Source organism: Kitasatospora sp. NPDC051164 (assembly GCF_044455625.1).
In the GTDB taxonomy this organism is placed as follows: domain Bacteria; phylum Actinomycetota; class Actinomycetes; order Streptomycetales; family Streptomycetaceae; genus Kitasatospora.
Genome location: NZ_JBITFB010000022.1, coordinates 68,776 through 182,033, shown reverse-complemented (window position 1 = coordinate 182,033; position 113,258 = coordinate 68,776). Strand labels below are relative to the sequence as shown.

General features: G+C 72.9%; 100 protein-coding genes (1 of these 100 running past the window's edge). 53 read left to right on the top strand and 47 right to left on the bottom strand.

What is annotated here, in order from left to right:
- Positions 1-266, top strand: the end of a protein-coding gene (locus ACIBEC_RS30305; protein ID WP_360502264.1) for a potassium channel family protein. 325 nt of this gene lie to the left of the window's left edge; the window shows 266 of its 591 coding nt (coding positions 326-591); its start codon lies beyond the left edge, outside the window; the stop codon is at positions 264-266.
- Between the two features lie 60 nt (positions 267-326).
- Here the strand turns inward: ACIBEC_RS30305 and ACIBEC_RS30300 are convergent, their stop codons facing one another.
- The 3 genes from ACIBEC_RS30300 to ACIBEC_RS30290 form a co-directional block, all read right to left on the bottom strand.
- A complete protein-coding gene (locus tag ACIBEC_RS30300) occupies positions 327-1,667 on the bottom strand; it encodes a chloride channel protein (protein WP_360502262.1) in 1,341 nt (446 codons plus the stop codon).
- A gap of 300 nt (positions 1,668-1,967) precedes the next feature.
- Positions 1,968-2,864, bottom strand: coding sequence for a hypothetical protein (locus tag ACIBEC_RS30295; RefSeq protein ID WP_360502259.1), 897 nt, complete (start codon positions 2,862-2,864; stop codon positions 1,968-1,970).
- Positions 2,865-3,338: 474 nt separating this feature from the next.
- Positions 3,339-3,671, bottom strand: coding sequence for a carboxymuconolactone decarboxylase family protein (locus tag ACIBEC_RS30290; RefSeq protein ID WP_360502256.1), 333 nt, complete (start codon positions 3,669-3,671; stop codon positions 3,339-3,341).
- Between the two features lie 368 nt (positions 3,672-4,039).
- Between ACIBEC_RS30290 and ACIBEC_RS30285 the strand changes: the two genes are divergently transcribed.
- Complete coding sequence (locus tag ACIBEC_RS30285) at positions 4,040-4,471, top strand: hypothetical protein (protein ID WP_360502254.1); 432 nt, start codon at positions 4,040-4,042, stop codon at positions 4,469-4,471.
- 375 nt (positions 4,472-4,846) lie between these two features.
- Positions 4,847-5,053 (top strand): hypothetical protein, encoded by a 207-nt coding sequence (locus ACIBEC_RS30280; protein WP_360502251.1) that lies wholly within the window; start codon positions 4,847-4,849, stop codon positions 5,051-5,053.
- 229 nt (positions 5,054-5,282) lie between these two features.
- Here the strand turns inward: ACIBEC_RS30280 and ACIBEC_RS30275 are convergent, their stop codons facing one another.
- The 4 genes from ACIBEC_RS30275 to ACIBEC_RS30260 all read right to left on the bottom strand — a co-directional run bounded on the left by ACIBEC_RS30275 (position 5,283) and on the right by ACIBEC_RS30260 (position 9,700).
- Entirely contained in the window at positions 5,283-6,308 is a 1,026-nt protein-coding gene (locus ACIBEC_RS30275; RefSeq protein ID WP_360502250.1) for a 6-phosphofructokinase, read from the bottom strand.
- A gap of 351 nt (positions 6,309-6,659) precedes the next feature.
- Positions 6,660-7,388, bottom strand: coding sequence for a glutamine amidotransferase (locus ACIBEC_RS30270; protein ID WP_360502247.1), 729 nt, complete (start codon positions 7,386-7,388; stop codon positions 6,660-6,662).
- Positions 7,389-7,434: 46 nt separating this feature from the next.
- Positions 7,435-8,697 (bottom strand): MurT ligase domain-containing protein, encoded by a 1,263-nt coding sequence (locus tag ACIBEC_RS30265; protein ID WP_360502244.1) that lies wholly within the window; start codon positions 8,695-8,697, stop codon positions 7,435-7,437.
- A gap of 262 nt (positions 8,698-8,959) precedes the next feature.
- Entirely contained in the window at positions 8,960-9,700 is a 741-nt protein-coding gene (locus ACIBEC_RS30260; RefSeq protein WP_360502241.1) for a GNAT family N-acetyltransferase, read from the bottom strand.
- A 283-nt stretch (positions 9,701-9,983) separates the two neighbouring features.
- Between ACIBEC_RS30260 and ACIBEC_RS30255 the strand changes: the two genes are divergently transcribed.
- Both ACIBEC_RS30255 and ACIBEC_RS30250 read left to right on the top strand, forming a co-directional pair.
- Positions 9,984-13,955: an amino acid adenylation domain-containing protein gene (locus ACIBEC_RS30255; protein WP_360502239.1), complete on the top strand. Its 3,972-nt coding sequence runs from the start codon at positions 9,984-9,986 to the stop codon at positions 13,953-13,955.
- 106 nt (positions 13,956-14,061) lie between these two features.
- A complete protein-coding gene (locus tag ACIBEC_RS30250; protein WP_360502236.1) occupies positions 14,062-14,304 on the top strand; it encodes a hypothetical protein in 243 nt (80 codons plus the stop codon).
- 137 nt (positions 14,305-14,441) lie between these two features.
- On the opposite strand, the gene ACIBEC_RS30245 is transcribed toward ACIBEC_RS30250, so the two are convergent.
- The 4 genes from ACIBEC_RS30245 to asnB (ACIBEC_RS30230) all read right to left on the bottom strand — a co-directional run bounded on the left by ACIBEC_RS30245 (position 14,442) and on the right by asnB (ACIBEC_RS30230) (position 19,703).
- Positions 14,442-14,873: a hypothetical protein gene (locus tag ACIBEC_RS30245; protein WP_360502233.1), complete on the bottom strand. Its 432-nt coding sequence runs from the start codon at positions 14,871-14,873 to the stop codon at positions 14,442-14,444.
- Between the two features lie 77 nt (positions 14,874-14,950).
- The gene (locus tag ACIBEC_RS30240; protein ID WP_360502231.1) at positions 14,951-16,375 is read right to left on the bottom strand and encodes a pyridoxal-dependent decarboxylase; all 1,425 of its coding nucleotides are present in this window, start codon (positions 16,373-16,375) and stop codon (positions 14,951-14,953) included.
- Between the two features lie 134 nt (positions 16,376-16,509).
- Positions 16,510-17,631, bottom strand: a complete 1,122-nt coding sequence (locus ACIBEC_RS30235; protein ID WP_360502228.1) for a hypothetical protein — start codon at positions 17,629-17,631, stop codon at positions 16,510-16,512.
- A gap of 212 nt (positions 17,632-17,843) precedes the next feature.
- Positions 17,844-19,703, bottom strand: coding sequence for an asparagine synthase (glutamine-hydrolyzing) (gene asnB, locus ACIBEC_RS30230; protein WP_360502226.1), 1,860 nt, complete (start codon positions 19,701-19,703; stop codon positions 17,844-17,846).
- 227 nt (positions 19,704-19,930) lie between these two features.
- Between asnB (ACIBEC_RS30230) and ACIBEC_RS30225 the strand changes: the two genes are divergently transcribed.
- Both ACIBEC_RS30225 and glmS read left to right on the top strand, forming a co-directional pair.
- Positions 19,931-20,206, top strand: a complete 276-nt coding sequence (locus ACIBEC_RS30225; protein WP_360502223.1) for a hypothetical protein — start codon at positions 19,931-19,933, stop codon at positions 20,204-20,206.
- A gap of 97 nt (positions 20,207-20,303) precedes the next feature.
- Complete coding sequence (gene glmS, locus ACIBEC_RS30220; RefSeq protein WP_360502220.1) at positions 20,304-22,130, top strand: glutamine--fructose-6-phosphate transaminase (isomerizing); 1,827 nt, start codon at positions 20,304-20,306, stop codon at positions 22,128-22,130.
- Positions 22,131-22,232: 102 nt separating this feature from the next.
- Here the strand turns inward: glmS and ACIBEC_RS30215 are convergent, their stop codons facing one another.
- The gene (locus tag ACIBEC_RS30215; RefSeq protein ID WP_396289337.1) at positions 22,233-23,144 is read right to left on the bottom strand and encodes a glutaminase; all 912 of its coding nucleotides are present in this window, start codon (positions 23,142-23,144) and stop codon (positions 22,233-22,235) included.
- A 202-nt stretch (positions 23,145-23,346) separates the two neighbouring features.
- Complete coding sequence (locus ACIBEC_RS30210; protein ID WP_360502217.1) at positions 23,347-24,066, bottom strand: DUF3152 domain-containing protein; 720 nt, start codon at positions 24,064-24,066, stop codon at positions 23,347-23,349.
- 307 nt (positions 24,067-24,373) lie between these two features.
- Between ACIBEC_RS30210 and ACIBEC_RS30205 the strand changes: the two genes are divergently transcribed.
- A complete protein-coding gene (locus ACIBEC_RS30205; RefSeq protein WP_360502214.1) occupies positions 24,374-24,589 on the top strand; it encodes a heavy-metal-associated domain-containing protein in 216 nt (71 codons plus the stop codon).
- A 106-nt stretch (positions 24,590-24,695) separates the two neighbouring features.
- Here the strand turns inward: ACIBEC_RS30205 and ACIBEC_RS30200 are convergent, their stop codons facing one another.
- Complete coding sequence (locus tag ACIBEC_RS30200; RefSeq protein WP_360502211.1) at positions 24,696-25,259, bottom strand: DinB family protein; 564 nt, start codon at positions 25,257-25,259, stop codon at positions 24,696-24,698.
- Between the two features lie 101 nt (positions 25,260-25,360).
- Between ACIBEC_RS30200 and ACIBEC_RS30195 the strand changes: the two genes are divergently transcribed.
- Entirely contained in the window at positions 25,361-26,341 is a 981-nt protein-coding gene (locus ACIBEC_RS30195; RefSeq protein ID WP_360502209.1) for a YafY family protein, read from the top strand.
- Positions 26,342-26,414: 73 nt separating this feature from the next.
- Here the strand turns inward: ACIBEC_RS30195 and ACIBEC_RS30190 are convergent, their stop codons facing one another.
- Positions 26,415-27,767, bottom strand: coding sequence for a PLP-dependent aminotransferase family protein (locus tag ACIBEC_RS30190; RefSeq protein WP_360502206.1), 1,353 nt, complete (start codon positions 27,765-27,767; stop codon positions 26,415-26,417).
- 160 nt (positions 27,768-27,927) lie between these two features.
- On the opposite strand from ACIBEC_RS30190, the gene ACIBEC_RS30185 reads away from it, so the two are divergent.
- The gene (locus tag ACIBEC_RS30185) at positions 27,928-28,704 is read left to right on the top strand and encodes a crotonase/enoyl-CoA hydratase family protein (protein WP_360502204.1); all 777 of its coding nucleotides are present in this window, start codon (positions 27,928-27,930) and stop codon (positions 28,702-28,704) included.
- Between the two features lie 130 nt (positions 28,705-28,834).
- Here ACIBEC_RS30185 and ACIBEC_RS30180 read toward each other — a convergent pair whose 3' ends face one another.
- Positions 28,835-29,758 carry a LysR family transcriptional regulator gene (locus tag ACIBEC_RS30180; RefSeq protein ID WP_360502201.1) on the bottom strand — a complete coding sequence of 308 codons (924 nt, stop codon included), beginning with the start codon at positions 29,756-29,758 and terminating at the stop codon, positions 28,835-28,837.
- A 218-nt stretch (positions 29,759-29,976) separates the two neighbouring features.
- Between ACIBEC_RS30180 and ACIBEC_RS30175 the strand changes: the two genes are divergently transcribed.
- Positions 29,977-30,537, top strand: a complete 561-nt coding sequence (locus ACIBEC_RS30175; RefSeq protein WP_360502199.1) for an SRPBCC family protein — start codon at positions 29,977-29,979, stop codon at positions 30,535-30,537.
- A 276-nt stretch (positions 30,538-30,813) separates the two neighbouring features.
- Here the strand turns inward: ACIBEC_RS30175 and ACIBEC_RS30170 are convergent, their stop codons facing one another.
- The 4 genes from ACIBEC_RS30170 to ACIBEC_RS30155 form a co-directional block, all read right to left on the bottom strand.
- Positions 30,814-31,722 carry an immunity 49 family protein gene (locus tag ACIBEC_RS30170; protein WP_360502196.1) on the bottom strand — a complete coding sequence of 303 codons (909 nt, stop codon included), beginning with the start codon at positions 31,720-31,722 and terminating at the stop codon, positions 30,814-30,816.
- 407 nt (positions 31,723-32,129) lie between these two features.
- Positions 32,130-33,527, bottom strand: a complete 1,398-nt coding sequence (locus ACIBEC_RS30165; protein WP_360502193.1) for an erythromycin esterase family protein — start codon at positions 33,525-33,527, stop codon at positions 32,130-32,132.
- 168 nt (positions 33,528-33,695) lie between these two features.
- On the bottom strand, positions 33,696-35,363 hold the full coding sequence (locus tag ACIBEC_RS30160; RefSeq protein ID WP_360502190.1) for an amidohydrolase: 1,668 nt from the start codon (positions 35,361-35,363) through the stop codon (positions 33,696-33,698).
- 114 nt (positions 35,364-35,477) lie between these two features.
- Entirely contained in the window at positions 35,478-36,128 is a 651-nt protein-coding gene (locus ACIBEC_RS30155) for a TetR family transcriptional regulator C-terminal domain-containing protein (protein WP_360502187.1), read from the bottom strand.
- Between the two features lie 72 nt (positions 36,129-36,200).
- Here ACIBEC_RS30155 and ACIBEC_RS30150 point away from each other — a divergent pair, with 72 nt between their 5' ends.
- The 13 genes from ACIBEC_RS30150 (at position 36,201) to ACIBEC_RS30090 (ending at position 52,802) form a co-directional block, all read left to right on the top strand.
- Positions 36,201-37,634: a cytosine permease gene (locus ACIBEC_RS30150; RefSeq protein WP_360502184.1), complete on the top strand. Its 1,434-nt coding sequence runs from the start codon at positions 36,201-36,203 to the stop codon at positions 37,632-37,634.
- Positions 37,635-37,789: 155 nt separating this feature from the next.
- Entirely contained in the window at positions 37,790-39,028 is a 1,239-nt protein-coding gene (locus ACIBEC_RS30145) for a glycosyltransferase (RefSeq protein WP_360502181.1), read from the top strand.
- 326 nt (positions 39,029-39,354) lie between these two features.
- Entirely contained in the window at positions 39,355-40,074 is a 720-nt protein-coding gene (locus tag ACIBEC_RS30140) for a DUF6461 domain-containing protein (protein WP_360502179.1), read from the top strand.
- A gap of 289 nt (positions 40,075-40,363) precedes the next feature.
- Positions 40,364-41,650, top strand: coding sequence for a hypothetical protein (locus tag ACIBEC_RS30135; protein ID WP_360502177.1), 1,287 nt, complete (start codon positions 40,364-40,366; stop codon positions 41,648-41,650).
- Between the two features lie 413 nt (positions 41,651-42,063).
- On the top strand, positions 42,064-42,249 hold the full coding sequence (locus ACIBEC_RS30130) for a hypothetical protein (RefSeq protein WP_360502175.1): 186 nt from the start codon (positions 42,064-42,066) through the stop codon (positions 42,247-42,249).
- 466 nt (positions 42,250-42,715) lie between these two features.
- A complete protein-coding gene (locus tag ACIBEC_RS30125; RefSeq protein WP_360502172.1) occupies positions 42,716-44,326 on the top strand; it encodes an alpha/beta fold hydrolase in 1,611 nt (536 codons plus the stop codon).
- A gap of 98 nt (positions 44,327-44,424) precedes the next feature.
- Positions 44,425-45,108 (top strand): disulfide bond formation protein DsbA, encoded by a 684-nt coding sequence (locus ACIBEC_RS30120; RefSeq protein WP_396289336.1) that lies wholly within the window; start codon positions 44,425-44,427, stop codon positions 45,106-45,108.
- 149 nt (positions 45,109-45,257) lie between these two features.
- Positions 45,258-47,435, top strand: a complete 2,178-nt coding sequence (gene ftsH, locus ACIBEC_RS30115; RefSeq protein ID WP_360502167.1) for an ATP-dependent zinc metalloprotease FtsH — start codon at positions 45,258-45,260, stop codon at positions 47,433-47,435.
- A 249-nt stretch (positions 47,436-47,684) separates the two neighbouring features.
- A complete protein-coding gene (locus ACIBEC_RS30110) occupies positions 47,685-48,335 on the top strand; it encodes a hypothetical protein (RefSeq protein ID WP_360502164.1) in 651 nt (216 codons plus the stop codon).
- A 246-nt stretch (positions 48,336-48,581) separates the two neighbouring features.
- A complete protein-coding gene (gene nadE, locus ACIBEC_RS30105; protein ID WP_360502162.1) occupies positions 48,582-49,421 on the top strand; it encodes an ammonia-dependent NAD(+) synthetase in 840 nt (279 codons plus the stop codon).
- Positions 49,421-50,383 (top strand): ADP-ribosylglycohydrolase family protein, encoded by a 963-nt coding sequence (locus ACIBEC_RS30100; protein ID WP_360502160.1) that lies wholly within the window; start codon positions 49,421-49,423, stop codon positions 50,381-50,383. The genes nadE and ACIBEC_RS30100 overlap by 1 nt, the downstream gene beginning before the upstream one ends.
- Before the next feature lie 248 nt (positions 50,384-50,631).
- On the top strand, positions 50,632-51,399 hold the full coding sequence (locus tag ACIBEC_RS30095; protein WP_360502158.1) for an SDR family oxidoreductase: 768 nt from the start codon (positions 50,632-50,634) through the stop codon (positions 51,397-51,399).
- Between the two features lie 101 nt (positions 51,400-51,500).
- Positions 51,501-52,802, top strand: coding sequence for a glycosyltransferase (locus ACIBEC_RS30090; RefSeq protein WP_360502155.1), 1,302 nt, complete (start codon positions 51,501-51,503; stop codon positions 52,800-52,802).
- 126 nt (positions 52,803-52,928) lie between these two features.
- Here the strand turns inward: ACIBEC_RS30090 and ACIBEC_RS30085 are convergent, their stop codons facing one another.
- From ACIBEC_RS30085 to ACIBEC_RS30070, 4 genes are all read right to left on the bottom strand, one after another.
- Complete coding sequence (locus tag ACIBEC_RS30085; protein WP_360502153.1) at positions 52,929-53,642, bottom strand: hypothetical protein; 714 nt, start codon at positions 53,640-53,642, stop codon at positions 52,929-52,931.
- A gap of 245 nt (positions 53,643-53,887) precedes the next feature.
- On the bottom strand, positions 53,888-55,561 hold the full coding sequence (locus ACIBEC_RS30080) for a DUF885 domain-containing protein (protein WP_360502150.1): 1,674 nt from the start codon (positions 55,559-55,561) through the stop codon (positions 53,888-53,890).
- 244 nt (positions 55,562-55,805) lie between these two features.
- Entirely contained in the window at positions 55,806-56,720 is a 915-nt protein-coding gene (locus ACIBEC_RS30075) for an SDR family oxidoreductase (protein WP_360502148.1), read from the bottom strand.
- A gap of 210 nt (positions 56,721-56,930) precedes the next feature.
- Positions 56,931-57,359 carry a DUF5997 family protein gene (locus ACIBEC_RS30070; RefSeq protein WP_360502145.1) on the bottom strand — a complete coding sequence of 143 codons (429 nt, stop codon included), beginning with the start codon at positions 57,357-57,359 and terminating at the stop codon, positions 56,931-56,933.
- Between the two features lie 58 nt (positions 57,360-57,417).
- Between ACIBEC_RS30070 and ACIBEC_RS30065 the strand changes: the two genes are divergently transcribed.
- Complete coding sequence (locus tag ACIBEC_RS30065) at positions 57,418-58,248, top strand: LysR family substrate-binding domain-containing protein (protein WP_360502142.1); 831 nt, start codon at positions 57,418-57,420, stop codon at positions 58,246-58,248.
- Between the two features lie 58 nt (positions 58,249-58,306).
- Positions 58,307-58,888, top strand: a complete 582-nt coding sequence (locus tag ACIBEC_RS30060) for a YetF domain-containing protein (RefSeq protein ID WP_360502140.1) — start codon at positions 58,307-58,309, stop codon at positions 58,886-58,888.
- 91 nt (positions 58,889-58,979) lie between these two features.
- Here ACIBEC_RS30060 and ACIBEC_RS30055 read toward each other — a convergent pair whose 3' ends face one another.
- Together ACIBEC_RS30055 and ACIBEC_RS30050 are read right to left on the bottom strand one after the other, a co-directional pair.
- On the bottom strand, positions 58,980-59,708 hold the full coding sequence (locus ACIBEC_RS30055) for a rhomboid-like protein (protein ID WP_360502138.1): 729 nt from the start codon (positions 59,706-59,708) through the stop codon (positions 58,980-58,982).
- Between the two features lie 146 nt (positions 59,709-59,854).
- Positions 59,855-61,198 (bottom strand): cytochrome P450, encoded by a 1,344-nt coding sequence (locus tag ACIBEC_RS30050; RefSeq protein WP_360502136.1) that lies wholly within the window; start codon positions 61,196-61,198, stop codon positions 59,855-59,857.
- 316 nt (positions 61,199-61,514) lie between these two features.
- On the opposite strand from ACIBEC_RS30050, the gene ACIBEC_RS30045 reads away from it, so the two are divergent.
- Positions 61,515-62,918 (top strand): amidase, encoded by a 1,404-nt coding sequence (locus ACIBEC_RS30045; protein ID WP_360502133.1) that lies wholly within the window; start codon positions 61,515-61,517, stop codon positions 62,916-62,918.
- Between the two features lie 50 nt (positions 62,919-62,968).
- Here ACIBEC_RS30045 and ACIBEC_RS30040 read toward each other — a convergent pair whose 3' ends face one another.
- The gene (locus tag ACIBEC_RS30040; protein WP_360502132.1) at positions 62,969-64,921 is read right to left on the bottom strand and encodes an FUSC family protein; all 1,953 of its coding nucleotides are present in this window, start codon (positions 64,919-64,921) and stop codon (positions 62,969-62,971) included.
- 480 nt (positions 64,922-65,401) lie between these two features.
- Here ACIBEC_RS30040 and ACIBEC_RS30035 point away from each other — a divergent pair, with 480 nt between their 5' ends.
- The 6 genes from ACIBEC_RS30035 to ACIBEC_RS30010 all read left to right on the top strand — a co-directional run bounded on the left by ACIBEC_RS30035 (position 65,402) and on the right by ACIBEC_RS30010 (position 71,948).
- Positions 65,402-66,529, top strand: a complete 1,128-nt coding sequence (locus ACIBEC_RS30035) for a phytanoyl-CoA dioxygenase family protein (protein WP_360502129.1) — start codon at positions 65,402-65,404, stop codon at positions 66,527-66,529.
- Positions 66,511-67,824: a DUF6271 family protein gene (locus tag ACIBEC_RS30030; RefSeq protein WP_360502127.1), complete on the top strand. Its 1,314-nt coding sequence runs from the start codon at positions 66,511-66,513 to the stop codon at positions 67,822-67,824. Before ACIBEC_RS30035 ends, ACIBEC_RS30030 begins: the two co-directional genes overlap by 19 nt.
- A gap of 171 nt (positions 67,825-67,995) precedes the next feature.
- Complete coding sequence (locus ACIBEC_RS30025; RefSeq protein WP_360502292.1) at positions 67,996-69,138, top strand: type III PLP-dependent enzyme; 1,143 nt, start codon at positions 67,996-67,998, stop codon at positions 69,136-69,138.
- Positions 69,135-69,716 (top strand): GNAT family N-acetyltransferase, encoded by a 582-nt coding sequence (locus tag ACIBEC_RS30020; protein ID WP_360502125.1) that lies wholly within the window; start codon positions 69,135-69,137, stop codon positions 69,714-69,716. Before ACIBEC_RS30025 ends, ACIBEC_RS30020 begins: the two co-directional genes overlap by 4 nt.
- Before the next feature lie 5 nt (positions 69,717-69,721).
- Positions 69,722-70,918: an MFS transporter gene (locus ACIBEC_RS30015; protein WP_360502123.1), complete on the top strand. Its 1,197-nt coding sequence runs from the start codon at positions 69,722-69,724 to the stop codon at positions 70,916-70,918.
- A 289-nt stretch (positions 70,919-71,207) separates the two neighbouring features.
- On the top strand, positions 71,208-71,948 hold the full coding sequence (locus ACIBEC_RS30010) for a PIG-L deacetylase family protein (protein WP_360502122.1): 741 nt from the start codon (positions 71,208-71,210) through the stop codon (positions 71,946-71,948).
- Here the strand turns inward: ACIBEC_RS30010 and ACIBEC_RS30005 are convergent.
- From ACIBEC_RS30005 to ACIBEC_RS29995, 3 genes are all read right to left on the bottom strand, one after another.
- Positions 71,945-72,691, bottom strand: coding sequence for a VTT domain-containing protein (locus ACIBEC_RS30005; protein WP_360502120.1), 747 nt, complete (start codon positions 72,689-72,691; stop codon positions 71,945-71,947). The genes ACIBEC_RS30010 and ACIBEC_RS30005 overlap by 4 nt on opposite strands.
- A gap of 65 nt (positions 72,692-72,756) precedes the next feature.
- The gene (locus tag ACIBEC_RS30000) at positions 72,757-72,951 is read right to left on the bottom strand and encodes a DUF1918 domain-containing protein (RefSeq protein ID WP_360502118.1); all 195 of its coding nucleotides are present in this window, start codon (positions 72,949-72,951) and stop codon (positions 72,757-72,759) included.
- 220 nt (positions 72,952-73,171) lie between these two features.
- The gene (locus ACIBEC_RS29995; RefSeq protein ID WP_360502115.1) at positions 73,172-73,855 is read right to left on the bottom strand and encodes a TetR family transcriptional regulator; all 684 of its coding nucleotides are present in this window, start codon (positions 73,853-73,855) and stop codon (positions 73,172-73,174) included.
- Positions 73,856-74,216: 361 nt separating this feature from the next.
- On the opposite strand from ACIBEC_RS29995, the gene ACIBEC_RS29990 reads away from it, so the two are divergent.
- Genes ACIBEC_RS29990 through ACIBEC_RS29960 form a run of 7 tightly spaced genes read left to right on the top strand, consistent with a single transcriptional unit; the run spans position 74,217 to position 83,614 of the window.
- Complete coding sequence (locus ACIBEC_RS29990) at positions 74,217-75,014, top strand: phytanoyl-CoA dioxygenase family protein (protein ID WP_360502112.1); 798 nt, start codon at positions 74,217-74,219, stop codon at positions 75,012-75,014.
- Positions 75,015-75,027: 13 nt separating this feature from the next.
- Positions 75,028-75,597, top strand: a complete 570-nt coding sequence (locus ACIBEC_RS29985) for a DUF6309 family protein (protein ID WP_360502109.1) — start codon at positions 75,028-75,030, stop codon at positions 75,595-75,597.
- Positions 75,594-79,904, top strand: coding sequence for an amino acid adenylation domain-containing protein (locus ACIBEC_RS29980; protein ID WP_360502106.1), 4,311 nt, complete (start codon positions 75,594-75,596; stop codon positions 79,902-79,904). Before ACIBEC_RS29985 ends, ACIBEC_RS29980 begins: the two co-directional genes overlap by 4 nt.
- Positions 79,905-79,933: 29 nt before the next feature.
- The gene (locus tag ACIBEC_RS29975) at positions 79,934-81,208 is read left to right on the top strand and encodes an aminotransferase class III-fold pyridoxal phosphate-dependent enzyme (RefSeq protein ID WP_360502290.1); all 1,275 of its coding nucleotides are present in this window, start codon (positions 79,934-79,936) and stop codon (positions 81,206-81,208) included.
- A 13-nt stretch (positions 81,209-81,221) separates the two neighbouring features.
- A complete protein-coding gene (locus ACIBEC_RS29970) occupies positions 81,222-82,085 on the top strand; it encodes a TauD/TfdA family dioxygenase (RefSeq protein WP_360502104.1) in 864 nt (287 codons plus the stop codon).
- On the top strand, positions 82,073-82,861 hold the full coding sequence (locus ACIBEC_RS29965; protein WP_396289304.1) for an SDR family oxidoreductase: 789 nt from the start codon (positions 82,073-82,075) through the stop codon (positions 82,859-82,861). The genes ACIBEC_RS29970 and ACIBEC_RS29965 overlap by 13 nt, the downstream gene beginning before the upstream one ends.
- Positions 82,862-82,864: 3 nt before the next feature.
- A complete protein-coding gene (locus ACIBEC_RS29960) occupies positions 82,865-83,614 on the top strand; it encodes a methyltransferase domain-containing protein (protein WP_360502100.1) in 750 nt (249 codons plus the stop codon).
- 80 nt (positions 83,615-83,694) lie between these two features.
- On the opposite strand, the gene ACIBEC_RS29955 is transcribed toward ACIBEC_RS29960, so the two are convergent.
- Positions 83,695-84,393, bottom strand: coding sequence for a Tat pathway signal sequence domain protein (locus tag ACIBEC_RS29955; protein ID WP_360502097.1), 699 nt, complete (start codon positions 84,391-84,393; stop codon positions 83,695-83,697).
- Positions 84,394-84,647: 254 nt separating this feature from the next.
- Here ACIBEC_RS29955 and ACIBEC_RS29950 point away from each other — a divergent pair, with 254 nt between their 5' ends.
- Complete coding sequence (locus ACIBEC_RS29950; RefSeq protein ID WP_360502095.1) at positions 84,648-85,010, top strand: MmcQ/YjbR family DNA-binding protein; 363 nt, start codon at positions 84,648-84,650, stop codon at positions 85,008-85,010.
- Between the two features lie 30 nt (positions 85,011-85,040).
- Here the strand turns inward: ACIBEC_RS29950 and ACIBEC_RS29945 are convergent, their stop codons facing one another.
- From ACIBEC_RS29945 to ACIBEC_RS29930, 4 genes are all read right to left on the bottom strand, one after another.
- Complete coding sequence (locus ACIBEC_RS29945; RefSeq protein ID WP_360502092.1) at positions 85,041-85,682, bottom strand: O-methyltransferase; 642 nt, start codon at positions 85,680-85,682, stop codon at positions 85,041-85,043.
- Between the two features lie 40 nt (positions 85,683-85,722).
- On the bottom strand, positions 85,723-86,922 hold the full coding sequence (locus ACIBEC_RS29940) for an FAD-dependent monooxygenase (RefSeq protein WP_360502091.1): 1,200 nt from the start codon (positions 86,920-86,922) through the stop codon (positions 85,723-85,725).
- A 62-nt stretch (positions 86,923-86,984) separates the two neighbouring features.
- Positions 86,985-87,662, bottom strand: coding sequence for an ArsR family transcriptional regulator (locus ACIBEC_RS29935; RefSeq protein ID WP_360502089.1), 678 nt, complete (start codon positions 87,660-87,662; stop codon positions 86,985-86,987).
- 7 nt (positions 87,663-87,669) lie between these two features.
- A complete protein-coding gene (locus ACIBEC_RS29930) occupies positions 87,670-88,923 on the bottom strand; it encodes an MFS transporter (protein ID WP_360502086.1) in 1,254 nt (417 codons plus the stop codon).
- 246 nt (positions 88,924-89,169) lie between these two features.
- On the opposite strand from ACIBEC_RS29930, the gene ACIBEC_RS29925 reads away from it, so the two are divergent.
- Positions 89,170-89,844 carry a response regulator transcription factor gene (locus ACIBEC_RS29925; RefSeq protein ID WP_360502084.1) on the top strand — a complete coding sequence of 225 codons (675 nt, stop codon included), beginning with the start codon at positions 89,170-89,172 and terminating at the stop codon, positions 89,842-89,844.
- Between the two features lie 57 nt (positions 89,845-89,901).
- Here the strand turns inward: ACIBEC_RS29925 and ACIBEC_RS29920 are convergent, their stop codons facing one another.
- From ACIBEC_RS29920 to asnB (ACIBEC_RS29895), 6 genes are all read right to left on the bottom strand, one after another.
- Positions 89,902-90,636: a class I SAM-dependent methyltransferase gene (locus ACIBEC_RS29920; protein ID WP_360502081.1), complete on the bottom strand. Its 735-nt coding sequence runs from the start codon at positions 90,634-90,636 to the stop codon at positions 89,902-89,904.
- Positions 90,637-90,735: 99 nt separating this feature from the next.
- The gene (locus tag ACIBEC_RS29915) at positions 90,736-91,893 is read right to left on the bottom strand and encodes an FAD-dependent monooxygenase (RefSeq protein ID WP_360502080.1); all 1,158 of its coding nucleotides are present in this window, start codon (positions 91,891-91,893) and stop codon (positions 90,736-90,738) included.
- On the bottom strand, positions 91,886-93,277 hold the full coding sequence (locus ACIBEC_RS29910) for a dihydroorotase family protein (RefSeq protein ID WP_360502077.1): 1,392 nt from the start codon (positions 93,275-93,277) through the stop codon (positions 91,886-91,888). Before ACIBEC_RS29910 ends, ACIBEC_RS29915 begins: the two co-directional genes overlap by 8 nt.
- The gene (locus ACIBEC_RS29905; RefSeq protein WP_360502074.1) at positions 93,265-94,395 is read right to left on the bottom strand and encodes an acyl-CoA dehydrogenase family protein; all 1,131 of its coding nucleotides are present in this window, start codon (positions 94,393-94,395) and stop codon (positions 93,265-93,267) included. The genes ACIBEC_RS29910 and ACIBEC_RS29905 overlap by 13 nt, the downstream gene beginning before the upstream one ends.
- Complete coding sequence (locus tag ACIBEC_RS29900) at positions 94,374-95,420, bottom strand: PrpF domain-containing protein (RefSeq protein ID WP_360502072.1); 1,047 nt, start codon at positions 95,418-95,420, stop codon at positions 94,374-94,376. The genes ACIBEC_RS29905 and ACIBEC_RS29900 overlap by 22 nt, the downstream gene beginning before the upstream one ends.
- On the bottom strand, positions 95,417-97,225 hold the full coding sequence (asnB, locus tag ACIBEC_RS29895; protein WP_360502069.1) for an asparagine synthase (glutamine-hydrolyzing): 1,809 nt from the start codon (positions 97,223-97,225) through the stop codon (positions 95,417-95,419). Before asnB (ACIBEC_RS29895) ends, ACIBEC_RS29900 begins: the two co-directional genes overlap by 4 nt.
- A 432-nt stretch (positions 97,226-97,657) precedes the next feature.
- Between asnB (ACIBEC_RS29895) and ACIBEC_RS29890 the strand changes: the two genes are divergently transcribed.
- The 3 genes from ACIBEC_RS29890 to ACIBEC_RS29880 all read left to right on the top strand — a co-directional run bounded on the left by ACIBEC_RS29890 (position 97,658) and on the right by ACIBEC_RS29880 (position 100,290).
- Positions 97,658-98,686 (top strand): ParB N-terminal domain-containing protein, encoded by a 1,029-nt coding sequence (locus ACIBEC_RS29890; protein WP_360502067.1) that lies wholly within the window; start codon positions 97,658-97,660, stop codon positions 98,684-98,686.
- Between the two features lie 228 nt (positions 98,687-98,914).
- The gene (locus ACIBEC_RS29885; protein ID WP_360502064.1) at positions 98,915-99,100 is read left to right on the top strand and encodes a tautomerase family protein; all 186 of its coding nucleotides are present in this window, start codon (positions 98,915-98,917) and stop codon (positions 99,098-99,100) included.
- Between the two features lie 332 nt (positions 99,101-99,432).
- Positions 99,433-100,290, top strand: coding sequence for a class I SAM-dependent methyltransferase (locus tag ACIBEC_RS29880; RefSeq protein WP_360502062.1), 858 nt, complete (start codon positions 99,433-99,435; stop codon positions 100,288-100,290).
- Between the two features lie 34 nt (positions 100,291-100,324).
- Here ACIBEC_RS29880 and ACIBEC_RS29875 read toward each other — a convergent pair whose 3' ends face one another.
- Complete coding sequence (locus ACIBEC_RS29875) at positions 100,325-101,182, bottom strand: class I SAM-dependent methyltransferase (protein ID WP_360502059.1); 858 nt, start codon at positions 101,180-101,182, stop codon at positions 100,325-100,327.
- A gap of 328 nt (positions 101,183-101,510) precedes the next feature.
- Here ACIBEC_RS29875 and ACIBEC_RS29870 point away from each other — a divergent pair, with 328 nt between their 5' ends.
- Positions 101,511-102,716 carry a cytochrome P450 gene (locus ACIBEC_RS29870; protein ID WP_360502057.1) on the top strand — a complete coding sequence of 402 codons (1,206 nt, stop codon included), beginning with the start codon at positions 101,511-101,513 and terminating at the stop codon, positions 102,714-102,716.
- A gap of 85 nt (positions 102,717-102,801) precedes the next feature.
- Here ACIBEC_RS29870 and ACIBEC_RS29865 read toward each other — a convergent pair whose 3' ends face one another.
- Complete coding sequence (locus ACIBEC_RS29865) at positions 102,802-103,833, bottom strand: class I SAM-dependent methyltransferase (protein WP_360502055.1); 1,032 nt, start codon at positions 103,831-103,833, stop codon at positions 102,802-102,804.
- A 332-nt stretch (positions 103,834-104,165) separates the two neighbouring features.
- Between ACIBEC_RS29865 and ACIBEC_RS29860 the strand changes: the two genes are divergently transcribed.
- The 7 genes from ACIBEC_RS29860 (at position 104,166) to ACIBEC_RS29830 (ending at position 109,960) form a co-directional block, all read left to right on the top strand.
- A complete protein-coding gene (locus ACIBEC_RS29860; RefSeq protein ID WP_360502052.1) occupies positions 104,166-104,336 on the top strand; it encodes a CopG family transcriptional regulator in 171 nt (56 codons plus the stop codon).
- A gap of 13 nt (positions 104,337-104,349) precedes the next feature.
- Entirely contained in the window at positions 104,350-104,694 is a 345-nt protein-coding gene (locus ACIBEC_RS29855; protein WP_360502050.1) for a VOC family protein, read from the top strand.
- Positions 104,695-105,071: 377 nt separating this feature from the next.
- A complete protein-coding gene (locus ACIBEC_RS29850; RefSeq protein WP_360502047.1) occupies positions 105,072-106,463 on the top strand; it encodes an MFS transporter in 1,392 nt (463 codons plus the stop codon).
- A gap of 108 nt (positions 106,464-106,571) precedes the next feature.
- Positions 106,572-107,192, top strand: coding sequence for a response regulator transcription factor (locus ACIBEC_RS29845; RefSeq protein ID WP_360502044.1), 621 nt, complete (start codon positions 106,572-106,574; stop codon positions 107,190-107,192).
- A 198-nt stretch (positions 107,193-107,390) separates the two neighbouring features.
- On the top strand, positions 107,391-108,188 hold the full coding sequence (locus tag ACIBEC_RS29840; protein ID WP_360502041.1) for an FAD-binding oxidoreductase: 798 nt from the start codon (positions 107,391-107,393) through the stop codon (positions 108,186-108,188).
- A gap of 109 nt (positions 108,189-108,297) precedes the next feature.
- The gene (locus tag ACIBEC_RS29835) at positions 108,298-109,038 is read left to right on the top strand and encodes a class I SAM-dependent methyltransferase (RefSeq protein WP_360502038.1); all 741 of its coding nucleotides are present in this window, start codon (positions 108,298-108,300) and stop codon (positions 109,036-109,038) included.
- Positions 109,039-109,114: 76 nt separating this feature from the next.
- Positions 109,115-109,960, top strand: coding sequence for a class I SAM-dependent methyltransferase (locus ACIBEC_RS29830; RefSeq protein ID WP_360502036.1), 846 nt, complete (start codon positions 109,115-109,117; stop codon positions 109,958-109,960).
- A gap of 166 nt (positions 109,961-110,126) precedes the next feature.
- Here ACIBEC_RS29830 and ACIBEC_RS29825 read toward each other — a convergent pair whose 3' ends face one another.
- Genes ACIBEC_RS29825 through ACIBEC_RS29810 form a run of 4 tightly spaced genes read right to left on the bottom strand, consistent with a single transcriptional unit; the run spans position 110,127 to position 113,077 of the window.
- Positions 110,127-110,591, bottom strand: coding sequence for a VOC family protein (locus tag ACIBEC_RS29825; RefSeq protein ID WP_360502034.1), 465 nt, complete (start codon positions 110,589-110,591; stop codon positions 110,127-110,129).
- Between the two features lie 37 nt (positions 110,592-110,628).
- On the bottom strand, positions 110,629-111,669 hold the full coding sequence (locus ACIBEC_RS29820) for a histidinol-phosphate transaminase (RefSeq protein ID WP_360502031.1): 1,041 nt from the start codon (positions 111,667-111,669) through the stop codon (positions 110,629-110,631).
- Entirely contained in the window at positions 111,666-112,061 is a 396-nt protein-coding gene (locus ACIBEC_RS29815; protein WP_360502028.1) for a cupin domain-containing protein, read from the bottom strand. Before ACIBEC_RS29815 ends, ACIBEC_RS29820 begins: the two co-directional genes overlap by 4 nt.
- The gene (locus ACIBEC_RS29810) at positions 112,058-113,077 is read right to left on the bottom strand and encodes a methyltransferase domain-containing protein (protein WP_396289289.1); all 1,020 of its coding nucleotides are present in this window, start codon (positions 113,075-113,077) and stop codon (positions 112,058-112,060) included. Before ACIBEC_RS29810 ends, ACIBEC_RS29815 begins: the two co-directional genes overlap by 4 nt.
- Positions 113,078-113,258 lie beyond the last annotated feature (181 nt).

Below are 113,258 nucleotides of genomic sequence, written 5' to 3'. Positions count from 1 at the left end.
GGATGGACTCCGTGTACTTCACCGTCACGGTGCTCTCCACCGTGGGCTTCGGCGACATCGTCCCCAAGAGCGAGGCGGCCAGAGCGCTGGTCGTCCTGCAGATGCTCGGGGACCTGGTCTTCGTCGGCATCGCCGCGCGCGTCATCCTGGGCGCCGTCAACGTGGGACTCAACCGGGGTAATCGGCCGGTCTTCCCCGACTTCGCCCCGCCTCCCGGCGGCGCGGACACCGACGACGGCACCGGCCGGCCACGGCCGTCGGGATGACGAGGGGTAAGCAGCCCGGGACCGCTTTGTCGGGGTCGTCGTCAACCGACCGCGGATGTGTCAGGGGGCGGGCGTCCCCGGGGGCCCGGGTTTGACGGTGGCACCGGTCGCCCGTCCCGCGAGTCTTTGGGTCCCTACGTAGGAGACCACCACCGCGACGATCACCAGTGGCATCACGGTGAGCCCCTGGGAGCCGAGCAGCAGGGTGGCCAGCAGGACGCAGGTCATCGGGAGTTTGAGCATGGCGACGCTCAGCGCGCCCACCCCGATGGCGAAGCCCGTGGTGGTGTCGAGGCCGGGCAGGTGGGACATGGCCAGGCCGCCCGCGCCGCCCACGAACAGGGACGGGAAGACCGGGCCGCCGCGGAAGGCGCTGAGCGACGCGATGTAGGCGAGCGACTTGAACACGACCAGCAACAGCAGTGTGCCGACCGAGTAGCCGGCCTGGTCGGCCAGGAGGGGGCCGATGGTGCTCTCGCCCGAGAACAGCACTCCGGAGATCGGTTTGTCGGTGATGCTGGTGTAGAGCAGGGCGAGTACTCCGATGAGCACGCCGATCAGCGCGGTGATCGGCACCCTTCGCGGCTCGACGTGTGTTCTCAGGCGCAGGGCCAAGCGGCGGATCACCTCGCCGAGGACCGGGGCGGCGAGGCCTGCGAGGACCGCCCAGCCGAACGCGGCGAGGGTGGGCCGGTCGGCGGGTGGTACGTGAGTCAGCGACAGGGAGTAGGTGCCCAGGCCGGTCCAGGAGTCCAGGCCGGTGAAGATCAGCGAGCCGATGCCGGCGGCGAGCAGGCCGGGCACCAGGACGACGCCGAGCATCGGCCCGGCCAGGCCGGAGGCCTCCATCAGCAGGAACGCGCCGAGGATGGGCGAGCCGAGGAGTTCGCTGATCGCCGCGAAGCTGCCCGCCGCGCCGATGACGGCGAGGGCGTTGGGAGGGGCGTCGCGTTTGAGCAGTCGGATCGCGCCGACGGCCAGGCCGCCGCCGAGCGCGATCAGTGGGGCCTCCGGGCCGAGGACGACGCCGAGGCTGAGCGAGGCGATCGCGGCGAGGGCGACCCCGGGCACCGTGGCCACGGATGGGATGCCGCCGGTCTTGAGCCCGTCGGCCGGCTCGTGCCCGCCTCGCCCGGGAAGCTGCCGGATGGTGAGGGCGACCAGGACGCCGGAGACGGCGAGCACGGGCACGGCCCACCAGTTCGGCGTTCCGCTGAAGCCGAGGCCCTTGGGCAGGTCGTCGTAGACCAGGGACTGGAGTTCGGAGACGAGGGCGAGGAAGCCGTACGCAGCGGCCGAGATCGGCACGCCCAGCACGGCCGCCATCACCAGCAGCGCGACGTACTCGCGGCTGCGGACGACCGCGAAGGGGTCCTGCGGGGCAGCGGGCTCGGCGGGCATGGCGTACCGTCTCCTCGGCGTCCGGCCCGCCGGGAGAACCGGTCAGGCGACCCTGGGTCGCGAAGCTCCGACCGTCCTGTCGGTGTCGGCCCTCCGGGCGCGGCAGCGGTTTCTGCGGTCACGCGGCGCCGAGCCCCTGCCGGGTGACGGGAATCGCAGGGCCGCCCCACAGCCGGCGGGGAGGTGTTCCTCCGATCATCGCGGACGCCGACGGCATCCGGCGCGGTGGAAACGCCACGCGGGTGAGCCGCGTCTGCAGCCGGTGGTACACGGGACCCCGCCCACCCCGGTGCAGCGGGGTCAGTCCGCCGGTCGGCGCACGTGTCGGTGGCGCAGGTACCAGAGCGCACCGACTACACCGGACAGCGTGACCAGCGCGACCAGGAGCAGCGGGTACCGGCTGCCCGCGAGCTTGGCGTCGGTGGCGACCACGAGCATCACCGCACCGATCGGCAGCAGCAGCGAGAGCACTGTCCTGAGGCCGGAGCCCACGAGCGCGGGCCGGGCCCGGGTGGCGTGGTCCGACTCCGACGGCGCGGTGGTGGCGTCGCCGTGGTAGTACGCCCGGGCTCGCTTACCGAGTTCCTGGGTCGCACGGTGGTAGGAGTAACCGAGGTAGGGCAACCAGATCAGCGGGGCTACCAGTCCGATGAGGAGGACCACCGCGAGCAGGATCCACTGCCCGACGCGGGCGGCGGTCGACGTCGGCCGTTGCTCGGGGGTAACCACGCCGAGCAGGTAGGCCATCCGTTTCACCACCCTCCACAGGGCTGCGATACGGCCGGGAGGGGTATCGGTTCGCGTCGCCGCGGCGGCCTCGAGCGCGGCCCGGGCCTGCTCCTCGTCCTGGTACACGCCCTGGATCACGAGCAGCTCAGCCGCCCGTGCGCCATCGGTGGGCTCCCGCCCCGCGACCGCCGCCAACTCCAGCATCATCCGGCTCTGTGTGAGCAGCGCGCTGCAGAACGCGAGCGGGACGAGCGCCATGAACGGGCCGCCCACGAATGCGCCCTCGCTCTGGCTGACCCGCCGGCCCCGTGTGATCACCATGACGCACAGCTCGGCGTCACCGGCGTCGGGATGCTGGTCGCGCGCGCGGGCGACCGAGGCGCCGGCGCGCCGCCCGAGATGGTGGACGGCGAAATTGGCGAGCAGTTCGGGCAGGTGGCCAGGGTCCGCCAGGGCTGCCCGCAGCACTTGACGGGACAGTGCGGATTCCGGGCCATCGAGGGGAGGTTCCTCCACACGACCAGCCTCTCACCGCGGCGCCGCAAACAGGGGTGGCGCCTTTGACGTGTTGGAGGTGACTCAAAGGCCTCGGTCGATCCCGCTGTCCCGCCACCACGGCGTTGCGCTCTGGCTCGAGCAGATGCGCGTCTCAGCCGCCGGGGAAGCCGGAACTGAAACTCGGCGATCGTCGCCATCCCGTTCGAGGGCGCGGTGCGGCCGGTCAGCAGCGCGGCCCGGGTCAGCGAACGCAGCGCGGTGGTGTGGAAGTTCGAGCACTTCACCCCCAGGTTCGCGATCCGTGCTTCACTCCGACCCGATCCCTTGCGTGATCGTGGTCGTCCCCCACCCCGGGCGGCGGCCGGCTGACCGGTTCCTCCGCCGTCCGGGATCACCGCCACGGCAAACGGTTTGAAGAACGACATGCACCGCAGTCGCGGCGTGCTACATGCCGCCCTGGTTCTCGATTCCCGCGTCGGCCACCGCGATGGCGACCCCGAGCGCCTCGGTGATGTGGGTCGCGGCCGACATCACGCGGGCGGTGCCGACGATCGGCGCGATCGCGACCAGCACGTCCTGCAGCTGACTGGCTGTCATGTGCTCCTTCATCGCCGGTTCGAGGTGCGCGAGGTAGGAGAGCGCAGGTGCGTCCATCGCGGCCAGCGCCGCGATGCGGGTGAGGATCAGCATGTCGGGGGCCAGTCCGCACCGCTCGATCGAATCGGCGGTCATGGCCATGAGGGTGTCGAGAACGGGCGTCTCAGAGGTGGTGGGCATGTCTGCCATCTCCAGGTGTCGCTGGGCTTCAGTCTGCGCTGCCTGCCCAGACCGGGGCGTCCGAAGGCCGCCCGGTCCGACCGTAGGCAACCTCCGGACTGCCCGCACGGACAGTGGGCCGACCGAGTGGATCACCCGGGTGCAGTGACTCGATCGGGTGACCCACCATCTCCGGGCCCCGCGGAAGGCCAGGAGGATGTGCAGGTTCCGACTAGTGGACCCGGTGATCGTTCTCTCGGGCCCGACGAAGGGCTGGGGCAGTGCGCGAGTAGCCGCCGTGTCGCGATCGTGGCAACTTGGTAATGGAGGCCGGATCTCTGACCAGGTCGCACGGAAACGGCGACGGTTTCTCTCCCAAGGAGCCGAACATGGCCAGCAACGTCAGCCGAGCGTCGGAAGGTAATCAAGTCAGCCGGAAGCCCTTCGCGGGCGGCTGGACCCTCTTCGCAGCCTGCATGATGATCTTCGGCGGAACGATGGCGATCCTCGAGGGAATCGGCGCCATCGTCAACGATGAGCGCTATGTGATCACCGGCAACTACGTCTACAAGTTCGACGTCACCGGCTGGGGATGGCTGCACCTCATCCTCGGCCTCGTGATCGTGGTGGCGGGCTTCCTGCTCTTCACCGGCGCGATGTGGGCACGGATACTCGGTGTGACCGCGGCAGGATTGAACATGATCGCCAACTTCCTGTGGCTGCCCTACTACCCGTTCTGGGCCTTGGTCATGATCGCCATCGACATCTTCGTCATCTGGGCGCTGACGGCCGGAACCCACCGACAGGAGACCCGAGCCTAGGAACGCAGATCCCAGCCGGGCCGGGCCCTCCCGATCCCTCCGCGGATCGGCGGAGCGCGCAGACCCACCAAAAGCCGGTGCTGGGCCCGAGGGTTTCCCTTGGACGTCCCCGGCACCGGCTTCGGACGCTTTCGGCGGCCTGCTCCCGACGGTGATCGAGCTGCTGGAGCCGGTCGGCAGAAGTGGCCAATGACGTCGCGGTGTGCTGCGCGTCGCCCTGATCGCCCCCGATCGGGTGGTTCAGGGTTGGGCGGGCGCGGGGCGTGGGACAGGCCGGTAGTGACGAGATCCAGCGCGGGCCGTCGGGCCCGCCGGTCGGCCACACCTGCCGCCACGTCCATGACTTCAGTTCATCCCGGCCTCGGGGGCGCGTCCATGACCAGCAGCGTTTCCGTGGGACCCGAGGACGCGGGCAGCTGGGTGTCGGCACCCGCCGGCCGTCTGCCCGGCGACATTGCCGCTCGGATCCGGGCGGCCCGGGAGGCGGGGGTCGAGGAGCGCCACCTCGCAGCGATCCTCGCCGAGGCCTTCCCCCTGTTCGGCACCGGAGGCAGGGGCCCTGCCCCGCGGGCCGACGCGTGACCACCACCGCCAACCGGAGCGGCTACACGGCAGCAGGGGCACGTGCAGGCTCACCAGGTCGGCGCGGGTGAGGAGTTCGGGCAGCGAGGTGTAGGTCATGCCGGGTTCCAGGCAGGCCGGCTGCGGCCACGCTGGAGGGCGGGGCGCGGGCACGCCCGCCGGGTGCGCGAAGGCCCCCGGACCGTACGCGGCGGCGGGGTCCGGGGGCCTTCGGCGGGCGGGCGAGCGGTCAGAGGACCGTCTCGGCCTCGAGGTAGCGGTCCTGCGGGACGGTCTTCAGCTCGGCGACGGCCTCTGCGAGCGGCACCAGGTTGATGTTGGTGCCCTGCAGCGCGGTGATGTGCCCGAAGGCGCCCTTGTGGACGGCTTCGACGGCGTGCCAGCCGAAGCGGGTGGCGAGCACCCGGTCGTAGGCGGTCGGGGTGCCGCCGCGCTGGGTGTGGCCGAGGATGACCGGCCGGGCCTCCTTGCCGAGGCGGTGCTCCAGCTCGCGGGAGAGCTGGGTGGCGATGCCGGTGAAGCGCTCGTGGCCGTAGATGTCCTTGCTGCCCTCCTCCCAGTGCATGGTGCCGGGCTCGGGCTTGGCGCCCTCGGCGCAGACCACGATGGCGAACTTCTTCTGGCGGTCGAAGCGCTCGCGGACGACGGCGGTGAGCTTGTCGATGTGGAACGGGCGTTCCGGTACGACGATGGCGTGCGCGCCGGCCGCCATGCCGGCGTTGAGCGCGATCCAGCCGGTGTGCCGGCCCATGACCTCGACGACCATGACCCGCTGGTGGGACTCGGCGGTGGTCTTCAGCCGGTCCAGGGCCTCGGTGGCGACCGAGACGGCGGTGTCGAAGCCGAAGGTCACGTCGGTGGCGGCGATGTCGTTGTCGATGGTCTTCGGCACGCCGACGATCGGCAGGCCCGCGTCGCTCATCAGCTTGGCGGCCTTCAGGGTGCCCTCGCCGCCGATCGGGATGACCGCGTCCAGGCCGAGGTCCGAGCAGTACTTCTTGGCGCGCTCGACGCCGTCCCGCAGGTGGCTCGGCTGGACCCGGGAGGACCCGAGGATGGTGCCGCCCTGGGCGAGGATGCCGCTCACCGAGTCCAGGGTCAGGGGGCGGTGGTGGCCCTCGAGGAATCCGCGCCACCCGTCCTCGAACCCGATGATCTCGTCGCCGTGGTCGACCACCCCCCGGTGGACCACGGAACGGATCACCGCGTTCAGTCCGGGGCAGTCACCGCCGCTGGTCAGCACTCCGATACGCATTAGCTTTGCAACTCCCGAGCAGAACCGAGGTACGGCCGGACTACAGGCTGGGACGACGAGCCGTCACCGTGACGGGGCGCTCCCGCACCGGGGTGGCGGGGGAGTGGCCGTGGGGTGAAGGACCGGTCGATCCGGACAGAACGTCCGAAACCGACCGTAAAGTCGAGCATACGGCCCCTGGTCCGGCCGGGCAGGAGCCGACGTGGGAGCGGCGCCGTCGGCGCCCCCACGTGGATGTGCAGCCTGCTGCCGAGGAGGGTGTGCAGTAGGCAGCCCCATTGTCGTACGTCCGGGGCCGCCCGCGGGCCGGGTGACCGCATCGCGGGCACCCGGCCGGGGCGTACCGGCGTACTACGCGGGGCGCGTCGCGGCGGCGATTCGCTCGGCGCGCAATGCGTCGTACCAGGTGGTGTCGGCCGGCGGCAGGGCGTTGACGTCCAGCGCCAGCTTGATCAGCATGTCGGCCACGGCGGGGTTGCGCGCCAGCACGGGGCCGTGCAGGTAGGTGCCGAAGACGGTGTCCCGCCAGGCGCCCTCGGTGCCGTCACCGGTGCCGTTGCCCCGGCCGACGGTGACGTTGGCGAACGGCTGGACGCCCTGTCCGAGGTGGGTGACGCCCTGGTGGTTCTCGAAGCCGGTCAGCTGCGGCAGGCCGAGCCGGGGGTCGACGTCGGCGAGCACGTCGCCGACGCAGCGGGCGCCCTCGCCGCGCGCGGTCCAGACGTCGAGCAGGCCCAAGCCGGGCTCGCGCTCGCCGAGGTCGTTGATGAACTCGTGGCCCATGATCTGGAAGCCGGCGCAGACGCCGAAGATGATCGCGCCGTTCTCGGCGGCCCGCACCAGGCCGCTGTCGGCGCGCAGCCGCTCGGCGGCCAGCCGCTGCGGGCGGTCCTCGCCGCCGCCGATCAGGTAGATGTCCCCGCTGGTGGGGATCGCCTGGTCGGAGCGGACGTCGATCCGGGTCACGTTGAGATGGCGCTGGCGGGCCCGGCGCTCCACGACCAGGGCGTTGCCGCGGTCGCCGTAGGTGCTGAGCAGGTCCGGGTAGACCCAGACCACGCGCAGGCTGCTCTCACTCATCCTCGAAGGCCTTCCGTCACGAAAAGACTGGTGTGCGGGCGCGGCATCAGCCGGCCACGACCTTCCGCAGCTGCTGGAAGGCGGTGTAGTTGGCGATGGCCTCGATCCGGCCGGGCGGCGCCATCCGGACGGCCTGCTCCAGGGTGTCCACCACGTGGAACTGCAGCCCGGCGACCTCCAGTCGGACGGCCAGGTCCAGCTTGCGCTGGCCCATCACGAAGACCGGGTGCCCGGCGAGACGCTCGTAGTCGACGTCCCACAGCCAGGAGGTGTCGGTGCCGTCGGCGTCGAGGGCGTTGACGGAGAGGATCACCGGGGCAGGCGGGCCGTCGATCAGCGAGAAGGTCTCCAGCCAGCCGGCCGGGTTCTTGGCCAGCAGCAGGCGGATGTCCCGGCCCTGGTACTGGACGACGTCGTAGCGGCCGGCCACGGCGGTCACCGAGCGCATCCGCTCCAGGGCGACCTGCGGGGAGACGCCGAACACGGCGGCGACGGCGGCCGAGCTGGTGGCGTTGGCCAGGTTGGCCCGGCCGGGCAGCTGCAGCTGGATCGGCCAGGCGCCGCGCTGCGGGTCGATCACGTGGGTGCCCTGGAGCGCCCAGTGCGGGTTGGGGCGACGGAAGCCGCACTCCTGGCAGAACCAGTCGTCGCCGGGGCGCTGCATCACACCGCCGCAGGCGGGGCAGGACCAGGCGTCCTCCTTCCACGCCTGCCCGGCGGCCACCCAGACCACCTTCTTGCAGGAGGAGGCGGCCCAGGTCACCAGCGGGTCGTCGGCGTTGGCGATGACCACGGCCTCGGTGTCCTGCAGGCCCTCGCGCCACTTCTCGGCCATCATCCGGGTCTCGGCGGCGCGGTCGAGCTGGTCGCGGGAGAGGTTGAGCAGGGCGATCGCCTTGGGGCTGGTGTCGCGGGCGACCATCGCCAGGTACTTCTCGTCGACCTCGATCACGCCGAAGCGGGCGTCGCTGCCGCCCGCCAGGGCGGAGGTGATGCCGGCCGGCATGTTCGCGCCGAGGGCGTTGGAGACCACCGGGCCGGCGGCGCGCAGCGCCTCGGCGATCAGGCGGGTGGTGGTGGTCTTGCCGTTGGTCGCGCTGACCAGGACGACATCGAGGTGGTCGGCGAGGGTGGCGAGCAGGTCGGGGTCGAGCTTGAGGGCGACCTTGCCGCCGATCACCGAGCCGCTCCCGCGTCCGGCCTTGCGCGACACGGCGGCGGCGACCTTGCCGGCCGTGACCGCGATCTTGGCGCGGGCCGGCAGCGAGGCGTCGCGTGCGCCTGTGGGCTCCGATTCGGTGCCTGCCATGCTCAGTGGTTCCTCCTTGCTGCGGCACCGCCCGGGACCGGATAACGGGCCGTCGGGCGGCGGGGACGGGAGTCAGCCTACCGACTCCGTCGTCCGGCCGGACGATCCGGACCCCGCGCCGCCTGCTGTGACGGGCCGGCGCAGGGTACTGACGCTCCGTCAAGGAGGGCGGTGTACGGAGGGACTCCTCATCCCTTGAGGACGCTCCACCGGCTCCGCAGGGTTCCCGGGGTGCCCCGGTAAGGATCTGGTGAAGAAATGATCAGCGGCTCGGGTGGTGGGTGCGGGCGGCCGGATCCTCGGCGCCCAGGGTGGCCGTGATCACCAGGGTTCCGTCCTCGGCACGGAAGTCCAGCGGCGCGGCCAGCCGGCGCATCGCGGCGATCAGGCCGCTGTTGGCGGCGTGGGTCACCGCGTACACCGTCCCGATCCCGGTCGCCCGGGCCGTCGCCGACAGCCGCCGCAGCAGGGCCTGGCCCAGCCCCTGGCGCTGCCAGGCGTCCTCGACCAGGACGGCCAGCTCCGCCTCGCCGTCGTCCCACATCAGGTGCCCGAGGGCGAGGATCCGCCCGTCCGGGGCGGCCACGGCGAGGCTGCGGCCGTGCCGGGCGTCCAGCAGGTGGTCGAGGTAGCGGTCGGCGTCGCGGACCGGTCCGTGGTAGCGCAGCCGCAGCGCGGCGGGGGAGCAGCGGTCGTGCATCGCCAGGGCCGCCGCCTTGTCGGCCGGGCCGGCGGGGCGCAGCAGCAGCACGGTCCCGTCCGGCAGGGACAGCCGGGACGGGGCGTCCGGCACCCGGTCGGCCGGGCCGTGCTGCGGGTGCGGCTGCGGGTTGGGGTGGTGCGGGTGTGGGTTGGGGTGCGGGTGCGGCCGGGCGACCCGGGACGGGCCGTCGGTGAGCGCGGGCAGCCGGGCGGCCAGGCTCTCGGACGCCGCGCACCTGGGGTCGGACCTGCGGAAGGGCCGGTGCCAGAGCCGTTCGGGGCGAGTGCGTGATGCCGTCATGCGGCCGACGCTACCTACGGTTCGCTTCCGGTCGGTTACGTGATCGTGAACGGGCGAATGCCCGCCCGGGACACAGCCGGGACCGGCCGGGCCGGAACCGGGACCGGGTGGCCCGGGAGCCGGGACGGAGCCGGAACAGGTCCAGACCGCTGCCTCAGGCAGATGGGACAGCGGGCGGCCGACGGTGGATTCCATGACCGGCGCTCCTGGTGAGCAGGACGCCGGGACCCCTTTCCGCCAGGCAACCCGCCGGGCACCCAGCCAAGCACCGAAGGCAGCTCTCATGCGCATCACCCCGTCCGTCGCCGTCTCCGCCGCCACCCCCGCCCTCCCGCACGCCCGCCGCGCCCCGGTCGGCACCTCGCTCACCGCCCTGCTCGACCGGCAGGTGCGCACCCGGCCGGATTCCACGGCCGTCGTCGGCGAGAGCGAGGCCGACGGCCTCACCTTCCTGGAGCTGTCCGAGTCCGCCCGCCGGCTGGCCGCCGAGCTGCGCCGCCTGGGCGCCGGCGCCGACACCTGCGTCGGCCTGTACGTCGAGCCGTCGGTGGAGCTGGTCGCCGGGGTCTGGGGCGTCCTGCACGCCGGGGCCGGCTACCTGCCGCTGTCGCCCGAGTACCCCGAGGACCGGCTCCGCTACATGATCGAGGACAGCGGCACCCGGATCGTGCTCACCCAGGAACACCTGCGCGAGCAGTTGGCCGCGCTGGCCCCGGCCGGGACGGCGATCGTCACCTTCGAGGACGCCCGGGCGAACCGCGCCGCGGCGGAGGGGAGCGGCGCCGAGGGGAGCGACGCCGAGAAGGCCCGCGCCGAGGAGGTCCGGCCGGAGTCGCTGGCCTACGTGATCTACACCTCCGGCTCCACCGGCCGCCCCAAGGGCGTGATGATCGAGCACCGCGCGGTGGTCTCGCAGCTGCGCTGGATGCTCGACGCCGGGCACCTCGACCCCGGGGTCACCGTGCTGCAGAAGACCCCGATGAGCTTCGACGCCGCCCAGTGGGAGATCCTCGCCCCGGCCATCGGCGCCCGCGTGGTGGCCGGTACGCCCGGCCTCTACCGCGACCCGGAGACGCTGGTCGCCGCCGTCCGGCGGCACCGCGTGACCGCGCTGCAGTGCGTGCCCACCCTGTTCCAGGCGCTGCTGGACACCGAGGGCTTCACCGACTGCGCCGGCCTGGCCCGGCTGTTCTCCGGCGGCGAGGCGCTGTCCCGGCGGCTCGCCCGCAATCTGGGCCACGCCCTGCCGGGGGCGAAGCTGGTCAACCTGTACGGCCCGACCGAGTGCACCATCAACGCCACCGCGCACCTGGTCGACCCGGCCGAGCTGGGCGACGGCGCCGGCTCGGTGCCGATCGGCCGCCCGGTCGACAACACCCGGTGCTACATCCTGGACGAGCAGCTGGTGCCGGTCGACGTCGACGGCGTCGGCGAGCTGTACATCGGCGGCGTGCAGCTGGCCCGCGGCTACCTGCACCGGCCGGAGCTGACCGAGGAGCGGTTCGTCCCGTCCCCGTTCAGGCCCGGCGAGCGGCTGTACCGCACCGGCGACCTCGCGCAGTGGAACGCGGACGGCACGCTCCAGTTCGCCGGCCGGGTCGACAACCAGGTCAAGCTGCGCGGCTACCGGGTCGAGCTGGACGAGATCGCCCGCGCGATCGAGGAACACACCTGGGTGCGCCGCTCGGCCGCGATCGTCGCCGGCGACGAGCGCACCGGCCACCGGAACCTGGTCGCCTGCGTCGAGCTCAACCCGCGCGAGGCCGCCCTGATGGACCAGGGCAACCACGGCGGCCACCACCAGTCCAAGGCCAGCAAGCTGCAGGTCAAGGCACAGCTGTCCGACCCCGGCGTGCGCGACCCGGCCCGGCTGGCCGGCCGCGAGCGGGTCGAGCTGCCCGGGCGGCGCGAGAGCGAGGCCCAGCGCCGGGAGACCTTCGCCCGCAAGACCTACCGCTTCTACGACGGCGGCCCGGTCACCCGCGAGGACCTCGCCGCGCTGCTCGCCCCGCGTCCGGCCGGCGCCTTCGGCCGGGACCTGGAGCTGCTGAGCTTCCCCGAACTCGGCCGCATCCTGCGCTGGTTCGGCCAGTTCCACAGCGAGGAGCGGCTGCTGCCGAAGTACGCGTACGCCTCGCCGGGCGCGCTGTACGCGACCCAGCTGTACCTGGAGACCGGCGGCCTCGACGGGCTCGCGGCCGGGCTGTACTACTACCACCCCGTCGAGCACAGCCTGATCCGGATCGGGCCCGCCGAGACCCGCGAGGAGGCCTACCTGACGCTGCACTTCTCCGGCAAACACGGCGCCATCGAGCCGGTGTACAAGAACAATATCCGCGAGGTGCTGGAGTTCGAGACCGGCCACATGCTGGGCGTCCTCGAGGAGGTGCTGCCCGAGTACGGGCTGGACGTGCGCCCGCTCGGCCTCGACCCGGCGGTCAAGGAGCGGCTGGACGTCGCCGAGGAGGACCACTACCTGGGTGGCTTCACGGTCGCCCGGGGCGGCGGCGCGGCCCGCGCCGAGTCCACCGAGCTGTACCTCCAGGTCCACGGGGACCGGGTGGAAGGCCTGCCGGCCGGCCTCTACCGGTACACCGACGGCGACCTGGAGCGGGTCTCGGACGCGGTGGTGGAGTCCCGGCACGTGATCGCGATCAACCAGTCCGTCTACGCCCGGGCCGCGTTCGGCATCACCGCCGTCAGCCGCGCCGAGCAGGAGTGGCTGGAGTACATCGCGCTCGGCACCAAGCTGCACCACCTGCAGCGCAACGGCCGGGGCCTGGGCTTCATGTCCTCCGGCTACAGCTCCAAGTCCGGCCACCCGCTGCCCGCTTCGCGCCGCATCGACGAGATCTTCGCCGGCCGCGGCATCGCCCCCGGCCCGTCGTACTTCTTCCTCGGCGGCAAGGTGAGCGAGGAGCAGATCCGCAGCGAGGGCATGCACGAGGACACCGTCCACATGAAGGGCCCGGCCGAGATCATCAAGGACGAACTGGCCAACCTGCTGCCCGACTACATGCTCCCCAACCGGGTGCTGGTCGTGGACGCCCTGCCGCTCACCGCGAACGGCAAGGTCGACCTCAAGGCCCTCGCCGCCTCCGACGCCGTCCGCACGGCCGACGCCCGCAGCGAGTACGTCGCCCCGGGCACCGGGCACGAGCGGTGGCTGGCCGAGGCCTGGGGGCAGGCGCTGAAGTACGAGGACGTCTCGGTGGCGGACGAGTTCTTCGCCGTCGGCGGCAACTCGCTGACAGCCGTGGCCCTGGTCCACCGGATCAACCGCGAGTTCGGCATCACGCTGCCGCTGCAGGTGCTGTTCGAGTGCCCCAGGCTGGTCGACCTGGCCGCCCGCATCGAGCGCGCCTGCGGCGAGGGCGAGGGCGAGGGCGACGGCGAGGCCGGGGACGGGGCCGGGGCCTCCAGCTCCCGGCTGATCCCGCTGCACCCCGGCGAGTGCGGCCGGCCGGTGTTCTGCTGGCCCGGGCTGGGCGGCTACCCGATGAACCTGCGCCTGCTCGGCCGGGAGGCGAGCGACGGCCGCGCCTTCTACGGCATCCAGGCGCACGGCATCAACGAGGGCGAGACGCCGTACCCGACCATCCGGGAGATGGCCGCCGCCGACGTCGCCGAACTGCGCCGGGTGCAGCCCGAGGGCCCGTACACGCTGTGGGGCTTCTCCTTCGGCGCCCGGGTCGCCTTCGAGGCGGCCTGGCAGCTGGAACAGGCCGGCCAGCGGGTGGAGAACCTGCTGCTGATCTGCCCTGGCAACCCGGAGGTGCGCCGGGACGACGGCCACCAGTGGGGTCGCGAGGCCTCGTACGCCAACCCCGCGTACGTGACCATCCTGTTCGGGGTGTTCACCGGCCGGATCAGCGGCCCCGAACTGGAGCGCTGCCTGACCGCGACGGCGGACGAGGACGGCTTCGTCGCCTCCGTGCACCGGATGCTGCCGGAGCTGGACGAGGAGCTGATCCGCCGGATCACCGGAATCGTCGGTGAGACCTACGAGTTCGAGTACAGCTTCCGCGAACTGGCCGAGCGGCGGCTGGACGCCCCGGTGACCATCTTCAAGGCCGCCGGCGACGACTACTCCTTCATCGAGGGCAGCAGCGGCTACTCCGCCGCCCCGCCCGCCGTGGTCGACCTGGCCGGCGACCACTACGGGGTGCTGAAGGAGCACGGCGTGGCCGAACTCGTCGCCGCGATCCGGGCGCTGGAGCGGACCGCGGACCGGGAGACCGCCCCGGAGCACTGACGCGGACACGCTCACGGATGGCCCAGAATCCGTGAGCGGGGGAACCCCTTCGGATAGGGATGGCTCGGCTTACCGCCGATCCCGTCCCGATCCGAAGGGGTTCCCTGTGTTCCAGAAGTCCGTACGGGCCGTCGCGTGTTGCGCGCTGCTCCTCGTAGCCCCGCTCGCCCTCGCCCAGCCCGCCGCCGCCATCGCCTCCTCCACGGTCACCTCGAACTCCGAGAACAACGGCCCCAAGACCCCGGAGGAGGCCGCCGCCTGCAAGTCCGTCACCAGTGCCCTGCTCGGCGGCTTCGGCTCCATGCTCGGCAACGCCGTGTGCGTGGTGAAGCCCGCCGTCAAGGGCTGATCAGCGCACGACCCGTCAGCGCACGGACTCTGCCCGCAGGGGGCGTCCGTGCGCTGACGTAGTATCCGGCGCCATGACGATCGAGGACGCGAGCACCGCCGACACGGTCGAGGACTGACGGCCGCGCCGGGTGCCGGTCAGGCGATCCGGGTCGGGGGGCCTTCCACGGTGTGGCCGGTGGTGGTGAGGAGGGCCGCGAGGTCGGCCGGGGTGACGGACCGGGGGGTGCGGAGGAAGAGCTCCTCGGGGTGGAGCGAGAGCAGGGTGATCCGGTGGTCGTTGAGCGTGGTGGGGGTGTGGGCGAGCGCCGTGGTGCGCACCCGCCACAGCGTGGTCGGTGGCGGGGCGTGCGGAGACCACCAGCTGTGAAGCACCGCGGTGGCGAGCAGGGCGAGCGCGGAGGTGCCCAGGACAACCGGGCCGTCCGGGCCGTGGACGACGACCTTGGCGATGAGGTCGGCGGCGGTGACGGAGAGGAAGACCGCGGCGAGCTCGACGGTGTCGCGGCGCCAGCGGCGGTCGCGTCGGGCACCGGGGACACGGCGGAGGGAAGGCTTCGAGTGCTCCATGACCTCCACCGTGCCCGACCGGTGTTTCCCGGCCGCGTACCTGCCGTGACCTGGTGGTTACGGTCCGCGTGAGGCTGTTACGGGAGCAGTTCCGCGGCTGCGGCCTTCACTTCGGCGAGGAGGAGGTGGAGGTCGTCCTCCGTCGTCGTGGCGTTGAGGAGGCAGGCGCGGAGCATCTCGTGCTCGCCGAGGCGGGCGCCGGTGACGAAGACCCGGCCGCGCTGCTGGACGGCGGCGGGGAGGTCGCGGTTGAGGGTGTCGCGGGCGGCGGGGTCCAGGTCGGGGGCGCGGTGGCGGAACGCCACGATGGAGGTCTGGACCTCGGCGAGAAGCTCCAACTCCTCGTCGGCGCTGACGAGTTCGCCGAGGCGGCGGGCCAGTGCGGTGCACCGGGCGATGTCCTGGGAGAGGCCGGTACGGCCCTTGTGGGCGATGGTGGCCCAGACCTTGAGGGCGCGGAACGGGCGGGTCTGCTCGGTGCCGTACTCGGAGAACCAGCCGAGCGCGCCGGCCGCCTCGTCGCGCAGGTAGGACGGGACGAGGCTGAAGGTGCCGCGCAGCTCCTCGGTGTCGCGGACCAGGGCGCAGCCGCAGTCGACCGGGACGCCGAGCCACTTGTGCGGGTCGAGGGCGAGCGAGTCGGCGCGCTCCAGGCCGGCGTAGCGGTGGGCGATGGCGGGGTCGAGCCGGCCGAAGGCGCCGTACGCGCCGTCCACGTGCAGCCAGAGGCGCTGCTCCTCGCAGAGGTCGGCGATCGGGCCGAACTCGTCGACCGCGCCGGTGCCGACGGTGCCGGCCGAGGCGACGACCAGGAAGGGCAGCAGGCCGGCCGCCCGGTCGCGTTCGACGGCGGAGCGCAGCTCGGCGGTGTCGAGGCGGCCGTCGGGGCCGGTGGCGACGGTGCGCAGGTGCTTGCTGCCGAGGCCGAGGAGTTCGGCGGCCTTGCGGACGCAGGAGTGGGTCTCGCCGGTGACGTAGCCGACCAGCGGGGGCAGGCTGGCCAGGCCGTCCTCGCGGACGTCCCGGCCGGCCCGGCGGGCGGCGCGGTTGCGGGCGGCGGCGAGGCAGACGATGGTCGCCATCGAGGTGCCGGAGGTGAGCAGCCCGCCGCCGGCCGGGTGCGGGAAGCCGACGAGTTCGGCGATCCAGCGGACGACGGCGCGTTCCAGGTGGACGTCGGCGTGGTCGCCGCCGGCCGAGCTGGGGTTCATCGCGGACGCGGCGAGGGTGGCGAGCACCCCGGCGGGAGCGGGAGCCGAGTTGACCCAGCCGAAGAAGCGCGGGTTGCCGTTGCCCATGGGGTACGGCATGACCTCGCGCCCGATGGTGTCGACCAGTTCGGCGAGCGGGCGGCCGTCGGCGGGCAGCGGGGCGTCGAGCAGGGCCTGGCGCGCGGTGTCGTCCATGGGCTGCCAGACCGGGCGGTCGGGGAGTTCGGCGAGGTAGTCGGAGACCAGTTCGGCGGTGGCGTGGGCGGCGGCGCGGAAGTCGTCGGTGGCCATGCGGGGCGCTCCAGGGGGCCGGGGGGAGGGGAGGCGCGGCATCCTCGGCGCACCCTGATCAGGTGATGGTCGGGTGATCTTACGCAAAGGGCCCGCGCCGTGCGGCGCGGGCCCGGCAGACGGGACGGGGGCGATCAGTCCAGCGAGGCGGACAGGCCGCTTGCCGAGCGGCAGTAGCCCTGCATCTCCTTGTTGGTGATCTTGGCGCAGAGCCGGCCGGCCGCGCCGGCGTCCGTGTAGTTGACCGTGTAGTAGCTGACCAGGCCCTCCGCGCAGGCCTTGCGCTGCCAGCCGTCGGCGGCGGTGGCGCACTGCTGGGCGGCCCAGTCCTCGCGGTCGAGGTTGTACTTCATGGTCCGCGAGCCGACGCCGCGGCTGCAGTCCACCGCCCCGCCGCCGGCCTTGCCGTTGAGGCACCACTTGAGGGCGTCGGCGTAGACCTCGGGGTGGTTCGGGTAGTCGTGCGAGGAGAGGTAGAAGGTCGGGGCGTAGAAGAAGCAGGCGGACTGGAAAAGGGCCGGCTGGTCCTTGCACGGGTAGAGCGGGTCCTGGGCGAGTTTGTCGGCGGGCAGGTTGGCCTTGGCCTGCTCGTCCTCCTCGTCCGGGCCGAAGAGCTGCATGAACAGGCCCTCGGAGCAGCGGATCTTGTTCTGGTCGGTGGGGAACTTGTTGCACAGGTCGCGGGCCTTGGCGACGTCCTGCTTGACGACGAACATCGTGCCGTGGCCGACGCCGTGGATGCAGGGGCCGCTGTTCTTGGGCGCGCAGAGCTTGAGCAGGTCCACCTCGGGCTGGGCGGAGGCGTTGAGCATCTCCTCGACGGCGCCGTGCAGGTAGCCGGCCGCGCAGGTCTCGTGCGGGAAGGAGATGACCTTCTGGAAGTCCGCGTTGAAGCGCTTGACCGCCGCGTGGCCGAGCTCGTGCGCGATCGGGTGGCAGAAGCGCACGGTGTACGGCTTCTCCTTGGTGATCTTGTCGAGGTCGGCGAGGGCGACGCCGGGGTCGGTGGCGTCCATCTCGGCCATCAGCTTGTTGCGCAGCGTCGAGCGGGTCCACACCGCCGGGTCGCCGGTCGGAGTGGCGCTCGCGGGCCCCGCCGAGGTCGGCTGGGCGCCGCCGGCGGCAGGAGCCCCGGGGGCCGCGGCGGCGGGCGTCCCGGTGGCCGCCGCGGGCGACCAGTCGGTGACGGCCACCGACCCGAGGCCCAGGACGCCCAGGAGGAGGGCGGTGAGAATCGCGAAGACTCGCGGCTGCATGACGGGATCCCCCGGCGGATCGAGGTGAAAGGGTTCGCTCCCATCCTGACGGCAGGGGGGCGGGAATCCACGATTTCGCCCGCCATTCGGGAGATGTCGGCGACGCTACCGCACCGTGCGACGCTCGGGAGCGGCGGGATGGTTCCCGGTGATCACCCGGACGGCGCAACGGCCCGTGTGGCCGGGCCGCTGCGCCGTCCGGGTGCGGGGAGTCAGAGCTCCAGCGTGACCTGGTACTCCGTCAGCCAGGCGTCCAGGTCGAGCGCGAGGTCCACGCCCAGCCGGACGGACTGCGGGTCGGTGTCCGGGGCGAGCGCGTCGGCGAGGCGCCGCCGGTCGAGCAGGTCGAGTGCCGGGGACTTCCGCTCGGCGGCGAGCCGGGTGAGTTCGGCGCGCAGCCGGGCCGGGTAGTGCGGGTCGGTGGTCACCGGGTAGGGGCTCTTCGCCCGGTCGGCGATCGCCGCCGGCAGCACGTCCCGGACGGCGGCGCGCAGCAGGCTCTTCTCCCGTCCGTCGAAGCTCTTCATCGCCCACGGTGTGTTGAACACGTACTGGACCAGCCGGTGGTCGCAGAACGGCACCCGCACCTCCAGCCCGTTGGCCATGCTCATCCGGTCCTTGCGGTCGAGCAGGATGCTGACGAAGCGGGTCAGGTTGAGGTAGGAGATCTCACGCATCCGCCGCTCCAGCGGGTCGGCCGCCGCCAGGTGCGGGACCTCGGCGATCGCCTCGTGGTAGCGGGACCGGCGGTAGCCCTCCAGGTCGAGCTTGCGCAGCAGTTCGGCGTCGAGCAGCTGTTCGCGCGGGCAGGAGCCGCTGCCGGCGATGGCGCTGAGGCCCGCGGCCCAGGGGAAGTCCTCGGTGGCGACGCTCCTCGGGTCGTGGAACCAGCTGTAGCCGCCGAACAGCTCGTCCGCGGACTCGCCGGACAGGGCGACGGTGGAGTGACGGCGCACGCCCCGGAAGAGCAGCAGCAGGGACACGTCCATGTCGCCGACCCCGCCCGGCAGGTCGCGGGCGCGCAGCGCGGCGGAGCGCCGGGAGGGGTCGGTGAGGTCGGCGGCGTCCAGCTCGACCACGCTGTGGTCGGCGCCGATGTGGTCGGCGAGCAGCCGGGCGTACGGGCCGTCCTCGGTCTGCCGGACCTCGTCGGCGTGGAAGTGCCCGCTCCGGCCGGTGAACCCGACGGAGAAGGAGCGCACCGGGCCGGCCCCGGCGGCGCGCAGCGTCCGGGCGGCGAGGGCGGTGACGGCGCTGGAGTCCAGGCCGCCGGAGAGCAGCGAGCAGAGCGGGACGTCCGCGTCGAGCTGGCGGTGCACGATGTCCTCCAGCAGGGCCCGGACGGTGGCGACGGTGTTCGCCAGGCCGTCGCGGTGCTCGCGTGCCTCCAGCGCCCAGTAGCGGCGGACCGAGACGCCCGCGCGGCGCACCCGCACCACGTGCCCGGGCCGGACCTCCTGGATGCCCCGGTACGGCGTCAGGCCGGGGGTGCGGGTGTAGCCGAGCAGTTCGCGCAGCCCGTCCAGGTCGACCACCGGACGGACGGCTGGGTGGGCGAGCAGGGCCTTGGGTTCGGAGCCGAAGACCACGCCGTCCGGGGTGGGGTGGTAGTGCAGCGGTTTGACGCCCATCCGGTCGCGGACCAGCAGCAGTTCCTCGCGCCGGGCGTCCCAGACGGCGAAGGCGAACATGCCGTTGAGCCGCTCGGCGAGGCCCTCGCCCCACTCCAGGTAGGCGTGCAGCACGACCTCGGTGTCGCTGCGGGTGCGGAAGCGGTGGCCGGCCGCCTCCAGTTCGGCGCGCAGCTCGCGGTGGTTGTAGACCTCGCCGCTGTAGGTGAGCGCGGCCAGCAGCCGGCCGTCCCGCTCGACCGTCATCGGCTGGGTGCCGCCCTCGGGGTCGATCACCGCGAGGCGGCGGTGGCCGATCGCGGCGTGCGGCTCGAGCAGGACGCCGCCGGCGTCCGGGCCGCGGCAGAGCTGGGTGGCCGTCATCGCGTCGAGGACGCTCCGGTCCCTCGGTTCGGCGGTGAGGTCGCGGTCGAAGGCGACCCATCCGGTGATCCCGCACATCAGCCAGCCTCCGGTCTTCCGCTTCGTGTTCAGGGGATCACGCTACGTGTGGAGTCGGTGACGCTTCAAGGGTTGGGCGGAAGACGAACGAACGCGGGGCCGGGTGGGCGTCGAGGGCGGGTGCGGGGTGCGCCCGGGCCGTGCGACTGGGCCATAAGTCGTCATGTCTGCCCGATATCGGGCAGGAACTTTGGCTTCACGCTTCGATCGACCTAGGCTGCTCACTCGTGCCGAGCTCACCCCACCCTCACGAAGACCTCCTCGCCCACCTGACCCGGACCAGCCCGCTCGGGCCCCGGGAGGCGGCGCGGGTCGTGGCGGAGGTGCTGGCGTACTTCTCCGAGAGCACCGAGGAGTACGTGCGCCGCCGCCACACCGAGCTGCAGGCACGAGGTCTGACCAACGAGCGGATCTTCGCCCGGCTCGCCGAGGAGCTCCCGCAGCGGCGCGTCGCCGCGCCGGAACTCTCGGCCCGCCAGCTGCGGCGGATCGTCTACGGCTGAGCGCCGTCTGAGCGCCGTCGCCCAGGCGGCCCCGGAACGACCTGCGCCACCACGTCTACGCCACCCGTCTACGCCACTACGAACGAGGAGTCCACCCATGTGCGGAATCGTGGCTTACATCGGCCCCAAGGACGCGACCCCCTTCCTGCTGGAGGGACTGGCCCGGCTGGAGTACCGCGGCTACGACTCGGCGGGCGTCGCCGTCACCGGGCGCAGCGGCGGCATCAAGCTCCGCAAGGTGAAGGGCCGCGTCGCCGACCTCGCCGCCGCCGTGCCCGCCCGGTTCAAGGGCACCACCGGCATCGGCCACACCCGCTGGGCCACCCACGGCGTCCCCAGCGACGCCAACGCGCACCCGCACCTGGACAACGCCGAACGGATCGCCGTCGTCCACAACGGCATCATCGAGAACGCCGACGAACTGCGCGTCAAGCTGGCCGCCGACGGCGCCGTCTTCCGCTCCGAGACCGACACCGAGGTGCTCGCCCACCTGATCGCCGCCCACATCACCGAAGGCGTCGAGCTGGAGGACGCCGTGCGCGCCGCGCTCGGCCGGGTGGTCGGCACGTACGGCATCGCGGTGCTCGACGCCGAGCAGCCGGACCGGATCGTGGTCGCCCGCAACGGCAGCCCGATCGTGCTCGGCATCGGCGAGAAGGAGATGTTCGCCGCCTCGGACGTCTCCGCGCTGGTCCGCTACACCCGCCAGGTCGTCCACCTGGAGGACGGCGAACTCGCCACCGTCCGGGCCGACGGCTTCCGCACCTTCACCGCGGACGCCCGCACCACCCACCGCCAGCCGTCCACCGTGGACTGGGAGGTCGACTCCTTCGACACCGCCGGCTACGAGCACTACCTGCTCAAGGAGATCCACGAGCAGCCCGGCTCGGTCGAGCGCACGCTCAGCGGCCGGCTCGACGAGCGCTTCGCCACCGCGCACCTCGGCGGCCTCAACCTGGACGCCCGGGAACTGCGCGAGATCCGCCGGGTCAAGATCCTCGGCTGCGGATCCGCCTACTACGCGGGCGAGATGGGCGCGCAGCTCATCGAGGAGCTGTCCCGGATCCCCGCGCACAGCGAGCCGGCCTCGGAGTTCCGCTACCGCAACCCGGTGATCGAGGCGGACACCCTGTACGTCGCGGTCAGCCAGTCCGGCGAGACCTACGACACGCTGGCCGCCGTCCAGGAGATCAAGCGCAAGGGCGGCCGGGTGCTCGGTGTCGTCAACACCGTGGGCAGCGCGATCGCCCGCGAGTGCGACGGCGGCATCTACCTGCACGCCGGGCCGGAGGTCTCGGTCGCCTCCACCAAGGCGTTCACCTCCACCGTCGTCGCCTTCGCGCTGCTGGCCCTGCACTTCGGCCGCATCCACGACCTGTCGCCCGCCGACGGGCGCCGGATCGTCTCGGCGCTGCAGGCGCTGCCGGACCAGATCCGCGAGGTGCTCGACCAGAGCGAGGCGATCGCCGAACTCGCCGCCGAGTACGCCGAGTCGACGGGCATGATGTTCATCGGCCGGGTGCGCGGCTACCCGGTCGCCCGGGAGGGCGCGCAGAAGCTCAAGGAGATCTCCTACGTCCACGCCGAGGCCTACCCGGCGAGCGAGCTCAAGCACGGCCCGCTGGCCCTGATCAGCCCCGAACTGCCCACCGTCGCCCTCGTCCCGGACGACGAGCTGCTGGACAAGAACCTCACCACGCTGGGCGAGATCAAGGCCCGCTCGGGGCGCGTCATCGCCGTCGCCCACCGCCGCCCGGAGGAGAAGCTCGCGGACCACTGCATCCTGGTGCCCAAGAGCGAGCCCGAGCTGGACCCGCTGCTGCTCAACATCCCGCTGCAGCTGCTCGCCTACCACGCAGCGGTCGCCCTCGGCCGCGACGTGGACAAGCCGCGCAACCTGGCGAAGAGCGTGACGGTGGAGTAGCCCGCACGGAGAGACGTCGGGCCCCGGTCGCTGTGCGGACGACCGGGGCCCGGCCGGTTTCGGGGCCCGGCCTCGCCACCTCACCGGCACCTCGTCGGAGGCTCAGAAGACCGAGCAGCCGGAGAGGGTGGTCAGGGTGTCCAGGGCGGTGACCGCGGCGACGGAGTTGCCGGCCTGGTCGAGGCGCGGACCCCAGGCGCAGACGGCGGCGCGGCCGGGGAGTATGGCGAGGATGCCGCCGCCGACGCCGCTCTTGCCCGGAAGGCCGACGCGGAACGCGAACTCGCCGGCGGCGTCGTAGGTGCCGCAGGTGAGCAGGACCGCGTTGATGCGCTTGGCCTCGCTGCGGGACATCAGGTGCGTGCCGTCGGCGCGCACGCCGTAGCGGGCGAGGAAGGAGCCGGCCAGGACCAGGTCGCGGCAGCTCGTGGCCAGGGCGCAGTGGGCGTAGTAGTGCTCCAGGACGGTCTCGACCGGGTTCTCCAGATTGCCGTGGCTGGCGATGAAGTGCGCCAGGGCGGCGTTGCGGTGGCCGTGCTCGGCCTCGGAGGCGGCGACCACCGGGTCGGTGTCGAGCCCGGGATTGCCGGACTCGCGGCGCAGGAACTCCCGTACCGCGCTGGAGGCGTCGCCGGTCATGGTCTGCAGGCGGTCGGTCACCACGAGGGCGCCCGCGTTGATGAACGGGTTGCGCGGGATGCCGTGCTCGGTCTCCAGCTGCACCAGGGAGTTGAAGGGGTTGCCGGACGGCTCGCGGCCGACGCCCCGCCAGAGCGTGTCACCGCCGTAGGCGACCGCGAGCGCCAGGGAGAACAGCTTGGACACGCTCTGGACGGAGAACGGCTGCTCCCAGTCCCCGACGCCGTACAGCTCCCCGTCGACGGTGGCGACGGCCATGCCGAAGGCCTCCGGGTCGGCGGTGGCGAGGGCCGGAATGTAGTCCGCGACCCGGCCCTGCCCCCGGGTCGCCCGGGCGGCCGCCTCCGCGGCCGCCAACAGCACCGGCCAATCCAGGATCTCCCCGCCGGGCACACCGTTCAACGCACTTCCTCCACCGGCACCGACTACGGACACGATCGGGACCGGGCGCGCGGTGCGGGCGGCGTCCGGTCCGACCAGGATTATCCGTGTTTCGGGGCGGTGCTTCGGTACGGGGTGGGTGGTTGCGGCGGCAACGCGTCGGAACGTGCGGTGGAACCGCGACGGCGCCGGCGGTTTACGGGGCGTTGGTGGGGGCCTGGACGGGCGGGCCGGTCAGCAGGGTGCCGGCGTCGGAATAGGGCCAGCCGTTGGGGACGCAGTCGTGCAGCCCCTTGATCTGCTGCATCATCACCGGCGCCGGAGCGCCCGGGCCCGGGCAGTCGACGTGCCCGTTGCCGAGGATGTGGCCGACCTCGTGGTTGACCGCGAGCGCGTGGTACAGCTCGGGCTTGCCCTGGTAGAACTCGGACAGCTCGGTCCACCGCTTGAGGTTGATCACCACCTGGTGGGTCACGCCGCAGTTCACCCAGCCGCCGGTGTCCAGCCCGTACTGGCCGCAGATCCGGTCGGTGGACTGCGGAGTGGCCAGGTAGACGGTGAAGTCCACCGGGTCGGCGGGCATCCGCTGGAAGGAGGCCGTACCGCCGGCGGCCCAGCCGTGCCGGACATCGCCCAGGACCGCGTCCACCTCGGCGGCGAACTGCTCCGGACTCTCCGCGATCCCGTTCTCCACCCGCACCTTGTACCGGTACAGGTGCTCGCCGGTGCCGAAACGGGCGGAGCCGCCGGGCGCCGTGGTGAACGCAAGCGCGGCCGGGCCGTGCTTGCGTTCGCTCCACGGCTGCCACCACAGCAGGCCGGCCGTCACGGCGGCGGCCACCGCGAGGGCGAGCGCGCCGTGCCAGAGCTTCCAGGGGCGCAGCCGCCGGGCGCGGAGCCGGGTGAGCGTCTTCACCGGCTGCCCCCGAGGTGGTCGTTCGGTCGGGCGGGTATCGGGGCCAGTGTGGACATGGCGGTACGGCTCCAATGCGGGGCCCGGGCGGGCTTCGGGGTTCTACCGGGAGGAACGGGTGGGGACGGGGCAGGGGTTCAGGGGGTTCGCGAGGCCGGGGTGAGGTCTCCTGTCGGATGCGGGGCCCGGGCGGTTCCCGGAACCGCTCGATGGTGTCACCTGTGCGGCGTGTCCCTGGGGTCGGGGGCCGGATTCGGGTGTTGTGGTGCGGGTCGATCCACTCCCCGTGCACGTCATCGGAGGCACCGTCATGTCCACCACCGCCGTTTTCGCCGTCGACGGGATGAGCTGCGGCCACTGCGAGAGGACGGTCAGCGCCGGGCTGTCTGCTCTGCCGGGCGTCACCGACGTCGTCGCCGACGCGCCGAGCGGGCGGGTCACCGTGGCCTCCGCGCAGCCGCTGGACGAGGCCGTGGTCCGCGGCGCGGTCGACGGGGCCGGGTTCACGCTGGTCGGGCCGGCCTGAGTGCGGGCCTGAGTGCGGGTCTGAGGCCGGGTTTGCGCCCGGTTTCGGGAGCGATGCGTGGGGTCCGTCGGTGGGGTGACCGACGGACCCTGCCGCCGTCCGGGGTTCAGCCCATCGACTTCGCGCCGTCCAGGGACTCGCGGATGATGTCGGCGTGGCCCGCGTGCTGGGCGGTCTCGGCGACGATGTGCAGCAGCACCCGGCGGGCCGACCACGTGGTGTCCGCCTGGAACCACGGGGCCTTCGGCAGCGGGTGGGCGGCGTCCAGGTCGGGGAGCGTGGCCACCAGCTCGTCCGTACGGCGCGACACCTCCTCGTACGCGGCCAGGACGCCGGCCAGCGTCTCGCCGGGCAGCATCCGGAACTCGTCGGCTCGGCGGGCGAAGTCGGCCTCGGTCCACGTGGTGAAGTCGGGCATCGCGGACGGGCCATCCACGATGAACTCCGCCCAGAGCCGTTCGACCGTGGTCACGTGCTTGATCAGGCCGCCCAGACAGAGCGCGCTCGCGGTGGTCCGCAGGCCCGCCTGCTCGTCGGTGAGGTCGCGGGTGGTGAAGCGCAGGAAATGCCGCTGCTTCTCCAGCGCGACCAGGAGGTCGGCGCGCTCGCCGGTGACGGTGCTGGGGGTCGCGGCGGGGGTGCTGGTCGTGGTCGGGGTCGTCGTGGTCATGGCTTAGGGCCTTTCGTTCGGTTCCTGCTCCCTCGGACAAGAACCACGCTACGGACCATTGCGGCCACTTCCTGTCCTGAATTCCGGGAAGAATCGGATCCATGGCGAACACCAGCACCAGGACGCTGCGACTGCTCTCCCTGCTCCAGACCCACCGGTACTGGCCCGGCGGGGAACTGGCCGACCGGCTCGGCGTCTCCGTCCGCACCCTGCGCCGCGACGTCGACCGGCTGCGCGAAATCGGCTACCCCGTCGACGCGCAGCGCGGCGTCGACGGCGGCTACCAGCTGGCGGCGGGCGCGGCACTGCCGCCGCTGGTCATCGACGACGAGGAGGCGGTGGCCCTGGCGGTGGGCCTGCAGGCGGCGGCGGAGAGCCCGGTGGAGGGCGTCGCCGAAGCCTCGGTGCGCGTACTGGCGAAGGTGGTCCAGGTGATGCCGGCCCGGCTGCGCCGCCGGGTGGAGGCGCTGCGCACGATGACCGTCCCGGTCGACTGGGGCACCCAGGCGGGCGCGGGCGTCGACCCGGACATCCTCACGGTGGTGGCCCTCGCCTGCCGGGACGGCGAACGGATGCGATTCGCGTACACCGCCGCCGACGGGCGCGGCACCGAACGGCACGTCGAACCGCACCGGCTGGTCTGCCTCAACCGCCGCTGGTACCTCGTCGCGTACGACCTCGACCGCGCCGACTGGCGCAGCTTCCGCCTCGACCGGCTGACCGCCCCGCAGGGCAGCGACGCCCGCTTCGCCCCGCGCGTCCTCCCGGCCGCCGACGCGGCGGAGTTCGTCCGCGCGGGCCTCAACGGGATGCCCCGCCCGCAGCGGGTGGAGGTGCTGATCGACGCGCCCGCCGACCACGTCCGGGCGCGGGTCGGCCGCTGGGGCACGGTCGAGCCCGTCGCCACCGGCCGCTGCCGGCTCCTGATGACCGCCGACTCCCTCGACTGGCCCGCCATGGCGCTGGGGTCGCTGGGCGCCGACTTCGAGGTGATCGGCCCTCCCGGGCTGCGGACGCTGCTCGCGGACTGGAGCATCCGCTTCGGACGGGCTGTGGAGCGGGGGGAGGAGGCCGCCGACTAGGAAGTCGGGTCGGCCGACTTCCGGTGCCGGGGGCGGCGTGGCTCGCGGCTTCTCGGCTTCTCGGCTTACTCGGCTATGGGGCGAGCGCGTCGAGAGTGGAGCGGAGGCGGGTGAGGGCGGCGGGCAGCTCGGTGAGCGGGGGTGTGGCGAGGGCGAGACGGACGGCGTTGGGGTGGTGGGGGGTGGTGGCGAAGGCGTCGGCGGTGGAGATCAGGATGCCCTCGGCGGCAAGGGCGGCGGCCACCTGATCGGGGCGCTGGTGGGGTTCGAGGGTGAGCCAGAGGATGTAGGAGCCGGGGTGGGCGGTGATGCCCAGGCCGGCGAGGGCGGTGCGGGCGACGGCCTGCCGCGCGGCGGCGTCCGTACGGCGCTCCCGTTCCAGGCGGGCGACCGTGCCGTCCGCGAGCCAGCCGGTGGCGAGGGCGGTGATCAGGCCGGGCGCACCCCAGGCAGCCGTGCGCAGTCGGGTGGTCGCGGCCCGCAGCAGGCGGTCCGGCAGGACGGCGAAGCCGAACCGCAGACCCGGCGCCACGTTCTTCGACAGGCCGGCCACGTAGCAGGTGCGTTCGGGCGCGAGGGCGTGCAGGGGCGGGGGCGGTGTGGCCTCCAGGAAGGCGTACGTGCCGTCCTCGATCAGCGTGCAGCCGTGCTCGGCGGCCAGGCCGGCCAGGCGCTCGCGCCGCGCCCGGTCGAGCACCCAGCCGAGCGGGTTGTGGACGGTCGGCATGGTGTACACCGCGCGCACCGGGCGGGCGCGGCAGAGCCGGTCGAGTGCGTCGAGGTCCGGGCCCGCGTCGAGGTCCGGGCCCGCGGGGGTGATCGGGACGGGCGCCAGGTCCAGCCCGTGCGCGGCGGCGAGCAGCTTGATACCGGGATAGCTGAGCGCGTCCACGGCCAGGACGTCCCCGGGGCGGGTGAGGGTGCGCAGGACGCAGTCCAGCGCCTGCTGCGCCCCGCTGGTGAGCAGTACGTTCTCCGGCGCCGTGTCGACGCCGCGGTCCAGCAGGTACCTGGCCACCGCCGCCCGGTCGTGCCGGTGGCCGCCCGGCGGGTGCTGGCGCAGCAGCGCCTCCGCATCGCCCGAGGAGGCGAGGGCGCGCAGGGCCTGCCGCAGCAGGTCGCCCTGACCGGGGGCGAGCGGCTGGTTGAAGGAGAGGTCCGCCACCCGGGGTACCGGGAGCGCGCGGGAGGGCTCGAGGCCGTCGTAGCCGGAGCGCACCCGGACGAAGGTGCCCCGGCCCTGCTCGCCCACCACCAGTCCGGCGGCGGCCAGTTCGGCGTAGACCCGGGTGGCGGTGGCCAGGGCGACCCGCCGTTCGCGGGCCAGGGCGCGGTGGGCCGGCAGCCGGGTGCCGGCCGGGAGCGCACCGGAGCGGATGGCCGTCGCGTACTCGTCGACGATCGCCTTGTAGGAGGGCGGTCGCACCGGTCACCTGCCGTTCCTGGGGTGGCGTGTACGGGAGCACGGACCGGGAGTGTATCCAGGACAATAACTGGATTGTCATGGATGGGTGTTCCTAGCCTCGACACATCCAGCAGCGAGGCCGGCCGGGCCAGCAGCGAAGCCGGGAACGGAGCACGCGCCCATGACCATCCGCAGCGAGCGGGACCAGCACGTCGTCACCCTCACCATCGACCGGGAGAGGAAGCTCAACGCCCTCGACTACCCGACGATCGACGCACTGCTCGCCGAGCTCGACCGCATCGACGCCGACGAGACCGTCCGCGCCGTCATCCTCACCGGCGCCGGGCAGCGGGCCTTCAGCGCGGGCGCCGACATCCCGTCCCTGGCCGCCAGCATCGCCGGTGGGCCCGAACGGGCGCTGCGCGAGTTCGTCCGGCGCGGCCACACCCTCACCCGGCGGATCGAGGAGTTCCCCAAGCCCGTCATCGTGGCCGTCAACGGACTTGCGTACGGTGGTGGTTGCGAGATCACCGAGGCCGCGCCACTCGCCGTCGCCGCCGAGCACGCGACCTTCGCCAAGCCGGAGATCTCGCTCGGATTCCCGCCGCCCTTCGGCGGCACTCAGCGGCTGCCGCGCCACGTCGGCCGCAAGCGCGGCCTGGAGATGATCCTCACCGGCGACCCGGTCCCGGCCGCCCGCGCCGCCGGGATCGGCCTGGTCAATGCGGTCGTTCCGGCAGGTGAACTGCTGCACACCGCACGGGACTTGGCCGACCGTATCACCCGGCACGCCCCCACGGCGGTGGCCGCCTGCCTGCGGGCCGTGACCCGGGGCGTCAACCTTCCGATCGACGAGGGACTCGCGGTCGAGGCAGCGACCTTCGCGGCGACCGTAACGACCGAGGGCGTACGGGACGGGGTGCGGCGTTTCCTGGACCGCACGTCCGCCTCCCGCTGAGGGAGCCACGGCCGGCGGGACCGGTGGCGCTGCCCGAGCCGACCCCCGTGGTTCGGGCGGCGTCACGGTCCTGCATCAGCACGCCGGTCCGTGCGCCGGGCGAACGGACCGGTCGTGGGGGCCCAGGAGGTCAGCAGGCTCCCGGGTGCGCCGCCGGGAGGGCGGCGTCGTCTCCGCAGTGGGCGGCGACGGTGTCGGCGAAGGCGCGGGCGAGGGGGCAGAGGTTGTCCCAGTCGCGGATGGCCCAGCCGGCGGTGAGGGCCGGGAGATCGGGGAGCGGGAGCAGCCGCAGGCCGGGGTGGCCGGGGCCCTGCCACTGGGGGAGCGCGGGGACGACGGCGTGGCCGAGGCCGAGCTCGGCGAGCAGGATCGCGGTGTCCCAGTCCGCGACGCTGGTGTCGAAGACCGGCCGGATGCCCGACTTCCCCAGCCAGGAGTCGAGTTGGGAGCGGGCGACGGAGTTCTGCGGCAGCCCGATCAGCCGGGCGTCCTGCAGGTCGGCGGGTTCGATGCGGGCCCTGGCGGCGAGCGGGTCGCCCGCCGCGACGGCCAGGACCCACGGCAGGTCGACGACCGGCCGCTGGTCGATGCCGCGGGCCTGCGTGCCGAGGGTGATCCAGGCGAGGTCGACCCGACCGGCGGTGAGCGCCTCCAGACAGCTGCGGCTGGAGACCTCGGTCTGGAACTCCAGGCTGACGTGCGGGAAGCGCCGGCGGAAGGCCACCACGGCCGCGGACATGAAGTGCCGGATACTGGTGGCGCCGGTGGTGATCCGGACGGATCCTCCTTCGCCGCGCGCGAGTTCGGCGATCCGGTGCAGCGCGTGGTCGATGCCACCGAGGCCGGTGGCGACGGCGGCCTGGAGCAGGCGGCCCGCCTTGGTGGGCACCACCCCGCGCGGGTGCCGCTCGATCAGGGAGAGCCCGAGCTCGCGTTCGAGGCGCTTCACGTGCTGGCTGACCGCGGACTGGGTGCAGTGGAGGTCACGGGCGACGGCGCTGAGCGAGCCGGCCCGGCAGACCGCGGCGAAGACGCGGAGGTCGTCAATGGTCACGGAGATCCAAGGTATCGCTTGGAGGTGTCCCAGCAAACCGGTGGATTGACTTGGGTGTTCGGCGGGTCGATCATCGTTTCCGGGCCCAGGGCGGCAACCCGCCCGCTGCCTTCGCGGCGTTCCGGACGCAAGAGGCGGGGGCGCGGGCGGGTGTCGACCCGCATGGATGCACATTGATGCAACAAGACACGTGACGTGCAACAGAATGGGGAACGGTCATGCGGTACGCCGACGGTCCGGGTGTGCACTGTGAGGTGTTCGTCGAGGCACCGGTGGAACGGGTGTGGGAGCTGGTGACCGACATCGCCCTGCCCACCCGGCTCAGCCCGGAGCTCCACCGCGTCGCCTGGCTGGACGGCGCGGACCGCCCCGCGCCGGGCGCCCGCTTCGAGGGCCACAACCACCGCGCGAACATGCCCGACTGGCGGACGGTCTCCGAGGTGATCGAGCTGACCGACCCGACCGCGGACGCGACGGACCCGGCCGACGCCCGCACCTTCGCCTGGGCCGTAATGGACGCGGACGGCCGCTACGGCGAGCCGGTGTCCGAGGTGACCGGCTCGCTGGCGCGGTGGCGTTTCGACCTCACCCCCGAGAACGGCGGCACCCGGCTGCGCCAGTCGGTGGAGATCGGCCCGGGCCGCAGCGGCCTCAGCTCCTACATCGAGGCCAAGCCGGAGGCCGAGGAGAAGATCGTCGAGTTCCGACTCGGCGAACTGCGCAAGGGCATGACGGCCACCATTGAAGGCCTCAAGTCGCTGGCCGAGCAGGGGGATTAGGTCGGTCGGACCAGCGGGGGCCGGCGCGAGCCGTCGGCCCTCAGTCGGCCACCCGGCCACCCGGCCACCCGTGCGGCGCAGCGCGAGCCGGGAGATGATAAACAGCTGTTGAGGGAAAGGTGGGATGTTTTGCCTGTCGGGCAACGCCGTCCACGTCCTGATGCGCCGACGATGCGCCGAGCGGGCCCCGAGCGGGCCCCGAGCGGGCCCCGAGCGGAGGAGAGCGAGCACCCCCATGACCACCCTGTCCGGCACCGTGCCCGCCGGGGGGCTGTTTCAGCCCGCGTTGATCAGCGTGGCCGGGAGGTAGCCGGAGGTTATGCCGAGCTCCCATCCGTGGACCTGGACGGCGAGTGCGGCGAGGGCGATCGGGACGACCGGGAGCAGGGTGCGGGGCCAGGCCGTCGCGGGAGTGCTGTTGCGGTGTTGGGCGAGGCGGGCGGTGAGCGCCTCCTCGAAGGCTGCCCGGTCGTCGTCCAGCAGGACCCGCAGCAGCTGCTGGTCGGGGCTCAACCCGGTCGCCCAGGACTCGCCCGCGGCCTCCAGGGCCCGGGCGGCCGCCGCGCGCTCCGCGGTGTCCGGCTTGCGCAGTCGGGCGGGGGCGACCCGCGGCGAGTGTCGCGTCTCCACGACACCGAGGTAGGCGCAGAGCGCGTCCATCTCGGCGAGGCTCGCCGGGTCGGAGACGGAGGTGCGGTCCGAGAACGGCAGCCGGTCGTGGATCGAGGGCGCGTAGTCCTCCGTCAGCAGCGGCCCGAACATCCGGTCCTCGTCCCGGATCAGGCCGCTGATCACGCACATCGCGAAGGCTTCCACCCAGGTGCCCGCCTTGGGCGCGAAGTCCACGGTGGCACCGAAGCTGATGTCGTCGCTGTCCAGCGTCTCCCCGATGTACGGGAAGGGGACCTGGAAGTCACCCCGGGGGAAGCAGCCGAGCTGGAGCACGCCGAGGGCGCACTCGGCCGCCGTCCGCAGGGCCGCGCGGGCGTCGGCGCCGGCCAGCGCCGGATCCTCCAGGGTGAGGGCGCCGAGGTGGTCGAGCAGCTCGGCGCCCATCGCACGGACGGACTTGATGGTCAGTTCGTCCTCGATGTCGTACCAGTGGCCGAGGACCCGGCCACGGACGTCCCCCAGAGCGTCCCGGATCCGCTGGTGGACCACCGTGTGGCACGTCACTTCCACCATGTGCTGCTGTCTCCTCGTCGGTGGTGCGGTCATTCGTCCGCGATCTTGTGCTGACGGAGGGGTACGCTAGCAGTGGCCTCTGACAGGTGAGCGTGGGCGCGGGCCCGGCCCTCCAGGGCCGGGACGGCCCGTACGGTCTGTCGGTGTGGAGCGTTACGTGGGTCGCTGCTGCTGTTCGATGTACTGCTTGTCGAAGGCGCCGGGAGGACACGCCACTTCAAGCTGAACACTCCTCGCCGGTACCTGGTCACGAGGACCGAGTCGACGTGCAAGGCCGTGACGACTGTCCTGCCGCGCCCGGGGTGTGGGGCGTTGTCAGCGCCTGCGGGTAGGTTCTCGTCCCAGGTCTGCTCGGCCTGCGGGATCAAGGGCGGCCCCGAGCCCCTGATTCCCGCGATTCCCGGAGCTCAGAGGCTGCGGGCCTGTGCGGTCGGGCGGGCCTCCGTGGTCGCGTGGAGGTGGATCAGCGCGTCGTAGGTCGGGCCGATCGCGAGGCGGGGGAGCGGGTCGTCGCGGAACTCCGTACCGGCGTCATAGGTCGGACGGGCGGTGCCCAGCCAGGCGCGGGTGGCCGGCGGGGCGGAGCGCAGGTCGACGTAGTAGTCGCGGTGGCGCACCCGGTCAAGGGTGTACTCGTTCATGTCGGCGGTGGCCGGCGGAACGGTCACCTTCTTCCACGCGGGAGCGAAGGGAGCGTCCTTGGTGAGGAAGGAGCCGCGGTCGAAGGTGAAGCCGATGGAGAGGTAGCCCGCTCCCAGGGCGTCACGCAGGTAGGAGCCCTGGGTCCTGGGGTACAGCACGGGGTCGCTGGACCGGTACCCGACGTGGCCGTTGTGCGCCGAGAGCAGCATCCTGCTGCCGGTGCGGCGCTGCCACCACAGGGCGTTGTCGGTCATGGCCCGGTCGCGGAAGTGCTCCTTCTCGGCCAGGTCGGCCGGGTCGTCGAGGTCCACGGCGGTGAAGGCGAAGGTCTGGGCGATGCTGCGGGCGTTCTGCAGCGCCCACTCGTACGCCTCGCCGCCCCCGCCCTCGGCCGCGGTGACCAGCTCCAGCGTCCGCTGCGCCACTGCGGCATTGGTCCGCCGCTCGGCGAGCGGCGTCGTGGTCAGGTACGTGATGGCGTCGTCGAACGGGCGCAGGCCGGCGTACAGCTGCTCCAGGCGGGGCAGCGACTCGGGCGCCGCGTCCCGGACGTAGCCGGTCACCCGGTCGAAGAGCTGGTCGCCGATCGACGGGAAGTCCAGGTCGTCGCCGACGAAGTGGACCGGGCGCCCGGGGTGTTCGCGGTTGTGGGAGCGCATCCAGTCGATCAGGTCGGCGAACTCCTGCCGATCCCACGGGGATCCGCCCATCGTCTCCTGGACGAGTCGCCGGGCGTCGCCGCCGGTGCGGCCCTGGACGTAGTCGTCGACGCGCAGGCCCGAGGACCAGCTGGTCTCCAACGCGAAGGCGGTGAAGCCCTTCTCCTCGACGAGGTAGCGCAGGACGCGCTGCTTCATGGTGAAGAACTCGTGGGTGCCGTGCGTGGCCTCGCCGAGCCCCACCATCGTGGCGTCGCCGATCATGGCGCCCAGCGCCCGCAGGTCGGTTTCCCGGCCGCCGGCCTCGGTGCTTCGCAGCGGGTAAGCGATGGCGTCCAACTCCCCGACCACGGCAGAGGATTGACGCTGCGTCGCATCCGCGGACCGGTCCGGCGGCTGGTCCGCAGCCGCCACGGTGGCCGGGGCGAACAGGGCGGTGGTCGCCATGGCTGCCGTGGCGGCCAACAGGGACCGTCGGCCGATGTGCGTGCCGCGTGCGGTCATTCTCGACTGCTCCTCGAGATCGGTGGAGTCGTTCGCCGGCGAACGCCGGTAGACGAATCGTCGATCATCGAGGAGCGTTGGCGCGCTGAGGGATTCCGCCGAGTCGAGCCGGGGGGTAACCCCCGGGTGCCTGGTGCGACCCGGTCGGTCGGGTTGCGGCCCGGTCGGTCAGAGGGAGTCGGCGCGGTGGGTGGGCCGCCCGTCCAGGACGGTGAGCAGGACGGGGAGTTCGGCCAGTTCGGTGGCCGGGGTGGTGAGCGGGTCGGCGGCCGCCACGGTGAGGTCCGCGCGGTGGCCGACGGCGATCCGGCCCGCCAGCTGTTCCTCGCCGGCCGCGTGGGCGGCGTTCACGGTCATCGCCCGCAGCGCCTCCAGGGCGGTGAGCGCCTGGCCGGGGTTGTGCGGGGGCCGGTCGAGGTCGCGGGTGGGGCGGCGGTGGCGGGCGCCCGCCATGACGCCCAGCGGCGGATAGGGGGCGATCGGCCAGTCCGAGCCGAGGACGACGGTCGCGCCCGCGTCCCACAGGTCGCGGCAGCGCCAGGCGCGGTCGGCCCGCTCCTCGCCGAGGCGGCGGGACCAGTTGTCGGTGTGGTCGGCCCGGGTGAAGTCGCAGCAGTGCGTGGGCTGCATGGAGGCGGTCACGCCCAGCTCGGCGAAGCGCCGTACGACCTCGTCGGGGACGGTCTCGATGTGTTCGATCCGGTGCCGGACGGGAGACGCTCCCCCGCCCGGTGCCCTCGTGTCGGACGCCCGCCTGCCCGACGCCTGCGCGCCCGACGCCTTCTCGATCGAGTCGAGCGCGTGCCGGACGGCGGCGTCGCCGATGGCGTGGGTGGCGGTCGGCACGCCGGCCCGGTGCAGTTCCCGGATGACGTGGGTGTAGTGCGCGGGGTCGGGCCAGAAGGCGTGGGTGGACTTGCCGTGGCAGTCCGGGTGCTCCAGCCAGGCGGTGCCGTTGTCGATCGTGCCGTCCATGAACAGCTTGACGCCGTCCACCCGCCAGAGCCGTCCGCCCCGGCCCTGCTGCTCGACCAGGGCGCGCAGGCCGTCCGCGTCGACTCCGGGCTGGCACCAGGGCGCGACCCGCAGGCGCAGCGGCAGTTCGCCGGCCTCGTCCAGCTCCGTGTAGAGGTCGAGGCTGTCGCCGTTGGCGTCCATCGCGTGGCCGCCGGTGAGGCCGGTGGCGGCCATGGCGCGCAGTACGGCGGCGAGGCGCTCGCGGCGCTCGGCGCGGGTGGGCTGCGGGGCGGCGCGCTCGACCAGCTCGCAGGCGGCGTCCTCCAGCAGCAGCCCGGTCGGGCGGCCGTCGGCGCCGCAGACCACCTCGGCGGCCTGGTCGAAGCTGCGTGGGCCGTCCACGCCGGCCAGCTCCAGGGCGCGCGGGCTGGCGAGCATGGAGTGGGCGTCGAAGAGCTGGAGCAGCGCCGGGACGCCGTCCAGGACGGGGGCGAGGGCGGCGGACTCCACCGGGCGGTCGCCGAAGACGTTCGGGTCCAGGCCCCAGGCGTGCAGCCAGGCGCCGCGGTCGAGGAGGCGGACCTCGGCGGCGAGGGCGGCGCGGAGGGCGTCCAGGTCGGTGCAGCCGGAGAGGTCCAGGCCGTGGGTGAGCTCGGCGCCGGTGACCGGGTGCAGGTGGCCGTCCACCAGACCGGGGGTGAGCACGGCGCCCTTGAGGTCGATCACGGTGGTCGCGGGGTCGGCGAGTTCGCGGACCGTGCGGTCGTCGCCGAGGGCGGCGATCCGGCCGTCCACGACGGCGAGCGCGGTCTGCGGGAGGAATCCGCCGGAGGCGGGGTCGAGCAGGTGGGCGGAGAGGAGGACGAGGGAGGTGCGCACTTCGGCTCCAGCGCTGGTGCGGGGTGGGGGAGTCGGGGCCGGGACCGGCCGTGTCGGGGGTTTCGGTGGGGGCGGCGGAGGCTTTCGGTGGGGTGCCGGGTGCCGGGGACGGGGTCAGGGCTGCTCGGCGCCGGTGGCTTCGGTGGCCAGGGCGCCTTCGGCCAGGCCCAGTTCGCGCTCGGCGGTGGCGGCGGCGAGCCTGGTGACGGCGGACGGGTGGTTGCCCAGCCCGGTGTTGGCGTGGCCGGCCAGGCCGTCGATCACCACGAGGATCCGAACCGCCGTCAGTACTGGGTCCCCGGTGCGGAATTCGCCCTGTTCGACCCCGGACGCGATGACGCCGCTGAGCCGGCCGCGCCAGTCCTTCTCCTGGTCGAGCACGCGGTCGCGCAGGACGGGGCGGTAGCGGCTGAGGTGGCGGGCGTTGAGCCAGAGCCGGCTCATGTCGTCGTAGGCCGGGCCGGTGGCGCGGGCGAAGAAGCGGGCGAGGTGGTTCAGCGGGGACCCGTCCTGCGGGTCGGCGGGCAGCAGCGTCTCCAGCTCGGCGGTGGCGGCGCTGCCGAAGGCCTCGGCGACGAGGTCCTCCACGGCGGGGAAGTAGTGGCTGATCAGGCCCGGCCGGACATCGAGTTGCTCGGCGATCCGGCGCAGGGTGATGCACTCCAGGCCCTCGGTGAGGGCGACCTCGGCCGCGGCCCCGACGATCTCCGCCCGCCGGTCTTCGGGGGACTTGCGAACCCTTTTGCGCTGAACGCTTGACGTCATGTGCCGGATGCTATTGAGTGTGCGACCAATAAGCAAGCAGGTGGGCACGACACCCCCCATGGAGGGCCCCCAATGGCATCCACGCTCCCGGACCACCCCCACAGATCACCGGACCTCTCCCCGCACACCGCCGCCCCGCACCAGCAGGAACGGAACGGTCGGGTCGAGGTCCACGGCATCGACCACATCCCCGAAACCGAGCGACGCGGCCACGCCCGCGAACTCTTCTCCGTCTGGGCGGCGGCCAACGTCAACTACCTCAACCTGGTCGTCGGCGGTGCCCTCGTCCTGACCGGCCTCAGCCTCTGGCAGGCCTTCGCGGTGGTCGTCGCCGGCAACCTGTTCTGGCTCGGCGCCGGCCTGCTCGCGGTCTCCGGACCGGCCGCCGGCTCGCCCAGCGAGGTCATCACCCGCGCGATGTACGGGGTGCGCGGCAACCGCGTGAACAACGCGGTCACCGGCTGGATGATCTCCGTCTGCTACTTCGCGCTGAACCTCGCCGCGGCCGCCGTCGCCGCCTTCTCGCTCGTCGAGCGGGTCGGGATCACCCCCACAACCCCGATCAAGATCGCCATCGTGATCGCGATCGTCGTGGTCACGCTCACCATCAGCGTCTACGGACACGCCGTGATCGTCCGGCTCTACCTGCCGATCACCCTCGCGCTCACCGCGGCCTTCGCGGTCGTGGGGTACGCGATCGTCCGGCACGCCGACTTCGGCTGGACCCAGCCCGAACCGCTCACCGGCGGCCGGCTGTGGGCGGCGGTCCTGGCCGGCGTCACCCTGATCGCCTCCGGCCCGCTCTCGTACACCACCAGCGCCGACTTCTCCCGCTACCTGCCCGCGACCACCTCCCCGCGCGCCGTCCTCGGCTGGACGGCCCTCGGCGGCTTCCTGCCCAGCGTCGCGGTCGGCGGGCTCGGGGTGCTCGGCGCCACCGCGGTCGACATGACCGACCCGCAGGCCGCCTTGCAGAAGATCCTGCCCGGCTGGTTCAACCCGGTCTTCCTGCTTGCCCTGGTCGTCGGCACCATCGCGGTCAACGCCCTCACCGCCTACAGCGCCGGCCTCGCCCTCCAGGCCGTCGGCATCCGCATCCGCCGCACCCTCAGCGTGCTGGTGGACGGCGCGGTCGCGGTCGCGCTGACCCTCTACGCGCTGCTGGTCTCCAACTTCCTCGACACCGTCAGCAACGTCCTCCAACTGACCGTCGTCCTGCTCGGTCCCAGCACCGCGATCTACGCCGCCGACATCCTGCTGCGCCGCAACCGCTACGACGGCCACGCCCTGGGCGACGAGACCCCCGGTAGCCGGTTCTGGTACCGGGCGGGCTTCAACCCCGCCGGCGCCCTCGCCCTCGCCGGCGGCGTGGCGAGCGCGGCCCTCTGCGTCGACACCCTCTACACCGGCCCGGTGGCCGCCCTGACCGGCGTCGACCTGGCCCTGCCGGTGGGCATGGTGGTGGCGGCTGCCGCGTACGCCCTGCTGATGCGCCGTCGCGTGTGACGAGGGGCGGGGCCGGCCGAAAAGGAAACGGCAGGGAGACCGCACTCCCTGCCACTACCAGGCTATAGCGCACCCGGGGGCTTGCGGCAAGGCCCCGGTCACCCCGCAGAATCGATGGTCGAAAGGCCATGACCTGCGAAAACGGGAGTCGTGAAATGCGCGTGTTGTTGACGACATGGGGATCGCGCGGAGATGTCGAACCGCTGGCGGCCCTGGCGGCGGCGCTGCAGGGGCTCGGTGCGGAGGTGCGGGTGTGCGCGCCGCCGGACGAGGAGTTCGTGGACCTGCTGGCACGGATCGGAGTGCCGCTGGTGCCACTCGGCCCGACGGTACGCTCGGTGGTCGCCGGTCCGAAGCCGCCGACGGCGCAGGACGCCTTCCGGCTCGCCCCCGAGCTGGTCGCCGCGCGGTTCGACACGCTCACCGCGACGGCCGAGGGATGCGACGTGCTCCTGGCGACCGGCCTGATGCCGGCCGGTGCGCGGGACGTGGCCGAGTACCTCGGCATCCGCTACGTGCTCGCGTGCTTCCACACCCTCGGACTGCCGTCGCGGCACTTCCGGCCAGGGGCACGGCCGGGCACACCCTCCCCGCAGGACGAGACCGACCACCGGGTGCTGTGGGAACAGGACGCCCAGCGGGTGAACGCGCTGTACGGCGGGGCCCTCAACCGCCACCGTGCGTCGCTCGGCCTTCCACCGGTCGACAACGTCCGCGACCACGTCCTCACCGACCGGCCGTGGCTGGCGGCGGACCCCGGGCTCTGCCCGTCGCAGGGCATGACGGAGCTCTCCCCGGTGCAGACCGGCGCGTGGATCCTGCCCGACGACCGCCCGCTGCCGGCCGACCTGGAGACCTTCCTGGCAGCCGGTGAGCCACCCGTGTACGTGGGCTTCGGCAGCATGGCCGCGCACGCCCCGGAAGGCATCGCCCGGGTCGCGATCGAAGCGGCCCGCACCCACGGCCGTCGGGTGGTCCTCGCCCGAGGCTGGGCAGGGCTGGCCCCGGTCGACGACCGGGACGACTGCCTGGTCGTCGGCGAGGTCAACCAGCAGGCGCTGTTCCGCCGCGTGGCCGCCGTCGTCCACCACGGTGGGGCGGGCACCACCACGGCGGCGGCCCGGGCCGGCGCGCCCCAGGTGGTCGTGCCCCGGATCGCGGACCAGCCGTACTGGGCAACCCGCGTGGCCGAGTTGGGCATCGGCGCGGCCCACCTCGACCCCGCGCCGACCGTCGGCTCCCTGTCCGCCGTGCTCGCCACGGCCCTGGCGCCCGAGACCCGCGCACACGCGGAGACCGTGGCCGGCACGATCCTCACCGACGGGGCGACGGTGGCCGCGAAGCTGCTGTTCGAGGCCGTGGCCGGCCAGGAACGGCCCCACGGATCCGAGTGAAACTCCCGCGGAACCGGTCGGCGAGTGCACCCGTCGGCGGGTGAACCAGCCGGTGCCGACGAGGCGGGGGAGCGGCCGCCTGAGCCGGGCGAGTTCCGCTCCGGACCATCCTCCGGCCGGTCTCCGTCCGGCCTACGTGCGGTCTCCGTCCGGCCTCTGTGTGGTGTCCGTCCGGCCTTCGTTCGTTCGGTCGGGGGGCGCATGACAGCCCGGACAGGGCCGGGTCCGGCACCGATCCGACGACCGGGCTCCGGCCGTCGGCGGCGTCGGTTAGGGTGCCCACCGGCGCGCCCGGCCACCGCAGGCCGGCGCGAGGGGAGGGCGGTATGACCGACGGAACGCGCGAGGGAGCCGGGAAGGACGGCGACGGCATCCAGTGGCTCGCGGAATTCGGTCGGCCGGGCACCGGCCTGCCCGGAACAGGAAGGCCCGACGCGGACGGTGAGGTCGGCGGTGTGGTGTTCGCCCGGGGGATCCCGCCGGAGGAACTCGCCCGCCGGATGGGCGCCGACCCGACTGCCGGGACCGCGCCGATCAGCGGCGCCGAGATCCGGGCCCTGGACATCGACGTCTACCGCCCCGGCGACGACAGCGACGGTGTGATCCGGGTCGGCGAGTGCGGCGGCTGGTCGTTCGCGATCGAGTACGGCGACTCCACCGGCGGCGAACTGCTCACCGAGATAGCGCGCGACGGTGTCGAGGTCGTCCACTTCCGCCCGATGCCGGAGCAGCCGCCGGCACTGCTCGACTACGCCCGGGACGGCGCCGTGCTGTGCGGCTTCGGCCTCGGCGAGGAACGCTGGCGCTGGGGCCAGGAGCCCGACCTGCTGGTGCCGGACCTGGTCGCTGCGAGGGTCCTGGAAGCGGACGGTGTCACCCCCGCCGGTGTCGACGGGGCAGGCGGCGCCGGCGCCGAGGCCGCCCGCCGCCGCACCCTCGGCGCCGTCGAGCGGCGCTTCGGGTTGAGCCTGCCCCGGGCCGCCTTCGACGGGCTGCGCCTGCGGGCGTACGCCGTCCGGGGCACACCGGGGATGGAGCCGGGGTGAGGCGCGGGCGCTCGCGGCGACGGAGGCGGTGAACCCGGCGATCACCGCGATCACCGCGGCCATCACTGTGATTACCGCGAACAGGATGGACATCACCGTCATGGCCGGGCTCCTTCCCGGGCCCCACGGCGGGGCTCCGATGACTGTCATCCTTGCGCCCTGCCCGTCTTTGCACATGTGCCGATCGGGAGGTTCCCGGGCCGGAATTCTCGGTGAGACCCTGCCGATTGGCAGGGTCAGTTACCTCTCTGCTGAACTGTGAGGAGGCTCCGCGCAGAAGGAATCCGCCATGCACGTGGTGTTGTCCACCATCGATCCCTCCCTGGAGAACGCGCTCGTGGACCGGGGCCAGCGGGTGCTGGCCGTCATTCCGGCCGCCGAGCTGGCGAACCGCTCCGACTCCGCCCGGTACGGGCTGTGCGCCGTCAAGGACTGGGACGACTACACCCGACTGGCCCTGCTCGCGCGGGAATTGGAACCACAAGGAATCGCGTCGGTGTCCACCGGGGACGAGTGCTGCCTCCGCGCGGCCGCCGTCCTCAGGGCGTTCCTGGGCCTGCCCGGGCAGTCGCTCGCCTCGGCGGTAGCGGCGACCGACAAGGCGGTCATGAAACGGGCACTCGCGGCGGCCGGCGTCCCGGTGGCGGACAACCTGCGGGCGGGCACCCCGGAGGACATCGCCGCGGCCGGTGACGCACTCGGCTGGCCCGTCGTGGCCAAACACCGGTACGGCTTCGCCACCCTGCACACCCACCTCGTACGCAGCCGCGAGCACCTCGCCGAACTCCACGCCCGCCGGGCCTTCGGACCGCTCGCCGGGCTCCCGGCGGGCTTCGCGGCCTCCGCCGTCGGCCGGGGGCTGGACCGGGCCCCCGGCGGGATCCTGGTCGAACGGGCCGTCCCGGTCGCGGCCGAGTACCACTGCGAGCTGCTCCGGAACGAGAGCCGCGAACTGTACTGCCTCCCCGGCCGGTACCCGGCCCCGCTGCTGGGAACCGACGACGGCGACGGCATGGCACCCGCGATCGGCTCGGTACTGATGGACGACTCCGACGGCGAGGAGGCCGCGCGCGTCCGGGAGTTGGCGCGGGCCGCCGCCGACGCCCTGGGCCTCGTCACCGGGTTCGCGCACGTGGAGGTCCTGCGGGACACCACCGGAGCCTGGTACCTCGGCGAGATCGGCCTGCGCCCGGGCGGCAACATGATCCCCCACCTGCTGCGCCTGCAGCACGGCATCGACGTCGCCGCCCTCCTGGCCGACCTGGCCCAGGGCCGACCGCCGTCGATCCCCTGGCGCACCGGCCGCCCGGTGGCCTGGGCGGCGGTCCCGGCCGCACCGGGGAGACGGATCACCGGCGTGCCCGGCGCGGAGGAGATCAGCGGCCTGCCCCACGTGACGGACGCGATCGCCGTGGTCCGGCCCGGCACGGTGGTCGACGGCCCGCTGAGCAGCCTGACGGCGGCCGGGCACGTCTTCTGCACCGGCGCCACCCCCGCCCGGGCCGCCGCCCACGCGGCCGAGACGGCGGCGACCTGGGCACGCGCGATCACGACCGAGCCGACTGCTGCAGGGTGAGGCGCGCTGTGCGGGTCGACATGTCGCCCCAGGCCATGGGCCTTTGGCACGTGGCGGGGCGGGCCGAGGAAGCGTCGGCGATGACGTGGGTCAGGGAGAAGTCGTCTGCGATGAGTTCCGCTCATGCGATGAGCTCCACTCATGCGGTGAGTGCGGCGATGCGATGAGTTCCGCTCATGCGACAAGCGCCGGCCACCTCATGAGTGCGGCTCATGTCGCGGGCGCGGGGCGACCGGCAACCGGATGTTCCAGGGGTGCCTCCGGCTCTGAGCTGCGGCCATGGAATTCTCGTCGGGCTGGGGCGTCGGACCGGTGTTCGGCGGCCGGGAGCCCGTTGTCGAGATCAGTGGTTCGGTGCCGACCACGCGTGATGCCCAGCAGGTGGCGGAGATCCTCTTCAGGTGGGCCGGCGGGTGCGCAAGCAGTCCTGGACGGAGTTCGAGGCCGAGCACACGTACGCCCGGTTGTCGGTGCTCCCGCTGGACCCGGTGGTCTTCACGGGCGAGATCGCGATCGGCGGGGTCACCGAGTTGATCGAGACCTTCGGCCGGATCGGCCACCGCTGCACCGTCGAGGTCCGCCCGCCCGCTGGATCTTGATCACCTGGAGCGGCAGCAGCGGTTGCCCGATTCCTGCCCGGTGCTCGGTGAGGTGGCGGTGGACGGCGTCGATCACGCCCCAGTCTCCGGTGCGGGAATCGGGCCGCTCGCCCCGCCGGTCCTCCGGCCCGTCGGCGTCCACGCTGTCGTAGCCGGCGTGGCCGCTCCCGCCGCGCGCGGTGGTGTCGTTGCTCAACTCGCCCTCCGTGGCACGGTTTCGGCGCCCGGTGCGGGCGGACGGCGGTAAGGGTGCCACCGGGCGGGCCGGTTGAACCCTCACCCGGCTGGCCGGTGGCAGGGCGGGCGGCGCGCGCCGCCCGTCCGGAGGTTTCCGGCAGGCAGCGGGGGGTCTCGGCGCCTAGGGTCTGTGGTGCGTCGACCGGGCCGCGCGCCGGGTGTACGCCGTCTCGCCACGCGCCCGCCGCACGCCGGGGTGACCGGCCGACCCGAGAGGTGGACCCGCCCCATGCACACCGTCGTCCGTGGCGCCGGAGCGCTCGGCCTGACCGCGCTGCTGCTCACCGCCACCACCGGCTGCCAGGGCGACGGTTCGTCCGCCGCCGAGCCCGCGCCCACCTCCCCGGCCGGCGCCTCCCCGGCTACGGGCACCTCCTCGGCCTCCGGCACCCCCGCGATCGCCACCGGGGCGGGCGCCCAGAAGCTGAACTGGCACGCCTGCCCCGCCCCCAACACCGCCCAGGGCAGCGGCACCGCGCCCGCCGCCGACTGGCAGTGCGCCACCCTCAAGGCGCCGCTGGACCACGGCAAGCCGGACGGCGCGACGATCGACCTCGCGCTGGTCCGCAGCAAGGCCAAGGACGAGCAGCACCGGATCGGCTCACTGCTCTTCAACTTCGGCGGCCCCGGCGCCTCCGGCGTGGCCGACCTGCCGGCTTTCGCCCCGCTCTACGCCTCCCTCAACACCCGCTACGACCTGGTGAGTTTCGATCCGCGCGGGGTCGGTGCCAGCGCCGGGGTGGAGTGCCTGGACGACCAGGCGATGGACGCCACCGCCGCCGTCGACAGCACCCCGGACAACCCGGCCGCGGTGAAGTCCCTGGACGACACCAATGCCCGGTTCGTCGCCGCCTGCGAGCACAACTCGGGTGCGGTGCTGCCGTACGTGGACACCGAGAGCGCCGCCCGGGACATGGACCTCATGCGGCAGGTGCTGGGCGACCAGAAGCTCTCCTACTTCGGCATCAGCTACGGCACCCAGCTCGGCGGCGTGTACGCGCACCTGTTCCCGCAGCAGGTCGGACGGCTCGTGCTGGACTCGGTCGTCGATCCGACCAAGGACCCGCAGCAGTCCGCGCTCGGCCAGGCCCAGGGCTTCCAACTCGCCCTCGACGACTTCATGAAGGCCTGCGCCACACAGGCCGGCACCTCCTGCCCGACCGGCGCCGGCGGCGCCGAGGGCACCGCGATGGTCGCCGCCCTGGTGCAGAAGCTGGAGCAGTCGCCGCTGCCCACGAAGGACGGGCGGCAGCTCACCGAGACCCAGGCGGTCACCGGCATCGCCGGTGCCCTCTACAGCCAGGAGACCTGGCCCGTGCTGGCCGCCGGGCTCACCGAGGCGATGGAGCAGGGCACGGGCACCACGCTGCTTCAGCTCGCCGACGGGCTGAACGGGCGCGACGCGCAGGGGCACTACAGCAACCTGAACGCCGCGAACCGGGCGATCAGCTGCGTGGACGCGCGGCAGCGGTACTCCGACCAGGACGTCCAGCAGCAACTGCCGCAGTTCCAGGCCGCCTCCCCGGTGTTCGGCGCCTACACTGCCTGGGGCCTGACCGGCTGCACCGGCTGGCCCGTCCCGGGCAAGGGTGACCACCCGGAGGTCGCCGCCGCGGGCGCGGCGCCGATCCTGGTGGTCGGCACCACCGGCGACCCGGCCACCCCGGTCGAGGGAGCACACGCGATGGCGCAGCAGCTCGGTGCGGGCGTCGGCGTTACCGTCACGCTGCAGGGAGAGGGGCACGGCGGCTACAACACCGGCAACCCCTGCCTGAAGCAGACCGTGGACGCCTACCTGTTGGACGGCACGGTGCCGGCGGATGGGACGACCTGCAGCTGAGAGCGGGTCGCGTTCCGAAGTGGCCCAATGGAAACGGGGAAGATTGGCTCTGTCGGGCGGTCCACTTGACCGTTAGGCTCGTCGACGTGACGAACACCATGACGAACAGTGCGACCGACAACGCGACCGACAACGCGACCGCCACCGTGACTGCCAACGCGACCGACACCACGACGAAGGCCACCAAGGTCGACTTCTACTTCGACCCCGTCTGCCCGTTCGCCTGGATCACCTCCCGGTGGATCCTGGAGGTCGATCGCCACCGCGACCTCGACCTCACCTTCCGGGTGATGAGCCTGTCGGTCCTCAACGAGGGTCGTACCGACCTGCCCGAGCGCTACCAGCGGCTGATGACCACCGGCTGGGGCCCCGTCCGGGTCTGCATCGCGGCCGCCGAGAAGCACGGCCAGCACGTGCTGAGAGACCTGTACACCGAGCTCGGCACCCGCTTCCACGACCAGGACCGGCCCGCCGATGACGCCGTCATCCGGGAGGCCCTGGTCGCAGCCGGCCTGCCCGAGGAGCTGGCCGACGCGGCGAACAGCACCGAGTACGACATCGCGCTGCGCAAGAGCCACCACGAGGGCATGGACCCGGTCGGCGAGGAGGTCGGCACCCCGACCATCCACGTGGACGGCGTCGCCTTCTTCGGCCCGGTGCTGTCCGCGATACCGCGTGGGGAGGACGCCGTGCGGGTCTTCGAGGGCGTCCGGTTGCTGTCCGGCTACCCGAACTTCTTCGAGCTCAAGCGCACCCGGACGGGCTCGCTCGACTTCTCCTGACCCCGTCGGGGGCCGCGGTCCCGGCGCCCCCGAGCGGGCGGGCGCCGGGGCCGGGGTGAGGACGGCGGGCCTTCGAGGTCCCATCCCGGCGCGGAGCGACCGACCATGGAGACGGAGGCTTGGTTGCCCCCGAGAGGCGGTGAGCGCGGATGATCGTACGAATCCGGCTGCGCGCTGCTTGGCACCCCGCGACACCACCGCACTCGGAGCCTCACCCCGAGCCGCACTCGGTGCCGCACCCCGAGCCGGGGCCCGGCTCCGGGCAAGCGGCGAAGCGCGGCCCCGGTCAAGGCCCCCGCTGGGGCCCGGACCCGGGCCCGGGCCCCAGTCAGGGCTCCGGCTGGACCCCGCGCCCAGGCCAAGGCCAAGGCCCAGGCCAGGGCCAGGGCCCAGGACCAGGCCAGGATCCCGGCCGGCGCCCGGGCCCAGGAGGCCCGCCCAAGCCCCCGCCGCCCTCGTGGCGCCGCTGGCTGCTCCCCGTCGCCGTCCTGGTGACACTGCTCCTGCTCGTGCTGTTCTCCAACCCCGGCACGCCCGGCACCCGCTACGGCTACACCGACTTCCTGAACCGGGTCGACACCGGCCAGGTGCAGACGGTGGACGTCAGTGACAACGGCGGGGTGAGCGGCACGCTCAAGAACGGCACCCACTTCACCACCCAGATCCCCACCGCCCTGGACACCTCCCAGCTCAGCCGGGCGCTCAGCGACCAGCACGTGACCGTCACCGGCAGCCGCGCCGGCGGCAGCTCGATCTGGTCCACGCTGCTGCTGTTCCTGCCGCTGCTGCTGTTCGGCGGGCTCTTCCTCTGGTCGGGCCGGATGGCCGCCCGGTCGCTGGGCGGTGGACTGAGTGCGATCGGCCGCTCCCGGGCCAAGATCATCGAGGCCGAGCGGCCGGCCACCGGGTTCGCCGACGTCGCCGGGTACGAAGGGGTGAAGCAGGAGGTCAGCGAGGTGGTCGACTACCTGCGAAGCCCGGAGCGCTACGCCGCCGCCGGGGCGAAGGGGCCGCGCGGGGTGATCATGGTGGGTCCGCCGGGCACCGGCAAGACCCTGCTGGCCCGGGCCGTCGCGGGGGAGGCCGAGGTGCCGTTCCTGTCCGTGACCGGCTCCGGGTTCGTCGAGATGTTCGTCGGCGTCGGCGCGTCCCGGGTCCGCGACCTCTTCGACGAGGCTCGCAAACGCGCGCCGTCGATCATCTTCATCGACGAGATCGACGCCGTCGGCGCCCGCCGGGCGGGCGGCACCCGGATCGGCGGCAACGACGAGCGCGAGCAGACCCTGAACCAGCTGCTCGCCGAGATGGACGGCTTCGACCAGACCACCGGCATCGTCGTCATCGCCGCCACCAACCGGCCCGACGCCCTCGACCCGGCCCTGCTGCGCCCCGGCCGCTTCGACCGGCAGGTCACCGTGCCGCTGCCCAACCAGGCCGAGCGGGCGGCCATCCTCGCCGTGCACACCCAGGGCAAGACCCTCGCCCCGGACGCCGACCTGGACCGGATCGCCCGCGGTACCCCCGGCTTCTCCGGCGCCGACCTCGCCAACCTGGTCAACGAGGCCGCCATCAACGCCGTCCGCGCCGGGCGCGCCACCCTCACCGCCGACGACCTCGACACCGCCCGGGACCGCGTGCTGCTCGGCCGTCGGGAGTCCTCCAACGCGCTGCTGCCCGAAGAGCGGCACGCCGTCGCCGTGCACGAGTCCGGGCACGCGCTGATGGCCGCGCTGTGCGAGCACGCCGACCCGGTCGCCAAGGTGACCATCCTCCCGGCCGGCGTCTCGCTCGGCGCCACCGAGCAGCTGCCCGAGGCCGAGCGGCACCTCTACAGCGAGGGTTACCTGACCGACCTGCTCACCGTCCAACTCGGCGGGCGGGCAGCAGAGTTGGTGGTTTTCGGTGAGGGCTCCACGGGCGCCGCCAACGACCTGGCCAACGCCACCTCGGTGGCCACCCGGATGGTCCGCGAGTTCGGCCTCTCCCCGGAGATCGGCCCGGTCGGCTACTCCAGCGGCAGCCCGCACTACCTCGGCGACAGCCCCGAGGACCTGCTGCGCCGCCCGTACTCCGAGCAGACCCAGCGTGCCGTGGACGAGGCGGTCGCGGCCCTGCTGCGGCAGGCCGAGCGACGGGCCGTCGGCCTGCTGACGGAACACCGGCACCACCTGGACGAGTTGGCGAGCCTGCTGGTCGCGCAGGAGACCGTGGACGGCGGCTTGGTTCTCGGCATCCTGACGCACCCGGGGCCGTCGGAAAGCCCGGGGCCGTCGCACAGCCCGGTGTCGCTGACCAAGGGGGACGGGTCCCGGGCGGCGGAGGCCTGAGTGGGCGTTCCTCCACCACGGCCTCCTCGAACTCGCCGGCTCGATCATCTGCCTGCGACGCCTTCGAAGGGCTGTGTGAAACGGTCAGCCATGCCCCGCGGGTAGACCAGGCTCGGCGCCGAGGCCGCCCGCGCCGCTTCCTGCCCAGGCCGAGGACCCCCTATTGTCGGCGGCGGCTGAGAGGCTGCCAGGACAGGGGCGTTGCTCGATGCCCTGACAGACAGAGCTGACAGACAGAGGGAGACTCGGATGGATTTCGCCAAGGCATTGTTTGACCACATCGCGGATGGGCCGCGGAGGAGCGGACAGCGTGATTCCTGGAGCTTCCACTACCTGGGTGAACTTGCGGTCCCATCGGGTGTGGCGAGCGTCTACGACCCCACGTCGGGCGAGGCGGACGACCTGGAGGTTCCTCCCGGCGATCACCCTGTGTATGCCGTGATGGACGCTTCCTCGCAAACGGCGCCGGTGGCGCTCGGAATCCTGCTGTGGTTCGGCGAGGCGCCGCCGGTCGAGCTCGGCGAGTTCTCCGGGGTCGGCGTGCTGACGCACTGCGGCGTGGTCTGTCTGACCGGGTCGCAGGACAGTGACGATGCCTCGGTGGGCAGTCTGATGAGGCTGGCCGGGCAGGAGATTCGCCGTCGCGCAGCGAGCGACCAGGATCGCGGCCTTCTGCCGGTTTTCGAGGACGCCTGCCGCCTGTCCTGGCCGGATGCCCTTCAGATGCCCGACCGCGCCGTTCCCGACGCGTTCCGTACCGGATGGTGCGTTCTGCCGGACGAGGGGGCCCGGAAGAACGTCATCGCCCTGCTGGACAACGGCGAGGGCGGCGGCATCCACCCCTGCCTTGACGCGCACGGGCGCGAGGTTGCTCACCTCGTGCAGTTCGAGACGGAGTGACGACGCGCCGGTGCGACGTCCGGTGTCGCGCTCCTCGGCGCAGGCCCACGGCCCTGCGACGGCTGGGAAACCGGCCGTGACACCGGAACAGCCACGCTCTGCGCGGGCACGTTGTGTCAGACAACACCGGTCCGCAGCACGAAGCCCGAAGAACAATCGCCTGTTCATCACCGCCACCACCTCGCTGAACTCGCCGGTGACGACGATGACGGGTCCCCACCACGTCACCTGCCCCAAGGAGTCGGAATGACCGAGCCCCTCACCGCCGATCTTCAGCGGGAGATCGCCCAAGCCCTCGGGGTCGCGCCCGTCCCCGACCCCCTGCGGGAGGCCGAGCGCCGGGTGGCGTTCCTGGCCGAGCAGGTCCGGGCCGCGGGCGCCCGCACCCTGGTGCTCGGCATCAGCGGCGGCGTGGACTCCACCACCGCCGGGCGGCTCTGCCGGCTCGCCGTCGACCGGCTGCGCGCCGACGGCCACCAGGCGGCCTTCTGCGCGATGCGACTGCCCTACGGGGTGCAGGCGGACGAGGACGACGCCCGGCGGGCGGTCGCCTTCATCGAGCCGGACGAGCTGCTGACCGTCGACGTCAAGCCCGCGACCGACGCCGCCCTGTCCGCCCTGATGACCGCCGGCCTGGCCTTCACCAGCCCCGCACAGGAGGACTTCGTCCGCGGCAACGTCAAGGCCCGCCAGCGGATGGTGGTCCAGTACGCGGCGGCGGGCGCCAACGGGGGCCTGGTCGTCGGCACCGACCACGCGGCGGAGGCGGCCGTCGGCTTCTTCACCAAGTACGGCGACGGCGCGGCCGACGTGATGCCGCTCTCCGGCCTGACGAAGCGTCAGGTCAGGTCGATCGCCGAGGCGCTGGGGGCGCCGGCCGAGCTGGTCAAGAAGACCCCGACCGCCGACCTGGAGAACCTCGCCCCCGGCCGCCCCGACGAGGAGGCGCTCGGCGTCACCTACGACGCCCTGGACGACTTCCTGGAGGGCCGCCAGGTCAGCGAGGAGGCCTTCGCCACCATCCTCGGCCACTACCGCCGCACCGAGCACAAGCGCAGCCTGCCGATCGTCCCGGGCCGGGACTGATGACCCCGGACACGGGCACCGGCACCGACTCGGGCCCGGCCTGGCGAGACCGCGCGGCCGGGGCCGTCCTCGGCGCGGCGGTGGGCGACGCCCTCGGCGCCCCGTACGAGTTCGGCCCGGCCGGGGCCTACACCGCCCGCTTTCCTGCCGGTACCCCCGGCGAGATGGTCGCCGGCGGCGGCTGGGAGCGCGGCGAGGCCACCGACGACACCCAGATGGCCGTCCTTGTCGCCGAATCCCTGGTCGAGCGGGGCGGGCTGGACCTCGCGGACCTCTTCGACCGGTTCCGCCGCTGGGCCGCCGCCGACCCCAAGGACATCGGCATCCAGACCGAGGCCGTGCTCACAAGCGACCTCCCCTGGGACCTCGCCGCCGCCGTCCACTTCAACACCACCCTGCGCGCCGCCGGCAACGGCGCCCTGATGCGCGCCTCGACCTCCGCCGTGGCCTTCGCCCGCGCCGGTCGGCGGGCCACCATGGACGCCGGTCGCCGGATCGCCGCCCTCACCCACGGGGACCGGGCCGCCTGGGAGGGCACGGCGATCTTCCACGAGCTGGTCCGCCTCGCCCTCGACGGTACCGACCCGCTCGACGGAATCCCCGAGGCCCTGGCCCACGCCGACCCCGACAGCCGCGAGCGCTACGCCACCGTCCTCGCCCCCGACTGGCACCCCGACCGCGCCACCGAGGCCAACGGCGCCGTCTGGCCCTGCCTGGGCTCGGCGGTCTGGGCGCTGCGCACCACCGACGGGTTCGAGCCCGCGCTCCGGGCCGCGATCGACCTCGGCGGCGACACCGACACCGTGGCGGCCGTCACCGGCGGCCTGGCCGGGGCGCGGTACGGCTCGGCGGCGGTGCCCGCGCGCTGGACCGAGCCGTTGCACCTGACGCTGCCCGGGTTCGGCGACCGGGTGTGGCGTGCGGCCGAACTGCACAGCCTGGTCGATCGGTTGACGGCGTAGCGGGCTCCGGCGGCTCACCAGTGGATGGTGATGTCCGGCGGGTGGATCAGGAAGGTGATGGCCAGGATCGCCGGCAGCACGCCAGGTGGCCCAGGAGCACCCCGAGCATCGCGCAGCGCCAACGGCGGTCCGGTGCTCGCCCGCTCGTGTGCCTCGCTACGGTACCGGGGAGCGGTTCGGAACCGAAGGGGCGGAAGTGCCCGGGCCGAGCCGCGCCGAGCGATGCGCAGGGGTGCGAGGGGGATGAAGTGACGGGGGAACAGCTCGCGGTGGTGTCCGGCGGCGGCACCGGGATCGGCCGGGCGATCGCGGCCCGGCTGGCCGGGGACGGGCACCGGGTGGTGATCATCGGGCGCCGGGCGGACGTGCTGGAGCAGGCCCGGGAGGAGATCGAGTGGACGGTGGGTTCGGGCCGGATCGTCCCGGTGGCGGTCGACCTGACCGACCCGGTGGCGGTCGAGGCGGCGGCTGCCCGGATCACCGAACTCGGCCCGGTGGACGCGCTGGTGAACAACGCGGGTGCCATCATCACCCCGCCGGAGGACGACGGCCTGGCCGCCCTGGCCCGCTCCTGGCGGCACGACCTGGACATCAACCTCCTCACCGCGGTGCTGCTGACCACCGCCCTGCAGGGCGCGCTGCGCCGCCCCGGCGGGCGGCTGGTCGTGATCAGCTCGGCGGCGGCCCAGCGCGGCGGCGCGGGCCCGCACTCGGCCGGCTCCTACGCTGCCGCGAAGGCCGCCCTGCACGGCTGGGCCTTCGGCCTGGCCCGGCAGTTGGGGCCGGACGGGATCACGGTCAACGTGCTCGCGCCCGGTTACATCGAGGAGACCGAGATCTTCGGTTCGCGGTGGAGCGAGGAGTTCCACGCCCGGAAGGTCGCCGACACCCTGGTCGGCCGGGCCGGCACCCCCGCCGACGTGGCGGACGCGGTCGCCTACCTCGTCTCCCCGGCCGCCGGGTACGTCACCGGGCAGGTCATCGGCGTCAACGGTGGTGCGGTCCTCGGGCGCTGACGCGTTCATCGATTGTCAATCGGGCGTGCCTACCGTGATGTCCGACCACGAACCGCGTTCGACCTCGGGAGCCTCCGCTGTCCAGGATCATCACTACCGCCGTGCCCGCCCACGGCCACACCAGCCCGCTGCTGGCCGTCTCCGCCGACCTCGCCGCCCGCGGCCACGAGGTGGTGTTCCTCGGCGGCTCGCGGTTCGCCGGCGCGGCGGAGCGGGCGGGGGCGCGGTTCGTCGCGCTGCCCGCCGGGGCGGACTTCGACGACCGCGACCTCGACGCGAGCTTCCCGGGGCGGTCGAGTCTGCCGGCCGGTCCGGAGCGGCTCGCCTTCGACGCGCAGCACGTGTTCCTCGACCCGATCCCCGTCCAGTACCGGGCGCTGCTCGCATTGCTGGCCGAGTTCCCGGCGAACGCCGTGATCGCGGACGCCTTCCTGCAGGGCGCGCTGCCGCTGGCGCTGAGCCGTCCTCGGCCGGAGCGTCCGGCGCTGATCGGCATCGGGGTGACCCCGTCGATGCTGCCGAGCGTGGACACCGCGCCCTTCGGGCCCGGGCTGCCGCCCCTGCCGGGGGAGGAGGGCAGGGCCCGCAACCGGGCGCTGCGGGAGGAGGCGTACCGGCGCGGCGAGCCGCTGCGCCGGTACGCCGAGAAGGTGTACGCGGAGCTGGGCGTCCGGTTGCCGGAGGGGCCGCGCGGGCTGGCCATGGTGACCGTGCCGGACCACTTCCTGCAGCTGACCGTGCCGGGCTTCGAGTACCCGCGCAGCGACGCCCCGCCCGGCTACCGGCTGATCGGCGCGCTGCCGGGCCTGGTCGGCAGTGAGCAGCCGCTGCCGTCGTGGTGGGACGAGGTGACCGGCGAGCGGCCGGTCGTCGTGGTGACCCAGGGGACCCTGGCCAACGCCGACCTCGGGGAGCTGGTCGCGCCGACCGTCGCCGCCCTGGCGGAGCGGGACGTGCTGGTGGTGGCCGCCACCGGCCGTCCGGACGGGCCTCGGGCGCTCGCCGACCTGTTCGGCGGCGGCCTGCCGGGGAACGTGCGCGCCGTCGACTACGTCCCGTTCGAGTGGCTGCTGCCGCACACCGACGTGCTGGTCAGCAACGGCGGCTACGGCGGGGTGCAGACCGCGCTGCGGTACGGGGTGCCGCTGGTGGTGGCCGGAGCCGGCGAGGACAAGCCGGAGGTGGCGGCCCGGGTGCAGTGGTCGGGCGTGGGGCTGGACCTGCGGACAGGCCGTCCGGCGCCGGAGGAGGTCGGCCGGGCGGTCGACCAGGCGCTCGGTGAGGGCCGGTTCCACGAGCGGGCCCGCGCGCTGGGCGCGGAGCTCGCGGAGTACCGGCCGTTCGACACCATCGCCGAGCTGGTGGAGTCGCTCGGGGAGCCGGTGGAGTCGCCCGGGCGCTGAGCTGCCCCACGTCTCGGGCGGAATGCTCGGCTGCCGGAGCGGTCTGCAGCCGAAACGGTCCGCTGCCGAAACGGTCCGCTGCCGGAGCGGTCTGCAGCCGGAACGGTCCGCTGCCGAAACGATCCGTCAGTCCCCGTCGGCGTCGGCCTCGGCGGTCGGCGTGCCGCCGGACCTGATGCCGAGCTTGACCTCGGCCGTGGTCCAGTCGGTGGCGATCGCCTGCTGGGCGGCGGCGAGGGTGACCTGGCCCTTGCAGATCGCGGTGTGCAGGTGGGTCTCCACCGAGTCCTTGGGATTGTTCGGACCCTTGCCCGGGATGTGGCCGGGGGAGGGCGGCTGGATCCAGAGGTTGCGCGCGTCGTTGGGATCGCCGCCGAGCTGGAGGCTGATCAGATGGTCATACTCGGCGTCGCCCATCGGGCCGGTGTAGCCATAGGACTTGGCGTTCTCGGCCTTCTCCTTGCCGGTGAGGTTCGCCGGCGGGCGGATGGTCGAGGTGTAGCCGCCCGGCTTGCAGATGGTGTCCTTGAGGCTGTCCTGGTTGACCGCCGGGCTGATCGCGCCCGGGGTGCAGCTCGGGTCGGGCAGCGGCTGCTTGTCCGCGGCGTAGCGATAGTGGCAGCTGCCCGGCGCGGGCTGCGGCTGGACCTCGTAGGAGCTCTTCGGGCCGGGGCCGGTCACGATCGCGGCCGGGGCGGGCTGGGCCGCGTCCCCGCCCGGGGCGGAGCTGTGGCCGGCGGTCGCCTTGGTGGTGTGGCCACCGCCGGACGAGCAGCCTGCGGCTGCGGCGAGCAGGACGGCCGCGGCCACGGCCAGGGCGCGGCGGGCGGGAGCCGGCACGGGTTCCTCCATCTGGGTGTGCGTGAGCGGCGGTCACCCGGATGGCGGGGACCGCGCCAGCGGACACTACCGTGTCGACAGGCCCGAACGAGTGACGCCACGTCCGGGCGGGCGAAGCCTTTGCCGGGCGTGCGGAACCGTTTCAGCACCCGTACGCCCTGTACGCCCTGTACGGCTGCGCGGGCGCACGGCCGTACAGGGCGTACAGGCGGCGGTGTAGGCGGTACGGACCGTACGGCCGTGCGCTACTGCGCCGCGATCCAGTCCGAGACCAGATCGTCCAGCACCCCCAGCGGCAGGCTGCCGTGCCCGATCAGCTGGTGGTGGAACTCCCTGACGTCGAACCGGGCGCCGAGCGCGGTCTGGGCCCGCTCACGGTGCCGGACCAGCTCCCGACGGCCGATCAGGTACGAGGTGGCCTGGCCCGGCCAGGAGATGTAGCGGTCGATCTCGTTGCGGACGTTGGCCTCGGGGGTCGCCGTGTTCTCCCGCATGAACGATATCGCCCGCTCCCGGGACCAGCCGTAGTGGTGCATCCCGGTGTCCACCACCAGGCGCACCGCCCGCAGCGCGTCCATCGAGAGCATGCCGAAGCGGGTGAGGTCCGAGCTGTACAGCCCCATCTCGTCCGCGAGTCGCTCGGTGTACAGGCCCCAGCCCTCGACGTGGGCGGTCAGCTGGCTGCTCGGCTTCTGCCGGAACTGCGGCAGGTGGTGCAGGGTCTGTGCGACGGCGAGCTGCAGGTGGTGGCCGGGCACGCTCTCGTGGAAGGCGATCGCCTCGTACTCGTAGGTGAACCGGGTCTCCGGGCGCAGGGTGTTGATCCAGTGGGTGCCGGGCAGCCCGCCCGGGCCCGGCGGCTGGTAGTAGGCCAGCGGCGCGGTCTCCGCCTCGATCGGGTCGATCTCCTTGGTCACGCAGTCGGCGATCGGGTACGGGCGGAACCAGTCGGCCGAGGCGCGGCGGGCCCGCTCCAGGGCGGCGTCCACCAGGGCGATGATCTCGGCCGCGCTGCCGAAGCGCAGCGAGCGGTCCTCGCGCAGCGCGGTCAGCACGCCCTCGGGGTCGGTGATGCCGAGCACCTTGCCGCCGAGCTCGGCGAACTCCTTGCGCAGCGCCGCGACCGCGTCCAGGCCGGTCCGGTGGATCTCCTCCGGGGTGAGCCCGGGCCGGGTGAAGCGGGCGACGGCGTCGGCGTAGCCCTCGGTGCCGCCCGGCACATGGCAGACGCCGGCCCGGTCGTCGGGGCGGGCCTCCGGTGCCAACTGCTGGGCCAGCCCGGCCCGGTAGCGGGCCAGCGCCGGGCGGACGGCCTCGCGCACGATCGCCAGGGCGCGCTCGTACTCCGGGCGGCCCCGCAGCGGGCGCAGCAGAGAGTCCTCGTCCGGGGCGGTCGCGAGGTGGGTGTCCAGCTGGGTGACGGCGGCATCGACCCCGCTGCGCAGCGGGTGGCGGCCCTCGGCGGCGGCGTCCAGGGCACGGCGCAGGGCGGCGTCGAAGTAGCCGGGCAGGCCGGCGAGTCGTTCCAGGTAGGCGTCGGGGCCCTCGTGGTCGACGGGGACCATCGCGAGCGAGCTGAAGACCTCGTTGTGCGGGGCGACGATGGTTGCCGAGATGCTGAACTCGTGCAGCCCGTGGGTGAGTCGGCCGATGCCGTTGTCGATCAGCCGGGCCAGGAGCCGGTGGGTGATCCGGTCCTCGGTGTTCAGGCCGTCGAGCGGGATCGCGGCGAGCCGGGTGCCGAAGCCCCGCAGGGTCTCGCGGTACCGCTGATCGGCGGCGCGGGAGGGGTCGGGCAGCAGGTGTGCGTAGCCCTCGACGCCGCCGAGGGTCGCGTCGAACGGGTTGTGGGTGTTCTCGGCGTCGAAGTACTCGTCGGCCAGTGCGGCCAGTGCGGCGTGTTGCGGCTGCTCGATCATGGATCCCCCTGGTGTGCTGCGGTCGGTGCGACACGGGTTCCCTGTGGGGTGCCCCGATCCCGCCGATTATTCGGAGTGATCGGCGGCTCGGTCAACACACGGCGGAGGGACGCGAGTTCCGGCCGTCACCGGGTGCCGATCACGCCGCCGACGAGGGCCGACGAGGGCCTGCGAGGGTCGGCGATGGTCGGCGAGGGCCTGCGAGGGTCGGCGATGGTCGGAGCGGCCGGAGTCACGCGGAACGTCAGCGGTAGGCCTCCGGGGCGGCCGGCTTGCCCCCGTCCATCACCTCGACCAGGTAGCGCCAGCAGTCCGGTCGGCTGCCGTCCCGGTCGGTGAAGCCGTACTCCCGGGCGAGCTGCCCACTGGACGTCGAGCGGCCGTTCCAGCGGGCGGCCTCGCCGTCGGCGGCCAGGGCGGCGACCGCCCGGCCGACGAAGTACGGGGACTCGGAGATGCCGAAGTGCGGCTCCCGGGCCACGGCGTCGCGCCAGTTCTCCTCGGTGACGCCGAAGTTCTCCAGCATGATCTCGGAGCGCATCCAGCCCGGGGTGAGCGCGACCGCGGTGGCGCCGCGCGGGCCCAGTTCGTGGCCGAGCGCGAAGGCCATCCGCAGCACCGAGGTCTTGGCCAGATCGTAGAAGAACGAGTTGCGGTAGGTGTCGCGGTTGTACTCGGCGGTGCCGTCCGTCATCTCCACGACCAGGCCGCCCGGGTGCTTCAGCAGCAGCGGGAGGAGGTGGTGGCTGGTGACGGCGTGCGTCTCCACCGCCAGGCGCAGCAGCCGCAGGCCGTCGTCCAGGTCGTGCTCCCAGACCGGGATGTTCCAGCCGAACAGCTTCTCCGCGCCCCAGATGTCGTTGACCAGGACGTCCAGCCGGCCCTGCTCGGCGTCGATCCGCTCCGCCAGGGCGGCCACCTGGGACGGGACCAGGTGGTCCGTCGGCACCGCGATGCCCCGGCCGCCCGCCGCGGTGACCAGGTCCGCGGTGTCCTCGATCGTCTCGGGACGGTCGTACTCCGAGCGGCGCTCCCGGGTGCTGCGGCCGGTGACGTACACCGTCGCGCCGGCCGCGCCGAGCTCGACCGCGATACCCCGCCCGGCGCCCCGCGTCGCCCCCGCGACCAGGGCGATCCGCCCCTCCAGTGCCCCTGCCATCTGTCGGCCTCCCTGTCTGCTGACCCCGTGCTGACCCCTGCGTACGACTGTGCCGACGCCCGTGGGAACGGACGTCGGCACCATCGTTGCGCAGGGGTCTGACAATCGCCGCCGCCGGAGCCCGGAAGGGGCCCGAAGTCCGGAGCGCCAGGGGTCCGGAGCAGCAGGGAACCGGGGAGTGTCAGGGGGCCGGGGAGGGCCGGGGCGGGGTCAGCGGGCCTGGGCGGCCTTCGCCTCCTTGGCGGCCTTGGCGGCGGCGTCCTTCTCCTGCTTCTCCTTGATCCGCACGGCTTCCTTGCGGGCGTCGACCTGGTTGGCGCGCTCGTGCTGCAGCCAGAGCGGGTTCTCGGCCTTGATCGCCTCGATCTGCTCGGTGGTGACCGCCTCGGTCACGCCGCCGCGGGCCAGGCCCGCGATCGAGATGCCGAGCTTGGCGGCGACCACCGGGCGCGGGTGCGGGCCGTCCTTGCGCAGGTCCTGGAGCCACTGCGGCGGCTCGGCCTGCAGCGCGTTGAGCTCCTCGCGGGAGACCACGCCCTCCTGGAAGTCGGTCGGCGCCGCGGCGAGGTAAATCCCCAGCTTCTTGGCCGCCGTGGCCGGCTTCATGGTCTGGCTGGTCTTCTGCTTGAGCGATGTCATGGTGACAAGGGTAAGGGAGGGCGCGGCCTCCTCCGGTCACGGTCGGTAGCCTTGCCCTGTGACAGACATGCAGGTGAACCCCTCCTTCCGGCTCGTGTACGTCCCGGGCGTGACCCCCGGCAAATGGGTCCGGGTCTGGGAGGAGCGGCTTCCGGACGTCCCGCTCGACCTCCTCGCGCTCCCGGTCGGCGACGGCGAGCGGACCCTGCGCGAGGGCGGCGCGGACGCCGGGCTGGTCCGGCTGCCGGTCGACAAGGACGTGCTCAGCGCGATCCCGCTGTACACCGAGACCACCGTCGTGGTCTTCCCCAAGGACCACTGGCTCGCCGCCGCCGAGGAGGTCACGCCCGACGACCTCGCCGAGGAGGTGGTCTTCCACCCGCTCGACGACACCCTGGGCCTCACCGCCGACACCCTGCCCGGGCGGCCCGCCATCGCCCGCCCGGACACCACGGCGGACGCGATCGAGCTGGTCGCGGCCAACGTCGGCGTGCTCCTGGTGCCGCAGTCCCTCGCCCGGCTGCACCACCGTCGGGACCTCACCTTCCGGCCGGTGACGGAGGTGCCGCAGTCGCAGGTGGCGCTGTCCTGGCCGCAGGAGCGGACGACCGACCTGGTGGAGGAGTTCATCGGGATCGTCCGCGGCCGTACGGTCAACAGCTCGCGCGGGCGCGGGGCCGGGCAGGCGCCGGCCGAGGAGCAGCCGAAGAAGGCGGCGGCGGGCCAGCGCAAGCCGCAGCAGAAGGCGGGCGGGGCCAAGGCGGGAGCGTCGAAGGCCGGCGGGCAGAAGGCCGGAGCGTCGAGGACGGGCGGGCAGAAGCCGAAGCCGTCGGCCGGTGGCAGGGGTGCGGCGGCGGCCCGGCGCGGCAAGCCGAAGCGGCGCTCGTAGCCTCCCGTGGCGTAGCGTCGGCCCCGTTCCGTCGAGTGCTGGTGGGAGGAGCGGGGCCGTGTGGCATGACCTGGCGGTCGTCCAGATTCCGATCGTCGAGAAGATCCTGCGTACGGTCGCGGTCTACGCGCTGGTCCTGGTCCTGTTCCGGATCGCCGGGAAGCGCGGGCTGGCGCAGCTGAACACCTTCGACATGGTGGTCATCTTCCTGCTCTCCAACGTGGTGCAGAACGCCATCATCGGCGACGACAACAGCCTGTTCGGCGGCGCGATCGGGGCGGCCACCCTGATCGCGGTGAACGCCGTCGTCACCCGCTGGCTCGCCCGGGACCCGAGGGCCGCCCGGATCCTGGAGGGCACGCCCACCACCGTCGTCGAGGGCGGCAAGCTGGTGCCCGGCGCGCTGCACGACCTGGCGCTGCGCCCGTCCGAGCTGGAGCACGCCATCCGGGTCCAGAACGGCGACAAGCTGACCGATGTCGCCAAGGCCCGGCTGGAGCCGGACGGGCAGCTGCTGGTCACCCTGAAGGCGAGCGAGCAGAGCGCCACCCGCGGCGACGTGGAGGACCTGCGGCGGCGGTTGGAGACGATCGAGCGGCTGCTCGCCGAGATCGCCGACGGGCGGGGGCCGTCGAGCTGACGGGGCAGCGGCGGCGGTGTCGCGAGCCTGCGTGGCGCAGGTGCAGCGTCAGTGCGGCCGGGCGGCGCCCGGGTTGCTCATCGGTGGATGATCACGGGTGGGCGTCCGCCGTGGCAAGCGCATCGGCCCGGCGGCGGCGCGAGGCCAGGGCGGCCGCGGTGCCGGCCAGGGCGAAGCCGAGGGCGGCCGAGAGCAGGTGGCCGACGGTGGTGAAGTCCGGTAGAGGGCCGGGCCATTCGCCGTCGCCGGAGAGCGGCCAGGCGACCACGAAGGCGGCCCAGGGGAGGCGGGCCCAGCGGGGCAGGGCGAGGGTGGCGAACGCGAGGGAGGTCTGGGCGCCGTAGCTGATGCCGTAGTCCGAGTCCTGGCGCACGCTCTCCGGGTACCAGCCGTGCCGGAGGGCGACCAGGATGACGGCGGCGGTGATCAGGGTGGCGCCGATGTGGCCGCCGAGGAGGACGGCGGCGGCGCGCAGTCTGCCGAAGCGGCGCTCCGCCCAGGCGAGGCAGCAGCAGATGCCGAGGCCGAGGGTGATCAGGGTGCCGCCGAAGCCGGTGGAGGCGATGTCGGTGAGCGTGCCGTCGAAGAGCAGCGCGCTGCCGAACAGTGCGGTGACCGGATGGTCGTGCAGGTTGTCGAGGTTGGTGCTGATGTAGGCGCGGAGGGCGTCCGCCCGGTCCGCGGAGAGCCGGTCCTCGACCCAGATGTGCCCGAGGACGAGCAGGCCGACGTAGCAGAGTGTCAGCGGCGAGCGGCGCGGATACGTCCGGACGGCGCGGAGCAGCCGGGCCGGGAGCCCCCGCGGTGATCGAGCGTTCATGTTTCTGATGCTGCCCCAGTCGAGCCGATAGTCCGACCGGCACAACCCCGCCGGCCCCCGCGCGACAGTACCGTCCCGGAGCCGCCGCCCCCGCACTTCGCCCCACCCCAGCTCCCACCCGGCTCCAACCGGGCCCAACCGGGCTCCTACCGGCGGGTCAGGGTCGCCGTGAAGGGGCGTGGGGACAGGGAGGAGCTGCGGGTGGGGCGGATGGGGCGGCCGGGGGTAGGGGTGATGGTCCAGCGGGCCGCGATGGTGGCGATGGCGAGGACGGCCTCGGTGGTGCCGAAGGTGTCGCCGATGCAGCGGCGGGCGCCGAGGCCGAAGGGGGTGTAGGTGCCGGGGGCGGGGCGGGCGGTGGTGAGCCAGCGGTCGGGGTCGAAGCGGTCGGGGCAGGTGAAGACGTCGGCCCGGCGGTGCAGCAGGTACGGGCTGAAGAGGACGGTGGCGCCCGCCGGGACGTGGTGGCCGCCGAGCCGGGTGTCGGCGGTGACGGTGCGGCTGAGGATCCAGACCGGCGGGTAGAGCCGCAGGGTCTCGCTGACGATCCGGGCGGTGAGCGGGAGGGCGGGCAGGTCCTCGTGGCGGGCGGGGCGGCCGTCGAGGACGGCGTCGAGTTCGGCGTGCAGGCGCTCGCGGACGGCCGGGTTGGCGGCGAGCAGGGTCCACGCCCAGGAGAGGGTGGCGGCGGTGGTCTCCGTGCCGGCCAGCAGGAAGGTGACCACCTGGTCGTGGATCTCGGCGTCGGTGAGGCCCTGTCCGTCCTCGTCCACGGCGCTGAGCAGGGTGGAGAGCAGGTCGTGGTGGTCGGTGCCGGCGGCGCGGTAGTCGGCGATCAGCCGGCGGGTGATCTCCTTGAGGTCCTGCCGGGCGCGCCGGAAGCGGCGGTTGCCGGGGGTGGGGATGCGGTCGGCGCCGGGCAGCGGCATCATGACGCGCCGGCCGACGCCGCGGGTGATGACGTCCATGCACGCGTGCACCGGCAGCGAGCCGGCCCGTTCGTGGGCGGCGAACAGGCAGCGGGCGGTGACGGCGGTGGTGAGGCGGTACATCGCGGCGGGGACGTCGACCACCTCGCCGTCGCGCCAGGCGGCCGTGGTGCCGGCGATTTCCTCGGCCATCATCGCGGCGTAGCCGGGCAGCCGGTCGCGGTGGAACGCGGGCTGGAGCATGCGGCGTTGGCGCCGGTGGGCGGCGGCGGGGCAGGTGGCGAGGCCGTCGCCGAAGACCTCGCGGGCCTTGTCGAGGACGAGTCCGCCCTTGTCGTACGTACGGTCCTCGGTGAGCAGCCGGCGGACGAGTTCGGGGTGGCAGGCGACGTACGCGTCGAGCGGGCCGAGCCGCAGCCGGACGAGGTCGCCGTGGGCGGGCAGGCCGGCCACGAAGTCGAACGGGCGGCGGATGAAGGCGGGGGCGTGGCCGAGCAGGGGGAGGCCGCCGGGGGCGGTGGCGGCGGTGAACCGGGTGGTCGGGAAGAAATGGATCGGCACGGGCGTCACCTTGGGTCGGGTGGGAAGGACCGGAACGGTTCGTGTTCGGGATCTTTCCCGGCGGCAGCCCGTGAAACGATCGTGGACGGGCGGGTGGGGTGAACACGGGGGCGCATGCCGAACGCTCGTGCGCCCTCGAAGATTTGACGGATCGTTTACCTGCTGACCGTGGCGGCGGGCCCGGTAACGCTGACGGACGCATACACTCGACGTCTTGTGCGACTACCGGTCAGTAGAATGGGCAGTACTACCTGCCGGTGCGGAGCCGACGCGATGACCGGACGGCCGAAAGTCCGGCAGGGAGTGGGGAGTTCGGATGACCGACGAGAAGGTTCACGCGTTCGCCGACGACGCCCTCGGCCGGTACGACGCGGTGGCACTGGCCGCCCTGGTCCGGGCCGGCGCGGTCAACCCCCGGGAGCTGGTCGGCGCGGCCGTCGCCCGTGCCGCACGGGTGGACGGCAGGCTGCTACCGGTCGCCCACGCCTCCTACGACAAGCCGCAGATCAGCCGGGAAGGCATCGGCGGGCCGCTCTGGGGCGTGCCGACCTACCTCAAGGACAACGTCGACCTGCGCGGGCTGCCGACCTCGATGGGCAGCGAGGCCTTCCGTGCCCAACCGGCCCGCCGCAACGCGCGCTTCACCGACCAGTTCCTCTCCACCGGCCTCGCCGTCCTCGGCAAGACCCGGCTGCCCGAGTTCGGCCTCAACGCCTCCACCGAATTCGCCACTGCCCAGCCGGTGCGCAACCCGTGGAAGCCCTCGCACTCGGCCGGCGCCTCCTCGGGCGGCGCGGCGGCCCTGGTGGCCTCCGGCGTGGTGCCGATCGCGCACGCCAACGACGGCGGCGGCTCGATCCGCATCCCGGCCGCCTGTTGCGGCCTGGTCGGACTCAAACCCACCCGGGGCCGGCTGGTCGCCAACTCCCAGGGCGCCAAACTGCCGATCGACCTGGTCACCGACGGTGTGCTGACCCGCTCGGTGCGCGACACCGCCGCCTTCTTCGCCGCCGCCGAGCGGCACCGCCGCAACCCCAAGCTGCCCCCGCTCGGCCTGGTCGAGGGCCCCGGCGAGCAGCGGTTGCGGATCGGCCTGGTCGTCGACTCGCCGATCGCCAAGACCGACGAAGCGACCCGCCGGGTGGTCGAGGAGACCGCCGCGCGACTCGAGGCGATGGGCCACTGGGTCGAGCCGACCGCCCTGCCCTTCGGCGAGGAATTCTCCCGGGACTTCGTCTCCTACTGGGGCTACATCGCCTGGGCGATCGCCTTCACCGGCCGGCTGCTGATCGACCCCAGCTTCCGCGCCGACAGGCTGGACGGCCTGACCACCGGGCTGCGCCGGCAGTTCCAGGCGGAGTTCCCGCACACCCCGGGCGTGCTACGGCGGCTGCGCCGGGCCGAGGGGGTGTACAAGCGGGTCTTCCGCAACCACGACGTGATCCTCTCCCCGGTGCTCGCCCACACCGCCCCACCGATCGGGCACCTCAGCCCGAACGTCGACTTCGAAGAGCTGATGGACCGGCTGCTGCGCTACGTCGCCTTCACCCCGGTCAACAACGTGACCGGCGGCCCGGGCATCGCCCTGCCGGCGGGATCGGCGCTCAGCGGGCTGCCGGTCGGCGTGCACCTGTCGGCGGCGCACGGGCAGGAGCGGGTACTCCTGGAGCTGGCCTTCGCGCTGGAGGCGGATCGGCCCTGGCGGCGGATCGAGGACTGACCGGCGGCGAGGACCGGCCGGGCGCCCGGACCGGCCGGGTGGGGTAGCGCTCACGGCGCCGGCGCGGCCACCGACCGGGCCGCGTGCACCTCATGGTGCAGCCGGGCCAGCGCGCAGTCCGGCGCCGGCGCGTCCGGCCCCGCCTCCGGCAGCGGCCGGCCGGTGCGCAGCGCCTCGGCGAGGTCGGCCAGCTCCCTGGTCACGGCGCCGACCTCGGCCGCCGTCGGGACGGGCGCGCCGTGCTCGATCCGCACCCGGGTGGCGGTGGTGGCGTCCACGATCCGCTCGACCGCGATCACCACCGGCCACCAGGCCTCCGCCCGGGCCCCGACCGGCGGTGGCTCGGTGAGCGCCCGCTGGAACTCGCTGCGGACGGCCGACAGGTCCCGGTAGAGCCGCCGCCGGTACCGGGCCCGGGCCGGCTCGTCCCCTCCCGGCCCGGTGGTGAACGCCAGCGACACGTACGAGGCGGTGTCCTGGACGGCTTCGGCGAGGCGGTCGCCGATCCGGGTGTGCCAGGACTCGGGCCACAGCAGGTAGCCGGCCAGCAGGGTGATGCCGCAGCCGATCAGCGAGTCGTAGAGCCGGGGGAGCACCAGGTGGAAGCCCTGGTGGTTGAGCAGGTCGGAGAGCAGCAGGATCACCGGGGTGATCGCCGCGGTCTGGAAGGCGTACCCCTTGGCGGACAGCGCGGGGATCAGCGTCGCCAGCGCCGCCATCACCGGCACGTCCCACCAGCCGTGCGGCACCTCGGCGAGCACCGGAATGGCGATCAGCAGTCCGGCCGCGGTGCCGAGCGCGCGCAGCACGGCGCGGGAGAACACCGAGCCGAAGTCGGGCTTCATCACGAAGGTCACGGTCAGCGCCACCCAGTACGAGCGCGGCACCGCGATCACCGAGACCAGCACCTGCGCGATGCCGATGCACAGTGCCAGCCGCAGCCCGTACCGCCAGGACGCGCCGGACAGCAGCAGCGCCCGGGTCGCCCGCCGGGCCCGGACCTCCAGGCCGGCGGGCCGGCCGAGCCGGTCGTCGACGGCGTACGGGTCCGGCGCGGCCTCGTGCACGACGGTGGCGGCGTGCCCGATCGCCTCGACCAGCGCCCGGGTGGACGGCCCGGCGGGCACGGGCAGGTCGGGCGAGGGGGCGGGGTCGGTGCGGCCCTGCTCGACGGCGTCGGCCAGGGCGCGGACGGCGGCCGGGTAGGCGGCGGGCAGCGGGCCGTACTCGGGCGGGCGCAGGTGCGCCGCCGCGGCCCCCTCGACCACCGGGATCACCGCGTTGAGCTGGGCGAGCAGCCGCACCAGGGTGGGGGAGCGGCCGTGCCGGCGGGCCCGCCGGGCGAGCAGCAGGTCGTAGGAGTGGTTGAGCGACTGGGTGAGCTCGTGGCGCCGGCCGTCGTACCCGGGCGTGCCGGCGGCCGCGAGCAGATCGGCGACCGAGCGGTAGGTCCCGGCGACCACCGCGCGTTCGGGGACGCCGATGCGCAGCGGCCAGGCGAGCAGGGTCAGGGCGAGCACCACCAGGCCGCCGAGCAGCAGCAGCCCGGGCGGCAGCCACCAGGGGGAGGGCAGCGGCAGGCCCGCCCCGACCACCGCGTTGAGCAGCAGGAGCAGTCCGGAGACGGAGGCGACCGCGCCGATCGAGGAGATCATGCCGGAGACCAGTGCGACGACGGTCAGCGCCAGGACGGCCGTCCAGCCGGTGCCGTACACCAGGGTGCCGAGCAGCACGCCGAGGGCGCCGAACAGCTGCGGCACGGCGATGTTGAAGATCCGCATCCGGTAGGCGTCGGCGGTGTCCCCGATGACCGCGGACAGCGCGCCCATCGACACCAGTGCGCCGTAGGAGGGCCGGCCGGTGGCGGTGCCCACCGCGAGCGGGGCGGCGAGCGCGACCGAGGCGCGGGCCACCGCCGCCCAGGGGATCGGGGCGGCCCGGGGCCGCAGGCTCTCGGTCAGCCAGTCGGGCGGGGCGAGTCGGGCGGCTCCTGGGCGCGGCACGCCCCCAACCTACGGCGGGCGGACTCCGCGGGCCCGGTCTAACACGCGGGGACAACGGGTCCTGGGGCGGGTGGGGTTCACCGCTCGCGCTTATGTCAATTTCCGAAACATACCCCGTCTTATGTCCGTCCCCGAAACATAAAGCGAACCGCGAGAGGCGGCGTGAGCTGCGCCGACTTTCCCAATCGGTAACCCACGGGAAAGGGTTGACACCATTAGTTGGTCTAGTCCAATGTGTGGAGGGCGTGGTTCGGCAAAGCCTGAGGCGAGGTGAGAGACCTTGCCGAGCAGGCGAGTTGAACCCCTGGCGTGGTGCCGAGGCGCGGTCGGGGGTCGAGTCGAGAAGGAGCGTGTGCGGACCGCAGATGGTCCGCGGGAGGAATTCCCGACCCGGCCGGGAACCGGTCGAGCAGCCCGCCGTGCCCGCGCCGCCCGCCGAATCAAGCGCTGCGCCGACTACGAACCATGGAGTGACTGCCCATGCCGAGCCCAGACGGACAGGCCGACGAGTATCTCTACCGCGCCGCCTCGCAGCGCCCCTACTTCAGCGCGGACACCGAGAGCTACCTGGCCCGCACCGCGCTGCGCGAGATCCGCAAGAAGCACCCGCTGCGCGTCCTCTCCGAGGAGGACTACGCGCACTGGCAGACCTACGGCTACACCGTCGTCAAGCAGGCCATCCCCGCCGAGGCCGCGCGGCGCCTGCTCGACTTCACCTGGGACTTCCAGGGCCTGTCGCCCGACCGCCCCGAGGACTGGTACCGCGAGCGCGACTACCGCGACGAACTCGACCAGCACCTGCACATCTACGGCTTCGTCGAGGCCTACCACCACCAACTCATCTGGGACAGCCGCCAGTCGCAGCGCGTCTACGACGCCTTCGTGGACGTGTGGGACTGCGAGGAGCTCTGGGTCACCCTCGACCGGCTCAACCTCAACCCGCCGAACATCCGCAACCGCGACCGCGCGCTCATCGAACCCACCGACCGCGGCTTCGACATCGAACTGCACTGGGATGTCGACACCACCCAGGGCATCCTGCCGCAGCGCGTCCAGGGCATCATCGCGCTCAACGACACCGCCCCCGACCACGGCGGCTTCCAGTGCGACCCGGAGCTGTTCCGCCGCTTCAACGCCTGGCAGGCCGCCCAGCCGGCCGACCGCGACCCGATCCGCCCGACCGCCGACCGGGAGGAATTCCCCGTCGTGCGGCCCGAGTTGAAGGCCGGCGACCTGCTGATCTGGAACGGCCTGCTCGCCCACGGCGTCGCGCCCAACACCTCCGAGCGCGGCGTGCGCTCGGTGCAGTACCTGTCGATGATGCCCGCGCTGGAGGAGGCCGAGCAGCTGCGCCGCTCCCGGGTGGAATCCTGGCGCACGCTCGCCACCCCGGACTGGAACCGCACCCTGGTCGGCGACGCCACCCGGCCCGAGTCGCTGCGCTACGGCCGCGCCGAACTCACCGAGCTGGGGGAGAAGTTGCTCGGCCTGCGGTCCTGGAGCAATAAGGACTTCGACCGGCAGCAAGCCGACCCTCGGCAAGCCGAAGGGCAGCAAGCCGACCTTCAGGACACCACGGGGGAGCGGGAATGCGCGACATCTGCCTGACCCTGCCCACCAACCGCGAGTGCGCCGACACCATCACCGCCGTCGGCGCCGAAGCCGCCTACGCCGTACGGCGGTTCGGCGTCCGGGTGCACCTGCTGGTGCTGGACTCCGCCGACCCGGCCGCGCGCGCCCGGCACGCCGCCGCGGCCGCCGCCCTGCCCGCCGCCGAGAACCTCCTCGTCCACCACCTGGACGAGGAGGCCCAACGCGCCTTCCTGCGCGAGGTCATCGACCGCTCCGGCGCCGCCGGCCCCGACAAACTGCTCGAGCTGATGCTGCCCGACGCCGTCTCCTACGGCGCCTGCACCAACCGGGCGTTCCTGCTCGCCGCCGCGCTCGGCTGCGCCTCGGTGCACCGTCGTGACTCCGACAGCCGCTACCAATGGCTCGACGGCGAACCGGTGTTCCCCATCGAGCACGAGCTGGCCACCCTCGGGCTGAAGGCCGCCGACGCGGCCGCCGCCGTCACCGAGAACACCCTCGACCCGGCGCACGCGGACAAGCCCGTCGCCCTGGTGGGCGCCTCCTTCGTCGGCGAACTCTCCGTCGACCTCGGCGAGATCCTCGACACCGACCCCGAGGTCTACCACGACGTGGTCGCCCTCTGGGCACCCACCGGCGCCGCCGAACACGACACACGCGAACTCGTCGCCGAATCCTTCACCGGTGGCGGCAGCGAACCGTTCACCACCGACCGCGCCGTACTCGACCGACCCGACATCTGGCGCATCGACATGTGCAACATCGGCCTCGACCACCACGTGTACGAGCGCGTGCCGCTGCCTCCCGCCACCGACACCATCGGCAGCGACTACTTCCTGCACCACCTCGTGTACGACGCCACCCTGCCCGGCGTCACCCACAACCGGCACATCGTCAACTACTACACACCGGAACGGCGCACCGGCCCCGGCTTCACCGCCTACCAACTGCGCTACGCCAAGTTCCTGCTCTCCATGCTCTACCTCTACCCGGTCTACACCGAGATGGAGGCCGCCGGCGACGCCCTGCTGGACGAGCACCACCACGTGCGCCCCGAGCCGATCGCCGAAGCCGCCCGCCGCAGCGCAGCGACCGACCGCGCGGAGAACCACCGCAGACTCGCCGAACTCGACCGCTGCTACCGGCGACTGGGCGGCAAGTACACCGAGTTCGCCGACCACCTGGCGCCCCGGCGGGCGAGCCTGCTCGACCAGGCGCAGTCGGACATCGAGGACTTCGCCCTGCTGATCGACGCGTGGGGCCCGCTGGTGCGGGCGAGCAAGACCACCCCCGCCGACCGGCTGCCGCACTAGCCGGAAGACCGGGAGCTCTCCGTGACACGCCAGACCGCACACCAGGCACCGAACCTCACGCCCAGCCACCGCGCCCCGACCGAGACCGCGGTCCACACCGGCGCACCCGGCCCCGACCGGCCCGACCACACCGCGCTCCGCGCCGCCCTCGCCGCCGCCACCGACGACCGGATCATCTACGACCTCGACGGCATCGGCCGCCAGTACGCGACCCTGCTCGACGAACTGCCGGGCGTCGCCGTACGGTTCGCCATGAAGGCCTGCCCCGTGGACGAGGTGCTGGACCACCTCGCCGCCCTCGGCTCCGGCTTCGACGCGGCCAGCCCCCAGGAGATCGACCAGGCGCTGCGCACCGGCGTCGCCCCCGAGCTCATCCACTACGGCAACACCGTCAAATCCGACCGCAACATCGCCGAGGCCTACCGGCTGGGCGTGCGCGACTTCGCCACCGACAGCCTGGAAGACGTCGCCGCGATCGCCGAACACGCCCCCGGAGCACGGGTGTTCTGCCGGATCGCGACCACCGGCGAAGGCGCGCTGTGGGGCCTGAGCCACAAGTTCGGCTGCTCACCCGAGGACGCCCTGCGGGTGCTCGGCGAAGCCCGCACCGCCGGACTCGTGCCGTCCGGCTTGTCGGTGCACGTCGGCTCGCAGCAGATGACCGCCGAAGCCTGGGGCGCCGCCGTCGACTCGCTGGCCGCCGTACTGGAAGCACTCAACTGGCGCGGCATCACCCCCGATCGGATCAACCTCGGCGGCGGACTGCCCGCCCTCGGCGTCCTCGACAGGCGCGGCCGGCCCCTCGACCCGCCGCTGGACAAGATGTTCGCGGTGCTCCGCGACGGCATGGACCGGCTGCGCGCCGTCAACACCGGACCGCTCGAGTTCCTGCTGGAACCCGGGCGCCACCTGGTCGCCGACCACGGCGCGATCCGCGCGCACGTCGCCCGCCTCACCTCCCGCCACCGCCTCGACGGCACCCGCGAGGACTGGCTCTACCTCAGCTGCGGCAAGTTCAACGGCCTCTACGAGATGGACCAGCTGCAGTACCGGCTGGAGTTCCCCACCCACCCCGGCGGCCAGTTCGTCCACGCCGTGGTGGCCGGCCCGACCTGCGACAGCGACGACGCATACGCCCAGGAGGACGGCCTGGTGCGGGTCCCCCGCGCGGCCGGCTCCGGCGACCCGGTCTGGATCCACTCCTGCGGCGCGTACGCCACCGCCTACGCGACCCGCGGGTTCAACGGCTTCGAACCGCTGCCGCACACCTGCATCGGCGGGAGCAGCGAGGGAAACGAGGGAGACGACGCATGAGTGAGTCCCGTATCAGGCTACTCCGGGAGGACGACTGGGACGAGGTGGTCGCGCTGGAGGAGCGCGCCTACGCGGCCAGCGGCCTGTCCGAGGGCCGCGAGGCGCTGCGGTCCCGGCACCGCGCCTCGCCGGACACCTGCTTCGTCCTCGAGCACACGAGTCGCCTCGGCGGCTACCTGCTCGCCCTGCCGTACCCGCTGTTCCGCTGCCCCGACCTCAGCCGCAGCGAGCACGAGCACGGGGACGGGGAGGGGGGAGAGTCCACCAACCTGCACGCCCACGACCTGGTCATCGCCGAGGAACTGCGCGGCGCGGGCCGGTCCCACCGGATGCTGAGCCACCTCGAGCAGACCGCCCGGGCGGCCGGCTACCGGACCCTCTCCCTGGTCGCCGTCCGCGGCTCCCACGTGCTGTGGACCCCCCTGGGCTACCGCGCCCGGCCCGAGATCGAGCTGCCCGCGAGCTACGGCACCCGGGCGGTCTACATGGCGATGCCGCTGGACCCCGTCCCGGCCCGGCCGCTGCCGCACCCCACCGACCCGATCCCCGGGCCCCGACCCAGAGCCGAAGTGGGCTGATCCGCATGTCTCCCGTTCACGACGACTTCCGCCGCTCCCAACTGGCCACCGGCGCACTGTTCTTCGTCCTCGGCTTCCAGTACGCGACCTGGGTCTCCCGGGTGCCCGCGCTCAAGGCCAGGCTCGACCTCGGCGAGGCCCAGATCGGCCTGCTGCTGATGACCTGTGGGATCGGCGCGGCGGTGTCCTTCCCGCTGGTGGCGGTGCTGATGCGGCGGCTCGGCTCGCGCCCGCTGTCGGTGCTGTCCGCGCTCGCCCTCGGCCTGATCCTGCTCGCCCTGTCGGTGGTGCCGAACTACCCCGTCACGCTGCTGGTGCTGTTCTGCGACGGCGTCGCCGTCGGCTGCCTGAACGTCGCGATGAACGCCCAGGGCGCCGCGCTGGAAGCCCGCTTCGAACGGACCACGATGTCCCGGCTGCACGCCACCTTCAGCGCCGGCTCACTCCTCGCCGCCCTGCTGGCCTCCGGCGTCAACGCCTTCACCGGCGCCCTGGCCGTGCACTTCGGGCTGGCCGCCGTCCTCCTCGCGGCACTCGTCGCCGCCGCCCGGCCGGGGCTGCTGCCCGACGAGCCGCGGCAAAGCCCGGAAGCGGCCACCGAGGAACGCCGTGGCTTCACCCTGCCGACCGTCGCGACACTCTGGATGGGCCTCGCGATGGTGTTCGGCACCGTCACCGAAGGCGCCATGAACGACTGGTCGGCGCTCTACCTCAAGGACGTCGTGAACGCGGGCGCCGGACTCGCCCCGATGGGCATCGCCGTCGTCTCGGTCATGATGGTGTGCGCCCGGATCTTCGCCGACGGCTGGCGCACCCGCTTCGGCGACGGCCGCATCGTCCGCACCGGCAGCCTGCTGGCCGGCCTCGGCCTCGCCCTCGCCCTGCTGGCCGGCGGCACGGTACCGACCCTGCTCGGCTTCGCCTGCGTCGGCCTCGGCGTCGCGGCCGTCACCCCCTGCGTCTACGTCGCCGCCGCCCGCCGGGGCGCCGACGCACTCTCCCTGGTCGCCGCGATGGGCACCACCGGCCTCCTGGCCGGCCCCGCCGTGATCGGCTTCATCGCCGGTGCCACCAGCCTCCTCTGGGGCATGGCCGCCGTCGCCGCCTCCGCCGCCGTCGTCTCCCTCTGCGCCACCCGCATCACCTGGCCCGGCCGGGAAGCCCCAGCCGCCGACACCCGCCTCACCCCCGACGCGAGTTGACGATCAATCAGGATCCGACCGGCAGGTCCGCACCCCCGAGGCGACGTGCCGGGCGAGCCTGTTCCGCAGCTCGGTGAGGCGGGCGATCTCGGCGTCCAGGGCGGCGAGGCGGGCGGCGCCGCCGCGGGATGCCCGGACGCCAACCCCTGACCCTTGCGTCAGGGGCAAGGTCGTTCAGTGGAGGAGTGTCTGACGGGGCATGAGGGACACGGGTCTTCTAGAGTCGCCTGCGGTACGGACGTACGGACGTACGTCCGTACGACCGTGAGCCGCACCGAGAGGGATGAGCATGACCGAGCAGGCCCCCGCGCCCTTCGAGCACGTGGACGAGGACTGGCAGACCGCGCTGGCGATCGTCGCCCACCCCGACGACATGGAGTACGGCGGGGCCGCGGCCGTCGCCCGGTGGACCTCCCAGGGGAAGAAGGTGGTCTACGTGATGGTGACCAGCGGCGAAGCGGGCATCGACTCGCTGGACCCGGCCGAGTGCGGGCCGTTGCGGGAGGCCGAGCAGGTCGCCTCGGCGCGGGTGGTCGGCGTGGACACCGTCGAGTTCCTCGGCTACCCGGACGGCGTGGTGGAGTACGGGCTGCCGCTGCGCCGGGACATCGCCCGCGTGGTGCGCCGCCACCGCCCGGACATCGTGATCACCAGCAACTTCCGGGAGACGTACGGCGGGGTGTTCCTCAACCAGGCCGACCACATCGCGGTCGGCCGGGCCACCCTGGACGGCGTCCGGGACGCCGGGAACCGCTGGGTGTTCCGCGAGCTGGTGGCGGAGGGCCACGAGCCGTGGAACGGCGTGCGGCAGATCTGGGCGGCGGCCTCGCCGGAGTCGGGGCACGCGGTGGACACCAGTGACCACTTCGACCTGGGCGTTGCCTCGCTGGAGGAGCACGAGGCGTACCTGGCCGGGCTCGGTGGGGCGATGGGGAATGCCCGGGAGTTCCTGGAGGGCTTCGGCCGGGAGGTGGGCAGCCGGCTGGGGACGCGCTTCGCGGTGCCGTTCGAGGTGTTCCCGCTGCGCTAGTCCGATGGCTTGTCGATGTCGGAGCCGGTGTCGGTGCCGGACCCGGAGCCGGTGTCGGAGTCGCTGTCGGGCCCGGTGTCGGAGCCGGACTCGGGCTCGGTGTCGGCGCCCTCGCGGCGCCGGCGCCGGTACCGCAGCACCTGGCGGAGCAGGAAGGCGGCGACCAGCGCTCCGAGGCCGATCGCGAACCAGAGCTGGTAGCGGATCGCGGTCCGGTACACGGTGCCGATGTTGGCTCCGGCGACATAGCCGAAGGTGCCCCAGACGCCCGTCCACAGCACGGCGCCGAGCACGTTGAAGGGCAGGAACCGGCGCCAGGGCATCCCGGTGGTCCCGGCGATGATGCCGTTGGTCTGGCGCAGCACGTCCACGAAGCGGGCGACCGCGACGACCTTGCCGCCGTGCCGTTCGAAGAAGCCGTCGGCGCGTTCCATCCGGGCCGGGGTGAGCAGGACGTACCGGCCCCAGCGGTGGACGAAGGCGCGTCCGCCGGTGCGGCCGATCAGGTAGCCGAGGCTGTTGCCGAGGATGGCGGCGCAGGCCGCGACCAACAGGACGGCGGCGAGGCTGAGGTGCCCGGCGCCGGCGTACACCGAGGCGAGGACCAGGATGGTCTGCCCCGGCACCGGGATGCCGCAGTTGTCGAGCAGCACGAGCAGCGCCACCGCGAGGTACCCGTAGTGGTCCAGCAGTGGCGCGAGACCGGCGAGCGCCCCGGGCAGCGGGGTCGTGGGGGCGGACACCGCTCCTCACCACCTCACGCGGGTCTGCGGACAGGCCGCGCGCCGTGGGGTGGTGGGGGCGTCGGTCAGCGTCCCGCCTGGCGCTGTTCGATGTTGCAGTCGGGGCCGGGGTAGATCAGACCCTCGTGGCCGTCCTCGAAGCGGACCATGTACGGCGGCTGGCCGTCGGCGCCGCGCACCTCGATGATCTCGCCCTTCTGGTCCACCATGCCCACCGACCTGCTGTGGATGTGGAGCTGGTCACCTACCGCTGCGTGCATGGTCTGCTCCCTGGGTCCTCGGGGTCGTGGCGGCCGCCTCCGCGGCCGTTCCGCTATCCACTGTGCTGCGGGGGCGGCGGGCTCGCAACGCCTCGGGCGGACGGGACGCGGGGGATGGGCGGGGATTCCCGGGCGATGGGCGCGGGATTCGCGTGGGGATTCGCGCGCGGATGGGTGTGGGATCTGGAGGGGAAGGGCGCGGGATTTCGCGGGTCGGACGTCAGCGGGCGGGCAGCCGTTGCGCGAGGTAGCCGCGGACCAACCGCTTGCACTCGGCGATCAGCGTCGGATCGCCGTTCGGGTCGGCGCGGAAGGCCAGCTTGAGCACCGCGTCGGCCGCCTCCAGGGCGACCCGCAGGGTCAGCGTGGTGGCCGCCGGGTCGCTCGCCCGGAACACCTCGCCGCCGAGCGCCTGCAGGCGCAGCGCGACGGCGGTGTTGTTGTCCACGCCCGCGTCCAGCAGGTGCCGGTCGTCCCGGACCCCGGCGGGGACGACCGGGCCGGCCAGGCCGAAGTCGACCTGGCCGAAGCCGGGCACCGAGCGTTTCATCGCCACGAACTCCTCCACCGCGAGGTCGGTGAAGGCGGCCGGGTCGACCGGGGCGGCGGCGGCCAGCCGGGCGTCGAGGCGCTGGAGGTACCGGTCGAGGTTGCGGCCGGCGAGAGCGGCCAGCAGGTCCTCCTTGCCGGCGAAGAACTGGTACAGGGTGCCGATCGGCACCTGGGCGCGGTGGGCGACCTCCTTGGTGGTGAGCGCTGTCGCCCCGACCTCGTCCAGCAGCCCGGCACAGGCGTCCAGGACGCGGCCGTACCGCTCCTGGCTGCGTTGTTGGACCGGGCGTCGACGGACCGACGGGCTGGTCCGGTCGACGGTCTCGGAACTCCGGGTCTCCGCACTCCTCATGGGCTCACTCTGCCGCATCCGCTGTTCCGGCGGCGAATCACCGGGGCGGGAGCGGCCTGGAGTTCCTTGTGGGAAGGGAATCGACTGGTGGCCGGAGCTGAACGGCACGGTGGCGGGAAGGTGTCCATGAGCCGGCAATGGTCTTGTCGTGGACGCGAAGACCGGTTCATACTCCTGGGGCGGACTACCTTGCGTGATCGCCGCGTGTCTCTTCGTGGTGATCGCGATTCAGTCGTGGCGGCCGTGGCGACCGTGACGGACGTTCCGTCGCCACCAGAAGTCTGGATGATCCCGTGCGCCTCCTTGCTCGTGCCACGTCCCGTTGTTCGTCCCGCAGAACGGAAGGAGGGGGTTCGGTTCGGTGACACTGTCCTACGGAGGGCGTGAGGCCCTCGACATCGAGTACCACCGGCAGTTCCTGGAGGCCGGGTACCTGGTGCTGCCCGGCCTGCTGGCGGAGTCACTGCGCGAACGGCTCATCCCCGAGGTGGACCGGTGGGTGGACGAGGGCCTGCGGGCCCGGTCGATCGCCTCCTGCGCCGATCCCGTCCGGAACGGGCCGCCCCCGCTACTGGAACTGGAGCTGCCGGCCCACGGCCAACTCCTCACCCACCCACCACTGATGCGGACGCTGACCCGCCTGCTCGGGCCGTCGTTCGTCTTCCACCACCTGCACAGCGACCGCCAGTCCCCCGGAATCCCGGGCAAGCCCTGGCACCACGACTGCGAGCCCAACGACCGCTCCGACCCGTCGCTGCTGATGGTCCACGCGCTGCACTACCTCGGCGGACTGGACGAGAAGGTCGGCAGTCTGGCCGTGCTGCCGGGCTCGCACCACAGCACCGTCGGCAAGTCCGCGTTCGCCCACCACGGCACCGCGGAACTGCCCGGCGAGGTGGTCATCGACCGGCTGCCACCCGGCTCGACCGTGCTGCTCAACTCGGCGCTGTTCCACACCCGCCGGCCGGCGCCCGACGGGCCGGGCCGGGTGCGGTACTTCATCGACGCCTCCTACTGCCAGGTGGGCGCGCGCTGGCGCCCGGTGAAGCCGTACTGGCGGCAGATGCTCGCCCGCGCCCGCGAACTCGACCTGGCCGACGGCCAGTGGCCGGAACTTTTCGCGGAACGGCACTTCACCGAGTACACCGGAACCGTCTGAGGAGAGCACTGCCGTGGAGATCGTCACCGCCGTCGCCTACGCCGAGGTCCACGACGCCTACCTGCGGGACCATCCGGTGGAGCGGGCCCACGAGGCGAACAGCAACACGTACGGCGAGGAGAACCTCGAACGCGCCGACCGCATTTCCGGCGGCTGGTGGCGGGTCCGGCTCGCGCGGACGGACGTCCTGGGCGTCGTCCTGCCCTGGCACCTCAGTGAGGGCGGGGCGCTCGAACTGGTACCGCGCTCCGGGCTGACGGTGGGCGAGGCGGCCGAGCGCGTCCGCTCCGGCGGGGCCGCCTGGTCGGCGGCCAACCCGGTGTGCGCGGCGAAGCTGCGGCTGCTGCGCCGGACCCCGTTCACACCGGTCTTCCTCAGCACCGCCCCGGTCGACCACTCCGACTACGGGGACCTGTCGGTCCGGGCCGGGCTGATCCACCTCGACGGCCTGCACCGCATGCTGGCCTGGGAGTTGGCCGGGAGACTACCCGACCGGCCGGTCCTGGACGGGTACCTGGTGGGCGACCCAGGGGTGCCGGCCGGCCCGGGCCGCGCGCGCCTGACGGGGGACGAGTCGGCGTGACACCCGCGACGCAGCACCTGCGGTCCACGTCGTCCGCCCGGTCCGCCCGCTCGTTACCCTCGCTGCTCGCCCACCTCGCCCGGACCCACCCGGACCGGCCCGCGCTGAGCGACGGCGTCCGCACCTTCGACTACCGCACACTGGACGCCGCGGCGGGCCGGGTCGCCGCCCGGCTGGCCGTCGGCGGCACCGGACGGGGCGACCGGGTCGCCCTGGTCGGACCCCGGGACGCCCGGATGCTGGTCCTCCTGCACGGGGTGCTGCGCTCGGGCGCGGCGGCGGTGCTGGCCGACCCGGACTGGTCGCCGGCCGACCTCGCCCGGCGGCTGGCGGCCGTCCGGGTCGCCCGGGTGCTCGGGACGGAGGGCGGGCTCGGCGGAGAGGTGGTGGACGTCGAGGCGCCGGGCGTGAGGCCCGAGGTGCCGGGCGGGAAGAGCGAGGCGCCGGGCGAGATGCCCGTGCCGCAGCACGAGGTGCTGGGCGAGGACCTCGCGTACCTCTCCTTCACCTCCGGGTCGAGCGGCGAGCCCAAGGCCGTCGCCGTCACCCACGCCAACGCCGTGCACTACGCGCAGGAGCTGGCCGGGCGGCTCGCCTACACCGAGGCCGACGCGCCGCGCACCGCGCACGTCACCACGCTGGCCGCCGACCTCGGCCACACCGCCTGGCTGCTCGCCCTCGCCACCGGCGGCTCGGTGCACGTCGTCCCGGACCGCGAGGTGCGCGACCCGGAGGCCTTCTGGGCATCGCTGGCACGCGCGGGGGTGACCGTGCTGAAGACCACCCCGTCGCACCTGACCGCCCTGCTGGAGGGCCGCCCGGTCGACTCCCCGCCGCTGCACACCGTGCTGCTCGGCGGCGAGCCGCTGCCCCGCCCGCTTGCCGCCGCCCTGCTCGACGGCGGCACCACCGCACGGCTGGCCAACCACTACGGCCCGACCGAGACCACCGTCGGCGCCACCTGCCTGCTGGCCACCGACACCCGCCAACTCCCCGCCGAGGAGCCGACCGTACCGATCGGCACCGCGATCGGCGAGGTGCTGCTCACCGTGGTGGACGGCGCCGGGCGGGCAGTGCCGGACGGCGCGGTGGGGGAGCTGCTCATCGGCGGCCGCGGTGTCACCGCCGGGTACTTCGGGCGGCCAGCCGAGACGGCCCGCGGCTTCGTCCACCGGGACGGCCGACCGATGTACCGGACAGGCGACCTGTGCCGCCGGCGGGCGGACGGGAATCTGGTCTTCCTGGGCCGGGTGGACCGTCAGGTGAAGGTGCGCGGCTACCGGGTGGACCTCGCCGAGGTCGAGCGCGCCATGGACGGGTACCCGGGCGTCGTCCGCTCGGCGGCGCTGCTGCGGGAGACCGCCGTCGGCAGTCAACTACTGGGCGCGGTACGGCTGTCGGGCGGTTCGCAGGACGCGTCGGGCCTCGGAGCGTACCTACGGGACCGGCTGCCCGGCTACTCCGTGCCGCAGCCGATCCTGGTACTGCCGGAATTCCCCGTCGGGCCGAACGGCAAGCTCGACCGGCCGAGGCTGGGCGAGCTGGTCGCCGAACTGGTCGAGACCCGAGCGGAGTTGTCGGGCGCCACCGGATCCGGCCTGGCCGGGGAGATCGCCCGGTTCTGGGCGGGCGCGCTCGGACTGCCGGCCGTCGGGCCGCGGGCCGACGTGCTGGGCCTCGGCGGGGACTCCATCCTCGCCATGCGCACCATCGCCTTCCTGCGGCGCTCGGGCCTGCGGGTCGCCTACGAGGACTTCTACCGCCACCCGACGGCGGAGGGCCTGGCGGCCGCCGCCGTCCCGGCCGCACCCTCCGTCCCGGCACCGCGCACCGGGGACGACGCCGGTCGACTCGCCCCGGCACAGCGCTGGTTGTACCGCCAGCGCTCCGTGCGGGACGTGCGGCACTGGAACCAGTCCGTCCTGCTGCGCTGCCGTGCGGCGGTGGACCCGGCGGCGCTCTCGGGGGCGGTCGCGGCCGTCCTGGAACGCCACCCGGCGCTGCGCCGGCCGATCTCCCCGGACGGGTGCGGCGAGCCCCGGCCGGTGCCCGACCTCGATCCCGTCTCCTTCTCCCGGATCCCACGCGCGGACGGGCCGGTCGCCGACACGATCGCCGGTGTCTGCACCGAACTCCACCGCAGCCTCGACCCGTTGGCCGGCCGACTGCTGCGCGTCCACCTGTTCTCGGGCCCGCCCGGGACGGACGACCGGCTCGCGCTGGTCGCGCACCACCTGGTGGTCGACGGGCTGTCCTGGCGGATCCTGCTGGACGACCTGGCGCACGCGTACCGGGCGGTGCTCGACCAGAAGCCGGCCGACCTGCCGCCGACGGCGGACTTCTACGCGTGGGCGGCGGCCGCCCCGGCGGCGCCTGCTCCGGAAACCGCCGCGGAGTCCGTCACAGCGTCCGTCACGGCGTCCGTCGCGGAGCCGATCGACGAACCGGCCGCGCTCAGTTGGACGCTCGACGCGGACGCCACCACCCGGCTGGTCGCGCGGCACGGCGGCGGGGCCGGGCTGGAGGCGGCGCTGCTCGCCGCCTTCGCCGGGGCCGTCACCGCCTGGAGCGGCAGTCCCCGGTTCGCGGTGGAGGTCGAGACCCACGGCCGGGACTCCGCGGGCGATCCGGGCGAATTCCTGGACACCGTCGGCTGGTTCACCGCCGTCAAGCACGTCGACCTGCCGGCCGGGGCCGGTCCGGAGACGGTGGCGCGGAGGCTGCGCGAGACGCCAGTCCGGCCGATGGACGCCCCCGGGGAGCGGCCCGCCGCCGGGTTCAACTTCCTCGGCACCTTCCGGCTGCCCGAGGAGCCCGCGCTGGACTGGACGGTCGCGGAGGAGCAGGCCGGGGTGGCCCGCTGCGCCGGGGGCGACCCGCTGTACGAACTGCGGCTCACCACGCGGATCGTGGAGCAGCGACTGGTCGCCGACCTGGTGTACGGGTGGCCCGCGCTGTCGCACCGCGCCGCCGAGCGGATCACCGGCGCGTTCGCCGAGGCCGTGGCCGCCGAGGCGGGAGGTGCCGAGGCGGGGGTTCCTGACACGACGGTGCGCCCCGCCCGCGCCCCGCTCTCCACCTCCGGCCAGCTGCTGCACCCGGGCGTCCCGCCGACCGCCCGGGCGGCGGTGCGCCAACCAGCCCGGGCGGCGGTGCGCGAACCCGCCCGGGTGCTGCTCACCGGCGCCACCGGCTATCTCGGGCGGCACCTGCTGGACGCCTTCCTCCGGCGCGGCGCCGACGTCACCTGCCTGGTGCGGGCCTCCGACGACGCCGAGGCCCTGAAACGGCTGGGGGCCCACGCGGCCCACGCCGTCGCCGGGGACGTCGACCGGGACGGCCTCGGCCTTTCCCCGGCCGGGCTGGAGCGGGCCCGGGGCGCGCGGATCGTCGTGCACGCGGCGGCGGACGTCCGACTGGTGGCCTCGCCCGACGAGCTGGAGCGCACCAACCACACGGCGGTGCGCCGCCTGCTCGGCTGGGTCGGGGAGCACGCCCCGGCCGCCCGCGTCCACCACGTCTCCACGCTCGCCGTCTCGGGCGGCGTGGACGGCCCGCCGCGCCGCTTCAGCGAGGCGGACCTGGCGATCGGCCAGCACTTCCGCACCCCCTACGAGCGGACCAAGTACCGTGCCGAGCAGGCCGTCCGGGCCTGGGCCGCCACCGGGCACGCCGCCTACCTGCACCGCAGCGGCCACATCGCGGCGCACAGCCGGACCGGCGCGTTCCAGGCCAACATCGGCGACAACCGGATCTACCAGCTGATCCGCGGCTACCTGCTGGCCGGGGCCGCGCCCAGCCGGCCGGACACCGCGTTCGCGTTCTCGCACGTGGACACGGTGGCCGCCGGGATCGCCGCGATCGCCCTCGACCCGTACGCCGCGCCCGGCGCGTACCACGTCGAATCGCCGTACGAGGTCCCGCACGACGAACTGGTGGGCTGGCTCGCCGGGCTCGGCCACCGGGTGCGGCTCACCGACGACGAGACCTTCGGGGCCGCGATCGCCGGGGCCGAGCGGCGGCACCCGACGGCCGCCCGGCTGGCCGCCGCCTGGGCACAGCAGGAGGAACGCAACGTCCGGGTGGACAGCGCGTACACCACCGCCGTGCTCGACCGGCTCGGGGTCCGCTTCACCGCCCCGACCGCGCAGTGGTGGTCGGCCGCGCTCGCCTGGGCCGCCGAGGCCGGCTTCCTGCCGCCCGCCGACCCGTCCCGACCCGTCTCCGACCCTTCGGCCGGCCCCGCCCCCGGCCCCTCCACCGACCGTGCCCCCGAACTCTCCCCCGAAGGCAGGACTCACCCGTGAAGGCAGCATCCAGCGTGACAGCAGGTTCCGTGTCCCGGCTCTCCCCGGCGCTCAAGCAGGCCACCCCGGTCGTCGCCGTGCGCGGCGAGGGTCTCCACCTCTACGACGCCGAGGGCCGCCGCTACCTCGACTTCACCTCCGGCGTGGGGGTGACCAGTACCGGCCACTGCCACCCGCGGGTGGTCGAGGCCGTCCGCGAGCAGGCCGGCCGGCTGATCCACGGCCAGTACACCACCGTGCTGCACGACCAGCTGCTCACCCTCACCGAGCGGCTCGGCGAGGTGCTGCCGCCCGGCCTGGACTCGCTGTTCTACGCCACGGCCGGCACCGAGGCGGTGGAGGCGGCGCTGCGGCTCGCCCGGCACGCCACCGGGCGGCAGAACGTGATCGTCTTCGAGGGCTCCTTCCACGGCCGCACGATGGGCGCGGCCTCCCTCACCACGGCCGGCACCCGGTTCCGGGCGGGCATCGGCCCGCTGATGTCCGGGGTCGCGGTGGCGCCCTTCCCGGCCGCGTTCCGGCTCGGGATGTCGGAGGCCGAGGCGGTGCAACACGCGCTGCGCGGACTGGACGAGGTGCTCGCCACCGTCTCCGCGCCCGCCGAGACGGCGGCGATGTTCGTCGAGCCGGTGCTCGGCGAGGGTGGCTACGTTCCCGCCCCGCCCGGCTTCCTGGCCGGGCTGCGCGAACGTGCCGACCGGCACGGCATCCTGCTGGTCGTTGACGAGGTGCAGACCGGCTTCGGCCGCACCGGCCGGTTCTGGGCCCACCAGCACGAGGACGCCCACCCGCACGAGGGCGGGGTGTGCCCGGACATCCTGATCACCGCCAAGGGCCTGGCCAGCGGCTTCCCGCTGTCCGCGATCGCCGCGCCCGCCGAGCTGATGGGCCGCGCCTGGCCCGGCTCGCAGGGCGGCACGTACGGCGGGAACCCGGTGGCCTGCGCGGCCGCCCTGGCCACCCTGGACGTGCTGCGTGAGGAGCGGCTGGTCGACAACGCCGCCGAGCAGGGCGCGCGACTGCTGGCCGGGCTGCGGGCGGTCGCCGCCGAGGCGCCCGGGATCGCCGACGTCCGCGGGCTCGGGCTGATGGCCGCCAGTGAGTTCTGCCGCCCGGACGGCTCCCCGGACCCGGAGGCCGCCCGGCGTGCCCAGCAGACGGCCGGCGAACACGGCCTGCTGCTGTTGCTCTGCGGGATCCACCTCAACGTGGTCCGGATGATCCCCGCGCTGGTGGTCACGGCCGGACAGATCGACGAGGCGCTGGAACTCTGGACGAAGGCCGTCGCGGCCGGAAGCCGGTAGGAAGGAGAGGCGAATGGACGCGATGACGGAAATCGGCTGGAGCAGCCTGGAGTTGGCGGCCCGGCGGGAGCTCTGGTCGCTCCCGCTGGGGGAGGAGGAACGGCGGCTGCTGTGGGCCGACGCGCGGGCCGAACGGTGGGGCGCGGCCGAGCCGGTGCGCGCCCGGCTGAGGGACTTCGTCCGGGACGCCGTCGCCTCCGTCGGCATCACCCACGTCAGCGGCCTGGTGGATCCGGCGCACCCGGAGAAGGAGATCACCGAGGCGCTCTCCTTCCTGCTGCGGGACTACGGCCGGATCGTCCCGCAGAACGGGCGCGGCGACCTCACCTCGGTGCTGCGCGACCAGGACGGCGACGGCAACACCGAACTCGGCTTCCACTGCGACACCTGCGACCTGCTCGTCCTGCTGTGCCTTCGGCCCGCCTTCGACGGCGGCGGTTTGACCAAGCTGGCGAGCGCGCGGCACGTCCGCGACCTGATCGAGCGGGAGCGACCGGACGCCCTGGCCACCCTCTGCGAGGACTGGACCTTCGACCGGACCGGCCGGGCGGGCCCGCAGGTGGTGGTCACCCCGATCCTCTACCACCAGAAGGAGGGGACGGTCGGCTGCTACTACCAGACCCGCACCGTCCGCTCCTCCCCGGACCGCGGCGGGCCCGAACTGACTGACCGTCAGTGGGAGGCGCTGGGCGTGCTGGACGAGGTGCTGTACCGGCCGGAGATCGCCTTCGGGCTGCCGATGGCCGCCGGTGACCTGCTGATCATCCGCAACAGCCGCGTGCTGCACGGGCGTTCGCCGTTCATCGACGAACCCGGCGGGTACGCCCGGCGGATGCTGCGGATCTGGGTGAACGAGGGGGAGGAATGGGCGCGTTGACCACACCGAACGACGCCGCGACCGCACCGCACGGACGAGTGGCGATCGTCACCGGCGGGGGCAGCGGCCTCGGCCGGGCCTCGGCACTGGCCCTGCTGGAGGCCGGCTGGACCGTCGCCGTCGCCGGACGGCGCAAGGACGCGCTGGAGGAGACCGCCGCGCTCGCCGGCCCGGCCGCCGCCCGGGTGCTGCCCGTCCCGACCGACATCCGCAGCCCGGAGGAGGTCGCCCGGCTCTTCGACACCGTCCACGACCGGTACGGCCGGCTGGACCTGCTGTTCAACAACGCGGGCGCCGCCGCCCCGCGCCGGCCGATCACCGAGACCCCGTTCGAGGACTGGAACCGGGTGCTCGACACCATCGTCACCGGCGGCTTCCTCTGCGCCCGCGAGGCCTTCCGGGTGATGAGCGCCCAGACCCCGCAGGGCGGGCGGATCATCAACAACGGCGCGCCCTCGGCGTACGTGCCGCGCCCCCACTCCATCGCGTACACGGCCGCCAAGCACGCCGTCCTCGGCCTCACCAAGGTGCTCGCCCTGGACGGCCGCCCGTACGGTATCTCCTGCGGGCAGATCGACGTCGGCAACGTCACCCCCGTCGACGGCGGACCGCAGCCGGCCGCGATGCAGGCCGACGGGACGATGGCGGTGGAGGCGACCATCCCGGTGGAGCGCTTCACCGAGGCGTTGGTGCTGATGGCCGCGCAGCCGCCGGACACCGTCATCCAGTCCCTGGTGATCCTGCCGACCACCATGCCGTTCGTCGGGAGGGGGTGAACCGTGCTGGTCAGCGCACGCTCCTTCGAGGAGTACCGGGCGATGTTCGCGCTCACCGAACGCGACCTGGAGCAACGGATCCTGGACTGCCCGGGCGGCGCGGCGAGCTTCGTCGCCGAGGCCGGGCGGCGGGGCATCGACGCCGTCGCCGTGGACCGCCAGTACGCCCACCACCGCGAGGAGTTGGGCCTGCTGGTGGAGCGGGAGACCGCCTTCAAGCGCGACCTGCTGGAGAAGGAGACGGCGGGCTACGCCCGGACCTGGTACGCCGACGCGGACGACATGGTCCGACAGTGGACCGCGAACGCCCGGGACTTCCGGGCCGACATCGCGGCCCGCCCGGATCGCTACGTGGCCGGCTCGCTGCCCGAACTCCCCTTCGCCGAGGACTCCTTCGACCTGGTGCTCAGCTCGCACCTGATCTTCTCGTACGGCAACCGGCTCGACGAGGACTTCCACCGGGCGGCGCTGCTGGAACTCGCGCGGGTGGCCCGCCGGGAGGTCCGGCTGTTCCCACTGATGGTGTACGACACGGGAGTTCGCTACCCGGGGCTGGAGCGGTTGCGCCGGGAGCTGGCGGGGCTCGGGGTCCCGAGCCGGGTCGAGCGGGTGGCGTACGAGTTCCAGCCGGGGGACAACGAGATGCTGGTGCTCGCCTGCGCGGACCACCGGCCCCCGGTGCGGGCCGAGCGGTGGGCCGCCGCCGGGGACCGGGTCCGGTGGCGGCACCAGGAGGCGCTGCCGGGGGCTTGATCAAGCGCGGCCCTGGCCGAGAGGGGCCCTGGCCGGGAGGGCCCTGGTCAAGCGGAGCTCTGGCCGAGCGGGGTGGTCGGTCAGTTGACGTCGACCGCCGGCCCGCCCGGCTGCGAGGTGTCGGCGACCGGGCCGTACGCCGCGGAGAAGTACCCGTCGGCGGGGCAGAGCCCGGAGCCGCCGCTCTTGGCGAAGTGCTCGTTGCGGAAGGCCAGGCTGTGCGCGGTGTTGTCGGCGTTGCCGGCGAACGTGCCGCTGAGCTGATAGGTGCAGGTGATGGTGCCGAACCAGCTGTTGAGCACCGCGGTGGCCTGGATCGCCCCGGCCGACCCGCCGCCGAGAGTGACCGGGAGCCCCGGGCCGTCGGAGACGGTCAGGCCGTACGGGAGGTTGGCGACGGTCAGGCTGCGCACCGAGGTGACGCCGGTGACGTTGCTGGTGCACGAGCCGAAGGTGAGCCCGGTCAGTGACTCGGTGGCGGAGCCCGGGGCCGCCGGGTTGGTCAGCACCTTCGCGGCGAGCTGCGAGACGGCGCAGGTCACACCGGTGGTGCTGGTCGCGGTCGAGTAGAAGGTGGCGGCGCCCCCGGCGAGCGGCGCGGCGAGCGTGTCGCCCGGTGCGACGGCGGTGCCGCCCGCGCCGCCGACGGTGAGGACGGGGACGGCGGCGACGGGCTCGGGCGCCGCGGACGCGGGCACCGCGACCACGGCGAGCGCGGTGGTGGCGGCGAGGGCCGCGACGGCGGCGGCGGGGACGGCAAGGTGACGGCTGAAGCGCATGGGGAAGCCTCTTCCTCGGTGAGGGGCGAGAAGACGACCTTTCGCGGCTCCCGGGCCGTGGGGGACCGGGGAGCTCACTACGTTCTAGGACCGTGACCGAGTGCCGTCAAGGCAATGGACGGAACTTGCTGACTATTCGTCAACAACGGTCGCAGGTTTGGACCGTGTCGTCGCCTGCGAGAATCCCGGTAGGGCTGAGCACGACAAAGCGGGCGTCGTCTCGAGGGCCGCGGCGGAGAGGGGACGGACACGGCATGACCGAGGACGAGGTGGAGGAGCGGCTGCGCGCGCTGTGTCTGGGCCTGCCCGAGGTGGTCGAGGTGGCCAACCACCACGGTGAGCCGTCGTGGCGGATCCGGCGGCGGACGTTGGCCCAGCTCTCGGAGCACCACCCGCGCGGTCGGCGGAGCTTCTGGGTACCGGCCCCGGTCGGCGCCAAGGAGGCGATGGTCGCCGCCGAACCCGACCGGTTCTTCTCGCCGCCCTACGGTGGACGCGACTGGGTCGGGGTCTACCTCGACGTGCCGGTCGACTGGACGGAGGTGCGCGAGCTCGTCGTCGACGCGTACCGGCTCATCGCGCCCAGGAAGCTGGTGGCTGTGCTGGGGGAGGCGTGACGTCCGCCGCCGGAGGCCGCTCGGCGGGCCTCAGACGCGCCGGATGAGCGTGACCCCGTCCCGTACGGTGAGCATCACGACCTCGCTCCGCGGGTCGGCGGCGACGGCGTCGTTGAACTGCCGGAGCGCCAGGACGTCCGGGTCGGTGGTGTCCGCGTCGATGATCTCCCCGCGCCACATCGTGTTGTCGCACGCGATCAGCCCCCGGGGGGAGAGCTTGGGCAGCGTCGCGGAGTAGTAGGCGTGGTAGCTCGGCTTGTCCGCGTCGATGAAGACCAGGTCCAGCGGCTCCTCGATCTCGGCGATCGTGTCGAGTGCGGGACCGACCCGCACGCTGACGACGTCGGCGTAGCCGGCTTCGGCGATGTGTTTGCGGGCGACCTCGGCCCGCTCCGGGTCGATCTCACAACTGATCACCCGGGCGCCCTCGGGCAGGGCGACGGCCATGGCCAGCGCCGAGTAACCGGTGAAGGTGCCGATGTCGAGGACCACCTTCGGCTGCAGCGTGTGGATGACCATGCGCAGGAGCCCGCCGACGACCTGGCCGCTGATCAGGTGGCCCATGCCCAGGTCGTTTCCGTTGACGCCGGCCAACTGGGCCGGGTCCGGGGTCGAGTGGGCCTCCGCGTAGTCGTCGATGCCGGGCAGGGTGATGGGCGGCAGGGTGAACATCTCTTCCTCCTGGGTGGGTGGTGGACGTTGTTCCTACGGGTCAGGTCGGGTCGTACGCGCTCTGCCAGCCGTGCGTGTTCGCGTGCAGCCAGGACTCGAAGTCCGCCGGAGTGAGGGCGGACCAGTCCGGGGACTCCTCGACGCGCATCCTTCCGAGGTGCCGGCCGAGTCGGGTGAGGGCGTTGCCGGCGCCGCGCCGCGCGGTGTCGAAGGCGGCCAGCGCCTCCGGCCACGTCTCGTGTTCCCGGCAGGCGAGTTCGAGGGCGCAGGCGTCCTGGATCGCCTTCACCGCGCCGGCCCCGGTGTGCGGGCGGGCGATCGCCCCGGCGTCGCCGGCCAGCAGCAGGGCGCCCTTGGCGTAGCGGGAGACCGTGGTGTCGTACATCGGGTTGATGGACAGTTCGTGCCGCTCGGTGCGCCGCACCACGTCGGCCCACACGGGCGGCAGTTCGCGGGTGATGAGCTCGTCCAGGTAGTCGGCTGCGGTCTCGGTGACCTGCCCCCGGGGGACCGGGGCGGCCTCGGCCGGGTAGAGGTCGTGCGGCACGCTGCCGTACAGCGCCCAGTTCTGCCGGAAGCCGCCGGAACCGGCGTCGGGAATACGGTAGAACACGGCGTGGCCGCCGCGGAAGCCGACCGCGACGAAGTCGTCGAGCAGCGGGGACTGCGGGCCGGCCGCCCCCCGGTCGGCGGGGTGGTCGCCGCGCCAGAGGCCGTACCCGCCGTACTGCACGGCGGCCTCGGGTGCGACCGCCGGCCGCACCGTGGAACGGTAGCCGTCGGCGCCGACGACGGCGGCGAACGTCCCGGCGGGGCGGCCGTCGACCAGGAGCCGGACGCCGTCGTCCCCCTGCCGGACGTCGGTGACCGTCGCGCCCTCGTGGTAGTCGCGGTCCGGCACCCGCGCGCGCAGCCCCTGCCAGACCAGCGCCCAGCTCGCCATGATCGCCGGGTACGGCTGACGGCCGACCACGCGGCCCTCGGCCGACCGCTCCGCGCGGGTGAGCCAGATCAGCTCGGGACGCCGCAGCACCCGCATGTCGGAACCGAGGTATCCCGCGTCGAGTAACTCGCCGTAGAGCGACGCCGGGAGGGTGATCCCGGCGCCGCGGTCGCGCAGACCGCCCCGGCTGCGCTCGAACACGGTGGCCTTGCAGCCTGCCCGCGCCAGGGCGACGGCCGTGGCGCAGCCGGCGATGCTGCCGCCCACGACGGCGACCCGACTTCCTCGTATGCGCATGGTTGCCCTCTCCTCAGTGGGGCCGGGCCGGGCCGGCTCGGTCTCCCGGGCCGGCCCGGGTCTCACGGACCGGTGTCGGTGTTCACGGGGTGTCCGGTGCGGTGCCAGCGGGTGAAGCCGCCCACGAGGTGACGGGCGTGTCGGTTCTGCGCGCGGAGCAGCCGGACGCTTTCGGCGGAGGTCACGCAGAAGGGCCCGTGGCAGTAGGCGATGATCTCGGCGTCGGCCGGGAGTTCGTCGAGTCTGCTCAGCAGTTGGTCGTGGGGGAGGGAGACGGCGCCGGGCACGTGCCCCATCGCGTAGTCGTCGGTCGGGCGGACGTCGATGACCAGCGCCCCGCCGCCGACCCAGCTGGTCAGCTCGTCGACGGTCACCGGTTCCAGCTCGCTCAGGTCGCCGAGCTGGTCGTTGATGACGCTGCGCAGGTCGGCCAGGCGCCGCTCGGCGAACTCCTGGAACACGCCGAGGAATCGGGCCACGTCGTCGTCGGCCAGGCGGTACCGCACGCTGGTGCCGTCCTTCCGGCTGTCGACCAGGTGGGCCGAACGGAGCTGCTGCAACTGGGCCGAGGTGTTCTTGAACGGGATCCCGGAGGCCTGGGAGAGCTGCTCGACGGTGAGTTCACGCCCGTCGAGCAGGTCGAGCAGGCGGAGCCGGAGGGGGTTGGCGAGCACCTTTCCGACCCGGGACAGCTCCGCGTAGATCGGGAGGCTCGGTTTCGGCGTGTTCAGTTCGGACATGACGGACCTATCGTGTGGTGCCGGGCCGGGGCACGGCCGGTTCGAGGACGTGACGGTTGCGCCCGGCGCCCAGGCCCGCCATCATCTCGCCGGCCGTGACGACCAGCATCAGGACGAGCGCTGCCGGGAGGCCCCCGGAGGCGGTGACCAGCATCCCGCCGGCCAGCGGCCCCAGGATGGCGATGAGGTAGCCGACGCCCTGGACCATACCCGAGAGGCCGACGGCCGTATCGGCGTCCTTGGCGCGCATCCCGATGAGGGTCAGCGCCAGGGCGAACCCGGAGCCCTGGGCCAGGCCGAGCAGCAGCGCGGCGATCCAGGCACCGAAGGAGATCGGCGCGAGCATGAGCGCGATCAACCCGCCCGCGTTGAGCACGCCGACGACGACGGCGACGATCCGCTGGTCGGGAAGCCGCCGGATCAGCAGCGGAACCCCGAGCGAGCCGGCCACCTGGATCAGGGAGGTGACCGCCTGCACGAGGCCGCCCTCGTCGAGCGTCATGCCCCGCTGGTGGCAGATCGTCGGCAGCCAGCCCAGGACGAAGTAGAAGGACAGGCCCATGAATCCGAAGAAGGCGGTGACCTGCCAGGCCAGTGCGTCCCGCCACAGCGCGGCGGGGATCCGGGCCCGCCCGACGCCCAGGGAGCGCTGCCGCAGGACGGGCAGCCAGATCACGCAGGCGACCACGGCGACCGGGAGGGTGATCCAGGCGAGGGAGGCCAGCCAGTCCGTGCCCTGACTGCCGCTCAGCCGGGGGGCGAGCGCCGAGGCGCCGGCCGCGCCCACCGTGAGGGCGATCGTGTAGAGCGCCATCATCGGTGCGATCCGGCTGCTGAACTTCCGTTTGATCATGCCGGGAATGGCGCCGTTGATCGCCCCGATCGCGGCGACGACCAGCAGCGTTCCGAGGAAGAGCGCGGTCTCGCTCCGCACCGTGCGGACGAGGTCGCCGACGAGCAGCACGATCACGGAGGTCGCCACCAGGCGTTCCTCGCCCATTCGCCGGACCAGCGCGGGGCCGGTGAAGGCGAACAGGGCGAGACAGACCGTGGGTAGCACGGTCAGCAGGGTCTGGCTCGATCCGGACAGGCCCAGCCCGGACTTGATGGGGGTCAGGAGCGCCGACACCGCCGCGATCGGGGCCCGCAGATTGAGGGAGACCACGACCAGCGCGGCCAGTAACCACCAGGTCGGCCGACGCGACGCGGATTCCTCCGACGCCGGCGGGGCGATGGTCGACGGTTGAGTTCGGGATGCCACGGCGACCCACTCCCAAGTTCCAAAGGACTTTAGAATAAGAGAATGATACCCCTCGGGTGATGTTCGAGCGCGCGGTTTCGTAGTTCCGCACTGGTGCGCTCCTGAATGCTCCCCGGACTGCTGATTGCTCCCCGGGCTGCGCCGCCTGTTTCCTGTTCGATTGCCTTGCACCTATGGGCAGTGCTGTGCGCCCTGATTTGGTACCGTGATCATTGGTATGCGAGCTGCTACCAGGGGAGGAGCGGCATGTCCGACCAAGTGGCCCTGAAGTCTGCCTGCGCAGAATCCGTCGCCGTGTTGATCGCCGCCGACCGTTTGGTATACAGATCGAGTCTGCGAAGTCTGCTCGACGGTGTCGAGGCACTGGAAGTGGTCGGGGACGTCGACACCGGGCCCGATGCCGTGAAGGCGATCCACCGCTTATGCCCTGACGTGGTGTTACTGCACGCGGCCCCGTCGAGCGCCGCCACCGTCGACCTGATCACCTCCATTACGGAACGCTTTCCCGACACGGCCGTGCTGGTCGTGAGCATCGCCCACGACCGAGAGGTCTTTCTCGCCGCCATGCGTGCCGGTGTCCGCGGCTACCTCTCCCGGGGCGCACCCTCCCAGGACCTCGTGCTGGCCATCAGGATCGTCCGGTCCGGAGGCCTGGTCTTCGACTCCAGTACGTCGGGGTGGGTGACCGACCACCTGGCCCAGCCGGCGGGGGTGGCCAAGCCCTTCCCGGAGTTGACGGACCGGGAGCTGGAAGTGCTGGAACTCGTCGCGGACGGTCTGGGCACGGCGGTGATCGCCCATCAACTCGGCCTCTCCGTCAAGACGGTGCGCAACTACCTGTCCCGGATATTCGCCAAGTTGCACCTGGTCGACCGCACCGAAGCCGCGGTCCGGGCCAGACAGGCCGGTCTCGGCCACTGACCCGGACGGCGAGTGGTGGGGTGCCCGCCGGTCACGCCCACCACCGCGCCCGGCCCGTCAGGACCTCGCGCGCGGCGCCTTCCGTGCCACGATCACCCGGTTGTAGAGCTCCTCGGGCGGGGTGGCGATGATCTCGGCTCGGTCGAAGCCCGCGTCGAGCAGGCGGTCGCGCCAGAACTCCGGCGTGGTGAGGATCTCCCCGTCCTCCCGTAGGAACCGGGGCAGCAGGTCGAGTTGGAGCAGCATGCGTTCGAAGCCGGCCTCCCGCAGGTAGTACTTGGCCTTGTCGGTCAGCAGCTCCAGGACGTCGGTGGCCCGCGCCTTGCTGCCGGCCGGCCCCATCACCCGGCAGAACTGGTCGGCGTTGATGAACACCCCGCCCGGGCGCAGCACGCGCAGCACTTCCGCCGCGGCCTTCGGGTAGGTGTCGAGTTCGAGGTGATGCAGCGCGAAGCTGCTGATGGCCACGTCGAAGCTCTCGTCGGGGATGTCCGACAGGTCCTCGGCCACCCCGGCCTGGAACGAGGTCAGCGGATCGGCGGCGAACTTGGCCGTCGCCTCCTTGACCATGGTCGGGGCGGGGTCGACCCCGAGGATCCTGGCCTGGGGCAGTGCCGTGCGGCACAGCGAGGTGAGCCGGCCGGTGCCCGAGCCGATGTCGAGGATGTCGGCGGTGTCCGCCGGCAGGCGGTCCACGGCCGCGGACAGCAGGGCCACGTTGGAGGCGTCGGTGTTCAGTACCTTGTCATAGTCGATCTTGACGTTGTTCCAGTGAGTCGTGCCCGATTCCATGACGGTCCACCCTTCGTTCGTCCGGTGCTTGTCCGTATTGATCCGTGCTGTTCCGTACTGATCCATTCCGATCCGTACGGATCCGGTCCGGTCGCTGTGTCACTCGGCGGCGAGGCCGAACTCCGCGCGCCAGCCGAACAGATCGGTCAGGTCCTTGTCGTGCGTGCTGAACTCGCCCCGCTCGCCGCGGACGACGTGATCGCGTTGCCGTGACTGGTTGACGACGACGGCGGTCCGCGGTGCGCGTTGCCCGGCGTAACGGCGCAGCGCCTCGGGGATGTCGGCGGTGCGGGACAGCAGTCCGCCCAGGACGGCCGCGTCCTCCAGGGCCATGCCCGCCCCCTGCCCGGCGCCCGGTGACATCGGGTGCGCGGCGTCGCCGAGGAGACTGACCCGGCCCCGGCTCCAGTCGGCGACGGGTTCCCGATCGTTGATGTCGGTGACCACGGCCGGCGCGTCGGGATCGGTGCGGCGCACCACGTCCACCAGCGCCGGGTGCCAACCGGCCATCAGCGCCAGGAGATCGGCCATCGCCTCCGGCGGGGCCTTGGCGGTCCAGACACCGGCCGGTGCGGCCACCTTGGCCGCCCAGTACAGCTGCCCGGGACCGACCGGGGCGGCGAAGAGGCCCATGCCGTCCGCGGTCACGATGAACCCGTTCGGGAACTCGGGCGGTGCGGGGGAGCGGCCCCGCAGGGTCGTGTATCCGCAGTAGCGGGGAGGTTCCGCGCCGAGGAGGTGCCGCCGCACCACGGAATGCAGGCCGTCGGCGCCGATCAGGGCCGCCGCCGCCGTCGTCGGGTTCCCGTCGGACAGAGCGATCTCGACCTCGTCACCGTGGTCGGTGCAGCCGGTCACGCTGATGCCGTGCCGCATCCGCACTCCGGCGTCGCCGGCGTACCGGAGCAGCAGGGACTGCAACGACGTGCGCAGGAGCGACACTTGCGGCGCGCCGAACCTGCGGCTCAGCTCGCCCACCCGGTCGGTGGCGACGACCGCGCCGTCGGTGCCGACGATCGGGCGGACCTCGTCCGCCTCCGGGACGTGCCCGGCGGCTCGCACCGCCGAGGCGAGCGAGGTGTCGATCTCCGCCAGTGCGTGCAGCGCGTTCGGATACAGCACGAGACCGGCCCCTGCGTCCCGCAGGGTCGCGGTCCGCTCGATGACCGTCACGGGAATCCCCGTGCGGCGCAGGGCGATGCCGAGAGCGAGGCCGCCGATGCCGCCGCCCGCGACGGCCACGGTCCGTTCACTCATGGCCGGTGCCCTCCCGCTCGTGGTCGAGCGGCGACAGCCAGCGGCCCACGGGGGCGCCGAACGTGCCCTGCTCCCGGTCGTAGGCGATCCGCCCGGACTTGACCGTCACCTGCACCCGGCCGGTGAAGGTCCAGCCCTCGTAGGCGGACCAGCCGCACTTGGCCTCGACGTCCGACGCCGACAGCATCCAGCGGTGGTCCGGGTCGAAGACCACCAGGTCGGCGTCGGCCCCGGCGACCAGCCGTCCCTTGCCGGTCAGCCCGAACAGGTCCGCCGGCGTCTCCCCCAGGTGGCGCACCAGCCGGCGGACCGCGGTGTCCTGGTCCTCGTCCGGCCAGCGCCGGCGCATCCCGGTCCACACCGCGGTGGCCAGCTCCTGCACGCCGGGCAGCCCCGGCGGCGCGTCGGCGACCGGACGCTCCTTCTCGTCCTTGGTGTGCGGCGCGTGGTCGCTGCCCAACGTGGCGACCTCGCCCGCCCGCAGCGCGGCCCACAGCCGGTCCTGGTCCCGGCGGCCGCGGATCGCCGGGGCCAGCCGGGTCCGCGCGCCGCCGCGCACGGTGTCGGCATCGGTGAACGACAGGTGGTGGGCGGTGAGTTCGAAGGTGACCGGCAGGCCGTCGGCGGCGGCCGCCGCGACCAGGTCGGCCTCCTCCGTGCTCGACAGGTGCAGGATGTGCGCCTTGGTGCCGTGCCGGCGGACCAGTTCCAGCACCTGGACGACCGCCGAGATGGGACTGCTGCGCGGCCGCCACCGCTCGTAGTCCCGGTAGGAGTCGGGGGGACCGCCCCGCCAGGCGTCCAGCAGGTCGTGCAGCCGCTGGTTCTCGGCGTGCAGGACGAGCCGCACCCCGGAGGCGGCCGCGGCGGCGAACACCTTGTCGAGGACCTCGGGATCGCTGAGGACGGTGGGCGCGGTGTGGTGCCCGGCCATGAACACCTTGGCGCTGCGGGCGATCGCCGGATCGAGGTCGACCAGGACCTCGGGGTGCAGCGGGTCCGCGCCGATGTGGAAGGCGTAGTCGACCAGCGAACGGCCGGCGATCTGCCGGGCCTTGGCGACCACGGTGTCCGGGTGCAGGGTCGGGGGCACCGTGTTCGGCATGTCCATCACGGTGGTCACGCCACCGGCGACGGCGGCGCGACTGCCGTGCTCCCAGTCCTCCTTGTGCTCCAGACCGGGGGTGCGGAAGTGGACGTGCGAGTCGATCAGCCCGGGGAGCACGTACCGGCCCGCCGCGTCCAGGACGGGGACGTGGTCGGGCGCGGAGTCGGCGAGCCCGACGATCCGTCCGTCCGCGACGAGCACCACGCCCGGGCGGACACCGGCCGGGGTCACCAGCCGCCCGTTGACCACCGCGAGCTGCACGTTCACCCGAGCCATGTGGCGCTCACCAGCTCTCGGCACAGGTCGTTGGTGGGGCCCATGTGCGCGACCGCGCGGGCGTCGGCCATCAGCCCGTTGATGCGGTTGGCGACCACGTACCCCCCGGAGCCCAGCAGGCGCGCCACCTCGACGCCCACCTGCTCGGCCGTCTCCGTGGCGAACAGCTTGCTGTGCAGGGTGGCCAGGCCCGGATCGGCCGCGTCCCGGCGGCCGGCCCGGTCGATGACGGCGCGCGTCGCCTCGATCCGGGTGGCCAGGTCGACGAGCCGGAAGCGGGTGACCGCGTCGGGTGGCTGCCGACGGCGGTTGACCTGCTCGACCGCGAGGTCCAGCAGCGCCGACGCGATGCCGAGGGAGACCGCGCCCAGCGTCGCACCCGTCCGGCGGACCGAGGCGATGATGCGGGTGGCCTCACCGACCGGGCCGAGCCGGTCCCGGTCGTCGACGACGCAGCCGTGCAGGGACACGAACCCGGTCGCCGAGCCGCGCATGCCGACCAGGTCGAGGCTCAGGTCGGGGCGCAGGCCCTCGTCCTCGGCGGGGACGAGGAAGAACGTCTGACCGGTGGAGCCGTAGCCGTCGCTCGACTCCTCCACGCTGTCGGAGGTCCGCGCGAGGATGAGGTAGAGCCCGGCCACGCCCGCACTGGTGGTGAAGGACTTGGCGCCGTCAATCCGCCAGCGGCCGTCCGGCAGCCGTTCCGCGGTGGTGTTCAGGCGCTTCTTTGCCGCGCCCACGCCGGGTTCGCTCCACCCGGACGCGGCGAGCAGATCGCCCTTGGCCAGCGCGGGCAGCAACCGGGCGTGCTGTGCCGGGTCGCCCCATTCGGCGATGCGCGCGCTGACCGCGTAGTGCTGGAACAGCATGATCGCGGCGGACGGATTGGCCCGGGCCACCTGGGCGACGACGTGGTTGACGAGCCTGGCGTCCCCGTCGAACCCGCCGTACGCGGCGGGAACGGCGACGCCGAACAGGCCGGCCTGCCCGAGCTCGGCCAGCAGCGTCTCGTCGGGCCGGCCGGTGGACGCGCTGCGCGCCGCCGCCGCGTCGAGGCGCTCGACGAGAGCGGCCGGCAGCCCGCCTCCGGGGTCGATCACCTGGAGAGCGACAGACATGCGGTGATCTCCTTCGGCTGGAGGCGGGCGAGGGGTTCGATCGGGAACGACCCGAGGGTGGTGGTGCGCTTGCCGCGGACCGTGATCCAGGTGAGCTCCGGCTCGTAGGCGCCGTTGCGCACCGTGGCGCTGACGCTCGACCGGCCACCGGAGGTGACGATGTCGACCGTGCCGTCGGGCACGCCCGCCTGCTGCGCCGCGATCCAGGGCGTGGTGCCCTTGATCCGGACGGCCGCGGCGACGCAGGCGGCCCCGGTCAGCGCGATCGTCGGGTGCCAGGTGGGCACCGAGATCGCGCGGACGGCGATCCGGCCGCTCTCCGCGGCCATCACCGCGGCCACCTTGGGGAAGGCCCCGTCGACGGGCCAGCCGAGCACGGCCGCGGCCGCCCGCCGGATCCGTACCAGCCGGTCGAACAGCCGTTGGTCGTCGGCGAACAGGTCCTCCGGGCGGGACAGTCCCAGGGTGGAGGCCGCCACGAAGGCGTAGGGATTGCCCATGGACACCAGCGAGAGCGGCACCGGCTTGCCGTCCACCTCGACCGTCGTGGTGGCCGCGCCGGCCAGCAGCAGCTGGCTCAGCGGTTTCGGTGCCGGCTGGACGAAATGGATGTCGAACAGTGCGGAATCCCGGCGGGCCTCGGCGATCTCGCACACGATGTGGTCGCCGTTGTTGCGGACCATGACGCGCACCCGCATCCCCGGGGAGAGCCGGGGCAGCGACCCCGACTCGGCACTGGCGACGACGGACCCCAGGATGGAGTGCCCGCACGAGCCGCGCAGGTCGAATGCGGTCGGCCCGGACGGAAGCGCCTGCACGAACCGGTAGTCCAGGTCGAACAGCGGGTGCTCGGCGGGCTCGACCAGCGCGATCTTCAGGATGTGCCCGGCGCCGACGTCATCGAGCCACTTGCGGGCCACGGCGAGCCGGTCGAGCAACGACCCCTCGCTGCGCGGCAGACGGCGGGCGTCGAGGACGAGGGTGGGGCACGGACTCCCGTGCGCGTAGACGACGTGCCCGATCATGACGCCACGTCCTTGGGCTCCCGGAACGGTGGGACCGACGGCGCGACGCTGAACTGCTCGCGCCAGATCTCGTAGACCAGCAGGGCCCAGAGGGCGAGGGCGGTGGCGTTGCCCGGCCGGGCGGCCTGGTCCGCGAAGAGCCGGTCCACCGCGCCGGGGTCGAGTTCGCCGGCCCGCCGCAACCGGTCGGTGGCCAGTAGATCCCTGGCGTAGTCCCAGAGCGGCCAGCCGGGCGTCAGCATGGCGGCGATCGGCAGGGTGAACGGCTGCTTCTCGCGGGCCAGTACGGCTTGGGGGAGGAGGCCGCGCGCGGCGGCGTACAGGGCGCGCTTGACCTCCCCGCCGTGGATGCGGTCCCGGTCGGGCAGCCGCACCGCGTGCCGGACGACGCTCTGCTGGCAGAACGGCAGTCGGACCTCGACGGAGCTGGCCATGCTGAGGTGGTCGACCCGCCGCAGGTGGTAGGCCGGGAGCCGGTAGCCGATCTCGAACGCGGTGATCCGGTCGAGCACGGTGCCCGGCCCGGACCGCAGCGCGTCGGTCGCCGACTCGGGCAGCGCCCGCGCGGAACCGACCGCCGCGGCGTAGTCCGCGGTGTAGAGCCGCTTGCGCCGTGCGGCCGGCAGGACGGCCAACTCGTCGAGGTACGGCTGGTACCAGGGCCTGCCCGCCTCGGCGGCCTCCGTCGCCGCGCGCATGCGCCCGTACCCGCCGAACACCTCGTCCGCGCCGTCGCCGGTCAGGGCCACGGTGAAACCGGCCTCCCGCACCGCGGCGAACAGGGCGTAGCTGCTCACGGTGATCGGATCCGCGTTGGGCTGGCCCAGGTGCCACACGACCCGCGGCAGCAGGTCGGGCAACTCCTTGGGATCCAGCTCGACCTGGTGGTAGCTGGTCCCGGCGTGGTCGGAGACCTGGCGCGCGAAGTGCCGCTCGTCGTCGGGCCATGTGCCGGTGTAGGCGATGTTGAAGGTGTGCAGCCCCGGCGCCCGGCCGGTGGCGAGCGTGGTCACCAGGCTGGAGTCCAGGCCCCCGGAGGTGACCGACGCGAGCGGCACGTCCGCGTCCAGCAGCGCCTCGACCTCTCCGTTCAGGAGCGCGCGCAGATCGCCGTTCCGGGCGCCGGCCTGCGGCGCGGGCGACGGCCGGCGCCGGACGCGCAGCCCTCCGGCGCGGTCGAGGACCGCCGTGACGGCCGGCGGCAGCACCGCGACGTCCCGGAACATGGTCTGCTCGCCGAACGGCGTCTTGGTCGCGAGGTAGGACTCCAGCCCCGGCGTCCAGACGCTGGTCGACACGTCCGGGAACGCGAGGAGCGCCGGGATCTCGGAGGAGAAGTACAGTGCGCCGCGGCGCTCGTCCCAGTGGTGGTACAGGGGCTTCATGCCCAGGTGGTCGGTGGCCAGCACCAGCCGCGGTTCGGCGCGCAGGTCCAGGACGGCGATGGCGTACATGCCGTCGAGGTGGTCGACGAACGCGTCCCCGTACTGCTCGTAGAGCGCGGGGAGCACCGATCCGTCGCAGTGGTCGGTGAACCGGTGGCCGAACGCGCCCAGTCTGGCGCGCAGTTCGGCGTGGTTGTAGATCTCGCCGTTGAGGACGACGTGAACGGCCCCGGACCCGGAGCGGTAGGGCTGGCGTCCGCCGGCGGGATCCATGACGGCGAGTCGGTTGCTGCCCAACGACCAGGTGGGGCCGACCGAGCAGCCCTGATCGTCGGGGCCGCCGTGACGTTGCAGTTCGCTGACCCGGGCGAGGTCGTCCGGCGGCACCACGGCGTTGAAATGGCCGTAGATACGGCACATTCCGCTACCTCCTATTTGGTAGGCACAGCGGTCATCGAACCCGGCGGGGCGCCGCGGTGTCGTGAGTCATCTGGCCCGGACGGCATGGGAACTCCGGGCCGGCCACGATTCCCATCCGAGACGGGAAGGGTCGGGATATCTGACTCATGCCGGTAGGACTCTCACCTGGCAGCGTGCGGGAAGGTCGGCGACGAACAGGCAGCTCGTCGCCGACCGACGGGCACCACCGCCCGTCGGTGCACCCGGCTCTCCCGGGGCGGGCGCACCGGGCGAGACCGGAGAGTCGAGGCGAATCGGAGGGCACATCAGAAGGCACATCAACAGGCACAGCACCGCTCATCGAGACAGGAAGTCCGCAGGACGAGCTGCATCAGCAGCGACGGTCGCTTCGAGCAGGAAGGTGGCATTGTGAACCCTCAGCCCGTTGGTGGCGTGATCGAGAGGACTGACGACGGGAGGTCCGCGCCTCCGGCGGCCCTGACCCGCCTGCCGCTCACCGACATCGTGCAGCCCGATTCACCCCGCCTGTCCGGGCCCAACCACGAGCACGCCCGTCTGCTGGCGAACTCCGACGCCGCGCTGCCGCCCATCCTCGTCAACCGCCGCACGATGCGCGTGGTCGACGGCGCCCACCGCCTCCTGGCGGCGAAACTGCGCGGTCAGGAGGCCATCGACGTCGACTTCTGTGACTGCGACAGCGACGAGGCGTTCGTGCTCGCGGTCGAGAAGAACGTCACGCACGGGCTGCCGCTGTCGCGGGCCGAACGGACGGCGGCCACCGAGCGGATCCTCGGCGCCTACCCGGAGTGGTCCGACCGGGCGATCGCCGCGGTCGTGGGACTCTCGCACAAGACGGTGGGGTCGATCCGCCGGCGTTCCGGCCAGGACGCCGAACCGATCACCCACCGCCGCGGCCGGGACGGCCGGATGCGGCCGGTCAACGGTGCCGCGGCCCGGGCCAGGGTGAGCAGCCTGCTCGCGGACCGGCAGGACGCGTCGCTGCGCGAGATCGCCCGGGAGGCCGGGGTCAGCCCGGACACCGTGCGCAATGTCCGGGACGACTCGCGCCGTGCCGAGGCCCTGACGGCGTCCGAACCGCGGGGCCTGCCGGACCAGGACCAGGACCAGGACCAGGACCGCGACCAGGACCGCGAGCGGCGCGCGGCGTCCGGGCGGGCCACCGTCTGCGTCCGGATCCAGGCGTCCGGGCCGGCCGACCGGTCCGCGTTGATGCGCAGCCTGCGCAGCGATCCTTCGCTGCGGTTCTCCGAATCGGGGCGTCTTTTGCTGCGCTTGCTTGACATGTATGCGCTAAACGCGGATGCCTGGGCCCGGGTCAGCGGGGACGTACCCGCCCACCGGGCGGCCGACATCGTGCAACTGGCCCAGGAGTGCGGCCGGATGTGGCAGAACTTCGCGGCCGCCGTGGAGCAGCGACAGCGGGACGCGGAGAAGGAGTAGCGGAGAAGGAGGAGGGACCGACCCCGCATGTGCATCTTGGCGGTACGGACCGCCCGCGGTCCACCGCCGCGACGAAGGACTTTCCCGGGTGCGACGGTCGGCAACGGTGCGGACCGCCGCGTGAGCAGCCGAATCGCGGACGGATCCGAGAGACCCGAGAGATCCGATGGATCCGATAGGCCGGACAGGTTGGACAGGCTGGACAGGTCGGACGGAGAGGAACCGGACATGCCCCTGGTACAGGTGAACTGGTGGAAGGGTGTGGGAGTGGCCGAGCGCCGCCAGCTCGTCGAGGAGGTGACGGCGACGGTCGCGCGGATCGTGAAGTGCCCCGAGGCCGCCGTCACCGTGATCATCAACGATGTCGAGACGGACCACTGGGGTCGCGGCGGGACGCTGGCCTCCGAGCTCTGAGCGAACGGCCGGGCCGCCCCCCGGCCCGGCCGTTCCACCGCCCGGTTGCCTGGCGATCTCGACAGCGGGCGCGCTACCTTCGCGTCATCGGACGGCGAGGCCGTCAGCAGCCTGACGTGCGTGGTGCTGCGCGTCGATCCACCCGCGAATTCCAGCAGGGAAAGCGCTGTCCGCACGCCCGGGACCGCGCCGCGCAGCCCCCTCGCCGATCCGCACCCCGCAGGTTGCGATCGGGAGGACACCGGACATGACCATCCGGCACACCGGAACCCCAAGCCCCGGAACACCAGCCCCCGGAACGCCGCACGGCCGGGCCGCCGCAAGGGGGCACCATGCCTGAGCAGACCCGCGCCGAGCCCAGCAGCACCGCGGTGCGTACCGCCCTGTGGCGCGCGCTCCACGTGCAACACGACGACCCGCCGGCGGTGTTCGACGACGAACTCGGTCTCCGTCTAGCCGATCCGGGCAGCGACTGGCGCCGCCGCCCCGACATGGACCCGGACGACAACCCGTTCGCCCGGGCCGCCGTCATCACCCGCGCCCGGTTCGCCGAGGACCTGGTCCTCGAACAACTCGGCCGCGGCGTGGGCCAGTACGTCATCCTCGGCGCCGGCCTGGACACCTTCGCCCAGCGCCGCACCGAACTCCTCCCGTCGTTGCGGGTTTTCGAAGTCGACTCGCCAGGACCGCAGTCATGGAAGCGGCGGCGGCTGGCGGAACTCGGCCTCGACACCCCCGCCGGACCGCACTTCGTGCCGTACGACCTCGAGTCGGGCGGATCCTGGTGGGAGGCCGCGGTGACGGCGGGCTTCGACGCCGGGCAGCCCGCCGTCGTCGTCTCGCTCGGCGTCACCACCTTCCTCGGCCGGGAGGCCGTCGTGGCCATGCTGCGCCAGGGCACCGCGCTGGCCCCCGGCTCGACACTGGCCACCACCTTCCAACTCCCGCTCGCCATGGTCGAACCGGGCCCCCGGGAGCTCCGCGCCCGGGTGGAGGAGGCCGCGCGCGCCTTCGGCACGCCGTTCACCAGCTTTTTCGAGCCCGAGGAGATGCTGGCGCTGGCCCGCGACGCGGGTTTCCGCACGGCCGAGCACATCCCCGCCACCGCCCTGACCGCCCGCTACTTCGCCGACCGCGCGGACGGTCTGCGGCCCTCCAACGCGGAGGAACTCCTGGTCGTCACCACGTGACGGCCGACCGGCGCCCCCGTGCGCCGGGCAGCCGTCAGGTGTGCGCCAGCATGAAGGGCTCGCCGGCCGCCGGACGGAAGTCGTCGGTCCGGCCGGCGAAGTAGCGCGCGGTGATCTCCTCGGTGGAGACGTACTGGGCCTTGCGGAATCCGGCCTTCCGGGCGAGGCCCAGTATCGCGTCGGGGGTGAAGTGGCTGCGGAACTGCACCCGGGGCCCGGGCTTCGGTTTGCCCGCGGCCGCGTGCGCGGCGGGATCCTCCGGTTCGTCGAAGGCGGTGGGCAGGATGAAGGTCATCGCCAGCGTCGAGCCGGCGGCGGCCCGCGCGGCCTGGTCCAGGGTGTCCCGCACCGCCTCCTCGCTGAGATACATGGTGACGCCCGCGCACGCCAGCACCGCGGGCCGGTCCGGGTCGAAGCCGTTCTCGACCAGCCGGTCCCACCACACCTCGCCGGTCTCGAAGTCGACCGGCACCCAGTGCTGCCATGTCGAGGATCCGTGGCCGAGTTCGGCCAGCCGCCGGCGCTTCCACTCCTGGGTCGCGGGCTGGTCGATCTCGAACACCCGCAGCCGGTCGGCGAATTCGGGCCGGCGCTGGACGAAGGTGTCCAGTCCCGCACCGAGGATCACGTACTGGGTCACACCGGCGGCGCACTGCTCGGCCACCAGGTCCTCGACGAACCGGGCCCGGGCCACCACACCGGCCCGGAACCCGCGCATCCCGTCCCCGGCCATGTCCGGACGCCGGTGCCAGTCCTCGCCGGGGGACACCAGGCGCAGTCCGATCTCGTCCTCGACCACGTGCGGAGGCGCGTCGGTCCGCACGTGCAGGGCCCGCCAGAGGGCCACCCGCACTGCTGTCTCGTCCGGTACCTTCGATTTCTCAGTAGGCACGGTCAACCTCTCGGGTCAGTGGCGAAGGGTGCGTGCACGGGGGACCGCGTCCCCGGTTCCGAGTTTCGAGAGCCCGGATTTACGCGTCAAGCAAGGCCCGGAAACACCGCGACCGGACGGCGGCGGGCGCATTCGCCGACAGTCGAGTGGGGAGATTCCCCACTCGGACGGCCCGGCGTCGTCCCGGTCCGCTCCGCCTTGCCAGCCGTCAACCTCACTACCTATAAACGGAACTGGTCGAATGCCCTCGTCCGACGGCATTTTCGGCCCGCCGACTTCCGACAGGACGGGATGGAATCCCATGGTCGACCGGAAAACACCACCACCCATGACGAGTGCGGCCACGAGCGGGCAGCCGTACGCCTTCGATCCCTTCGCACCGGGAGTTTCTGACGACCCGTATCCGCACTTCGCGAAACTGCGCGCGACCAATCCGGTGTACCGGCACCCGGCGGGTTTCTGGATCGTCACCAGGCACGCGGACGTGGTCAACCTGTTGCGGGCCGACCACTCGGTGGAGGACGACAACGTCGCCAAGAGCCGGATCCACTCCCTGTCCATGATGGACCAGGACCCGCCGGACCACACCCGGCTCCGCAAGCTGCTCACCAAGGTGTTCACCGAGCGGGCCATCAACGCGCTCGCCCCGCTGATCACCGGCCTCGTCGACGAGGCACTGGACCGCGTCGAACAGCGGGCGGCCGAGCACGGCCAGGCCGACCTGGTATCCGAACTCGCCTACCCGCTGCCGCTGTTGGTGATCTGCGACATGCTGGGCATGGAAGCCGACTACCACTGGCTGCGGGAGCGGGCCGAGATCCTGGCGCACTCGCTGGAGCCGGTTGCCGAGCCGACCCCGGAGCTCATCAAGGCGATCGAGACGGCCGAGACCGAACTCGTCGACCGCGTCGCCACCGTGATCGAGGCCAAGCGCCGCAACCTCGTCCGGGAGGATCCGGACCTGCTGACCCAGCTGATCCGGGCCGAGGACGACGGCGACGTGCTCAGCGACGAGGAGCTCATCGCCCAGGTCGTGCTGCTGTACCTGGCCGGCTACGCGACCACCATGAACCTGCTGGCCAACGGCCTGGTGGCGCTGCTCCGCCACCCCGGACAGCTCCGCCTGCTGCGCGAACGCCCCGACCTGGACGCGAACGCGGCCGACGAACTGCTGCGGTACGACACCTCCGTGCAGTACTCGCGCCGGATCACCCGCTCGCCCCACGAGGCGAGCGGCACGGTGATCCCCGCGGGGGCGACGGTGCTGGCCGGCCTGGCCTCGGCCAACCGCGACGAGGAGGTCTTCGGTCCGTCCGCGGCCGAGCTGCGGCTGGACCGGCCGAACGCCCGCAAGCACGTCTCCTTCGGCGGCGGGCCGCACCACTGCCTGGGAGCCGCACTGGCGCGGCTGGAGGCCCGGATCGCCGTGGGCCGCCTGGTGCGCCGGTTCGACCGGCTGGCGTTGGCCGAGGAGATCGTCTGGCAGCCGCTGATGATCACCCGGGGCCCGGTCTCCGTGCAGGTCACGGTGTGAGGCGGGCCTTGCCCACAGCCTGACGCCTGCGACATGCCCCTGGCCCGGCCTCCGTTCGCGGAGGCCGGGCCAGGGGCATGTCAGGTCAACGGGGCTTGTGGCCCGACTGGAGGTTGAGGCCGCCGCTGGCGGGAAGCCGTACCGGCTTGGCGGGCCGGAGGCCGGCGGCGCGCTGCCAGGCGGCCATCTGCGAGGGCGACCAGGTGCCGGACTCGCTGGCCAGGGCGAAGTAGAAGTCCCGCAGCGCGGCCAGCTGCTGCGTCTTGCCCTCGCCGCTGGCGGCGGGGAACTCGGCGATGGTGTAGGTCCCGCCGGGGCGCAGCGCGCGGGCCACCTTGGCGGTGAGCTCGCGGTTCTGTGCGTCGCTGAAGTGGTGCGCGACGCCGATGATCACCACGGCGTCGTAGCACTCCTCGCCGAAGTCGTCGGTCAGCGCGTTGCCGGGCTGGTGGCGCACCCGGGTGCCCATCCGCTCCTCGGCCAGCAGCGGCGCGGCGTGCCGGACGGCGTCGGGCAGGTCGAAGACGACGGCGCGCAGCGACGGGTGGCGGCGGCACAGCGCGACCGAGTAGGCCCCGTGCGAGCCGCCGATGTCGAGCAGATCGGTGGCGCCCGCGGGGACCGGGATGGCCTTGGCCACCATGCCGGTCTGACCGGTCGTCAGGCACTTCATGCCGCGCTGGTAGGAGTCCCACACCTCGTCGCTCATGCCGGTGTGGAAGTCCAGCGGCTTTCCGCTGCGCAGGTACTCGTCGGCCCGCGCCATCAGCCCCAGTTCGTAGAACTGCAGCATCAGTTTGTCGTTCACCGCGTGCTTGCTGGTAGTGACCAGCCATTTGCGGGAGAGCGGGCTGAGTTCGTACTGGTCGCCCCGGGCGCGCAGATATCCGGATGCCGCCAGCGCGGGGAGCAGTTTCGCGGCGCCGTCGGGATGGATACCGCAGTCGGCCGCGATCTTTTCGGCGGTGGCGGGGCCGTGGGCCATTGTGTCGAACAGGCCGACCTTGACGGCGGCCATGATGACGTGGACGTATGTGCCCGCTACCTGGGTGTCGAGGACGGGCCGCGCGATCAAATTGAACTTGACCAGCAGCCATTCAAGTGGATTGCTTGCCATTAAGCCGAATCGCATGGGCCGAGCATAACGCGGGGTGCTTGGTCGGGGAACTCGTCGGGGTGGGGAACTTGCGTTCCACGCGGGGGAGTTCGGGCCGTCTGTGCATTTCCGCCATTGGGGGGGCCGGTCCGCGGATCGGCCGCCGTTCCCGGAATGCTCGGGCGCTATTCGGGCAGTCGAGTGCGGTGGAGTGCAGTGGAGTGCGGTGGAGCGGACGGCGCCGGCCGGGGCGCGGGGCCCGCGCGGCTGCCCGGTTACACGAGGCCCTTGCGGCCGTCCGGTACTCGGTGCCACTTCTTTACGACCCACCCCGGCAGTGCTAGCATGCTAGCATGACTGCCGAAGAGGTAAAGCAGTTCAACGTCTACCTGCCGGTGGAGCTGATTCGGCAGGTGAAGCACTACGCCATCGACCGCGAGCTGTCGCTGTCGGCACTGGTTGCCGAGGCACTGCGCAACCATCTCGCCGAGCGCCAGAAGCACATACAAGACGGAACCGCGTGAGAGGAATCAACACATGACGACCCGGGGTGCCGAGGGCGTTTACGTAGAGACTCACAACTGGGGCAAGACGGCCAAGTTCCTGGAGTCTCTGGGCTTCAAGATCGAGTTCGCCACCGAGCACGGTTCCGGGATGCTCAAGAACGACGAAGGACCGTACTTCGTCGTCAGCGAGATCCCTGAGGAGCGTGCACCGCAGGTCCAGCTCGTGCTCCGCGTCGAGGACGCGGAGACCTTCCGGCCCGATCCGATCGTCGAGGTGGTCTCCCCGTTCGAGGAGACCCACTGGGGCACCCAGCGCATGGTGGTCCGCGACCCGGACGGACGGGAGTGGAGCATCGAGGCGCCGCTCAAGGGCTGAGCGGCTGTCGCGAGGTGGGAGCGCGTCGACGGCCGCCGGAACCCGGTGGTTACCCCTGACGTCCGGCGCGCTCCCACCCCGTCGAACGCCCCCGATTCCCTTCGGGGCCGGGGGCGTTCCCCGTGTGCGGCGCGTGGAACGGGCTGAGACGGTGGTGGCTTCGGTGAACGTGCTGCGAACATGGTCCACCAATGCGGTGCCCCCTTGTTCGTGGTGGAGAGCCGTGGCCGGCCGTGGCCCTTTTCGCGCCAGCATGCTAGCAATCTAGTGTAATAGTCATCAGAGGGATGCGGGGTTGGTTAGCGATGGTCAGTGAAAGCATCTCGGCCACGGCGGAGGACACCTCGCGGTTAACACCGCCACGGCGGGGCCTCGGCATGCTCGTCGTGATGATCGGCGTGCTCATCTCCGCGGTCGACGGCACGATCGTGGTACTCGCCCTCCCGGCGATCGAAGAGGACCTGAGCATCACCCTGTCCGCCGTGACGTGGGTGGTCGTCGGCTACCTCCTCGTGGTCACCGTACTCGCCACCCAGCTGGGCCGGTTCGGTGACATGTTCGGCCGGGTGCGCATGTACAAAGCCGGCTTCCTGGTGTTCACCCTCGGCTCGGTGCTCTGCGCCGTCGCCTGGAACGCGTCGAGCATCATCGGCGCCCGGCTCGTCCAAGGGGTCGGCGCCGCACTGATCGCCTCCAACAGCGGCGCGATCATCTCGGAGCTCTACCCGCCGCAGGAACGCGGCCGCGCCTACGGCTACAACGCCTTCGGCTACTCGTTCGGCTCGGTCCTCGGAGTCCTGGCCGGCGGCGTCATGGTGACCTACGTGTCGTGGCAGTGGATCTTCTGGGTCAACGTGCCGATCGGCATCATCGCGCTGGTGCTGGCGCAGCGGGTGCTGCGCGACACCAGCGAGCGGCAGCGCCGGAAGTTCGACTTCGCCGGCATGATCACGCTGGGCCTGGGCCTCTTCGGGGTGCTCTGGGCGATGACCGGACTGGCGTCCGGCCCGCTCGACGCGACCCTGATCGGATACCTGGTCGGCGGCATCCTGCTCCTGGTGGCGTTCGTCTTCGTCGAGCTGAAGCAGAAGGAGCCGACCCTCGACCTGTCCCTGTTCCGCATCCCGTCGATGGCGCCCTCGCTCCTGGCCTCGATGCTCCAGGGCATCGGCAGCTTCGCGGTGCTCTTCCTGGTCATCATGTACCTCCAGGGCACCCGCGGGATGGACCCGATCGACGCCTCGATGCTGCTCGTCCCGGGCTATGTGATCGGCGCGGTGGTGGGGCCCTATGCCGGCAAGCTCACCGACAAACTCGGGTCGGTCATCCCCGCGACCATGGGGCTCGGCATCTCGGTCGTCGCGATGGGGATCTTCGCCCAGATGACCACGACGAGCAGCCTGTGGCTGACCGCCATCGGCAACCTCGTGATGATGATCGGCGGCAGCTTCTTCTTCCCGGCCAACAGCACCGCCGTGATGAAGGCGGCCCCACCCGACCGGCTGGGCATCGCCTCCGGCGTGCTGCGCACCTTCTCCAGCATCGGCATGGTCTTCTCCTTCACCACCGCCATGCTCGTGGCCTCGCACTCGATCCCGCGGAACCTGGCGTTCGAGATCTTCGTGGGCACCAGCAAGCTGAACGGCGAGCTCGCGGGCGCCTTCGCCCACGGCCTGAAGGCGGCCTTCTACACCATGATGGGGATCATGATCCTCGCGGCGGTCCTCTCCGCCCTGCGCGGAGCGGGCCGGAAGGCCGGCACGTCGTAGCGGGACCCGCCGCCGCGGGGGCTCGCCTCGCGGTCCCGAGTGCCCGGGAGGCAAGCCCTCGCGGCGGCGGGCAACAAGGCAACTGTCGACCGACTAGTTGGCGGGAGAATGGTGATCCGGACAGCGACGTCGAAGGCACCCGGCGGCTCGCGCACCACGGTGCTGATCGCAGGCGACCACCCGATCTACCGATCCGGTCTGCACATCCTGCTCGACGAGGTGGAGTCGTTCCACGTCGTCGGTGAGTCCGGAACCGGTTCGGACGCGGTGGCGATGGCGCACACGCTGCGCCCCCAGGTCGTGGTGATGGACATCGTCCAGCCGGGCCAGAGCATCGCCGAGGTGATCACCCCGATCACCGGCTGCTGCCCGGAGACGGCCGTGCTCATCATCAGTCCGCTCGACGACCGGGAGGCCCTGCTCTCCGCGATGCGCGCCGGGGCCCGTGGCTACCTGCTCAACGGCGCCCGCTGGCAGGACCTGGTGCTCGGGGTGGAGATGGTGCGCGCGGGCGGGCTGGTCTTCGATTCCTCCGCGTCCGAGTGGGTGCTGGAGCACCTCAGCCGGCCGCTGTCGCCCACCGGGCGCTACTCCGAGCCGGAGAGCGGCCGGTGCGACATGCTCCAACTGGTCCGGAACGTCGGTCCGGCCGGGTCCGCTGGGGCCCGGCTGCCCGGCACACGCCGCACGGCCACGCGAGCCGGGGTCCAGCCCGCCACCCGACGCTGACGGGCAGCCGGAGCGAGTCGCGGCTGGCAGCCGGCCGGAACGAGTCGCGGCTGACGGACAGCCAAAAACCATACGCCGAGCGGGAATTCGGGTGTCCGACTGGGGGAAGTCCCCAGTCGGGCACGCGTACGCGACCAGAGACCCGCACGGTAGCGTTGCCAGCACTTTCTCGTCGCATTTCACGAAGCGAGGACGGCGATGGACCAGCGTTTCCACGCGTTACGGGTGGCCGAGGTGATCGTCGAGACGGAGGACGCCCGCTCGTTGGTGTTCGACGTCCCCGACGACCTCGCCGAGGAATTCCAGTACCGGCCGGGGCAGTTCCTCACCGTCCACATCCCCGACGCCGAGCATGGATCCGTCACCCGCTGCTATTCGCTGTCGAGTTCGCCGCACACCGCGGATCCCCTGATGGTGACGGTGAAGCGGACGCAGACCGGCCGTGCCTCCGACTGGCTGCTGGGCAGCGTGCGGGTCGGCAGCGTGGTGCACGTCCAGCCGCCGGCGGGCCGGTTCACCCCCGCCTCGCTCGACGGCGACTTCCTCTTCCTGGCCGCCGGAAGCGGCATCACCCCGGTGATGTCGATGATCAAGTCGGCGCTGGCCGCCGGTTCGGGCCGGCTCACCCTGATCTACGCCAACCGTGACGAGCGATCGGTGATCTTCGGGGAGCAGCTGACCGACCTCGCCGCCGCCCACCCGGACCGGTTCACCGTCCGGCACTGGCTGGAGTCCCGGCAGGGGCTGCCGGACGCGGCCGGGCTGCGGGCGCTGGCCGCGCCGTGCCGCGACCGCGAAGCGTACGTGTGCGGCCCGGGGCCGTTCGTAGCCGGTGCGGTCGAGGCGCTGGCCGCGCTGGGGGTTCCGTCCGAGCGGACGCACCTGGAACAGTACCGGCCGCCGAACCGCACCGCGTTCCCGGAGCGGTCGCCCGGCGCGGATCCGTGCGCGTGGACCTCGCGGAGCGTCAACCGCCTGCAGCTGATGCTGCCTTGACCCCGGACGCTCGACACTTGACGTACCGACGCCGAACGGCACTTACCCCTACGAGCGGACCCCGGATCGGAGATCGGTGATGGCGAAACGGCTGAGTATGCTGATGCGGATGGGCAACCTGACCCGGACGGGCCAGGTCGGTGACGGCCGGGAGGAGGCGCTCGCCGACTACGTGCTCGCGCACGCCGCCCCCGGGGACGTCGACGACGCGATCCGGGTGATCGACGAGTACGCCTACCGGCAGGCCACGCTGATCAACATCGGGGACGAGAAGGGCTTGGTGCTGGACGCCGCGGTGCGGCGGGCCGAGCCCCGGCTGCTGCTGGAGCTCGGCACGTACTGCGGGTACAGCGCGCTGCGGATGTCCCGGGTGATGGCGCCGCAGGCCCGGCTCTGCTCGATCGAGTTCAGCGCCGCCAACGCCTCGGTGGCCCGACGCATCTGGGACCACGCCGGGCTGGGGGAGCGGGTCACCGTGCTCCACGGCACGCTCGGGGACGACGGGCGCACCATCGACCGCCTCAACTCGGAGCACGGCTTCGGCCCGGGCCTCCTGGACTTCGTCTTCGTCGACCACATCGCCCGGGCCTACCTGCCGGACCTGCAACGCATCCTCGACCAGCGGTGGCTCCACCCGGGCTCCATCGTGCTGGCCGACAACATGAAGGTGCCCGGCGCGCCGCACTACCGCGCGTACCTGCGTGAGCGCGAGGGCACGCAGTGGCGCACCCGCGAGCACCACGCCCACGTCGAATACCAGTCGTGGGTCAAGGACCTGGTGCTGGAGTCGGAGTACCTGCCCGCCGGGGCCGCTGCCGCAGCCGGCGGCACCGGCCCCGCGCCCGCGTGACGACGGACCGCTCCCGGCCGGACCCGGGAGCCCATGACCACGAGGCCCACGAGGGCCCGACGGAGAGGAATCAGCAGTGACGGCGACGGCGGACAAGACCGCGATCCGGACCGCGTTGTGGCGGGCCCTGCACGTCCGGGCCGATCCCGAGCCGCACGTGTTCGAGGACGAACTCGGTGAGCGGCTGGTGGCACCGGGCGACGACTGGCGGTCCCGGCCGGACATGGACCCGGTGCGCAGCGCCCGGGCGCGGGCGTCCATCGTGGCCCGGGCCCGATTCACCGAGGACCTGGTCGTCGAGCAGGCCGGCCGGGGCGTCGACCAGTACGTCATCCTCGGCGCCGGCCTCGACACCTTCGCGCAGCGGCGTCCGCGGGGCGCCGAAGGCGTGCGGGTCTTCGAGGTGGACCAGCCGGAGACGCAGGCGTGGAAGCGGGCGCGGTTGACCGAGCTGGGCCACGGGGTGCCCGAGGGGCTGCGGCTGGTCCCCGTCGACTTCGAGGCGGACGACGACTGGTGGCAGCGCCTGACGGAGGAGGGCTTCGACCCCGGCCGCCGGGCGGTGCTGGCCTGCTCCGGCGTGACCATGTACCTCAGCAGGGACGCGGTCGCCGACACGCTCCGCAAGGCCGCGGCCCTGGCCGAGGGCTCCGCCCTGGCCATGACGTTCATGCAGCCGGTCGACCTGGTCGACCCGGAGGAGCGGGGCGCGCGGGAAGGGGTGGAGCACGCCGCGCGCGCCGACGGGACGCCGTTCCGCAGCTTCTTCGGCCCGGACGACATCCTGCGGATGGCCAAGGAAGCCGGGTTCCGGCACGTCGAGCACCTCTCCGCGGGCGATCTCGCCGAGCGCTACTTCGCCGGCCGGGCGGACGGCCTCCGGCCCTCGACCATCGAGGAACTGCTGCTCGCCACCACCTGAGGCGTGACGACGAACCAGCCTGCGTGAACTGACGATACGTCATGTCGAGCAGGCTGGTTCCGCGTTGGTGCCGCAGCCCTCGTGTGCCTGGTGCGCCGGGTGCGCGAACGGCTCCGGGCCTGCCGCGGGTGCGCGGCAGGCCCGGAGCCCGATGGGTGCGGTGGTGTCAGCCCCTGCCCCGGACGTACGCGTTCGCCCGCCGCTCGAACTCCTCCGGGCTCACGTCCTCGATGCGGGTGGCGAGCGTCCAGCGGTGCCCGAACGGGTCGAGGAGCTGCCCCGTCCGCTCGCCGAAGAACTGGTCCTGGACTGGGCGCTTCGCCTCCGCGCCGGCCCGCACGGCCCGGGCGAAGGCGGCGTCCACGTCCGCCACGAACAGGTACAGGGTGACCGGCGTGCCGCCGAGGGCCCCGGGGCCGGGCAGACCGGCCGCGGGGGACTCGTCGGACAGCATCACGATGGTGCCGCCGATCCGGATCTGCGCGTGCGGCACCGAGCCGTCGGGCGCGGTGTACCGCTGCAGCTCCTTCGCCCCGAAGGCCCGGGAGTAGAAGGCGATCGCTGCGTCCGTGTCGGCCACGGACAGGTACGCCGTCAGTTCGGCGTAGCCGTCCGGAATCGGCTTGACCACGGTTGACCTCCAAAGATGCGTCGGATGCGGAGCGCGGCTACCGCACGCCCGCGGTGATCTGGTCGAGCGCGTCGAGGACCGCCCACAGCTCCTCCTCGGTGCCGAGGGAGATCCGCAGGTGACCGGGGAAGCCGAACATCCCGGTGTCGCGCACGAGGATGCCGTGGTCCCGGGCCAGGACGTCCTGGGCCTTGCCGGAGTCGGGGACCGCGACGGTCACGAAGTTGGTGACCGAGGGCAGCCAGGGGTACCCGCGGCGGTCGAGCTCGGCGCAGAACCGGCGGCGCCGCTCCTCGGTCTCCCGCCGGACGCGGACCAGGAACTCCTGGTCCGCGAGGGCCGCCACCGCGGCGGCCTGCGCGGCCCGGTTCACGCTGAACGGCAGCACGGCCAGCGTCCGGCGCACCTCGGCGATCAGCTCGGCGGGGCCGAGCGCGTAGCCGATCCGCAGCGCCGCCAGCCCGTAGGCCTTGGAGAAGGTGCGCAGGGCGAGCACCGGGGTGCCGTCCCGCAGCAGGCTCCTGGCCTGCGGCTGGTCCGCGGGGCCGAACTCGTGGTACGCCTCGTCGAAGACGAGCGGGGTGGCGCTGCCGCGCGCCGCGGCGGCCAGCGTGTCGAGCGCCGCCCCCGGCAGTGCGGTGCCGCACGGGTTGTGCGGATTGCACACGTAGCCGATCCCGCACTCGGGGAGCCGCTCCGCGAACGCCGCGGGGTCGATCCGGGGGCCGTCGAGCGGTACCCGGACGGCGCCCCGGCCGATGCGCTCCAGCGCCGCCAGGTAGCCGGGGAAGGTGCCGGCGTTGACGAGGCCGGGGCGGTCCCGGTCGCCGAGGGTGAGCGCGGTCGCCAGCACCAGCTCGTCGCTGCCGTTGGCCACCGCGATCTGCTCCTCGGGCACCTCCCAGTGCCGGCTGAGGTGCCGGACGAGCCCCTCGCGCTCCGGCGACGGGTAGCGGTTGATGCGGTCCAGTTCCCCGGTCACCGCCGCGACCGCGGCGGGGCTCGCGCCGAACGGACTCTCGCTGAGGTGCAGGCGCACCAGCGAATCCGCCGACGGGACACTGGTGTTGTAGGTCACAGATGATCTCCGACCAGGATCCCGAAGCAGTAACTCCCCACCGTGGCCTCCAGTGTGAGGAAGCAGTGCTCGCTGCCGGCCGGGATCCGCATCACCGCCGGTGACACCAACTCGTGGCGCACGCCGTCGAGATGGACCTCGATGCGGGCCTGGCCCGGTTCGGGCGAGACCAGCAGGTAGAGCTCGTCGACGTCATGGGTGTGCGGAGCGGCGACGGGCCGGCCGACGAGCTTGCTCAGCTCCCCGCCGGCGAGCTGCACGGGCAGCCCGCCGAACATCTCCGCGGTGACGTAGAAGGGCGCGGGCCGGTGGTGTCCGGCGACCGCGAGCGGGATGGGCAGTGCGGTGATGATCTCGGCGTCCGTTCCGGTCGCCCGGTCCTGCACGGTCACGACGCCTCCAGGACGAACAGGTAGGTGTACGGAGCGCCGAACGGCACCGTGCGGCGCAGGTGCATCCCGCCGCGTTCGAAGAGCCGCTCGTACTCCTCACGGGTGTGGATGGGCACGCCCATCAGCGCGTGGGCGAGTTCGAAACCGCTGGAGAAGACCGGCAGCCGGGAGTCCTCGCCCTCGGTGCGCGGCCGGATCGTGGTGTCGGCCAGCAGGAAGACCCGCGCCTCCGGGAAGGACTTGCGCAGCCGGGGGATGACCTCCTCGCGGCGCCCCGGATCGGCCAGCAGGTCGTGCAGGAACATGAAGCTCATCACGACGTCGGCCTCGTCGCCGCCGTCGACCTGGTGGTCCTTGAAGAGGATGTCGAGCACGTCCGCGCAGACCGGCTGCACGGTGCCGCTCAGGCCGTGCCTGGCGACCGTCTCGTGCGCCAGCACCGTCGCGGGCCGGCTGATGTCGATGCCGATCCCGCGGCTGCCGGGCCGGTCCTTGACCAGCCGGGAGATCCGCTCGCTGACGCCCGCGCCGAGGTCGACCAGGGTGCGGAAGTCGATGCCGGCGATCTCCTCGTCGAGGATGTGGCGCATCAGCGCGGTGTCCGCCTGGGCGGATCCGAGTGCGACCATGGCCTCGTCGCGTTCCAGGTCGACGCGGAAGCGGCGGTCGCCGCGAGCGACCGGCGCCGCGTTGGCGAAGATGTCGTGGTAGCCGCCGACGCCCCAGGTGAAGAAGCCCAGGGCCCGGGCGACGTCCTCGCTGAGGGCGGTCGCCTGGACCCGGTCACCGTGCACGTCGAGGTACCCGAACGAGCCCGCGGCCCGGACGAGCGCCCGGAACACGGCGGTGTCCAGTGTGTTGGTGGCGCAGAACGAGGGAACGTCGAGCGTCCGCTCTGCGGTCAGGTGTTGGAAGACTCCGAGCTGTGCCAGCGCGTGCACCACGTTCGCGCAGATGTAGCCGTTGAACGCGGTGTCCGGATTCAACGGGGTCAGCGCCTGGCCTTGCCATTGCACAGGGAGTGCTTGTGCCGACGACAATTCACACCTCTCAGATCTCACTGCGGAAAACCGGTGCGTCGGCGGGGGGGGGGCGCCCCCCCCCCCCGCCCCCCCCCCGCGGGCGGGGGCGGGGGGGGGGGGCGGGGCGCCGCCCCGCCGCGGGTACCTACTGAGGGCGGCGTGTGGGGCCGGGTTG

Bases quoted from the DNA above. Each gene is read 5' to 3' on its own strand.
- ACIBEC_RS30245 (WP_360502233.1), bottom strand. From the start codon at position 14,873: ATGGAGCACTCGAAGCCTTCCCTCCGCCGTGTCCCCGGTGCCCGACGC.
- ACIBEC_RS29835 (WP_360502038.1), top strand. From the start codon at position 108,298: ATGGGCAACCTGACCCGGACGGGCCAGGTCGGTGACGGCCGGGAGGAG.
- ACIBEC_RS30125 (WP_360502172.1), top strand. From the start codon at position 42,716: ATGCACACCGTCGTCCGTGGCGCCGGAGCGCTCGGCCTGACCGCGCTG.
- ACIBEC_RS30285 (WP_360502254.1), top strand. From the start codon at position 4,040: ATGGCCAGCAACGTCAGCCGAGCGTCGGAAGGTAATCAAGTCAGCCGG.
- ACIBEC_RS29905 (WP_360502074.1), bottom strand. From the start codon at position 94,395: ATGTCTGTCGCTCTCCAGGTGATCGACCCCGGAGGCGGGCTGCCGGCC.
- ACIBEC_RS30290 (WP_360502256.1), bottom strand. From the start codon at position 3,671: ATGCCCACCACCTCTGAGACGCCCGTTCTCGACACCCTCATGGCCATG.
- nadE (WP_360502162.1), top strand. From the start codon at position 48,582: ATGACCGAGCCCCTCACCGCCGATCTTCAGCGGGAGATCGCCCAAGCC.
- ACIBEC_RS30135 (WP_360502177.1), top strand. From the start codon at position 40,364: ATGCACGTGGTGTTGTCCACCATCGATCCCTCCCTGGAGAACGCGCTC.
- ACIBEC_RS29855 (WP_360502050.1), top strand. From the start codon at position 104,350: ATGACGACCCGGGGTGCCGAGGGCGTTTACGTAGAGACTCACAACTGG.
- ACIBEC_RS29915 (WP_360502080.1), bottom strand. From the start codon at position 91,893: ATGAGTGAACGGACCGTGGCCGTCGCGGGCGGCGGCATCGGCGGCCTC.
- ACIBEC_RS29865 (WP_360502055.1), bottom strand. From the start codon at position 103,833: ATGGCAAGCAATCCACTTGAATGGCTGCTGGTCAAGTTCAATTTGATC.
- ACIBEC_RS30170 (WP_360502196.1), bottom strand. From the start codon at position 31,722: ATGGTGGAAGTGACGTGCCACACGGTGGTCCACCAGCGGATCCGGGAC.
- ACIBEC_RS29870 (WP_360502057.1), top strand. From the start codon at position 101,511: ATGACGAGTGCGGCCACGAGCGGGCAGCCGTACGCCTTCGATCCCTTC.
- ACIBEC_RS29950 (WP_360502095.1), top strand. From the start codon at position 84,648: ATGACCGAGGACGAGGTGGAGGAGCGGCTGCGCGCGCTGTGTCTGGGC.
- ACIBEC_RS29920 (WP_360502081.1), bottom strand. From the start codon at position 90,636: ATGGAATCGGGCACGACTCACTGGAACAACGTCAAGATCGACTATGAC.
- ACIBEC_RS30120 (WP_396289336.1), top strand. From the start codon at position 44,425: ATGACGAACAGTGCGACCGACAACGCGACCGACAACGCGACCGCCACC.
- ACIBEC_RS30165 (WP_360502193.1), bottom strand. From the start codon at position 33,527: ATGACCGCACGCGGCACGCACATCGGCCGACGGTCCCTGTTGGCCGCC.
- ACIBEC_RS30185 (WP_360502204.1), top strand. From the start codon at position 27,928: ATGACCATCCGCAGCGAGCGGGACCAGCACGTCGTCACCCTCACCATC.
- ACIBEC_RS30265 (WP_360502244.1), bottom strand. From the start codon at position 8,697: ATGGCAGGCACCGAATCGGAGCCCACAGGCGCACGCGACGCCTCGCTG.
- ACIBEC_RS29945 (WP_360502092.1), bottom strand. From the start codon at position 85,682: ATGTTCACCCTGCCGCCCATCACCCTGCCCGGCATCGACGACTACGCG.
- glmS (WP_360502220.1), top strand. From the start codon at position 20,304: ATGTGCGGAATCGTGGCTTACATCGGCCCCAAGGACGCGACCCCCTTC.
- ACIBEC_RS30235 (WP_360502228.1), bottom strand. From the start codon at position 17,631: ATGCAGCCGCGAGTCTTCGCGATTCTCACCGCCCTCCTCCTGGGCGTC.
- ACIBEC_RS30070 (WP_360502145.1), bottom strand. From the start codon at position 57,359: ATGACATCGCTCAAGCAGAAGACCAGCCAGACCATGAAGCCGGCCACG.
- ACIBEC_RS29850 (WP_360502047.1), top strand. From the start codon at position 105,072: ATGCTCGTCGTGATGATCGGCGTGCTCATCTCCGCGGTCGACGGCACG.
- ACIBEC_RS29940 (WP_360502091.1), bottom strand. From the start codon at position 86,922: ATGCGCATACGAGGAAGTCGGGTCGCCGTCGTGGGCGGCAGCATCGCC.
- ACIBEC_RS29955 (WP_360502097.1), bottom strand. From the start codon at position 84,393: ATGCGCTTCAGCCGTCACCTTGCCGTCCCCGCCGCCGCCGTCGCGGCC.
- ACIBEC_RS30255 (WP_360502239.1), top strand. From the start codon at position 9,984: ATGCGCATCACCCCGTCCGTCGCCGTCTCCGCCGCCACCCCCGCCCTC.
- ACIBEC_RS30150 (WP_360502184.1), top strand. From the start codon at position 36,201: ATGGCATCCACGCTCCCGGACCACCCCCACAGATCACCGGACCTCTCC.
- ACIBEC_RS30175 (WP_360502199.1), top strand. From the start codon at position 29,977: ATGCGGTACGCCGACGGTCCGGGTGTGCACTGTGAGGTGTTCGTCGAG.
- ACIBEC_RS30110 (WP_360502164.1), top strand. From the start codon at position 47,685: ATGGATTTCGCCAAGGCATTGTTTGACCACATCGCGGATGGGCCGCGG.
- ACIBEC_RS30080 (WP_360502150.1), bottom strand. From the start codon at position 55,561: ATGATCGAGCAGCCGCAACACGCCGCACTGGCCGCACTGGCCGACGAG.
- ACIBEC_RS30300 (WP_360502262.1), bottom strand. From the start codon at position 1,667: ATGCCCGCCGAGCCCGCTGCCCCGCAGGACCCCTTCGCGGTCGTCCGC.
- ACIBEC_RS29910 (WP_360502077.1), bottom strand. From the start codon at position 93,277: ATGGCTCGGGTGAACGTGCAGCTCGCGGTGGTCAACGGGCGGCTGGTG.
- ACIBEC_RS30030 (WP_360502127.1), top strand. From the start codon at position 66,511: ATGCGCGACATCTGCCTGACCCTGCCCACCAACCGCGAGTGCGCCGAC.
- ACIBEC_RS30260 (WP_360502241.1), bottom strand. From the start codon at position 9,700: ATGACGGCATCACGCACTCGCCCCGAACGGCTCTGGCACCGGCCCTTC.
- ACIBEC_RS30045 (WP_360502133.1), top strand. From the start codon at position 61,515: ATGACCGACGAGAAGGTTCACGCGTTCGCCGACGACGCCCTCGGCCGG.
- ACIBEC_RS30100 (WP_360502160.1), top strand. From the start codon at position 49,421: ATGACCCCGGACACGGGCACCGGCACCGACTCGGGCCCGGCCTGGCGA.
- ACIBEC_RS29860 (WP_360502052.1), top strand. From the start codon at position 104,166: ATGACTGCCGAAGAGGTAAAGCAGTTCAACGTCTACCTGCCGGTGGAG.
- ACIBEC_RS30035 (WP_360502129.1), top strand. From the start codon at position 65,402: ATGCCGAGCCCAGACGGACAGGCCGACGAGTATCTCTACCGCGCCGCC.
- ACIBEC_RS29880 (WP_360502062.1), top strand. From the start codon at position 99,433: ATGCCTGAGCAGACCCGCGCCGAGCCCAGCAGCACCGCGGTGCGTACC.
- ACIBEC_RS29935 (WP_360502089.1), bottom strand. From the start codon at position 87,662: ATGTCCGAACTGAACACGCCGAAACCGAGCCTCCCGATCTACGCGGAG.
- ACIBEC_RS29845 (WP_360502044.1), top strand. From the start codon at position 106,572: ATGGTGATCCGGACAGCGACGTCGAAGGCACCCGGCGGCTCGCGCACC.
- asnB (WP_360502226.1), bottom strand. From the start codon at position 19,703: ATGTGCGGGATCACCGGATGGGTCGCCTTCGACCGCGACCTCACCGCC.
- ACIBEC_RS29965 (WP_396289304.1), top strand. From the start codon at position 82,073: ATGGGCGCGTTGACCACACCGAACGACGCCGCGACCGCACCGCACGGA.
- ACIBEC_RS30195 (WP_360502209.1), top strand. From the start codon at position 25,361: ATGGCGAACACCAGCACCAGGACGCTGCGACTGCTCTCCCTGCTCCAG.
- ACIBEC_RS30275 (WP_360502250.1), bottom strand. From the start codon at position 6,308: ATGCGTATCGGAGTGCTGACCAGCGGCGGTGACTGCCCCGGACTGAAC.
- ACIBEC_RS29970 (WP_360502104.1), top strand. From the start codon at position 81,222: ATGGACGCGATGACGGAAATCGGCTGGAGCAGCCTGGAGTTGGCGGCC.
- ACIBEC_RS29900 (WP_360502072.1), bottom strand. From the start codon at position 95,420: ATGATCGGGCACGTCGTCTACGCGCACGGGAGTCCGTGCCCCACCCTC.
- ftsH (WP_360502167.1), top strand. From the start codon at position 45,258: ATGATCGTACGAATCCGGCTGCGCGCTGCTTGGCACCCCGCGACACCA.
- ACIBEC_RS30020 (WP_360502125.1), top strand. From the start codon at position 69,135: ATGAGTGAGTCCCGTATCAGGCTACTCCGGGAGGACGACTGGGACGAG.
- ACIBEC_RS29840 (WP_360502041.1), top strand. From the start codon at position 107,391: ATGGACCAGCGTTTCCACGCGTTACGGGTGGCCGAGGTGATCGTCGAG.
- ACIBEC_RS30270 (WP_360502247.1), bottom strand. From the start codon at position 7,388: ATGAGTGAGAGCAGCCTGCGCGTGGTCTGGGTCTACCCGGACCTGCTC.
- ACIBEC_RS29885 (WP_360502064.1), top strand. From the start codon at position 98,915: ATGCCCCTGGTACAGGTGAACTGGTGGAAGGGTGTGGGAGTGGCCGAG.
- asnB (WP_360502069.1), bottom strand. From the start codon at position 97,225: ATGTGCCGTATCTACGGCCATTTCAACGCCGTGGTGCCGCCGGACGAC.
- ACIBEC_RS30015 (WP_360502123.1), top strand. From the start codon at position 69,722: ATGTCTCCCGTTCACGACGACTTCCGCCGCTCCCAACTGGCCACCGGC.
- ACIBEC_RS30055 (WP_360502138.1), bottom strand. From the start codon at position 59,708: ATGAACGCTCGATCACCGCGGGGGCTCCCGGCCCGGCTGCTCCGCGCC.
- ACIBEC_RS30010 (WP_360502122.1), top strand. From the start codon at position 71,208: ATGACCGAGCAGGCCCCCGCGCCCTTCGAGCACGTGGACGAGGACTGG.
- ACIBEC_RS30075 (WP_360502148.1), bottom strand. From the start codon at position 56,720: ATGGCAGGGGCACTGGAGGGGCGGATCGCCCTGGTCGCGGGGGCGACG.
- ACIBEC_RS30200 (WP_360502211.1), bottom strand. From the start codon at position 25,259: ATGACCACGACGACCCCGACCACGACCAGCACCCCCGCCGCGACCCCC.
- ACIBEC_RS29925 (WP_360502084.1), top strand. From the start codon at position 89,170: ATGTCCGACCAAGTGGCCCTGAAGTCTGCCTGCGCAGAATCCGTCGCC.
- ACIBEC_RS30280 (WP_360502251.1), top strand. From the start codon at position 4,847: ATGACCAGCAGCGTTTCCGTGGGACCCGAGGACGCGGGCAGCTGGGTG.
- ACIBEC_RS30240 (WP_360502231.1), bottom strand. From the start codon at position 16,375: ATGGCCACCGACGACTTCCGCGCCGCCGCCCACGCCACCGCCGAACTG.
- ACIBEC_RS29995 (WP_360502115.1), bottom strand. From the start codon at position 73,855: ATGAGGAGTGCGGAGACCCGGAGTTCCGAGACCGTCGACCGGACCAGC.
- ACIBEC_RS30145 (WP_360502181.1), top strand. From the start codon at position 37,790: ATGCGCGTGTTGTTGACGACATGGGGATCGCGCGGAGATGTCGAACCG.
- ACIBEC_RS30000 (WP_360502118.1), bottom strand. From the start codon at position 72,951: ATGCACGCAGCGGTAGGTGACCAGCTCCACATCCACAGCAGGTCGGTG.
- ACIBEC_RS30140 (WP_360502179.1), top strand. From the start codon at position 39,355: ATGACCGACGGAACGCGCGAGGGAGCCGGGAAGGACGGCGACGGCATC.
- ACIBEC_RS30205 (WP_360502214.1), top strand. From the start codon at position 24,374: ATGTCCACCACCGCCGTTTTCGCCGTCGACGGGATGAGCTGCGGCCAC.
- ACIBEC_RS30155 (WP_360502187.1), bottom strand. From the start codon at position 36,128: ATGACGTCAAGCGTTCAGCGCAAAAGGGTTCGCAAGTCCCCCGAAGAC.